Origin of the sequence: Mangrovibacter plantisponsor (assembly GCF_003182475.1) — a bacterium.
GTDB classification, from domain to species: domain Bacteria; phylum Pseudomonadota; class Gammaproteobacteria; order Enterobacterales; family Enterobacteriaceae; genus Mangrovibacter; species Mangrovibacter plantisponsor.
On the sequence record NZ_QGTS01000003.1, the window covers coordinates 229,890 to 345,232 of the forward strand.

The window sequence follows — 115,343 nt, forward strand, 5'->3', positions numbered from 1 at the left end:
CACCGCCAATGGCAATCATCTGCACCTGGCGGTTGCCCATCGCTTTGTGATAGCCAGCTTCATGTGAATTCAGCCAGCGGCGTTTTGCAGCGTGTTGCTCTGCTGCCTGTTTTGATGTTGCTTTCATGCCTGCTCAATCCTGTCTGTAATACTTTAATTAACGATAAGCCTGGCTTCTGACTCACCAGAGACAAACGTTTGCCTTTCTGGTGAATTGTTCGCCGTTATTGCCCCTTCATTAGGATTTATTAGACTGAAAGGGTGTAAAAATGACGAAGAATCCTACCCTCAATTCATTAATGAAGCAAAACATAGAAGTAAGAATTTTATAAGTTTGGCTTATATTTATTCAATAAGATTGCATGTCTAATGCGTGACATTGTCACCAAATAAGTGGGGTTTATAGCAAGAAAAGCGGGCCTGAGAACCAGGCCCGGAGCGGGTTAGAGCAGGGTAATTACTTCGTCTTCGCCGAGGCGTGATTTCGGTAATTTCGCATTAAAATCTGCATCACTGCGATAACCAACTGTAGCAACAACCACACTGGTCTGGCCTTTTTCTGCGAGGCCCAGCACATCATCCATTTTGGCTGCTGTGAAACCTTCGATTGGTGTGGCATCAAGCCCCATTGATGCTGCGCTCAGCAGCAAGAAACCCAGCGCGATATAGGCCTGGCGTGCCATCCACTCGCGTTGTTTTTCTGCCGATGTACTGTTCAGGCCAACAAAATAACGGCGGCCTTTATCCATACCTTCGCGGGCATCATTATTGATGAAGCGGCCATCCTGCTGTTCTTGTTCAAGAACTGCGTTCAGGTGGGCATCATCAATGGCTGTGCGGGTTGCAAAAACCACTACCAAAGCAGCATTCTGGATTTTTGCGGCATTGGGTTCACTCACCGCCGGAATTATCTGTTGCTTTGCTTCGTCTGACGTTATTGCATAAAAGTGCCAGGGCTGTGAGTTAACTGAAGAAGGGGCAAAACGCAGTACATCCAGCAATTGTTGCTGTTGTTCCTGTGTCAACTTACGGCTGCCATCATAAGCTTTGCTGGTATAGCGCTTACGAACAATCTGGTCGATAGTCATTGCAAGAGTCCTTAGTCAAACTGCGACATCGTCATAAAAACCGGTTAAGGTGTCCGTTAACCGGTCAGATTCCTGCTCAGAATATCAGTGGCAGCTTTAAGTCTGCCAGACAGCATGCAAGTTAAAAGCACGAAGTGGCAATCTGCCACTCACGGTTCGAGCTGTGTCAGGTCGTGCTCTATCTCTTTGCGCCGGCCATTATCTGCCAGCTCTCTGCCGGGCCGGGCTGGTGCTTTGAGAGCTTTTTCCAGATAGCGTCTGGCTTCAGCTTTATTACCTGTGTTCAATAAAAAATCGCCATAAAAGTAATTAGAATCGATGCCATCAGGATTAAGTGCCAGAGCTTTGTTAAGGTATTCCCGGGCCTTGTCCTTATCACCAAAACCGATTGGCCAGCCTGGCACCTGGTAATATAAAACACCAAGGCTTGTCCATGCGGAGCCGGATAACGCCTGAGGGTCGAGTTTAAGTGAGTCCTCCAGCGCCTGGCGTGCCTGTTTCACCAGACCCAGCCCGGTCAGGCCGCCTTCTTCACCAGCCAGAGTGCTGTCAACAATACCAGACCAAATCAGCCAGTCGGCATTTTTGTTTTGCTGCCCGGACACCTGCGCATGCACCTCCTGGCTTAGCGCTTTGAGGCAGTTTTTTTTCTGTGCCGACAACGTCGCGTACTGGCAAACAGACCATTGCTGCTGAACACTGGCAAGCGTCGAAGCCGCAAGCGCTACAGTGGGTAGCAGGGTCAGTAGCAGTGAACCCGTAATATAAACACGATGTTTCATGATTTTTTTGCTCCTGGAGTCAGGCTGGCCCGGGCAAATTGCTCAATGATTGCCAGTTTGCGTATTAGCGCGTTGTCAACCAGCGCGGGTATCAAGGCATTGATCTTCACAAAGAACCGTTCAGGAAAGCCAAGGCGGGTTCGCGAACGCCGTTTATGCATAGCGGCGATTATCTGGCTGGCTACCCATTGCGGTGAATCGCTCTTATTACCGAGCAACCGGTTCATTTCAACCATGGCTTCGCTGTTCAGTGGCGTATCGGTGGCGCGGGGAGCGACATACACAACACGAATACCGGTGTCTGCCAGTTCCCGGCTCAAAGCCTCACTGAACCCGCGCAACGCGAATTTACTGGCGCAGTACAGGCTGTAGCCAGGATAGCCGATATCGCCCATGATAGACCCGACGTTAACCACCATGCCTTCGGCATTAAACCTGTCCAGTAGTACCCGGGTGAGCAAAATCGGCACTTCTGTGTTGGCATAGAGTTGAGCATGAATATCGCCAAACGACTGTTTTTCCAGCCAGCGGAAGCACTGAGTACCTGCGTTGTTGATGAGCACATCCAGCCGGGGTTCATACTGCAGTAGTTCTCGCAACTGGCTAATCTCATCATGGCTGTAGTTTTTAACAGTCATAACCTGGTGATTTTCCGGCGCAGGCAGGCGCTTAACCAGTTCATTCATTGCCGGGCCATTACGCCCAACCAGAATCAGTCTGGCTCCCAGTGAAGCGAGTTCAAAAGCCAGCGCCTGGCCAATTCCTCCACTTGCACCGGTCAGTAACACGCGTTTGTCCGTCAGTTTCATCAGTAAACTCCGGCAACTTCTGCCAACATTTCTGCATACAACTGGTAAACCATTTGCGCAGCATGAATAATCGCCGCCTGATCCTGTGGATGCGTCACCTCATCCATCAGACGGATAAAAAACTCCACATGGGATTTATCCAGCTCGCCATGGGAATTCAGGTAGCTGAATGCGTTGTCTGGTAACTCGAGATTTTTTTTAAGCTGTTTTGCTACTGCAGTGGCAATACTGACACTGGTACCTTCCAGCACATGAACCATGCCAAAAATCGCCATCGGGTTATGGTGCTCAATCTGGTAATACAGCCACGGCACCATCAGGCTGATTGCCCGACCAGGGCCATTATGCTGGGCGGCCAGCGCATCCCCCCCACAAGTACGCAGATCGTTCAGGATCCACTCATGGTGCCCATATTCCTCCCGGATATATTCCACAATCGCGGCACGCACCGGTTCATGGTCATTATCAAGGCGGCTACCGGCTGCCATTAACAACGGTACGGTATGGCGAACATGGTGGTAAGCCTGGGTAAGAAAGTAACAATATGCGTTGCGTGTTACCTGTCCTTTGCTGCAGCGGTCAATAATGACGCTGTTCAGCATCTGCCGCCTGGCGCTGTCAGTCTGGGCAACGAGCTGTTGATAAAATGCCATGGTTAGTCTCCGCCTGAGAAAGTGGGTTATTAGCAAAAAAAATGGTGGTAAACAGCCCGTCGTCGTAGTCGTCCGTTAGGGGTAACAAACGGGGGTTTTGCTATTTCATCAGTGAATATCAGCGGCCCGATACGCACGTAATCCGGCAGCCTTTCGTTAAGGGCATCCAGTTGAGCCCGTGCCTGTTCTTCGTGCCCGGGCAGGCAATGAACCAGTGCAACATTACGGGTTAAACCTTCACCGTACACCACCAGCCGCAACACCGCCGGGCAAAGCATCGCTTCAGATTCCACCCATTCCGGGGAAAAATTGCGGCCAAAGGCAGTAATTTGGATATGCTTGTGGCGGCCTTCAATGGCAAGAAAACCCTGATCATCAACACGGGCGATATCGCCGGTATCAATAGCATTACCTGAATCGGAGTGGCCCAGATAACCTGCCATCGCAACCGGCCCACTGACATGCAGCACGTCGTTAGCATCAACCTGGAGTTCCAGCCCTTCAAGGGGTTTCCCAACTGTGCCGGGTTTGTCTTCACCTGGAACATTCAGCGCCACAACGGAGCCACATTCGGACAAGCCATACCCTTCGTATACCGGCAACCCAAACTTACGCGCCTGGAGTAGCAGCGCCGGGGGGACTTTGCCACCGCCCACCGCCACAAATTTCAGGCTGCGAACAGCTTCAGGGCTGCGCTGCGCGGCTAATAACAGCAGGCGGAGTAATTCAGGAACCAGAATCAGGCTTTGTGGCTGCCAGTTGGTCAGCGTGGTAATGAATTGCTCCAGGTCGAACTCACTGGAACCGCGAAATCCAACTTCAGCCAGGGGCAACACTACGGTTTCAACACCGAGGGTGAGTGGCAGGTACAGGCCACATAAATTTTCCAGTAAGGTAGCGAAGGGCAATACCACCAGGTGGCGTTCTATGCCCAGAGGAGCAAGGCGTTTTGCCAGGGCCTGCGTGGTGAAATTAATGCCTTTCTCACGCAGGCAGACACCTTTGGGCTCCCCGGTAGTGCCAGACGTGAAGGTGATTTTTACTGTGTCGTGTGCCAGTGGTACCGGGACATCCACCCGGCGTTGCTGCAAAATGCCATTGGGGCAGTCCAGTGTGTGCCAGCTCTCTTTACCACTGGTTGCCAGGCGGGCATCTGCGCTGCTGCTCAGTAGCAACCAGTCTTTCTGTTGCTCACTAAAAAATAGTGGAACCGGAATCATCACAACACCGGCTTTCAGGCAGGCCAGGTCCGCAATAACCCACGGCAGGCCGTTATCCAGTTCCACCGCCAGGCGGCGAATGTTGTTTTGAGTCAGAATGGTCGCCATCCGGCAAACATGGTCGTTTAATTCACGCCAGGTAACCGGGCCAGCAAGGCCATTTACCGCAGGTTGACTCGGGTAATTCAGAGCGAGGGATTCAAGAGCTGAACTAAGCATGATTACGCTCCTTTTCATCAAACCATGGGGCGGGGGGTAATTCACGGAACAGAGTCAGTAGCATTGACTGGTGGCGTAATACATCCATGCCATGGGCCAGTTCACCTGCCATTACCATGGGCTTGTTCTGGTAATAACTGCCCCAATTGGTGTCCGGCTGGGTCAGGCGCGAGGCGAGGGCCTGACCCAGAGCGACGGGTTGCATACGTAAACGGGAAAAAATATTGCGAATCTTATGGGTGCCAGTGAAAGCAATATGGCTGAAGCCCCAGGCAGACAGCAACAGGCAAACGCCAGCAAACATCACCCGGGCTGCCGCGCCATTACTTGCTGCAAAATTACCTATTTCAATGATGCCATTACGGGAGATGGGCTGAGCAGACAGCGTGGAAAGCCGTGTTTCTACTGGCTCATCCAGATATTGTTCAAGGAATAACACAGAATCTTGCGCAGGCTGTACACCACATGCCGCGCACAACTGCCCCTGCTTATCATAAATTCCCAGTAACCAGGGGAGAAACGAAGGGATCTGTGCGCCAAATTCACGATGATAGGCCAGTTGGATAAACTGGCGCAGTTGTGCTTCATCTGTCCGTGACGAAGACCAGGTAAGTTGCCAGGGCATGGCTGAATCCATCTGTCTGTTCTCCGCAATCAGTGCCGATGAGCAAACAGTACGCAGCCATGATTAAGAAAGACTTAAAAACAACCGGTAAGTAAAAAAATTTTCGACAATGTTAATTTTTTGTGAGTTGAATAAAGTTTTATGTCAGAAAACACACGCAGATAAGTCAGGTAAACCGGCAATGTTCATTGCTGCTGAGCATTGCCGGCCCGTTGATATAAGCAGTGTAATTGTGAATTAGCGGCGCAGCCCGGCCCGGATTTGTAGCTGTAGCACTGCACTGGCGGCGTCACGCCCAAGTTGGGCCAGGTCAACACCCGCAAGCGTGTCGTTTTCCATAATCACCCGGCCAGCGCACAGTAATGCCCGCAAAGATGGCCTCCCGCCACTGGCAACTGGCGCAATTGCCGGGTCGTGCAACCCAAAGTAACGTGGGTCATCCAGTTGATACAGCGCGATATCTGCCGCCATACCCGGGGCCAGTGAACCGGTGCCATTGAGCCCCAGCACAGCCGCTCCCCCTGATGTTCCCCAGCGGATAACGTCTTCAACCGTTGCTGCGTCACCGCCACCTTCCCACTGGCCGCCATCATAGCGCGGGGTTGCCAGCATTCCTTTGCGTGCGCGCTGCATTAACCAGGCTGCATGGGTTTCACTAATCATATCTGCCGCTTCGTTTGAACCGGCACCGTCCACGCCCAGCGAAATTTTCACACCTGCCTGCTCAAGGCCAATAATATCGGCAATGCCACTGCCAAGGCGCCCATTACTTTGCGGGCAATGCGCAATACCTGTACCGGTTGCCCCCAACAGGGCAATTTCTTCCGGCAACAACTTCACCAGATGCGCGAACCAGACATCCGGGCCGGTCCAGCCATATTCCGCACAAAACTCAACCGGCGTCATGGCGAACTTACCCCGTGCGGCATCAAGGTAATCCACCGTTTCAGACAGGTGGCTGTGCAGGCGAATTCCACAGCGGCGAGCAAGATCTGCACATTCGCGCAATTGTTCCGGGGTAGTGGAGTGCAGCGAGCTGGTTGGGGCCATGACCACCTGGCGCATGGCTGTCTCGCTTGCCTGGTGATAACGGCTGGTAAGCCGCTGCATATCTGCCATCCAGCTATCAAATTTTTCCGGGCGCAACGCCTGAGGTAAATTCTCCTCAAGACCACGTGTTTGTGTGGCTCCGCCCCGGCATAACACAAAACGGATCCCTAACGCACTGGCTTCTTCAAACAGAATATCGGCGCTGTCAAAGGGCATGCCGGGCCAGTACAGGTAGTGGTGATCGGCCACCGTAGTGCACCCGGAACGCAGTAACTCAACCAGGCCAACACGGGCGGCAATACGAAACGTCTGTTCATCGAACGCAGCCCGGTAACGGTAAGGCGTGGCAGCAAGCCATGCGCCAAGGCTTTGGTTAAGCCCGCCAACTTCACCTTTAAGTAGCGACTGGAACAAATGATGATGGGTGTTAACCCAACCGGGGTAGGCAATACAGCCCTGAGCATCCAAAACAGGTGTGTTGTCAGGAGTATCCAGGTCACCAATCGCTGTTATGGTGCCGTCTTCAACCAGAATATCGTGCCCACGGTGCCGGGCCAGGTCACCAGCCAGACCGGTCATAATGGTGTGGCAGTGCTTAATCAGTAAACGGGTCATCTCAACTCCTTGTGGTTTATTGTGCGCTTTCATGCCAGTGACGCAGGAAGTAGTGGCTGAGCAGTGACATCAGGCAGAATAAACCCAGACCAGTGCAGGTAATTAAAAACAGGGCGGCGAACATCAAGGGCAGGTTGAGCTGGAACCCGGCTTGCAGAATTTGCCAGGCAAGCCCTGCACCTGTTCCCCCCGTACCGGCAACAAACTCAGCGACCACGGCGCCAATTAACGCCAGCCCTGAGGCCACGCGTAACCCACTGAAAAAATGCGGCAGTGCCGCAGGCAGGCGCAGGCGCATCAGTTCCTGCCAGCGGGTCGCCTGGTTGATACGAAACAGGTTAACCAGCCCCGGGCTGACACTGCGTAACCCCAGGGTGGTGTTGGTTAATACCGGAAAGACAGCGACCAGCATTGCACACACCACCAGTGCCAGCGTGGTGTTGTGGATCCAGATTATTACCAGCGGTGCAATAGCAACTACAGGGGTAACCTGAAACAGAATAGCCCAGGGCATCAGGCAGGATTCAATCACCCGGCTTTGGACAAATAAAAACGCGACGGCGGTACCAATACACACCGCCAGCATAAAAGCCAGCAAGGTGACTTTCAGTGTGACCCAAAAACTCCCCAGAAGAGCGGGCCACTGTTGGTAAAGCACAACAGCAATATCGCTGGGTTTTGGCGCCAGCCACACCGGCACAGCAAACTGGCGGAAACACACCTCCCAGGCACCGATTACCACCAGGCCCAGTAACACCGGCCACACCGCACGGCGCATGGCCGGGTTATCGAACAACGGCTTAGTCATGCTGACCTCCACTGGCCTGTTCCAGTTGTGCCGACAATAATGCGCACTGGCGAATAAAACGTTCTGAAGTCCGAAACCCTGAATCCCTGTCTTGTGGGCCGTCGATGGCGATATCGGCAACCACTCTGCCTGGCCGGGTTCCCATCACAATAACGCGCGAAGAAAGGTAAACCGCTTCATAAATACTGTGCGTAACAAACACCACGGTGAGATTACGTGACGCCCACAATGTGCGAATCTCGCTATCAAGCCGTTGGCGGGTGAATTCATCCAGCGCGCCAAAAGGTTCATCCATTAACAATAACGAGGGGTTGGTCACCAGGGCTCTGGCCAGGGAAACCCGCATTTGCATCCCACCAGAAAGTTCTTTTGGCCGGGCATGGGCAAAGGCACTTAACCCTACAGTCTCCAGCGCCTGTAACACGCGCAGGTTAGCCTGCTTTTTGTTTTCGCGGCGCAGATCCAGCGGCAGGCGCACATTTTCGGCAACAGTTGCCCACGGCATCAGCGTCGCTTCCTGAAATACCATGCCCATACGGCTGTGCTCGTCCCGTTCTGCCTTACCATTCCAGCGCACCTGACCGGCGGTAGGGCTTTCCAGCCCGGCAAACATTTTTAACAAGGTACTTTTGCCGCACCCCGAAGGGCCAAGTAACGAAACGATTTCACCCTGAGCGATATCCAGATTTAACCGCTCCAGGGCAAGAGTGCCATTGGGGTAACGTTTTTCCACTCCACGCGCCATCAGAAAGCGCGAGCCAGGCGTTGCCATTGGTGATGGCTCAGAATCAAAAGATAAGACGCTGCTCATATCGCCTCCGTCCCCCATTACATGGCGGTTTTGGGGTAAAATTGTGTGGTATAAGCGGCTTTCCAGTCTGTCGCTGAATTCAGCAGCCCGGCATCAACCATGAAATTGCGGGTAGCTTCCCAGCGTTTGTCGGTCATCACGCCCACACCGCCTGTTGTGGCATCGCCCCCTTCAATAAGTTGCAGTTTCTTCATTTGGCTGATGCCGAACGCCAGCACGGCATCCGTCATTTGTGGGTTCTCTTTTTTAATTAATGCATTACCTGGCGCCGGATTTTTCAGGTAACTTTTCCAGCCTTCCATAGAAGCCTCAACAAAGCGTTTGAGGACATCGGGTTTCTCTGCCAGCAAATCATTACGGGTAACCAGAATGCCGCCATATGCCGGGTAGCCGTATTTAGCAAACAGCCAGAACTCACTGTCAGGCTGGGCTTGTTTTGCCTGTTGCACTTCTGAAGTGGCATAAGCTTGTTGCGCCGTATTTTTGTCTGCCAGAAAAGGCTGCATATTAAAGGTATAAGGGCGAACCTGGCTGTCTTTCAGGTGGTACTTCGTTTTCAGCCACGGCCACCAACTGGCTTGCCCACTGGCAGAAACCAGAATGGTTTTTCCTGTTAAGTCATCAAGATTTTTAACATTACCGTGGGTCAGTAAACCTTGCGGGTCAAACTGGAAGGGGGCAGCAATGGCTTTCAGGGGAAAATGCTGTTCAATGCCTTTGAGTACCTGCAAATCATAGCTCACAATGACATCGGCACGTTTGGCGAGCAGTAAAGTCATATTATTCAGTTGCGGCCCACCGGCACGCACATCAACATCCAGACCATATTTTTTATAAATCCCGGTAGCCACCGCCTGGTAATAGCCACCTTGCTCAGCCTGGGCAACCCAGGTGGTCTGCAGAACCAGCTTGTCATTGGCGTGGGCGAAATGGGTAAACATTGCTGCAAACAGCAGGGAAGTGGCGACGGGATGGCATCTGAAATTAAACGACATAAAACCCCCAAAGAGTAATGGACAAGTAACGCCTCATCAGGGGTGCGGTATGCTCATTGCAATACGCGTGGCTCCTGATGAGGAACCGCTAACGTTGCAGAGCAATGTCCCATGCGGGCTGGCCGCACTAACCGCTTATACTCTGAATCTACCATTGCAAAGGCAGTGCCAGTTCCAATCTGAAATAACTAATACATTGATATAAATATAAAAAATCAATATCCCGCTAGCCAGCCTTACCAAAAGATAGTGAAATGTAAATACCAGGTTACATTATTGTGCACTGTAGTGAAACAAAAGTTGCACCAGTGCACTGACATTGTGCGTGCCATGCAGTGATTAGCTGTGCAGGCCACATAAAAAACAATAGTTTTCAATATGATAAATAAAATAAGATTACTGGCATGGCTTTTGCTGGAATAGTTTTGAGTAGAAGCGTTCAGCCGGTTACCTGTCTTTACCGGTGGGTCATTGCTCAATGTGCACCACAATCAGTGGTGTTTACTGAGTTGTGGCCCAAAGCACCGGGCCACCCCTGTCTTTTAAAGAGGGTGAACCATGAATCAACCTGTCACAGCTACTTATTCACTGGATGAACTGAATAAAGAAGCCACTATGGGCGCACCAGGCCTGGAATCCCAGCGTGAAGTCCGTGTCATTGACATGCAAGGCTATGCCGGGCGTAAAACAGAGATTGCCGACGAGATTTGGGCTGCCGCCACAGATATCGGCTTTTTTCAGCTCAAAAACCACGGCATTCCTCTTGAAAACATTCAGTCTGCATTTGAGCGTGCTGAGCAATTTTTTGCCCTTCCTCAGGAAACTAAAGCACGTTACCCACTGAACCGTAATGCAGGCTGGGAAAGCAAAGCTCAAATACGCCCATCGACCGGTACGCCAGACCAGAAAGAGTCCTGGCAATTAACCCGGCCTCGCATGGCTGGCCTGTGGCCGGAAGAAGAGGTATTACCCGGGTTTCAACAGGAGACGCTGGCATTTGAGCAGCAGTGCTGGGCGCTGGGTATGCAGGTACTGTCTTGCTTTGCTCTGAAACTCGGATTCAGCGAGGATTTTTTCACCACGGCACATGACCCGGCGAGCCCGGGCTACCAGAGCACATTACGCATGCTGCACTATTACCCGGTACCACTTAACACGCAATCCTGGCGGGCTGGCGCTCACACCGATTTTGACTGCCTGACACTGTTATTCCAGCGCGCCGGGCAGGGTGGTTTACAGGTTTGCCCCGGCAAAGAGCACCAGAGCCAGGCGTGGACACCCATTGAACCGTACGACGACGTGATCACCTGCAACATTGGCGATATGTTAATGCGCTGGAGTGATGATCTGTTGCCTTCTAATTTCCACCGGGTGCGTAACCCCAGGGCAGGTGAATATAATGGGCCACGCTATAGCCTGGCTTTTTTCTGCCAGGCCAATGAAGAGGTGGTCATTCAGGGGCCTTTGGGGAAATACCCGCCAGTTAGTGCCAAAGACTACCTGGCTCAGCGCGTCAGTGCGAATTTTTCCGGGAAATACTGACGCGAATTTTTGTGCTCATAACCGGCGGGCTCCCGCCGGTTATCACTGCTTACACAATCCTGAGTAAAAGCGGGTATTTTTGTGTGAAACCCTGGAAAAAACAGGTTATCTTGCTCACTTGCCTATTTTCTGGAGAGTAACGATATGCCCCATGTTGATATTAAGTGTTATCCCCGAGAGTTAACCCAGGAACAAAAAAAAGCACTGGCAGATGACATTAGCCAGGTATTGCAAAAACATTTGCAGGCAGCAGAACACACTGTATCGGTGGCTCTGGGCTATATTTCACCTGAGCACTGGAAAACACAGGTATATGACCGTGAAATCGCACCAGAAATGGATAACCTTGCCAAAAAACCAGGGTATGAACTCTAGTTTATTCTGGTCATCAGACTCGAGCGCCTGAAGGCGCTTTTTTTATGCAAAAAACCGCCACACAATGTGCAGCGGTTTTAACTAATGCCGGTCAGGCGGCAGGGAAGACAATAGTATTCCCCGGCGCTTCGCGGTGCAGGTGAATGAAGTTCAGATGCCGCTCGTACTGATCCAGAATATCTGTAATAACCTGTTCTTTACTGTAGCCCATCAGGTCGTTCCCCTGGCTACCTTCACGCAGGAAAGTCTCCAGGCGGAAGTAAGTGGATTTTCCACTCTGAGCCCGGTAGGTAAAGCCCGGAATGGCATAGCGCTGCGGGTGAATTTGGTAGATGAAATCGGAGTCATCTCCCAGGCCAACACGCAGTGATAAATAGCCAGGTTCCGATGCATCTTCCACATTCGGCACATGTTTCCATTCCACTTCCGCGCCACTGTTCGCCAGTTCGCTGGCAACTTCTTCCATAGCTGGCTGGCAGACGGTTTCCATCATTTTCTCGGTATATCCCTGCCCGGGGTAGTTCATCAGGCGCGAGATGCGTTTTTTCCAACTGAGCCGCCCTTGAGCTTCCGGAACAGAAGCTAAATCCATTGTGGCACTGGCTCGTCTGTAATCTTCAATCTTGAGCGATTTATACAAACCGGCTATCACAAAGAACATGACAAAGCTGAAGGGTAACCCCATGATCACAGTGGTATTCTGCAAGGCAGGTATCCCATTAGTCATTAACATGCCGATGGTAAGAACACCAATCGCCAACGACCAGAAAATACGCAGCCAGTTAGGTGCATCACTGTTAATATCTTTCAGTTTGGCTGTGAAGTTACTCAGCACCAGTGCGCCGGAATCCGCGGATGTAACATAGAACAGCAGGCCGGTGATAGTGGCAATAGACGCGCTGAACGTGAACCCGGGGTACTGCGCCAGTAACCCATAAAAACCGCGCTCAGGGTGCGCCATGGCTTCGGTCGCGAAACCTGCATCACCATGCATGATGGCATACAGAGCGCTGTTACCGAAAACCGACAACCACAGCAGGGTGAAAGTGAAAGGAATGATAAGCGTACCCAGCACAAACTGGCGAATGGTACGGCCACGGGAAATTCGGGCCAGGAACAGCCCAACAAACGGTGACCATGCCACCCACCAGGCCCAGAAAAACAGCGTCCAGTTGTTCATCCATTCGGTTGGCCGGTTAAACGCGAAGCTGTTCAGGGTCATTCCCATAAAGCGGTTAATGTAATCCCCAACATTCAGTACCAGGGCATTCAGCAAGAATTCGGTATTACCGGCAAACAGCATAAACAGAATCAGGCCAAGAGCCATCAGTACATTGAGTTCCGATAACAGGCGAATGCCTTTATTAACCCCTGAGGTTACGGAAATAGTGGCAACCAGCACGGAAAACGCAATTAAGCCAATTTTCGCGCCCATGGAATCGGGAACATCAAACAGCACATTCAGCCCATAGTTAAGCTGAACAACACCAATCCCCAGAGTGGTGGCAATACCAAAAATCGTACCAATTACCGCTGCGATATCCACAGTGTGGCCAATTGGGCCGTTAATCCGTTTGCCAAAAATCGGGTAGAGCGCAGACCGTATCGCAAGAGGTAACTTGTAGCGGTAACTAAAATAGGCCAGAGCAATGCCCATCAATGCGTACATTGCCCAACCTGTCAGGCCGTAATGGAACAAAGTCCAGACCATTGACTGGCGTGCGGCCTCAACGGTTTGCCCGGCGCCTTCCGGCGGAGACATATACTGGGTAACCGGCTCGGCAACAGAGAAGAACATCAAATCAATACCTATCCCTGCGGCAAACAACATCGCCGCCCAGCTCAGCAGGCTGAATTCAGGCCGCGAGTGTTCAGGCCCGAGCTTGATATCGCCGTAGCGGGAGCAGGCGAGAAAGACTACAAAGACGATATACAGCGTGGCGGCCAGTAGGTAATACCAGCCAAACGTTGCTGAAACCCAGCTTAGTGTGCGCCCTATTATGGTCGCGGAAAAATCCCGGAACAGGATAGTACAGAATGAAAACAACAAAATCAGCCCGGCGGAAAACCAGAAGACCACGGGGTTGAGTTTGTTTTTTTCCCTGGCGGGAGATGCATTCGGTGTCGTCATCAATTACCTCTGTTTAAGTAATGGTGACCGCCCTTAAGAGCAGCGCAGGTGACAAATATCCATTTGTTAAGTTGTATGCAGGTCAGATCCTTACCTGCTCTTATCATGAATTGTTTATTTTCAATGCATTATGTAAATTTCTAAATCAAAAAATGCTTTTTTCCTTAACCATAGCAATCATTACATGTAACAATTAATACACATTTTTTATTGAACGTTCAATTAAAAAAAGATTAAATAGATAACAAATATTGATGAATGAGGCCGTAACAATGCCAAAAGTGGGGATGCAGCCAATACGGCGCAGACAACTGATTGATGCCACGCTCAGCGCCATAAACGAGGTGGGTTTGCATGATGCAACCATCGCGCAAATTGCTTCACGCGCAGGTGTCTCCACAGGAATTATCAGCCATTACTTTCGTGACAAAAACGGTCTGCTGGAAGCGACTATGCGCGATATCACGGCGCATCTCCGTGACGCAGTGGTAGGGCGGTTACGCCAGGTGGACCCGGCAGATGTCCATGCCCGCCTGAGTGCCATTGTTGAAGGTAACTTTGATGAAGGCCAGACCACATCGGCTGTAATGAAAGCCTGGCTGGCATTTTGGGCTGCAAGTATGCACCACCCAATGCTGCACCGGCTGCAGACCATCAGTAGCCGCCGGTTGTTATCCACCCTGGTTGCGGAGTTTCGCAAAGTCATGCCACAACCGCAGGCAAGGGGGGCAGGTTACGGGCTGAGTGCGCTGATTGATGGGCTATGGTTACGCGCCTCGCTAAGTGGCAAACCTTTTAACCGGGTGCAGGCTATGGCAATTGCCATGGTTTATATCGACAACGCATTGTCAGGCACCGATTAACACAGGAGAAACACATGTCCCTATTGGGTGAACAACAACTCTACATCGGCGGGCGTTATGTCCCGAGTGTGGCAGGCACCACCTTTGAGACCATCAACCCGGCCAACGGTAATATACTGGCCCAGGTTCATGCTGCCGGGCAGGCAGATGTGGACAAAGCAGTTGCATCCGCCGCCCGCGGCCAGAAGATCTGGGCAGCAATGACAGCAACGGAGCGTGGCCGTATCCTGCAAAAAGCGGTGGCGATATTACGCGAACGTAATACCGAACTGGCTCACCTGGAAACGTTAGACACCGGGAAAGCGTTCAGTGAAACCAGTACCGTGGATATTGTCACCGGTGCAGACGTCCTGGAGTACTACGCAGGCCTGGCAACGGCACTGGAAGGGCAGCAAATCCCGCTGCGGGACAGTGCGTTCGTTTACACCCGCCGTGAACCGCTGGGTGTGGTTGCCGGAATTGGTGCGTGGAACTACCCCATTCAGATTGCGTTATGGAAATCTGCGCCCGCTCTGGCAGCAGGTAACGCCATGATCTTTAAACCCAGCGAAGTCACCCCATTGACGGCGTTGAAATTGGCGGAAATCTACACCGAAGCGGGTTTACCTGATGGCGTGTTCAATGTGTTACCCGGCACCGGGCCTGAAACCGGGCAGTGCCTGACCACCCATCCGGGGATTGCCAAAATATCCTTTACGGGTGGTGTTCCGACCGGGAAAAACGTGATGGCCAGCGCGGCATCGTCCTCGCTCAAAGACGTCACCATGGAGTTGGGTGGCAAATCACCACTTATCATCTGTGAAGACGCACCAATAGAGATGGCTGCCGATATCGCGATGATGGCGAACTTTTTCAGTTCAGGCCAGGTGTGCACCAATGGCACCCGCGTTTTTGTTCCTGCAAAAATGAAAGCAGCCTTCGAAGCGGCTATCTGTGAGCGTGTTGCCCGTATCCGTGCTGGTGACCCGTTAGCCCCTGAAACTAACTTTGGCCCACTGGTGAGTTTCCCACACCGCGACCGGGTAATGAACTATATCGCCAAAGGCAAAGAAGAGGGTGCGCGAGTGTTATGTGGTGGTGGAGTACCTCAAGGCGAAGCGTTTGCGGCCGGAGCCTGGGTGGAGCCGACAGTCTTCACCGATTGCCGCGATGATATGACGATTGTCCGCGAAGAGATTTTTGGGCCAGTAATGAGCATCCTGACCTGGGAACAAGAAGACGAAGTCATTTCACGAGCCAATGACACGCAGTATGGTCTGGCCGCTGGCGTAGTAAGCCATGATATTCGCCGCGCACACCGGATTATTCACCAACTGGACGCCGGGATCTGCTGGATCAATACCTGGGGTGAATCGCCTGCGCAAATGCCAGTCGGCGGTTACAAACAGTCGGGCATTGGCCGGGAAAACGGTCTGGCAACCCTTGAGCATTACACCCAGTTAAAATCAGTCCAGGTTGAACTGGGCGAATTCAGTTCTTTGTTTTAACCCCTGAGGAGCGACGAATGAAATATGATTACATCATTATCGGCGCCGGGTCCGCAGGAAATGTGCTGGCCGCGCGTTTAACGGAAGACCCGCAAACCACGGTGCTATTACTGGAAGCAGGCGGGCCTGATTACCGCATGGATTTCCGCACCCAGATGCCTGCAGCACTGGCGTACCCCTTGCAGGGACGGCGGTATAACTGGGCCTATGAAACCGAACCAGAACCGCATATGAATAACCGGCGCATGGAGTGTGGCCGCGGAAAAGGGCTGGGCGGTTCATCACTGATTAATGGCATGTGCTATATCAGGGGGAATGCCCTTGATCTGGATAACTGGGCGCAGGACCCGGCTTTGAAACACTGGGATTACCGCCACTGCCTGCCTTACTACCGCAAAGCTGAAAGCCGCGACACTGGTGCAAACCCATGGCATGGTGGAGATGGGCCGGTCAGCGTGACCACACCGAAAACTGGCAATAACCCGCTATTCAACGCCATGGTGGAAGCGGGTGTTCAGGCAGGCTACCCACGCACTGAAGACCTGAATGGTTACCAGCAGGAAGGTTTTGGCCCAATGGACCGTACAGTCACACCGCAGGGCCGCCGCGCCAGTACAGCCCGTGGTTACCTCGACCAGGCAAAGCAGCGCGCAAACCTGACCATTGTCACCCACGCTTTAACCGACCGCATTATTTTCGACGGTAAACAGGCGGTAGCCGTTGAGTACCTTGAAGCTGACAGCAACATCCCAGTACGCGCTGAAGCAGCACGCGAAGTGTTGTTATCTGCAGGAGCCATTGCCTCGCCACAAATTCTGCAACGCTCAGGAGTGGGGCGTGCAGACTGGTTACAGGAACTGGGGATCCCGCTGGTGCACGAATTACCCGGTGTCGGGGCTAACCTGCAGGATCACCTGGAAATGTACCTCCAGTATGAGTGCAAAGAGCCTGTCTCGTTATGGCCTGCGTTACAGTGGTACAACCAGCCTGCAATTGGCGCCGAGTGGTTGTTCAAAGGTACCGGCGTTGGTGCCAGTAACCAGTTTGAAGCCGGAGGGTTTATTCGTTCCGATGCCCGTTTTGCATGGCCAAATATTCAGTATCACTTTCTGCCGGTAGCCATCAATTACAACGGTTCAAATGCTATCCAGAAGCACGGTTTCCAGTGCCATGTAGGTTCGATGCGCTCACCCAGCCGTGGCCGCGTAAAACTGCGCTCCACAGACCCACGTGAAGCGCCAGGCATTCTGTTCAATTACATGTCCTGCGAGCAGGACTGGGAAGAGTTCCGGGCAGCCATCCGCCTGACGCGCGAAATCATGCAACAACCTGCACTGGATAAATTCCGTGGTGAAGAAATCAGCCCAGGTTCCCGGTGCCAAAGTGACGAAGAGCTGGATGCATTTGTGCGTGAACATGCAGAAACAGCGTTCCACCCTTGTGGCACATGCAAAATGGGCAGCGATGAACTTGCTGTGGTTGATGGTGAAGGGCGGGTACATGGCTTAAGCGGATTACGGGTAGTGGATGCCTCCCTGATGCCGCAAATTGTCACCGGTAACCTCAATGCCACCACGATTATGATTGGTGAAAAAATTGCCGACATGATCCGTGGCCGCGAAGCACTACCGCCATCAGATGCGGATTATTACGTGGCTGGTGATACACCAGTGCGTAAAGCGCCACTGCGTGACATCGCGGCCGAAAGTGCCGTACCGGAAGTATAACCTCTGGAAGTAGGGCCCCTGGGCGGGGCCTGAATTTGTTATTGCTGAGATCGTTCAGCGCAATAATTTGAGCGCCCCGGTCAAAGAGCGAACCCACTTACGTGGCCCGCATAATGCGATACCATCCAGCGGTTCTGCGCTCAAATCCCGCCGGGCAACCTCTGCCAGGTAAGTATCTATCTGTTGAATCTCCCGGGCAAAAGAGGGGTAAACCACCATTGCGCTGCGGCTGTCACGCGTTTGGCAGCGCTGCAACAAAAGTTGCAGTGTTGCGGAGTCAGCCTGTAAAACTGGCATTGGCAAACGACTGCTGGTATCAAACCATAAACCAGCCTGGTCACTGACTTGCCCGGCCGAAAGAGCAGGGAACCTGGCTCCCAGGCCCGTTGCCAGTGTTCCAACGGTATTTGCCAGCAACCCGGCAGGTAATGCCGGGTTAACAACCACGGCAAGCGCAAAATCATCCATCCTGTTTTCCTCCCCTGTGTTTTCTGCCAATAGTCTGGCACTGTTACAGTGAAAAAAGGTTTCTCAATTTGCGTGTTATTGCTTATAAAAGGAATTATTTTTCCGGAAAATTAGAGTTTATGGAAAATCTGACCGTTTCCTTGCACAAGAAAGATATTCAGTTACTGATGCTATTACAGCAAGATGCCCGGCTCACTAATCAGCAACTGGCAGAGCAGTGTGGTATGTCTGCCACCCCATGCTGGCGGCGAATACGCCAGCTTGAAGAAGCAGGGGTGATTGCCGGTTACCGGGCGGTGCTGGACCGTAAAAAAACCGGGCTGGGAATTCTGGCCTTTGTCCGGGTTAATATTGACAGCCACAGTGAACAACAGGCAGTCAGTTTTGAGCAGGCAGTATGCGAGTTACCTCAGGTGATTGCATGTTATGCCATCGGTGGTGGTGCAGATTTTTTATTACAGGTTGTAGCTCGAGACCTGGATGACTATTCAGACTTTGCCATGAAAGTTATTCGCCGCCTGCCGGGGATAAAAGCGATGGAAACCTCATTTGTGCTTAAAGAGATTAAGCCACTTAGTGGGTTGCCCGTTGGTGATGGATGTCGTTGGCCGTGATTGGATGCGTTTTTTTAGTGACTCAGATCAACAAAAAACGTTTCAGCCAAAGCGTAAATTCATTAACATAATGGATATCAGTAAGTTACATAAAAACGGAACTAATTAAAACCATAAAGTTTTACTGAATTGAGTCGTTATATAGCAGCACTGACCCTTAATTTTATTCAGGCTGCAATAAATGAAAAAACTTACCTTTTTTTATAAAATAGTCCTCAGTTTTTCACTTATTTTGGTACTTATGGCGGTCGTTGGCGCCGTTTCTGTTTACCAACTCAACAGTAATAACCAGCGGATCGTTGATTTCCGTAACGAGCGCGTTCCCGGTATTCGCTACACTCTGCAAATGCGCGGCATCCTGTCGGAATTACGTTTACAACAGGTGCAAATGATCGCCTCTAAAACACTCAAGGAGCGTAACGGGCACCGCGAAGAACTGGCTCAGGCCATTGCGAACTTCCTGGCTGCAGAGCGGCAGTATGTGGCTCTGGATACTGAAAACAGCCGCTCAGCGCTGGCACAAAACGTGGTGGACAACTTTGCTTCGTTTGCCGATGCTAACCAGTTGGTACTGGCAGCACTGGACAAAGAAGATCTTGCCGGAGCCAGCCAGATCAGTGGGCAGAACTCTGCTAAATACCGTACTCAATTGATGAAAGATCTGGCGCAACTGGTCGACCAGGAAATTGCTGCAGGTGAACGGTCATCAGAAAAGGCTGCTGAAAGCTACAATTTCGCGGTAAAAATGTTGTTAGCACTGGGGGCCTTAGCATTACTGGCATCGGTCATCATCGCAATAAAACTTACCCGTAACCTGTCCAGCCAGTTAGGTGGTGAACCGGCTTATGCCATGGGTATTATGCGCCGTATTGCCGACGGCGACCTCACTGTGCCTATTACGCTAAAGGCAAAAGACAGCACCAGCCTGCTGGCGTCACTTGATAGCATGAAAGAAAAGCTCAAACTGACAATCAGCAACATTATGGCTGGCAGTACCAGTATTTCGCAGGCATCAACTGAAATAGCGCAGGGTAACACTAACCTGGCGCAGCGCACGGAAGAGCAGGCCGCTTCATTATTGGAAACTTCCACCAATATGACGCGCATTACTCAAACCGTGAAAGAAAACACCGACAACGCGAAAACTGCCAGCCAGTTGGCTCAGCGTACCTCAGATGCTTCGGTGGAGAGTTCACATATTGTTGAGAATATGATTGGGCAAATCCAGAATATTTCCAACAGTTCCAAAGAGATAGTCAATATCATTGCGGTCATCGAAAGTATTGCGTTCCAGACTAACTTGCTGGCACTGAACGCCGGTGTGGAAGCCGCGCGGGCAGGAACCCAGGGGAAAGGATTTACTGTAGTGGCTAACGAAGTGCGGGTACTGGCGAAGAAAACCGCTGACGCAGCTCAGGACATCAAAAAACTCATTGATGACACCGTCGATAAAATTAACCAGGGCTCATTACAGGCTGCACAGGCCAGTAAAGCGATGGAAGACATTAAAGCTTCAGTGAACCAGGTGACAGCCATTGTTGGTGATATTTCAATGGCCAGTGATGAGCAAAACACCGGTATTAGTGAGATTGGCCGGGCAGTTGAGCAAATGGACCTGGTTACCCAGCAGAATTCAGCACTGGTTGAACAGGTTGCGGTTGCCGCGCAGTCATTGTCGGAACAGGCAGATTCGCTGCATGAAGAAGTGCGCTTCTTCCGCCTGGAGACCACGCAGGATTACTAACCTGCGTTAATTAGCCTGGATAACTATCCAGGCTACAACACTACACGACCAGGTAACGAACAACTCGCAGGGGCGTTTGCAGACTCAAATAGCAAGTGTGTGGTCGTAGCCAGGTTAACCCCCAATGCCGCAGTTCAGTATTGCCAGTGAATGCTTTACCACTGTATCCGCATCCAGGTGCCTGAAACGCTCATCATGTTGCATGCGCACAACAGGCACCAGTACCAGAGACAAGACCGAGGTAATGAGTAACTCAGGGGAGAGGGCGGAATTCAGCTTTCCGGCATCTTGCCAGGCTTTTATTTTTGCCATCAGCGCCTGATATTTGTCATCACCCGCACTGGCCGCCATATGCGCCCGCAACACCGGAATTTCACCGGAGATTTCCTGCATCCACAATGGCGCAAACCACTGGTGTTGTTCCGCCTGGTTTACCAGTTCACGCACCATAAAAGAGAATGCCTGAACCGGGTTGTCTGCATGTGCCGTGAAATGTGCAGTCATGCGTTCGCGAATAGGCATAAATCGCTCCTGGACAATGGCATCCAGCAACTGCTCACGGGAGTGGAAGTAGTAATGCATCATGGCCGGAGTAACACCGGCTTCTCTGGCAATCCCGTTTAAAGACGTAGGCGCAACCCCCTGACGGGCAAACAAACTCAGCGCAATATCCAGCAGTTGTTCACGGTTCGCCGTATTACCTTTTCCACCACGCGGGCGCCCAGGCTTGCGTGGTGAAGTCGCTTTTTGTGCGGTAGTCATTTCCCTCTCCCTTGACCGGCATGTGAATCAGTCTAATATTAATTGGGTGCTTAATTAATTACAAACAGGTGCACTATGACGACTGATACAGTCAACCATTCTCTCTCACCGCAGCCTCTGGTGTCATCATTACGTTTGCTATTCAGTGCGTTAATGCTGGTTATGCTGTTGTCTGCACTGGATCAGACCATTGTCTCCACCGCGTTGCCCACCATTGTGGGTGAGCTTGGCGGGCTGAACCAACTCTCCTGGGTAGTCACCGCATATATTCTGACATCCACCGTTGCCGTACCACTCTACGGCAAATTTGGCGATGTCTTTGGCCGCAAGCGGGTGTTACAGGTAGCGATTATATTGTTTTTGTTGGGTTCGGTGCTATGTGGGGTGGTGCAGAACATGGCACAACTGGTACTGATGCGCGCTTTGCAAGGGCTGGGAGGCGGTGGGCTGATGGTTATTAGCATGGCCGCAGTGGCAGATGTCATTCCTCCCGCAGAGCGGGGGCGTTATCAGGGCCTGTTTGGCGCGGTATTTGGTTTAGCCACCGTTATTGGCCCGATGATGGGCGGTTTCATTGTTGAACATATGTCCTGGCGCTGGATCTTCTATATTAATGTACCGCTTGGGTTACTGGCATTATTGATCATTACGACGGTATTTAATGGTTCAGGCCAGCGTAACCACCACCAGATTGACTGGCTGGGCGCTATTTATCTTACTCTGGCATTGGTTTGCATCACACTGTTTACCACAGAAGGGGGCGCCGTTCGTGCATGGAGTGACCCGCAACTCTGGTGCATTCTGGCATTCGGTATCATTGGCATTATTGGTTTTATTTATGAAGAGGGGCTGGCCTGGGAACCGATTATTCCATTGCGCCTGTTTCGTGGCCGGACATTTTTGTTATGCAGCCTGATGAGCTTTATTTTTGGTATGTCACTGTTTGGCTCAATTACTTTCCTGCCGCTTTATCTGCAGGTGGTTAAAAGCGCCAGCCCAACACAAGCAGGAATGCAGTTACTCCCGCTGATGGGCGGGTTGTTACTGACTTCCATTATCAGTGGCAGAATTATCAGCCGCACCGGAAGATACCGCCTGTTCCCCATTGCCGGTACGTCTTTGGCTGTCTGTGGCATGGTGATGCTGACCACAATAACCCCTGCGGATTCAATTGCTAAGCTGTATATGTTTACCAGTATTCTGGGAATGGGCCTGGGGATGGTTATGCAGGTACTGGTTCTGGCAGTACAGAACAATGCAGCACATGGGGAATATGGGGTTGCCACTTCAAGTGTTATTTTGTTCCGTTCGATTGGCGGTTCAATTGGGGTCGCGGTGTTTGGTGCAGTATTCAGCCACGTTTTACAATCGCGCCTGGTTGATTCATTGCCCGCTGGCACAGTATTGCCAGAAAAAATGAACCCGCTGGCAGCACAACAACTCCCGGCAATGGTTCATGACCACTACCTTGAGGCCTTTGGCAGCGCCATTCACGCCGCGTTTTTGATGGCGGCTGGTATTATGATTATTGCTTTTGCGCTGTCCTGGTTTTTGCGTGAAACACCGTTAAAACGCAGTGCGCAATAACAGGTTGTTTGTCAGGGCTTATTTTCCGGCGTGAATGTTAACCAGCCAACCACGCCACTACTGGCGCCATCCCGCGGGTGGTTAACTCCGTCCAGCACCGCAACAGGTGAGAAATCAAAGGGGGATACACCGTCAATACAAGCAACATTAACGCCGTATTGCCGTGGGTTGGATCTGCGCTGGTGAAAGGTATAAATGCCGCAGACAGAGCAAAAATAGTGTGCGGCCTCACCAGTGTTAAAGCGGTATTCGGTCAGTTTGTCTTTGCCCTTAGTCACTGTGATACCAGACAGCTCAGCAGACACTGCCACAGCGCCACGCATCCGGCAAAATGAACAATTGCACCGCCGGGCGGTATTGAAACCATCACTCAATTCAACAGTAAACTGAACAGCACCACAATGGCACCGGGCTTTTACTATTTTCTGCATTATCTGTTCCTCTGGCGTGTGGGCATCTTTGCCATCACATTGTATGCCACACATTACAATCACACTTGTGGCTAACAATACAGTTTAGTTTTAGCGACAAACTTTCAACTAACTTTCCCACTAATTGGGACGGCGATTCACTGGAGTTGCTCATTGAGCACATACACTCTGGAATTGCACGGGCAAATGTATCAGGGAAACGCTTTGGATGCCCATCTACACTGAATGATGAACAAAAGCAATTAGTCCTACTAAGGTGAGTGTGGGTGCTGTGGTTCGTGAACTCAATACTATGCGGCAGACTACTCTGCGAATAAAAGCAGCCGGTTCAGAGAGTTAGAGTCGTGTGTCTTACAAAATTTTACTTTGGTGTTCCTTTCCGGAAACGGCGATCAGATGTCCGCCAGTGTATGATAGCGGTAATTTAACCATTATTAAGCAGAAGGAATTGCCCGTGAAGATCTGTTTCCCGGCCCGAAAGGCTGATGGTAAAGACTACAGCACATTGGATGAAATGATGGCCCAGGTGGGACGTGAACCCCACGGAACGTGGCTGGCGGGTACAAATGCCATGTGGCACGGAGGCATTCATATCACCCGTGAAAGTGCTCCCGCCTCGGTACTGACGAGTGAGAACCTTGATACGGCGGTGCCGCTATCGTTTATGGCTGGGGGCGAGGTAGTGGCTTACCGCCTGAACAGTCAGTATCTGAGCGATACCTGGATGGGGAAGACGCTGCAGTATTCCAGCTCGTTCGTGCTGGTGAAATCTGTCTGTACGCCTGACGCGACGAAGGCAGAGAACAGTCTGGAGTTTTATTCGCTGTATATTGGGCTGGCTCCCCCCTCAGCTTTCCCGGCGCTTCAGCGGTACCGGGTGACGGAACGCGGGAACGGACTGCGTTTACGTAACTACAGCGGACAGGAGAAGACCGGCGAACCAGCACCCGTACCGACCGGAAAGACGCTGGCGACCGGACAAACCATGGTGGTCCTGCGTGAGAACATCTTCGGGCTGGACGGACATATCCTGACTTTCGGGCTTGCCCGGCTTCTGAACAAGCACAACGAAATGACCGGGACCGCTTTCTGGGTGTCGCTTGATCCATTGTTTATGACGCCTGATGGGAAGCAGACGGCGCATCTGCCAGCATGGATGCAACAGACGGTAACGCAGGGTATCTATGACACAGTGGTGAAACCAACCACCAGAATGACCGTGGCTGCCGGCGATGCATTGGGATTCCTCGGGGAAGACATTATACCAGGTGAACTTCATGAGACAGAGACGGATCCGTATGTGCATATCGAGGTGCTCAGTACTGACAGCCAACTGCCGGATTTTCTGAACAATTCAGCCGGTGTCACGGGGGGAGATAAATATCTTCATATTCACCCGGATAGTTATCTGTATACCTGTAGTGGATCGGTAATTCAGGACACCTCGAAATCCTGTTAATGTTAAAACAGTGAAAATGAGGTGATGCATGATCAAAACTCGTCGGACTAAACGTACCTTTTCCCCGGAGTTCAAGCTTGAAGCTATCGAACAGGTGGTTAAATACCAGCGTGATGTCAGAGAAGTCGCGCTGGCACTTGAGCTCAACCCTGACCATTTGCGTAAATGGATACGGTTGTATAAGCAGGAACTTCAGGGTATTGAGCCCGCTGGTAATGCTATTACCCCTGAACAACGCGAAATTCAGCAGCTTAAAGCGCAGATAAAGCGCCTTGAGATGGAAAAAGAAATACTAAAGCAGGCTGCCGTGCTGATGAGCGAAATCCCCGGGAAGCTGTCGCGCTAATCACACGGCTGAAAGCAAAGTGGCCAGTGCGGGTTCTTTGTCATTTATTCGGTATTCACCGTAGCGTTTATTACGCGCAGGTGAAGCGTCCTGTTAATGTGCAAAGAATTGAATTACGAAGTCGGGTGAGGGCTTTCCATGCTCTCAGTCGTGGCGCAGCCGGTAGCCGGGCAATCAGTCAGATGTTGCGCCAGAGTGGCGTTGATGCAGGCCGGTGGCTGGCACGACGACTGATGCGGGAATGCGGGCTGACAAGTCGACAGCCAGTTAAACATCACTACCGGGTAAACGAAGACAAAAGTCCGCCATTGCCAAATTTACTGAACCGGCAATTTAACCCCGCCGCACCAAACCGCGTCTGGTGCGGCGACATCAGTTTTATTCGCCTGCAGGACAAATGGTGTTATCTCGCGCTCGTTGTTGATTTATATTCACGGCGGATTATCGGTTCAGCCCTCTCATTAACCGCTGATGCTGAGTTGGTGTGTAGGGCTTTGCATAATGCACTGGAAACACGACCGCGTGATGGCCGCCTGCTGTTTCATTCAGATCAAGGTGTTCAGTATAAAAGCAATAAATACAGAAAGTTACTCTGGCGTTATGGGGTAATGCAAAGTATGAGTCGCAGAGGGAATTGCCTGGATAATTCGCCGATGGAAAGAGTCTTTCGCAGCCTTAAAAGTGAATGGCTTCCGAATGGTGGTTATGGTGATTTTAGCCATGCGGTACGCGATATAAACCAGTGGATTAATGGTTATTACAACGTTTATCGACCTCACACGAACAACGATGGTTTACCGCCTTGCTTACATGAAGAAAAGTGGAAACAGGTTATCCCGGTGTCCTGATTTTGTGCTCCACTACAAACTGCGCTGGACAGATTACCTGAAACATATGGATGTACTGCTACTTGGCTATGTCAGGAGGTGGTTCGACAAAATGGAATGGATGAGTCAGGTACCGCCTTTCGACAAAGGGATACCCGTCTGGCACATGCACCCAGTGAAGTTTCTCGATGCTATTAAATCTCAAGTTAAAACTTTAGAAGGTAAGTTGACTTACAACGCTGAAGGAAATGATATTTCATCATCTGTATATTATAGCCGGGTTATTCACTGGCCTGGAAATGATCTTTCAGGTGTCACCCTTGGCCGTGGTTATGATATGGGAGAACGCTCTGAGCGTGATATATATAATGACATGATTGCGTCAGGGATACCTAACGACCAGGCTGTTAAAATATCAAAGTGTGCAGGATTCAAAGGGGTTGCTGCTCGTGATTATGTAAACATACATAAGAAAGATATAGGAGAGATAACTTTGCAGCAGCAAGAGTTGCTCTTTTCTATTATATATCCTAAGTATGTTGAGCGGACTATTGCTAATTATAAAAAGTGGACTGACGGTGTTTCCAGTGCGAAACAATGGGAAAGCCTGGATACAACTATCCAGGAAGTGTTGGTCGACTTCGTTTACCAAGGTTTTACCAAAGGGCCTAAGCCTATGCTTGCAGGTTCAAATGATAGTAAACAAGAGTTAATTGATTACATACAAAACACACCTGCAATTTCACAATATGAACCTGGCAGACATAGAGTTGCTTATTTGGAGGGTAGATAATGAGACGCGTCTTAGCTATTATTTTACTGTATTCATCATTTTCACATAGTGCAGATATTTGTCACAATATAACAACATCTGATCAAGTTGCCTCATGCTCAGAAAGTAAGAAGAATTTAGCTGATGAATATTTGAATAAGCAATATTCGGCATTGCTATCCAAAGTTAATTCTGCGTATGTAAATGATGAATTTTTAAAGCAGGAGTTCGTAAAAAAAATTAAAGCCGCCCAGAGAGATTGGATTAAATTTAGAGACTCCAACTGTCAGTTATATTCATTTCAAATAGATAACAAAAGCCCGGCATATCAAACAACTTTCAATGAGTGCGTTGCAAAAATGTCAGAAGCCAGAGGCAAGGAGTTGGCTGAGCTTTCTGGCAACATATAGGGTATGGAAATAAATTTAAAAAGGATTTACTTGAGACCCTTTTTACACCTTTAACTTCCATCTTCAGAACTGAGATGGTGACATCAATAACAAAATGTTCAGGGCACGGAAAATGAAAAAATTTTACCTGCAACGAACAGATGAGCAGGCACACTATTGGGCGTACACTGTTGCCAAATAAGCAAGGAGAACACATGGTAACCCAACAACCCCTGTTCACCGGGTTTGACCCGCAAGGGCTGTTGTTTTTGCGCGATGTCCGGCAGAACAACAGCAAAGAGTGGTTCAACGAAAACCGTTCAATTTATGACAACCTGCTGGTGAAGCCTTTCCGCTCGCTGGTCAGTGAACTTGCGCTACCAATGCTGCAAATTGACGATCAGTTCGAAACCCGCCCGGCAATTGGTAAAACACTGTCACGTATTCACCGCGACACCCGTTTTTCCCGTGATAAATCCCTGTATCGCAGCAACCTGTGGCTGACATTTAAGCGCAGCAGTAAAAACTGGACGGATGCCCCCACGTATTTCTTTGAATTTGGCCCCGACTGGTGGCGCTATGGGCTGGGGTATTACAGTGCATCGCGCGAAACCATGAATCTGTTCAGGGAAAACATGCTGGATAACCGTGAACATTTTCTGTCCATCACTCAGCCTTTACTTGCTGACTTCAGCCTGGAAGGGGAGTCTTATAAGCGCCCGTTACTGAAAGAGCCACAAGAACTGGCAAACTGGTATAACCGCAAGTCATTCGCCCTGATTTACGATGGCAAAGAACCAGAAACCCTGTTCGATGACCAGTTACCGGGTTTATTACAGGCAGGGTTCGAACGCCTGGCACCGCTCTACCATTTCCTGATGGAAATCGAAACGCAAAAACGCCGCACCACACTTAACTAAAATACCCACACCAGCTGCCGCAGTCATTAATGTGGCAACTGGCGTTTCCCCCACTTATTTTGCTTCCCTTTGGTTAAAAATCAGAAAAAACCACGTTCTGATCAAAAAACAGATAATTAATCATTACTCTCAGAGTAATGATTTCTCCCGTTACTTTATTGATGCTAACGGTTTAACGGCGCAGACTTAACCTCACAGCAGGCAAATCAAAATGATTAGCTTAATCAGGAGGTTATAATGTTGTCTGGGCAAACGCCAACCCGCGTCTGGAACCAGCGCCGTATCAATAAGCAACAGCGTATGGCCGCAACAGGCGTGCAGGGCAAAGTAATCCCCACCGGGGAACTTGTCTCAATGCTGGAAAAATTAGTGGCACCGGGTGACCGGGTCGTTCTTGAAGGTAATAACCAAAAACAGGCGGACTTCCTTTCCCGGATGCTGGCTGAGGTAAACCCACAGAAAGTTCATGATTTACATATGATCATGCCAAGTGTGGGCCGCAGCGAGCATTTGGATCTGTTTGAAAAAGGCATTGCCCGTAAGCTCGACTTCTCATTTTCCGGTACGCAAAGCTTACGTATCTCCCAGTTGCTGGAAGATGGGTTGCTGGAAATTGGTGCCATTCATACTTATATCGAACTTTACTCGCGTTTATATGTTGACCTGGCGCCTAATGTCGCGCTTATCGCTGGCTATAAAGCAGACCGGAAAGGCAACCTGTATACCGGGCCAAGTACCGAAGATACTCCCGCCCTGGTCGAAGCAGCCGCATTCCATGACGGCATTGTTATTGCCCAGGTGAATGAACTGGTTGATGACGAGTGCGATTTACCGCGTGTCGATATCCCAGGCTCCTGGATTGATTATATCGTTGTTGCGGATAAACCCTTCTTTATTGAACCGCTGTTCACCCGCGACCCGCGCCTTATCAAGCAGGAACATATTCTGATGGCCATGATGGCTATCAAAGGGATCTATGCTGAGCACCAGGTACAGTCACTCAATCATGGTATTGGTTTTAATACCGCGGCGATTGAACTGTTGTTACCAACCTACGGCGAACAACTGGGGCTGAAAGGCAAAATCTGTAAACACTGGACGCTCAACCCGCATCCCACATTAATTCCTGCTATTGAAAGTGGCTGGGTGGAAAGCGTGCACTGCTTCGGTGGTGAGCTGGGTATGGAAGACTATATCGCAGCACGCCCGGATGTGTTCTTTACTGGCGCAGATGGTTCTATGCGTTCCAACCGCGCATTCTGCCAGTTAGCCGGGCAGTACGCTGTTGATATGTTTATTGGTTCCACTCTGCAGGTTGACGGTCTGGCTAACTCATCCACGGTAACGCGTGGCCGCCTGGCGGGTTTCGGTGGCGCTCCGAATATGGGCCATGACCCACACGGCCGCCGCCACGCCACGCCAGCCTGGCTTGCCATGATCAACGAACCAGACCCAATGCAACGTGGCCGTAAACTGGTAGTGCAGATGGTTGAAACCTTCCAGGCAGGCGTTAAACCCACGTTTGTTGAAAAACTGGATGCCGTTGACGTTGCCAAAACCTCCGGTATGCCGCTGGCTCCGGTCATGATTTACGGCGATGACGTCACGCACGTTCTGACCGAAGAAGGTATTGCCTACCTCTACCAGGCAGAAAGCCTTGAAGAGCGCCGGGCCATGGTTGCCGCAGTCGCCGGGATAACCGATATCGGTCTGGGTGTTGATGCCAGCCGGGTCGAAGCGTTACGCCGTAGCGGTAAAGTGCGCTTCCCGGAAGATATGGGCATTCGCCGCACCGACGCTACCCGTTCGTTACTGGCTGCAGGCAGCGTTGCCGACCTGGTTGAATGGTCAGGCGGTTTGTATAACCCACCGGCAAAATTCCGGAGCTGGTAATGAAACTACAGCCACAGAGCAGTGCTGATGCTGTTGCGCAACGTCTGGCACAGACAGCAACCCGCTGCCTGATTGACGAAGCCCGCCTTAGCCCGAAGCCTGGTCTTGTGGACAGCCGGGGAAATGGCGCGCACAGCGATTTATCACTCAGTCTGATGGAGCGTTCAGCACACAGCCTGACCCCGACATTTTTCGCGCTGGCACAACAGTGCTGGCGCAGGCCGGCAGATGTCGCATTACGTCAATTAATAGGCCGCCTCGGGCGAGAAGGTGAGCAGAGCATGATGGCGGCAACCAACGGTGTGAATACACACCGGGGCGCAATTTGGGCACTCGGTCTGATGGTAAGCAGTTGCGCAATGTTGTCTGGACATGCAACAGCCAGTGCCATCAGCGAGCAGGCAGCACGCCTTGCTCAGCTACCAGACCCTGCCGCACCAACGGTATTCAGTAAAGGCCTGCGGGCCAGCCACCGCTACCGTGTGCCTGGCGCACGGGAAGAGGCTGCTCAGGGCTTCCCTCATGTGATGAAACGTGGCCTGCCTGCTTTATTGCACAGCCGCGCACAAGGGGCCAGCGAGCAGCACGCCATGCTGGATGCGCTGATGTCCATCATGACCACGCTCAGTGACACCTGCGTATTATCGCGCGCCGGAATGGTTGGTCTTGAAGCGATGCAACAAGGCGCAGGTGCGGTTCTGAAAGCCGGGGGGTGCGCCAGCCACGCAGGCAGGCAGCAGCTTGCTGAGCTCGACCAAACCATGCTCGGGCTCAATGCCTCACCAGGTGGCGCCGCAGACTTACTGGCGGCCACGTTATTTATTGACCGTGTCGCATTGCCGGCATCGTAAACGTTATTTTTAAGAGGTTGTTATGGAACAGATTTCATTGTCTTTTCCGGCCTCCCGCATTGTCAGTGGTAAAGCACTGGCGGGTGTTGTGGGGTCAGGCGATATGGAAGTGTTATTTGAGTCCACTGCAGGACAAACACTGGAAATCGCAATCACCACCTCCGTGGATAATTCTCAGGCACGCTGGCAGGCGCTGTTTGAACGTATTCGTTCACTGGGGCAATTACCCGCAGGGCAAATGCAGATCCACGATTTTGGCGCAACGCCAGGTGTGGCCCGTATTCGCATCGAACAAGTATTTGAAGAGGTGAGCCATGCGTGAATTTCAGAGCTTTATTGAACTGAGAGCCAGAGACCGGGCGAAAGCAATCCTGGATGATGGTAGCTACCGTGAATTGCTCGGGCCATTTGACGGGCTGATTTCCCCCTGGCTTGGGCCGCAGGGAATTGTTCCCCAAAGTGATGACGGCATGGTTATCGCCAAAGGCACCATTCAGGGTAAACCTTCCGTTGTGGTTGCCGTAGAAGGGGCATTCCAGGGCGGCAGTATGGGGGAAGTCTCTGGTGCCAAAATGGCTGCAGCCCTGGAGCTGGCGGCGGAAGATAACCGTAATGGTATCCCGACTCAGGCTGTTTTGTGCCTGGAAACCGGCGGGGTACGCCTGCAGGAAGCCAACCTTGGCCTGGCTGCCATTGCAGACATTCACGCGGCAATTGTTGACCTGCGCCGTTACCAGCCCGTTGTGGGCATTATTGCCGGTACGGTGGGTTGCTTTGGTGGGATGTCTATTGCTGCCGGGTTGTGCAGTTACTTACTGGTCACCCGGGAAGCACGCCTGGGTCTGAATGGCCCTCAGGTTATCGAGCAGGAAGCGGGTATCGAAGAATACGACTCCCGTGACCGCCCGTTTATCTGGAGCATGACTGGTGGCGAAGTTCGCTCACGCAGTGGGCTGGTTGACGTCTTAGTTGATGACAACGTGAATGCAATGAAAGACGCAGTCAACCAATGCCTGGCCAAAGGTGTGCCTGAAACTCACCGCTCAGACCGTTATGACGAATTTCTGGCTCGTTTAACCGCTTTTGATACCGCTAAACAGGCCAGTTCCGAGCAAATCACTGCATTTTTTGCCGGGGAGGGTAAATAAATGAGCCAACAAAATCGCGCTGCTGTATGGCTGGATAAACTGGCATCAGGTGCACAACGTATGCCGGGGCTGTGCCCGTCAGTACAGGTTGCTGACGCCACACTCGACGGGCAATTTGTGCGTTTCATTGCTGTGGTACCGGACGCCAACAACCACTATCCCCGCGCTGCACGGGGCGAAGTCGGGCTGCTGGAAGGCTGGACTCTGGCAAAAGTTGTGAACCGCACGATTGAAGAAGATGCTGAAAACAGCGTTAAACGGCCAATTATCGCGGTGATTGACGTGCCAAGCCAGGCTTATGGCCGCCGTGAAGAAGCTTTTGGTATTCATCAGGCTCTGGCTGGTGCGGCAGGTGCGTATGCCAAAGCACGCCTGGCGGGGCACCCCGTTGTTGGGCTGATTGTTGGTAAAGCCATGTCTGGTGCGTTTCTGGCGCACGGTTACCAGGCAAACCGCCTGATTGCTTTCAACAATGACAATGTGCTGATCCACGCCATGGGCAAAGCTTCTGCTGCACGTATTACGTTACGTACTGTCGAATCGCTGGAAAAACTGGCTTCCACCATTCCGCCAATGGCCTACGACATCAAAAACTACAGCACTCTGGGCCTGCTCAGTGAATTGCTTGACATTGCTAACCCTGATGCCCCGACACCGGATGACATAACGCTGGTGACTAAGACCGTGGCACAGGCAGTCAGCGATGCCCGCAATGACATCACGCTGAAAAACCGGCTGGGTGCAGAAAACCGTCGCCACTCAAAACTGGTTCGTGAACGCCTGCGAGCGGCCTGGTAAAAATTCTCATAAAAAAACCTGCCAGATGAGCATGGGCGCCTGGGCGCCCATTAACCCGGCTCGTCTGTAAAACATCGCAAACTTTTTATTGTTATAACTACAGGTGAATTTATGACGTATGTAATTGTGCATGCCCTTGCACCCATTTTTGTCATCATGCTGCTGGGTTTCATGGCAGGTAAAACAAAAATGGTCGATAACAAGAATGTCTCTCTGCTGAATATCTTTGTGATGGACTTTGCGTTACCTGCTGCGCTGTTTAGTGCAACTGTGCAGACTCCATGGGTTGGTATTGTGAAACAGTCCCCACTCATTCTTATCCTGGTATTAGCAATGTGGGTAACTTACGCTGCTATCTACTTCCTCGCAGTTGGTGTGTTTAAGAAAAGCCCACAGGATGCAGCTGTACTGACTCTGACTGTTGCCCTGCCAAACTATGCGGCACTTGGTCTGCCAATCCTTGGCAGTGTATTAGGTGAGGGGCCGTCCACGTCTTTGTCTGTTGCTGTATCAATTGCCTGCGGCTCTGTGCTGTTAACACCGCTGTGCCTGTTGATTCTGGAACGCGAAAAAGCACGCCAGTCCGGGGAAAATACCCGCTCAACAATGGCGATGCTGCCGGTTCTGATGTGGCGCTCCGTGAAGAAACCTATTGTCTGGGGCCCGTTACTGGGGGTTATCCTGTCAGCTATTGGCATTCATATGCCAGAACTGTTGCTGTCATCAATTAAACCGTTGGGGTTATCTGCAACTGCTGCAGCACTGTTCCTGACTGGGGTGATTCTGTCTGCCCGTAAACTAAAAATTAACAGCATGGTGATTATCTCCAGCATCACTAAGCTTCTGATCCAACCAGCAATTGCTTTTGTCATTGTCCTTGCACTGGGTCTGCATGGTGAAGTCGCTATCACCGGGGTGCTGATGATTGCACTGTCTGCCGGTTTCTTTGGTGTGGTGTTCGGTAACCGTTTTGGGGTGCAGTCGCCAGACGCTGAAGCTGTCTTGTTGATTAGCTCCGTGCTGTGCATTCTGTCATTACCGTTATTTATTTCCCTGACTTCAGGACTTTAACTATGCAATACCGTCCGCACGATCTTTTGTGGCTCAACAGTGAACCTGTATTTACCCAGCAACATAACTGGCTACACCAGCGCTGGTCACTGGCACAACCGGTTGTCGTGCGGCGGGACTGGCGTAACGACGGGGCGATTCCCGTCGGCGTGCGTGGGAAAGGGCGCGGAGAACGCGCTGCCGGGTGGGTGATGCCAGAGCAGGTGGTCGGTTACCTGCCTCCCGAGGCTCTGGCAACCCCGGCGCATATCGGCAATTCCCCTTTTGCAAAACAGGCACCGCTGCTGGCTGCCGCCCAATTGTGCCAGCACAACTGGGCGTGGGTGTGGGGAATTACTGGTAGCACGGGGTTTGCGCTGGCTACCGGGCAGGCCGTATTACATAACGACAGCGACCTTGACCTTGTAATTCGCGCACCAGTGGCGTTAGCGCGTGAACAACTCATTGCCTGGCAACAGGTGGTCGCGCAACTGGGCTGCCGCGCAGACACCCAGGTAGAAACCCCTTATGGCGGCTTCTCACTGAATGAATGGCTGCGCGATGGCCGGGTACTTCTGAAGACCAGCACCGGTCCACACAATACATCGCACCCCTGGCAACCAGTAACAGGAGAGAGGTTCTGATGAAAGTTATGTTTACTTTCCCCGGGCAGGGAACGCAATACCCGGGCATGCTGGCTGATTGCCCGGGCACCCCGGCAACCCGTGAACTGTTTACTCAAACCCGGGCAATTCTGGGTAGTGAATTTGAGAACCTGGATACCCCGCAAGCACTGAAGCACACAAGAGCAGTGCAGCTTTGCCTGTTAATTTCTGCGGTAGCAACTGCGCGCTCCCTTGCTGACGCTGGCGTGCGCCCGGACATGGTGTGTGGATTATCAATAGGCGCGTACCCTGCAGCCGTAGTGGCCGGAGCACTGGCATATGAAGATGCCGTCCGGCTGGTTGCGTTACGTGGTTCGTTAATGGAAGAAGCCTGGCCAGATGGTTACGGGCTAACCGCAATTATGGGCCTTAGCCTGGGGCAGGTGGAAAAACTGGTGGATAACCAGACAACCTGGGTGGCAAATATCAATGCTGAAACCCAGATTGTCATTGCTGGCGGCACAGCAGCAATGGCACAGGTTGCACAGCAGGCTCTGGCACTGGGTGCAACACGCGCGAAACAACTGGATGTCAGTGTTCCGTCTCACTGCCCGTTGCTGGATGCACCTGCAGAAAAACTGGCTCAGGCCATGCAGTCAGTGACAGTGTCACGCCCAAGCTGCACCTGGCTCAGTGGCAGTACAGCCCGTGCCGTCTGGCAAGGCCCGGCTCTGGCAAACGACCTGGCTTTCAACATGGCACGCACAGTGAACTGGCGGGATGCCATGGTAGCAGCGATGGAGCGTGATGCACGGTTGTTTATTGAAATGCAACCCGGCAGCACACTGACAGGGCTAACCCGCCAGGCGGTGAGCCAGGGTGAATGCGTGGCGTTTGCCACAACACCGCTCGCGACAATTCAGCGCCTGGCGCAACGGGTGAAAGGGGAATAAGCCGAAGATGCAGAAAAATAACAATCTGCCCGGGCAACGTCCTCAGTACAGGGCAGAAATTATGTGGCAGGCCATCTAAAACAACGGGTGCTTTGCGGCAAAACCTGGCAGCACACAGGCTACATCGTGCGCACAACCGGGTATAACACTTAAGGTTCCGGGGTGTAGTGAGGGAAGGCGGGCCCGCTCCCAGGCCAGGTAATTCTGTGCGCGTTGTAACCGGTAACTCCCCTGGAGCATAGCCGCACAGGTTTTATCCAGGCGTTTGCTTGCTGTTCCCGGCCCGGTGCCACTATCTTGTGCGCCAACCATGTAGCTGATATCCGCCTGTTGGTAACGAATACGTGCCGCGCGGGTTTTCGCCAAAGGCCACCTGGCAACACCATATTTCCCGCTGTTGTAATCCGGGCAGGCGGTTGCGTCAGGTAAAGCCATCGTGATCTGGCACCTGGCCGGGTAACTGCCGGCAGGGCTACATTGCGAGTCAGCAACTGGCTTGTTGTTGAGGAAGGCGACAGGGCGCTGTGCATCAAAATAAAGCCAGCTCCCGGGTGAAGCCACCAGGTAGCGCAGGTTCAGCCTGCCAGGTGGCGGTGCAGCAACACCTATATAGTGCTGAACAAACTGCCCACCTGCAGAAAACCCTGCCACAGTGATGTCGTGCAAATCTGGCCACTGCTGGTGAAGTTGGCGAACTAACGTATCCATGGCGTGAAATGAGCTGATACCAGGTGGATTCCCCAGAGATACTTCACCACTCATCCAGCCGCCACAAGACCAGCGGGCATCACCCGGTTTCGCACTTACCTCACCAGGCTTTTGGCAATGTGCACCTTTCTGCGCCTGAAATATTGGTGCAATAACCCGTGTTGGGGTAGTAATGCGGGCGGCTTTAATTGCCGCGATTCCCGCCTGCAGGCTGTATCTGGCATCATGTGGGTAGCCATGAACGACAATCAGCGCAGCATGGGGAGCCCCCATGCCATTGGTGCTGGCGACATACCACGAGAAATTTCCGCCATGGTGTGCCAACGCGACCGTTTGCAGGCAAATCTGTGCTGAGGAATGACTCGTACATTGCGGTAACGCCTGAGCAGGAGGCGACAAGTTTTGTGCAGCAGCAGACCACGGAGTTACTGCCAGGGAAGCCTGTAAAAGCGTGGTAACCAGGCACAGCTTATACAACCGGGTAGCCATTATTGCGCCTCCATATCCCCCAGGCTGCGCGCATACATTCTTCCCTCAGCGGCCAGTGCCAGTAAGTTAGGATCCCGTTCGCGGTTACGGGCAAACACAATAGCGATAAGCTGGCGCATCTGGTAGGGCTCAGCCAGGCGCAACAGGTTAATATCATGCTCATAAACTTTACGCATCCGCCCGGGTATCAGCGTAAAGCCAACGCCCGCCTGAACCAGGCTAAGCAGCGAAAAGATATCATTCACCCGGGTAATAATATCCGGCTCAAACCCGGCGACATGGAATGCATCCTGGAACCCGGCATAGGTGGCAAAACCTTCGGCCAGCGCAACAAATTTTTGGTCGTGATAATCCCGTAAATCGGCAGGTTGTACTCCTGCCAAATGCGCGCTGGAAGGGGCGGCAAGGTAAATATCATCATGAAATAAGGGCAGGACTTCTAACTGGGTTTTGTCCAGTTCACCGGCGTTAACGGAGATAAGAATGGCATCCAGCGTACCGTTATCCAGTTGACTGAGCAGCATTTGGTTGGACCCCATCGTGAGGTCCATTTCCACTTCCGGGCGGCGTAACTTCATACCCATAATCAGCCGGGGTACTGTCTCCAGTGTCAATGAATAGAGGGTGCCAATACGTAAACGCCCCTGGCCAATCCCAGCAATTTTGCGTGTTTCCTCAATTCCTTTTTCCAGTATACCGGTTGCTTCTTCGGTATATTCCAGCAATTTGCGGGCAGCGGGCAAAGCCACTAAGTTGCGCCCTTTGTGGCTGAACAGCGGGCAGCGAATTGCCTCCTCAAGGGAGTGCAGGGCACGGTGAACACTGACCCCGCTCAGCCCTAAAGCCTCACCAGTACGGGCAATATTCCCGGTTTCCATAAATACTTTAAAAACTGCAAGTTTACGAAACGTAATCTCGTTATCTATTGCCATTTGGAATAACACTCTTTCTCACTGCGCTGGCTGAAGGATATCAGGAATCGCTTAATGATGATGGCCTTTTATAGAGAACCATCCGTAAGCTTTATTTGATGATTCATGCAGGAATAATTTTAGTGACGGGCTGTTATGATTTCGATTATCATAATGATAATCATTAACAATAAAATGCAGTGGTTACAAGTGGCGAATTCTTCATTATCTCATTTTCCGGTTGGGAAAATTTTCTTAAAAACAGCGTTGGCTTTGGCATGTTCTTCCGCTTTCCCCGCCTTTAGCGCAGACAGCACCACCTCTCAGGCAGAAGACCAAATTACCGTTACTGCAAATGCATCTCCCAATGCAGATACCGACAGCAGCTATACTGCGCCGCAAGTCAGTACCGCGAGTAAAATGCCGACCAACCGGCTGGACGAATCACAATCTGTTAGTGTGGTAACACAGCAACAACTGAACGATTACCAGGTAACGTCATTAAGTGATGCTATGCGTTTTGTCAGTGGTGTGGCGCAGGCCAATACGCTTGCAGGCACCGAAGATGGCATTATGCGTCGCGGTTTCGGTTCCAACTCTGACGGGTCTATTTTTCGCGATGGCATACGCAGCAGCCAGGGCCTGAATCTGGATGCCACGACCGATCACGTAGAAGTTCTGAAAGGGTCGGCTTCGCTACTGTACGGGATCCAGAACCCAGGCGGCGTAATCAATGTTGTCAGTAAGAAACCCCAGTACGAATGGCGCACCAAAGTCAGTGGGCGTACCAGCAGCGAGGGCGGTGGCGCAGGAACAGTGGATGTCACAGGTCCATTAGGTAACGGCTTTGCATTTCGGTTAATTGCCGAAAAACAAAACCAGGATTACTGGCGTAATTTTGGTGCCGATAAACACACACTGATTGCGCCGTCACTGCAGTGGTACGGGGAAAAAGCCAGTGTGCTTATCAGTTATGAAGATTACCAGTACGACATCCCTTATGACCGCGGGACAGCCTTTATTAATGGTAAACCCATCAATGTGGGTTACAAAACCCGGCTGGATGACTACGCAAACCATGCGTGGGGACGCACTAAAACTTTCAACACCCAGTACAACTACCAGTTTAATGATACCTGGAGCACCCGGGTTACTGTCGGCCTGAGCCAGCGCCGTTATGATAATAACGAAGTGCGTGTCACCGCAGTCAACACCACGACGGGGGCTGTTACCCGCCGGGCAGATGCCAACCGTGGTTATAACCACAAAACCAAATATGTCTCATGGGATATGATGGGCACGCCGACACTGTTCGGCATGACGCACAATATCCTGTTCGGTACCGATTATGAGATGGTTCAGACTTACCGCGCACACCAGTATCAGGGCAAATCCAATACCACTTTTAACTATAATGATCCTGAATACGGTATTGCCTGGCCGGTAACGAATGACACCACCGAAAAAACCAGTGCAGCGAATAACCTTAACCGCATCCATAACCGTTCCGTTTACCTCAAAGACAGTATTGAACTGACTTCAAACTGGACAGGGGTTGTAGGCGGGCGCTATCAGCATTATGAACAGCGTGCATCGCAAGGTGTTCCGGCTGAACTGACCATGGATGACGAGGGCAATAAGTTTCTGCCACAAATGGGGCTTATCTACAAACTGACACCGTCTGTCTCTTTGTACAGTAGCTACAGCAAATCCTTCACGCCATCTACAGATGCCGATGACAATGGCCGCGTAGGTAAACCTGAGCAGGGCACCACCTGGGAAGTGGGCAGTAAATGGCAGGTCACACCAAAACTCTTTGCCACCCTGGCGTTATACCGCATTGACGAGCGGGACATGTCGCTGAGTATCAATGGCGACACACATGAAATCGACAAAGCCCGTTCAAGTGGTGTCGAGATGGAACTGAATGGTGAAGTTGTGCCTGGAGTTGATATCAGTGCCAACTACAGCTACGACCAGGCAAAAATTGTTGACGACGGTGTAGACAGTGATAACGACGGCAACCGCCTGGCAAACGCGCCACGCCATTCTGGCGCTTTATACCTGAGCCACGGCGGAATCCGTATTCCTTCAGTGCCGGGTAAATTCCGCATTGGTGGCGGCGCACGTTATGTTGGCGCTCGTGCCGGTGATCCGGAGAACAGCTTCACACTGCCGGACTACGTGGTTGCAGACAGCTTTGTCACATGGAATAACCAGTTGCTGGGTAAAGAAACCCAGTTACGCCTGAACCTGAATAATATGTTCAACAAACATTACTATACGTCCAGCGGAGGCAATCTGCGGGTGCAGGAAGGGGAAACGCGTAACGTGGTGCTGGAAGCCAGTGTGACATTTTGATATTTGTTCCAGTACAGTTCTAACATAAAAATTATAAGCAACGCAGAATAGCAATGGGCACTACAAATGTAGTGCCCGGGCCTGTTTAGCCGCTACCATCCGTGGCCGCGAAGCGATGAACATGGTTCAGGCTAAAGCCGTGTTCATTTCATCAATGGCCAGCAACACACTCTGTGCGTTTGCATCTATCTCCGTTATCAGTTCAGAAGCGCAGGCCGATAAACTGACAGCCTCGCTCATCACTGACTGGTTTTGCTGAACCAGGCTCAGAGAGCGGCCAGAAAGCTCGTTATTTTTCTCGGTGCACCAATTATAATTCCTTCCGGAGTAAATTCGATGATTGCTACATGGTTACGTATTGCTGTAACCAAATCGGCATCAGAAGACACTCGCGCAGTAGTGCTGGTGGAAAATAACAAGTTTAGCAGGCTCATGATTATATTCTCACAGGTAATAAGCAAAGTTAAATTTGGCGATAACTCATCCTTTTATTAATTACATTGGATATTATTTTTTGAACTGGATAAATAATAAATCCATTACCTTAAAATATACTTAAGAGCGCCTTTAATTCAAGGTGGTGAGTGTGATCTCGCAAGCATTTCATAGATATGAAAAAATTCACCAATCATTGCTTTAACCAGTGGAAAATAATCACTCTTAATCTAAATTTATTTTCAGAAAAATATTTATACCCACAGAGAGGTAGATTATTACTCCATCAATGAGTTATCTTTGCTTTGAATAAAAGCAGTAGAGTAATATCACGCCCGTTTTTTTTCCAACCTGCGGTATAGCGTACTACGCGAAATACCCAGATGCTTTGCCGCGTCACTCATATTCCCCTGGCAAACACGTATTGCTTCCAGTTCACGCATGCCTGGCGCAGAGGGTGAGGGGGCAACCTGAGAAGACGCAGGCGAAGTTGCGCCAAAACTACTAACAGGGGTTGCCGGGAGGCAATCAAGAGTAACAGTTTGGCCGTCATCGCTTAATGCCAGTAATACTTTTAACTGGCTCAGCAATTGCCGCACATTACCGGGCCACGGGCAATCGGCAAGGTAACGCACCACAGACTGGCATAGCCGTATTCCACGCGCGGTTGCCCCCAACTCGCACCATAACTGCTCAATAAACTGGTTCTTACCCTGCCACTGGCGTAGTGGCGGTATTTCAACCGTAAACTCCTGGATCCGGTAGAGTAAATCTTCGCGAAACAATCCCCGCTCAACCTGTTCCACCAAATTACGGTGCGTTGCACATACCAGAGAAAAATCGACCGGAAAGGCACTGTTTCCCCCCAGCGGCACAACACGTTTTTCCTGTAATACACGCAACAGCCGGGTTTGCAGAACCAGTGGCATATCGCCAATTTCATCTAAAAATAGCATGCCGCCATTGGCTTCCCGGAATTTACCGGCATAGCCACGGGAGCTGGCACCCGTAAATGCGCCAGGCATATAACCAAATAATTCAGATTCAATCAGGTGCTCAGGAAGTGCCGCGCAGTTAATTGCCACAAAGTTACCGGTAGCCCATTTACTTTGCCGGTAAAGCTGCTGAGCGAGGTATTCTTTCCCGCACCCGGTCTCACCATTAATACACAGAGCAATACCGGCGTTGACTACCCGCAGAGCTTTTTCCAGATTAACGCCTGAAGGAGCAAATGACGTCTGGGGTTCTGGTGTGGGCCTGGCCGGGCGTTTGCCTGGTACCGTTACCCCGGGCTGTTTTTGTGCGCGGCCAATATGTACCTGCCAGGCGTTATCGCGCGCCCGGGTCAGTGCTCCGTTCTCTACGCCATTCGCAAAAATCGAATCCTGGTGGCGTTGACCAAAATCCTGCGGTTGTATGCCAAGATCACGGCAGGCAAGCGAATTAGCGCCCTGTAAAATTCCGTCTTCAAATATAAGTGAGTGGGTAAAAGGTGCCAGTTCAGGCTGATCTTGCTGGCGCAATTGCACTAACACCTGGCCTGCGGTGATCTGCTTCTGTACCCAATGCTGCTCAATTTGCCATGCGGCACGGGTTAATAAATGTGTTGCATCCTGCCAGGGCAGGTTGGCAGGTGAAGAAATGTCAATCACACCAGCCAGTTCCCCCCGGGGGGAGTAAACCGGCATTGCTGCACAAAACAGTGCTGCATTGCGGTTGAGAAAATGTTCTTTACCACTCACTTCACAATAACGCCCCAGAGCCAGCGCAGTACCAATCGCGTTAGTGCCGCGCGCATCTTCACTCCACAGGTTTCCAGGTGCCAGAGCTAACAACTCAGCCCTCTGCAGAAAACCGCTATTCCCGGTGCTTTCCAGAACCATTCCTCCCGGGTCTGACAAAACCAGAACACCGGCACGGGTACGGAATTGTGGTGCGAGTTGTGCCAGAAGTGGCGAGGCGTAACGCGCAATCCAGTCATACTGATGGCGACTTTCTCCTAACTGCTCATGGCCTGCCACAGGCCGGTAATCATCATCCCGCGTCAGCCCGTAATGCTGGCTGCGCAGCCATGAATCGCTCAATACACTGGCAGAAGATAGCAACGGCGTGTCGTGTGGCAGATTGCGCATAAGCAGGCCTTAATAGAAATGTTAATTATTTGTAGCACCTAAGTGTCCCGTCTGTTGCGACACGCGACACAAAAATAAGACAGTCTTTGGTAGTTACCTCAGTTCACTGCGCCTGGCGAATTTACCACCCTGAATTATCTTAATAAAAAACAATATGATAGTTAATTTTAACCATTTCATAACATAACTGGCATAAGACATGCTTATGTTGAAGCACAACACAACAGAGCCAACAGCTCTGGATGCATCGCAAAACCGACTGAGGGGAATAATATGAAATATATCCATCCAGGTTTGCCGGGTTCACGGGTTTCAGTGAAAGCCCGTTATGGCAACTATATCGGCGGCGCTTTTGTCGAGCCGGTTTCAGGTACATGGTTTACTAATACCACGCCGGTTACCGGCCAGGTTGCAGGCGAATTCCCGCGGTCAGACTACCGTGACATTGATAAGGCTCTGGATGCTGCACATGCCGCCGCAGACAGTTGGGGAAAAACCAGCGTTCAGGAACGTTCTAATGTATTGCTGGCAATTGCCGACTGTATTCAGGAAAACCTGGAACTGCTGGCACTGACAGAAAGCTGGGATAACGGCAAACCGGTACGCGAAACACTGAATGCCGATATTCCTCTTGCGGTGGATCATTTCCGTTATTTCGCAGGTTGTATTCGTGCCCAGGAAGGCAGTGCGGCAGAGATCGATAGTGGTACTGTGGCCTATCACATCTATGAACCACTGGGTGTGGTGGGGCAAATTATCCCGTGGAACTTCCCCATCCTGATGGCTGCCTGGAAACTGGCACCGGCACTGGCTGCCGGGAATGCTGTAGTGCTGAAGCCTGCTGAGCAAACACCACTCGGTATCAGTGTGCTGATGGAACTGATTGGGCCATTGCTGCCGCCGGGTGTGGTAAACGTAGTGCATGGTTACGGTACAGAAGCCGGGGAACCACTGGCTCGCAGCAAGCGTATTGAAAAAATTGCCTTCACCGGGTCTACTTCCATTGGCCGCCACATTCTTTCCTGTGCTGCGGAGAACATCATTCACAGTACCGTTGAGCTGGGCGGAAAATCACCCAATATTTACTTTGAAGATGTGATGCGTGGTGATGAAAGCTTCATTGATAAAGCAGTTGAGGGGATGGTGCTCGGCTTCTTTAACCAGGGAGAGGTGTGTACTTGCCCGTCCCGCGCACTGATTCAGGAATCTATCTACCCGGAATTTGTTGACCGGGTACTCAAACGTATTGAAACCATCCGTAAAGGCGACCCCTTTGATACCGATACCATGATTGGCGCTCAGGCCTCGCAAGAGCAGTTTGATAAAATCATGTCCTACATTGATATCGCCCGGGATGAAGGCGGCGAAATTCTGGCTGGTGGGAATCACCTTAACCATGGCGATGTCTTCACCAATGGTTTTTATATCACCCCAACCTTGATTAAAGGCCACAACGCAATGCGCTGTTTCCAGGAGGAAATTTTCGGGCCGGTAATTGGTGTAACGACATTTAAAGACGAAGCTGAAGCAATTGAACTGGCTAACGCCACACAGTACGGTTTGGGAGCAGGTGTCTGGACGCTGGACATCAACCGCGCCTGGCGTATGGGCAGGGCGATAAAAGCAGGGCGCGTCTGGACCAACTGCTACCATCTCTACCCGGCACACTCAGCATTTGGTGGTTACAAACAATCCGGGATTGGCCGTGAAACCCACAAAATGGCACTGCTGGCCTACCAGCAGGTGAAAAATTTACTGGTCAGTTATGACAATAAACCACTTGGCCTGTATTAATTACAGCACCAGCCGTTAAAGCTCGCGGGCCAGGCGCTCTCTACGCCTGGCCTTTTCTATTATTGTTCTCGTGAAATACCAGGTTGCTTAACACAAATTTTCTGGCTATCTCCGGAAAAATCGATGTTATTTTTCACTGGTTTCTGGCATAGGTATTGCTCATTAAGAATGACCTATCTTTCAGGATCGCACTCTCATGAGCCAGTCACCGCATGCTGTTCACTATTTCCTTGCCGCGCGAGAGTGTGAAATCTCTCGTCTGGATAATGTCCTGCAGGCAGGGAAACTGATTGGGCAATTAAGCCACTTTGTCCATGTACTGCAACGCGAACGCGGTAGCTCCAATATCTGGCTGTGTTCAGAAGGCCTGCTGTTTGGTGAAGAACTGGCTCACCGGGCGGCGGCTGTCAGCCAGTCCATGAACAATCTGTTCGCTGACTTACCGGCACTCCCACCCGCAAGTGCGCTGCAGCCCGGCGCTTTTCGGGTATATCACCGAATTGGTTCCATGCTGATGGCGCTGGAAAGCCTGCCTGAACTGCGTAACCAAATACACCAGCGCTCTATCAGCCATCAGCAGGCAATGCAAAGTTTCAACACTATTATTCAACAGGTACTGAACCTGGTGTATGAAGTGGCGGACATTGATGCCGACGGCCAGGTAGCCAGTGCACTGGTGGCGCTGTTTACCTTTATGCAGGGCAAAGAGTATGCCGGGCAGGAAAGGGCACTGGCCTCGGCAGGCTTTGCGTCGCGAAACTTTTCCGACAGCGGGCGCCAGCTCATGGTCGAACTGATAGCCGCACAGGAAAGCTGCCTGACCAGTTTTGCTGGTTTTGCTGATACCGGGATCCTCGCGACCTGGCTCCAGCAAGAGGGGAAAAGCAGTGAGTTTGAGCGCCTGCGCCGCCTGGCCTGCACCGGCGCACCAGGTGAAGAAGACACCGTTTTGAACTGGTTTGCCCTGGCATCCCAACGCCTCGACCTGATGAAAATTGTTGAAGACAAGCTGATTAACAAAGTGATGCATCTGTGCCAGCAAAGCTTGCTGCGCGTACAGTCATCGAATACCGATGACCCGCAAACCCTGGCGGGCGTTATTGTTCCTGCGGAGAAACCCGTCGCTGCCTATTTTGCTGCCACGCCTCACAATGAAGCTGACGAAGATACCGGCCTTCCCCCGCAATTAAACCGTTCTTTACTTAACTTGATCCAGCACCAGGCTCATCGTCTCAAAACGCTTGATAATGAACTGGCAGGTCTTCGCGCAACGCTAATGGAACGCAAAACCATTGAGCAGGCGAAGGCGCTGTTAATGCAGTACCAGGGGTTAACGGAAGAACAGGCCTGGCACCTGTTGCGCAAAACAGCGATGAACCAAAATAAGAAAGTGGTGGAAATCGCTCAGGCAATGCTGGATGTCAGTACCGTATTTACCTCTAGCCCTTAATGAGTACCTGCACAAGAATTGTGCGTATCTTGCTCTGTTGCTGTGCGTAGTTATCCCCAAAGAAGGGGCTGGACTGCGCTCAGGGTAGTATTTTCAGGGCAAACAGATATGGCACAGCAATTGCAAAATAAGTTCTGACAATTACGCATTTGTTTCGCCAATGGCGGTGAAACGAGTGCTTTGGATAAAGGCGTCCTTACTTTGGCTTTGGCCGGAGTACGGACGCCTTTTTTTTATTCTCAGAACAGGACGCCTTGATGAGCAAAACGCATTTTACGCTTTCCCGCCGCCAGTTTCTGGCAGGCAGTGCCGCCCTGGGAGCCGGCTTGATCCTGCCCGGTATTCGCCAGCAAGCCTGGGCTGCGGGGTCCGATGCGCCAGAGTTGACCACAGTGAAAGTTGGGTTTATTCCCCTGACAGATTGTGCGCCAGTGGTGATGGCCGCCATCAAAGGATTTGATAAAAAATATGGCATCAGTATCCAGCCCAGCAAAGAAGCCAGTTGGGCAGCAGTACGGGATAAACTGCTGTCTGGCGAACTGGATGCCGCCCACGTTCTCTACGGCTTAATTTATGGCCTGCAACTGGGCGTCGCTGGCCCGCAACGTAACATGGCAAGCCTGATGACCCTGAATAACAACGGGCAGGGGATTTCACTATCTAACCAGCTCAAGGCTGCCGGGGTTACCAATATTGAATCACTAAAAAAAGCCATTGATGCCAAACCGGCTGGTTCCATGACCTTCGCCCACACCTTTCCAACCAGTACCCACGCCATGTGGCTCTATTACTGGCTGGCAAGTGCAGGCGTTAACCCCTTTACTGACGTGCGCACCGTTGTCGTTCCACCACCACAAATGGTGATGAACATGAAGATAGGCAACATGGTGGGTTGCTGTGTTGGTGAACCCTGGAACCAGCGAGCTATCAGCGACAATATCGGCTTCACCGCTGCCACATCCCAGTCTGTATGGCCCGATCACCCGGAAAAGATCCTCGGCACCCGCCAGGAGTGGGTAGAAAAACACCCCAACACGGCAAGAGCACTTACTGCTGCGGTACTGGATGCCGCGCGCTGGATAGACGCCAGCGATGCCAACAAACGCGAAACCGTGCAGGTTATCGCCCAGCGCCCGTGGATTAACACCAAACCAGAAATAATCGAAGGGCGCATGTTGGGGAAATACGAAGATGGCCTGGGTAAAACCTGGCAGGATGACCACGCTATGCGCTTTTTCCATGATGGCGAAGTGAGTTACCCATGGGATTCAGACGGCATGTGGTTCCTGACCCAGTTCAAGCGCTGGGGCTTAATTAAAACCGCGCCAGATTACCTCGCTATTGCACGCCAGATTAACCGTGTGGATGTCTACAAAGCCGCGGCCACTGCGGTAGGTGGCGTCTCTATTCCGGCAAGTTCACTGCGCAAAAGCACACTGATGGACGGCAAGGTTTGGGATGGTACCAACCCCGCGGCGTATGCAGACAGTTTCGCCATCAAACAATGAGGTCCGGGACATGAAAACAGCACAACAGATAACTCCCCTGAAAGCTGAACGCCCGGGGGCAGAAAAACAGATACAGGGTGAAGTTGTGAACCTGGCGGTCAAACCCGTTCGCCGTCCACACCGTATTGCTCACACACTGCGCCAGCTACTGGAACGAATTATTCCTGTTCTGGCCGGGCTTGGATTACTGGCCGTGGTGTGGCAACTGGCAGCACTTCACAGCCAGGGTTTCCCCGGGCCGGTTACCACGCTGGAAGCGGCCAAAACCCTTTTTGCCGACCCGTTTTACAACAATGGCCCGAATGACCAGGGGATCGGCTGGAACGTGCTGGCATCGCTGGAGCGTGTCGCTGTTGGTTTCAGCCTTGCCGCGCTGGTGGGTATTCCCGCAGGGTTTCTGCTGGGGCGTTTTCAGTTTCTCGGCCGGATGTTTAACCCGGTAATTGCCTTACTGCGCCCGGTCAGCCCACTGGCCTGGTTGCCTATTGGTTTGCTGCTGTTCCAGCGTGCTGAACCGGCATCCAGCTGGACCATTTTTATCTGTGCTATCTGGCCGATGATCATCAACACCGCTGAAGGCGTGCGCCGGGTTCCACAAACCTATCTGAATGTCGCCCGTGTATTACGACTCAGTGAATGGACCATTATGCGCCGCATTTTGTTTCCTGCCGTGTTGCCCGCAGTAATGACCGGGGTACGCCTGTCCATGGGGATTGCCTGGCTGGTGATTGTGGCTGCTGAAATGCTTACCGGCGGCCTGGGTATAGGGTTCTGGATCTGGAATGAATGGAACAACCTCAATGTGGAAAACATTCTGATCGCCATTTTAATCATTGGGGCAGTAGGGCTGTTACTTGAACAGGCATTACTGCTGATAGCACGCCGCTTCACCTGGGAAAGCCGGGAGGATAAATGAACAAAATCATTCAGGTTCAAAATGTCAGCCAGCAGTTTATGACTGCCGGTGGCCCGTTTCTTGCCCTGGACCGGGTTAGTTTCGACATAGCTGAAGGTGAAACCATCAGCCTGATTGGCCATTCCGGGTGCGGTAAATCCACCTTACTGAATTTGATTGCCGGTCTGACACTGCCCAGCAGTGGTGGGTTGCTGTGCGACAACAAAGAAATTGCCGGGCCAGGCCCGGAACGGGCGGTGGTTTTCCAGAACCACTCACTGCTTCCCTGGCTTACCGCGCGTGAGAACGTTGCGCTGGCTGTAGAAACCGTATTCAAAGGCAGCAAAACCAAAGCTGAAATGCGCGAATGGACCGAGCATAACCTTGAGCGTGTGCAAATGGGCCACGCCATGGATAAACGGCCAGACGAAATATCCGGCGGGATGAAGCAGCGTGTCGGCATCGCCCGGGCGCTGGCCATGAGCCCACGGGTTTTACTGATGGATGAACCTTTTGGCGCACTGGACGCACTGACCCGCGCACACTTGCAGGACGCCGTCATGCAAATTCAGGCACGCCTGAACACCACACTGGTTCTGATAACGCATGATGTAGACGAAGCCGTACTGCTTTCAGACCGGGTGTTAATGATGACCAATGGCCCGGCAGCAACTGTGGGCGAGATCCTGGAAATCGATCTTCCCCGGCCACGCAACCGGGTTGCACTGGCGGATAACCCGCGCTACCACCAGTTGCGCCAGCAGATATTGCAGTTCCTGTACGAAAAACAGCCTGCAGCTGCCTGAGGACACACAAATGAAACCGCATCTGGTGGTGGCAGGCAATGGAATGGCGGCGCTGAAACTGGTGGAAACGCTGCTGGCGCTCGCGCCCGGGCGTTTTAAGGTTACGCTGATTGGTAATGAGCAACATGCAACCTACAACCGGGTTCAGTTGCCTTCAGTTCTTAACGGTGACAAAAGCTTCGCTGAAATCGCGCTGCACCCGTCATCCTGGTATCTGGAGCAGGGTGTCACCTTGCTCACAGGTGAAACAGTACTTTCAGTTCACCGGGAAAGCCGCCAGGTGGTGACAGATAAACGCACGCTTGTCTGGGACCAGTTAGTTATTGCCACCGGGTCACAATCTGCAATGCCGCCTGTCACCGGAATTCAGTTGCCCCATGTCTGCGGGTTCCGCCACCAGCAGGATCTGTTCGCGCTGCAAAATGATCCTCCCGGAACACCGGTTGTCGTGTTGGGTGGCGGGTTTGTTGGGGTTGAAGCCGCGGCAGCACTGGCTCAGCAGGGGAGGCAAGTCTCGCTGGTTCACCGCCATGGCTGGCCCCTTGAGCGCCAGGTGGATGCAAAATGTGGCGAACGGCTACTCAGTGCGCTGTCACAGCAGGGGGTTCACTGCCTGATGAACAACGGTATTACGGCGATTACAGCTGATGCCGTCAGGCTTACCAATGGGCAACTTTTGCCAGCCAAACGGGTGGTGATTGCGACCGGGATCCGGCCAAACATAACGCTTGCCCGCGAAGCAGGCCTGGCCTGTGGGCGCGGAATTCAGGTTAACGGGCAACTCCAGACCAGCGACCACACCATCAGTGCTCTTGGGGAGTGTAGCGAGTTTAACGGTGAAGTACCTGGCTTGCTGGCACCTTGCCTGGCGCAGGCAGTGGTACTCGCTCATCGCCTGGCAGGCCAGGCGATCGCGGATTACCACCCCGAGCCTCAGGGCACCCGCCTGAAAGTGCGGGGATTGCAGCTGTTTTGTCTCGGCTCCCGTCAGGAGCAGGAAAATACTCCGCCTTTAATCAGTGAGAACAGCTCCACTGGCGACTACCAGCGGTTATATACCTGCAACGGGCACCTGACAGGAGCGTTCCTGTGGGGCGATATCAGCGAAGCAGCGCGCATCAGCGCACTGATGCACCAACCTATTCATTTTCACGCCCTCCTTCCGGGTGTTCCTTCCCCGGAAGCGGCGCCAACCGCAAGGACAGAAGCAATGCAGGATATCAACACGCACGCCAAAAAAACGTTGGTTGTTATTGGCCATGGCATGGTCGGCCAGTATTTTCTTGAGCAACTGGTTGAACGAGGTATGCACCAGCAATGGCATATCGTGGTTTACGGTGAAGAACGCCACCTGGCCTACGACCGGGTGCATTTAACTGACTATTTTACTGCCGGGAATGCCACCACGCTGAGCCTCACCGATGCCGATTTTTTTGCTCAACATGGTATTGAGTTGCGCACCCACAGCCAGGTAACCGCGCTTGATACTGACCGGCGCAGCCTGACGGACTCCCAGGGCCGGGAGCTGGCCTGGGACCACCTGGTGCTGGCAACCGGCTCACGGGCTTTTGTACCGCCCATTGAAGGCCATGATGACCAGCGCTGCTTTGTTTACCGTACGCTGGATGATCTGGATGCAATTAAAGCCTGTGCCAGCCATGCCACACGGGGTGTGGTGATCGGGGGGGGTTTACTTGGCCTGGAAGCCGCCAATGCGTTAAAAACGCTGGGCCTGGAAACCCATGTAGTGGAGTTCTCACCGCGCCTGATGGCGGTTCAACTGGATGATGAAGGCGCCACGCTGCTCAGCAGCAAAATTCAGGCTCTGGGTGTCCATGTCCATACCGGCATGCAAACCACTAAAATCGCCTCCAGCGCCAGTGGCTTGCAATTACAGTTCAGCAGCGGTGAACCACTGGATACCGACCTGGTGGTGTTTTCCGCCGGGATCCGCCCGCGTGATGACCTGGCGCGCATAGCCGGGCTGTCCATCGGGCCGCGCGGCGGCATTGTTATCGATAACCAGTGCCGTACCAGCCACCCGGCAGTATATGCCATTGGGGAGTGTGCGCTCTGGGAGGGCGCCATTTTTGGCCTGGTAGCCCCGGGTTATGATATGGCGCGTATTGCTGCCGCCCGGTTGTCCGGCGAGCAGGAAGCCCAATTCCTTGGTGCAGACATGAGTACCCGCCTGAAACTGCTTGGGGTGGAAGTTGCATCGCTGGGTGACGCCCATGGCAAAACCCCCGGTAGCCTGGTGTACCAGTGGCACAACGGCCCGGATGGCATCTACAAGAAAATAGTGGTCAGCGCCGATAAAAAACAACTACTGGGCGGCGTTCTGGTGGGTGATGCCAGCGACTACAGTAATTTGCTGCAACTGATGCTCAACCGCATCGATTTACCAGATGCGCCTGCCCAATTGATTCTGCCGGCAACTGGCGATAAACCTGCCGCTCAGGGCAGCAAAGCGCTTCCGGACAGCGCAGTTCTGTGTTCGTGCCACAACGTAACCAAAGGTGCAATTCGCGCAGCCGTAACCGCAGGCCACCATGATCTCAGCGCAGTGAAATCATTCACTAAAGCTGGCACGGGTTGCGGCGGGTGCACATCCCTGGTTAAACAGGTGATGGAGCAGGCACTGGAGGAATCCGGGGTTGCAGTCAGTGACGATATCTGCGAACACTTCCCCTGGTCGCGCCAGGCATTATTTAACCTGATTCAGGTTGAAAACATCCGCAGCTTTGATGATCTGATCCAGCGCCATGGTAGCGGCCACGGCTGCGAAATTTGCAAACCACTGGTTGGCTCACTGCTGGCATCAGCCTGGAATGACTACCTGCTGAAACCAGAACACTTGCCACTGCAGGATACCAATGACCGCTACTTTGCCAACATTCAGAAAAACGGCACTTATTCCATTGTGCCAAGGATCCCGGCAGGCGAGATAACTCCGCAAGGCTTAATTGCCATTGGTGAAGTCGCTCAACGCTACAATTTGTATACCAAAATTACTGGCGGCCAGCGCATTGACCTGTTTGGCGCCACTCTTGCACAGTTACCCCTTATCTGGCAGGAACTGATTGATGCAGGTTTTGAAACCGGCCACGCTTATGGCAAGTCATTACGTACGGTGAAATCCTGTGTCGGCGAAAACTGGTGCCGTTATGGTGTCCAGGATTCAACCAGCATGGCGATTGAGCTGGAACAACGTTACAAAGGATTGCGCTCGCCGCACAAAATTAAAATGGCGGTTTCAGGCTGTACCCGTGAGTGTGCAGAAGCGCAGAGCAAAGATATTGGTGTGATTGCCACGGACAAAGGCTGGAACCTGTATGTCTGCGGTAATGGCGGCATGAAACCTCGCCATGCAGATCTGTTTGCCACTGATCTTGATAGCGCAACATTAATTCGCTACATCGACCGGGTACTGATGTTCTATATCCGTACCGCCGGGCGTTTAACCCGCACCAGTGTGTGGCTTGATAATCTGGAAGGCGGGCTGGATTATCTCCGCCAGGTGGTCATTGACGACAAACTTGGCATAAACGCGCAGTTGGAAGCCAACATGGCGCACATTGTTGACACCTGGCAGTGTGAATGGCAAACCACGCTGAACGACCCGGAACAACTCAGCCGGTTCACCGCCACCATCAACAGCGATACCCCGGATGAATCTGTGCAATGGGATACCCGCCGCGGGCAAATACAACCCACCACCGCACTAGTCACACACCCGTCGCGCCTGCCTGCGGAACCCTGGCAAACGGTGTGCGCTGTTTCCGCTATCCCCAATAATGCTGGCATTGGCGCTCGCCTGGGCAGCCACCGTATTGCCCTGTTCCGTATTGGGGAACAGGTTTGGGCACTGGACGACATTGAACCCGGCACCCGGGCCTGCGTGATGTCGCGCGGTTTACTGGGAGACAACGCGGGAGAACTGATTGTGATCTCGCCACTGTATAAGCACCGTTTTCGCCTGGCTGACGGGCGTGCACTGGAAGGGGAAACGCACCTGCGCAGTTGGCCGGTACATGTCGTGAATGGGCAGGTACTGGTTGCCAGTGAACCGGCAACGCACAGCGAACCTGTCGCCGAGGCTACTGTATGAATGAAACCCGGACCACTTGCCCGTATTGCGGTACCGGCTGCGGTCTGCGGGTTTCCGGGGCATCAGCAAATGTTGCCGGGCAGATACCGGCAATAAAAGTGCAGGGCGATACCTCACACCCGGCAAACCTGGGGCGCATCTGTGTAAAAGGCAGTGCACTGGATAAAACAATGGGGTTACAGGGGCGGCTTCTCGCCCCGCACATCAAACAGCAGCGCGTGTCCTGGGAGCAGGCACTGGACCATGCTGCCCAACGGCTTGCTGACATTATTCACCAGCACGGCCCGGATTCAGTTGCGTTCTACGCCTCCGGGCAATTACTCACTGAAGACTACTATGCTGCCAACAAGCTTATGAAAGGGTTTATCGGCAGCGGCAATATCGACACCAATTCACGGTTGTGTATGTCTTCCGCTGTCGCGGCCTATAAACGCGCTTTTGGCGAAGATGCCGTACCCTGCAACTATGAAGATATTGAACTGGCGGATGTCGTAGTCCTGGTGGGGAGTAACCTTGCCTGGGCGCATCCGGTATTGTGGCAACGCCTGGCGGCGGCACGGGCGGCCAGGCCTGATATGCAAATCATTGCCATCGACCCCCGGCGCAGCACAACTTGTGCGGAAGCAGACCTGCACCTGGCTATCACTCCCGGTAGCGACAGCGCGTTGTTTACTGGCCTGGTAAACTGGCTGATAACAGAAGGAAAAGAAGATGCTCTGTGGCGCAGCAGAACTGTGGGGCGCACCGAAACGGCCCAGGCAGCCGCCCCCTGGACTGCAGACAAAGTCGCTGAATATTGTGGCCTTTCACGCAACCAGGTTGAAGCCTTTTACCAGCTTTACTGTAAACCACGCCGGGTAATGACATTGTGGTGTATGGGCATTAACCAGTCCGCCACAGGCACAGATAAATGCAATGCCATCATCAATGCCCACCTGGTTGCCGGGCAAATAGCCAGCCCCGGATGTGGCCCTTTTTCTCTTACCGGCCAGCCCAATGCCATGGGCGGGCGTGAAGTGGGGGGGCTGGCAAACCAGCTTGCCGCCCATATGGATTTTACCCCGGAAGCCATTGAGCGGGTGGGCAGGTTCTGGGGCAGCAACCGCACAGCGCATAAACCGGGTTATAAAGCAGTGGAGCTGTTTCAGGCTGTTGAACGGGGCGACGTCAAAGCCATCTGGATTATGGGTACCAACCCGGCGGTATCGTTGCCAGACACCAACCAGGTTGCCCGGGCGCTGGCGCTATGTGAGTGTGTGATAGTTTCTGACATCACTGCGCACACCACGACGGCAGCCTTTGCGGATGTTCTTTTCCCGGCCCAGGGCTGGGGAGAAAAAGAGGGTACGGTCACCAATTCCGAACGCCGCATCTCACGGCAACGGCGCTTTGCCGAACCACCCGGTGAAGCCCGTCCAGACTGGTGGATAATTGCGCAAATCGCCCGGCGTATGGGGTATGAGAAAGCTTTTGACTGGTCTCATCCTCATGAGATTTTTAGTGAACACGCGGCGCTTACCGGTTTTGAAAACCAGGGAGAGCGCCTGTTTGATATCAGTGGGTTAAGCCGTTTAACCCGCACTGAATGGGAACAGTTGCAACCTATTCAGTGGCCGGTAAATTCACACCACCCGGCAGGGTGCTCCCGGTTATTTCAGGATGGCGTATTTGCTTTCCCGGATGGTAAAGCCCGCCTGGTACCGGTTCACCCACAGCCGCCCAGGAGTACCACCAGTAAATATTACCCTCTGGTAATGAATACTGGCCGTATCCGCGACCAGTGGCACACCATGACCCGCACCGGGCTGGTTGCGGGCCTGTTGCAGCATCGCAATAAACCTTATTGCGAAATCCACCCGGCAGACGCCAGCCTGGCGGGGATCACTGAAAACAGTCTGGTGCGGTTACAGTCTGCTACAGGCTGGATGCTGTGCCGGGCGGTGATAACCGATGCACAGCCTGCCGGGCAGGTATTTGTGCCAATGCACTGGAACAGCCAGTTTGCCTTGCAAAGCCAGCCAGGGGCGCTAATTACTGCGCATCGCTGTGAAATATCCGGCCAGCCAGAAAGTAAATTCACCCCGGTACGGGCCCAGCCCGTGACCAGTGACTGGGAGGGCGTGTTATATGCCAGTGACAGTGTCACTATTTCTGGTGCGCAATGGTGGGCCCGTGCTCCGGTGCCCGGTGGCTGGCAATTCTGGGTTGCAGGTGATGGGTGTATTACGGACTGGCTACAACAACAACCCTGGCTGGCCGGGCTCGAATGCCGCCAGGCCACGGACAATAATATTGCCTGCCACTTACTGGGGTTTAACCGCGGGGTGCTGAATGTAGCGTTCTATGCCAGCCCGTCAGCACCAGAGCCAGACTCCACACTGGTTTGCGCAAGCCTTGGCAAAAAAGTGGATAAGCAAACCAGCGACCAGTTGCTTGCCGGGCGCTCTCTGGGGGATACCCGGGGAGCCCAAACGGTGTGTAGTTGCTTTGGTACCCAGGCCCGGGATATTTCCCAGGCTATTGCCAGCGGTTGCCATACTGTCAGCTCTCTGGGTAAGCAACTTGGCTGTGGCACCAATTGCGGCTCCTGCATTCCTGAGCTAAAAAGCCTGCTGTCACAGCACGCACTATAATCACCCGCTATAATTCACGGGCAGGGAAGCCTGGTCAGGAGCATGATTATCCTTTTGAAACCACTTATCTACTCCCCAAGTATTATTTTGATTTCTATCAAAATACATCACACTTCTTGCGCAGTTATCTAAACTAGAAACAGTATCAGTCGATAAACCTGTTGGAAAACGTGTATTGCTTACGCGCCTGTAAACATGGCGCAACGTATTGGCGGTTCTGGTATATCACGCTATTCAGGAGCAGTTATGTACTCTTTCATTGCCAGGCAACCTATTTTTGATCAGGATATGCATACCGTTGCTTACGAGTTGTTGTACCGTAATGGGCTCAGTAATGCGTTTCCTGATGTTTCTTCGGAATACGCTACCAGTCAGGTTATTTCAGACCAGTTCCTTGGCTCACCACTGCAAAGCGTGACAGATAATCACGTTTCTTTTATTAATTTTCCCCACAAGATGATTATTGATCGCCAGGTTTTCAGCCTGCCGCCAGAGAGTGTGGTCATTGAAGTGCTGGAAGACGCGCAACCCGATGATGATTTGTTTAGCGCTATCACTGAATTACATCACAAAGGTTTTACCGTGGCGCTGGATGATTTCACAATGGAAGAATGCTGGGCGCGCTTTATGCCATATGTGGATATTCTTAAATTTGATATACGTAAACATTCAGCGGAACTCATTGCTCAGTATATTTCCCGTAACAAACTGGAAAAAATGACATTACTGGCGGAAAAAGTAGAAAGCCAGGAAGAGTTCCAGGCATTCAAGTCATTAGGTTTTTCACTTTTCCAGGGCTATTTTTACCGCCGGCCAGAAATTTTACGCAACAAGAAACTGGCGCTGAATATTACCTGGTTAATTGAACTGATGCGTGAAGTGAACCAGCAACGAATCGATTACGAAAAGGTGGGCAATTTAATCAACCGCGATGTGTCTATTGCCTACAAATTTATGCGTTACATCAAGAATATTCGCTACCAGACCAGTTTCCCGGTGGAAGTGAATACCATGTCGCTGCGCGATATCGCGTTATATATTGGCGACCATGAATTGCGCCGTTTTGTCTCACTGGTGAGCCTGTACAGCCTTGATGATGAAAAACCCGTTGAACTGTATAAAAACAGCGTTATTCGTGGCCGGTTTTGTGAACTGATTGCCACAGAACTGCATATGACTTACCTCGAGGGCGATGCCTTCCTGTGTGGCCTGTTTTCATTACTCGACGCCATACTGGATCACCCGCTGCATGTGCTGCTTGAACAAATTACCTTATCACCCCGTATTCATGCAGCTCTGGTCGATAGCAAAGGCGTGTTGTTCGAAATACTCGACCTGGCTCGCCACTATGAAACCATGCAGTGGTTAGATGTACACCGGCTGGGTAATGAACTGGGGCTGAACGACCCACAAATCATCAAGATCATGACCAGCGCAATTCACTGGGCCGATGAAAGCTATTAGCCACTCTCTCTGGCATAAATGACTGAGCGTGATTAACGCACCAGTGGGGCAAGGTAAACCGGCTGGCCAGCAGTAAGCCCCTGGTGTACCTGGCGGGTAATGTCATCGCCCAGTATTTCACTCAGCCCGGCTTCCAGCGCGTTATAGGTTGCCGTGACAATATCCAGTGGCGAGGTTTTTGGCACATCAAAATCTTTTGTCATCCCGGTGTCAATAAACCCTGCATGCAGGCCCAGCACCTGCGTACCTTGTTCAGCCAGTGCCAGACGCAACCCATTGGTTAAAGACCAGGCGGCCGATTTGCTCACCGAATACGTGGGTAGCATGGCGCTACTAATCCAGGACGCTACGGATAATACGTTGATAATGGCACCGCCGCCTGGCTGAGCCAGCACAGGTGCAAAGGCCTGCGCTAAACGTAACGGGCCAAACAGGTTTGTCTCCATCTGCTGGCGAATGTGCTGTTCTGCACTGGCATCAAGCAAACTCCCGGTTTGCGCAATCCCTGCGTTATTAATTAACAGCGTGATATCACCCGCCTGTGCTACCGCTCGGGTAATGGTGGCAGGATCTGTTACATCGAGCTCAACAGCGGTAACACCGGCGATGTTAATAACCTGCGGGTTGCGTGCTGCGGCATAAACTTTCTTTGCGCCGCGTACGAGAGCTTCTCTGGCAAACACTTCTCCCAACCCACGGTTAGCTCCGGTTACAAACACAACAGCATTTTTAAGTTGCATGTCTTTCTCCCGAGAAAATCAGTTATAGCTGGCTACATAAAACCACTCACAATATGTCACTGTTGTACCAGATAAACTCGCCCGGTAAACCCGTGTAATTACCGGCAGGCAAATGAATAATGTAAGCAATTAATGCCTCAGTGATAAAAACCTTGCTTAAAATCAATTGTTTTAATAGTAATCAATAGTGGGTTAAACCATGTTTCCGAAAAGCCTGGGTGGCTGAAGGCAACTGACAGACACCTGCGGTTTCACCAAAATACAGGAGAAAGTTCATGCAAGCAGAAGATGCACTTAATGCATCCTTGCCGGGCATCTTTGACCGGGCAATAGCACAGGGCAGAGTGGTGGGTGCTGTGTGTGCCGTTGCTCACCAGGGCAAACTTCGTCATATCAGTGCTCATGGTTTTGCCGACCGGGAAAGCCAGCGCCCTATGTTACCCAGTACAGGCTTTCGGTTATCTTCAGTGACCAAGCCCATTGTCTCACTGGCCGCCCTGCGCCTGGTCGCCGCAGGTATCCTTGAACTGGATGCGCCGGTAACTCAATGGTTGCCAGACTTCACGCCCACTGGCCCGCAAGGTGAGGCGGTAAATATGACGCTGCACCAGTTACTCACGCACACGGCCGGGCTGGGGTATGGCTTCAATCAGGGCAATGACGGGCCTTATATCTCAGCAGGGATTTCCGATGGCCTGGACCATGTTGATTTTGACCTGGCTGAAAACTTACGCCGCCTGAGTTCTGTTCCTTTGCTGTTTCGCCCTGGAGAAAGTTGGGCTTATTCCCTGGGTATGGATGTTCTGGGGGCTGTTATTGAGAAAGCGACCGGGAAATCACTGCCGCAGGCGGTGGCTGAACTGGTGACTCTGCCACTGGGAATGAGCCATTCAGGTTTTGTGACTGCGGGGCTGGATAACATTGCCGTCGCTTATGCCAACAGTGAACAGGGGCCGGTTATTATTGGTGAAAATGCAGAGATCCCATTACCTGAAGGGTTTGGGGGAAGCGTGCGTTTTGCGCCATCACGGGTAGCAAACAGCCAGGCGTACCCTTCTGGTGGGGCGGGTATGTATGGCTGCGCACCGGATATTCTGAACTTTTTAGAAGCATTGCGCACTGGTGCGGGCCTGCTGCCAGCCAGCCTGCAAAGTGCTGTTTACCAGGCACACTGTGGCCCGGAAGCTGAATGCGCAGGCCCCGGCTGGGGGTTTGGTTACGGTGGGGCTGTGTTAGTTAACCCACAGGCAACGGGCACGCCACAAAGCCCCGGGACACTCTCCTGGGGTGGTGTTTACGGGCACAACTGGTTTATTGACCGGCAAAACGACCTGACTGTGGTGTTGATGACCAATACGGCCTATGAAGGGATGTGTGGGTTGTTGACCCTCGAAGTACGGGATGCTGTCTATACAGCTCTTAATGCAGGCCATATTTCCGCCGCATAACAGCGCAAAGCCGGTGGTAAACCGTGACCACCGGCTCACTTTATTATATTCATTCCATACCGACTTATTTCTTTCAGTTATTAGTTATCGACTATCGCTCTATCAAAAATCTTGCTCGCAACTACTAAAAATGAAAGTCTGGATGCTTAGACATCCAAACGTCCATTACAAGAGCAAAACACATGACGCAATTTCCACTTTACTCAGACAGGGAGTATGCCGGAGAACCACCACAGGAAGTGCATACCATCAGCAATGCCGCTGATGTCAGTAACCTGGTCAATAACTCCACACAGGCACGCAATAATGCCCGCATCATTATGGCTATCGCGCTGGGTGGCGTATTTCTTGATGCCTATGATCTCGGCGCACTGGCCTTTGGCGTAAAAGACATCACCCACCAGTTTAATCTCAGCCCTAAAGGGCTTGGTCTGGTTCTGTCCGCTATTACCTTTGGCGCAATTATTGGTGCCATTATTGGCGGCTACCTGACAGATAAGATTGGCCGTTACCGGGTATTTATGGCCGATATGTTCTTCTTTGTTTTCGCCGCCATTTTAGGTGCCTGCGCCCCAAATGCAGAAGTGCTGGGTATCAGCCGCTTTATTATGGGTCTGGGGATTGGGATTGATTTACCGGTTGCCATGGCATTTCTTGCCGAATTCTCTCGCCTTAAGGGTAAGGGGAATAAAGCAGCCAGCGTCGCTATGTGGTGCCCAACCTGGTATGCGGCGATCACCGTTTCCTATATCCTGGTTCTGGCGCTGTTTTACTCACTGCCGCCCAGCCATAACGAATATTTGTGGCGCTACATTGTTGGTTTTGGTGCCGTTCCTGCGCTGATCATTATTCTGATCCGTAAACGCTATATGACGGAATCGCCTATTTGGGCAGCACAACAAGGGGATTTAGAAGGTGCCGCGAAGATCCTGCGCAGTGCATGGAATATCCCGGTGAAAGTGGCTGCGGATGCAGATACAACGGCGCAAGAACCCACCAAACGCACAGCAAGCTGGAAAAACTATGCTGTACTGTGGGACAACCATTTCCGTTCACGCACCGTGCTGACCAGCGTCATGTCGTTTGTTTCCCCCTTTGCTTATTCAGCCATTGCGTTTGGTTTGCCAATTATTATTTCCACACTGTTTGAGCAATCGTTGCTGACAACTATCCTGGCCTCGCTGGTACTGAACCTGTGTTTTGCCTTTACCGGCGGCATTGCGGCGGTGAAACTGGTGCCTTACCTGGGTTCGCGAGGAATGACGCTGGCCGGGTATGGCTGCCAGTTAGTGGCCCTGATTGGGCTGGCTCTGGTCGGCAAACCAGAAGGAACTCAGGAGGCAGTACTGTGCTTTGGTTTACTGGCGCTGTTCCTGCTTGGCCAGGGATTTGGCCCGGGCGCGCATACCATGGTGTATGCGTCGCTGAGCTATCCGTCTTCCATTCGTGGCGTGGGCGTGGGGTTAAACCAGACTATTACCCGGGTCAGTTCAACGCTGGCGTTATTCTTGTTCCCGATACTTATCAGCACGCTGGGTGAGGGCTTATTCTGGGTGATTGCGCTGTCGCCTGTCATTGGTATTCTGGCGCTGTTGCTGATTCGCTGGGAACCATCAGGTTACGATATCGACGCCGAAGATTTCGCCCGGCAACAACCTTAACCGACTGGCACTTCAGCGCCATGGTGGGCGCTGAAGTGTTTCTTTTTTCACGTTACGAGCTTATCTCGCCAACCTGGCATTCCTCGAAAACACCCTGCGCAGTATCATTCATTTCCGGCACCTGCGGGTTTTACCGTACAGAACCGTTTAGCCAGCTTTTATAAAGCCATACCAATGCAACCGGGCGGCCGGTTACCGAAACCGGTCATCATGATAAACTAACAAATAAAGGTGATGTGATGAGTTCAACCCAGCCTGCGTCATGCCGTATTGGTGACTACCTGGTCACTGTGTTGAGTGACGGATATATGGAAGCCAGCCTGAGCCTGCTCTCTGGTATTGGCGAAACTGATGCCCAGTCCATTCAAACTGAAGCGGGTATCGCCGCACCAGGCAATATCGAAATCAACGGCTTTCTGATTCGTGGCAGGGGTCACACTATTCTGGTAGACAGCGGAACCGGTGGAATAAACAACGCAGGAGGGCAGCTGCTGCCGAGCCTGCAAAAAGCCGGAGTAACACCGGATGATATAGACACAATATTATTAACCCACTGCCACCCCGACCATATTGGTGGCCTGCTCGATTCACACGGGAATAAAGTGTTCAATCGCGCAACGCTACTTCTGCATCCTTTAGAAGCAGAATACTGGCTGGATGATACTCACCAGCAAGCAGCTACAGAGCGGGGTAAACGCAACTTTGCATTTGCCCGGCAGGTTCTGAAAACCTATGGGGAACAGCGGAAATTTTTCAGTGATGGCGATGTTATTGAGGGTATATCCCCCGTACTGCTGGCCGGCCACACGCCAGGCCATACAGGGTTTCACATTAAGGCTGAAAATGGCGGTTTGTTGATTTGGGGCGACATTGTTCACTTTCCTTATATCCAGTCGATGCACCCGGATGTCTTTGTCGCTTTTGATGTGGACCACATCCAGGCGGAACAGACCCGGGCAAAGATTTTCAGCCAGGCAGCCACTCAGCAACTGCTGGTGGCGGGAATGCATTTCGCGCATGCAGGCTTTGCACACATCCACCCGTCAGAAAATGGTTACCGTATTGAATATCTTCAGGGTTAACAAAAAATTGCCCCTGCAAACCAGTCCATCGCCCTAAATTAACCCCCGGTGCTGTCAACAGGGCGCTCAATATGCTGGAATGATTGTTCTGGAATACCACAACACAATGACACGAAGTCCGGGAGGTACCTGATAGTGGAAATTAAAACCTTAAGCTCGCGAACGGTTTACCAGAACCAGTGGATGCGCCTGCGTGAAGACAGTATTGAGCGGAAAGATGGCTCGCAGGGGATTTATTCCGTGGTGGAAAAGCCTGATTTCGCCGTTATTCTTCCGGTTGAAGGTGACCAGGTGTATGTGGTTGAGCAGTACCGTTATCCTCTTGGTGTCCGCACTCTGGAACTCCCGCAGGGGGCATGGGAACTGAGCCCCGGTGAAGCACCAGAAACGGTGGCCCGGGGTGAACTGGCAGAAGAGACCGGGTTACGGGCCAGGACACTGACCTGGGTAGGTTACCAGAAACTGGCGCAGGGCTACTCCACTCAGGGGTACCATATTTGGCTGGCATCCGACTTTGAGCAAGGCGCACAGGCACTGGATGCCGAAGAAATCGGGCTGGTGTGCAGGCACATGCCAGTCAGTGAATTTGCCGGGCGTATTGCCAGTGGTGAAATTACCGATGCCACATCGGTTAGCGCATTTTTGCTGGCGCGGCTGAAAGGCCTGGTATAGCGCCAGCGCCATATAACATAAAAAAATCCGCCAGTACGGGGCGGATTTTTTGTCAGACAGCCAGTAAAGAACTGAATTAACGGCCAGCGCGCAGCGCTTTATCCAGTGAACCTACCAGCCAGTCAATATCATGAGCCTGGAAAGCCAGAGTCGGGCGTAACTTCAGAACGTTACCATGTGGCCCGGCAACAGAAGTCAGCACATGGTCTTCACGCAAGCGTTCAATCACATCCAGCGCACGCTGTTTGTCCGGGTTTTTACTGGCTTTATCCGTAACCAGTTCGAAACCAATGAACAACCCGGCACCGCGAACATCACCCACACAATCATGCTGAGCTGCCAGTGCAGCCAGCTCTTGTTGCAACTGCGTGCCCACGGTAAGGCTGTGCTGTTGCAGTTTTTCATCTTCAATCACTTTCAGTACAGCCTGAGCGGCAGCAATTGACACCGGGTTACCACCAAATGTGTTGAAATAAGGGATGGTGTCGCTAAACGCCGCCAGCACTTCAGGTTTTGCCAGCATTGCCGAAACCGGAATACCGTTGCCCATAGGTTTACCCATGGTGATAACATCCGGCACAATGTCGTGGCGGGCAAAGCCCCAAAAACTCTCACCCGTGCGGGCAAAGCCAGGCTGCACTTCATCGGCAATAAAGATCCCGCCATTGCGATGCACAACATCCAGCGCTGGCTTCAGGTAACCAGCAGGGCCCGGTAATACACCATCTGATGAGAAAATTGAGTCCACCAGCAAACCGGCGAATTTGATACCGTGTGCGGCCATATCATCAATTTGCTCCTGGATTTGCGCGGCAAACCAGGCACCAATATCCGGGGTATCCACGCGGTAACGGTCTGGTGCAGGAACCAGGCGAGTTGTCGCAGCCAAAGGCTGGCCACTGCCCAGGGCAGGAGAGGCGCCGGAAGTGAGTTCACTGGTACCATGATAAGCTTCACGGGTAACGATAATCCCGGTACCACCGCTCCAGGCACGGGCAACACGAATGGCCAGGTCATTGGCTTCAGAACCCGTACACATGTACATGGCCTTGCTGACTTCACCCGGAACGTACTTGAGCAGAGACTCGGTATAATCAAGAATACGTTCATGCAGGTAGCGGGTGTGGGTATTAAGCTGGCTCATCTGCTGTTGTACAGCGTCAATCACTGCAGGGTGGCAATGACCAATACTGGCTACGTTGTTATAGACATCCAGGTATTTGTTACCCTGCGCGTCCCACAAATATTGCTGCTCACCACGCACCAGATGTACTGGGTTACGATAGAACAGGCGGTAAGAATCGCCCAGTAAACGCGCGCGTTTTTCAGTTAACGTACGTGTTTGTTCATCCAGTGCTGCAGCATGTTCTGCACGAAAGCTGTTGGTATCCATAATGGTGGAGCGCGTCGCCATGAAAGCCTCTCATTTATCATGTCTGTGTTGTTGACCGGCAACCTTACCGTGCCTTTTGCAATAAAATACACAAAAGCACACAAAAGCACAGCAAAAGAATCCATACAAAATCCTTATGCTATTTAGTTGAATGATAATAAAGGTTTTTTAACTCAGTCGATGCCAGAGCAGAATGCACTATTCAGCCCAGGCCTGGGTACCAAACCACACATCCAGGCCATTCAACCGCTTTTCATCAGACGCAAACGATTAATATTCCAGTAAAAACTAGCCATGAAGATTTAATTACCCATATTGCTAAATATGATGATGGCTGGCAGGCTGGTGCGGTAAACTACACAAATGTGCACACCGGGCTGATAAAATACAATTACACAGGGTGTTATTCTCAGATTGCCGCAGGTATGATGTTAAAGAGCAACCTATCTGATTGTTTTTATATAGTTTATTTTTTGGCAGAAAATTTGCTCTTGTTACCTGTTATTTGCACATAATGGCACGAACAGGCCAGGTGCTCTGTTTACTGGCCTGGTTTCCCGGCGAATAAAGGTTGTCTGCCTCATGCCGGAAATCATTAAGGAATAATATGTTAGAAGAAACTCGCTTACACCGTATCCGGGCCTTACTCTCGACCCTTAACCGTATTTCCACAGAGCAACTGATTCAGCACCTGAATGTCTCGCGGGAAACCGTGCGGCGCGATATTGTTAAGCTGGAAAACTTAGGTGAGTTGCGCCGGGTTCATGGCGGCGTTGTCGCGCTCGGGGCTGAACCTGAGCCACCATTGTCTGTGCGGGCAACAGTGCGCGGTAAAGAGAAGCAGGCCATCGCGCGGGCTGCGGTACAGCAACTCCGTGCAGGCCAGACAATCTTTATTGATGCCGGGAGCACCACGTCTGTTGTGGCGGATGAACTGGTTTCTATGCCGGGCATGACAATTATTACCAACAGCCTTAGTGTAGCTTCCCGGCTGACCGAATCTGAATACGCCCGGTCACTCAACCATGAAGTCATTTTACTGGGTGGGGAGATGGGCCCGGTCACCCAGGCAACCTGCGGTGTGATGACCATTCGTGAACTGCAGCGTTTCCGGGCCGATGTGGCATTGCTGTCGCCCGTTGGTATTGCCAGTCAATCGGGTGCCAGTAGTTTTACCCACCACGAAGCGGCAATTGCCGAAGCGATGATCGGCAATGCTAACAAGCGCATCATTCTGGCAGACCACAGTAAAATAGGTGTCACCAGCCGAATGGTTTATGCCCGTATCGCGGATATCGATATGATTATTTCTGATGAAGCGGCGTCTTCGCGTGATGACTGGGCGGCACTGCTGGCCTGTTGTGAAGAGGCTATTGCTGTCTGAACCTTGCCCAACCGGGCTAAACCCGCCAGGTTATGTTACCCGGATTACCTGGCGGTAGTTCTGAGTGGTGCGTTCGCTACCCATGCCTGTTGATTACAGGCTGATTGCACCCGTAATCAACAGGCCTTTAAGGCGGTTTAGCGCATTTCCAGAGAAACAGCCGGGCCTTTTTCCAGCGGTTTACCGTTTGCCGCCATCACCCGGACGCGATGCAGGTCACCATTCACATAACGGGCGAGAATACCGGTTTGTGATTCAATCTGAATCTTGTCGAACCGTATACCGTTCACAATAGACTCGGGCAACCCACTGAGGATCATAGCGGTCTGCGCCCCGGTAGCTTTGAGTTCTGTAATCTGTACGCCATCAATCTTCGGCGTGGTGGCCGTCCGCGGGGCAGATGCAATCGGCGCTATTTCCTGATGCCCCTGAGCTCCGGACTGGCCGCCATAACTGTCAGTCACCAGAATGGGAGTGGCAACATTCGTCATGGTCAGTTGGCTGGCAACCAGTGGCCCGATTTGATTCCCGCGATCCCGTGCAGATTTAATGCGGATGCCATTTTCAGTCTTGAGGAAGGTGATTCGCTGCACTGTGACTTTCCCAATACCATTGGCCGTTTCGCTGCCCACAGAGATACCGTGCCCGTCACGCATCACGGAGTCTGAGACCGTGATGTTGCTGGCGGATGCGGCGCTGCCAGGCACCAACCCAGACTTGATGGCGATATTGTCATCCCCGGTGCGGATATCAGCATGTGACACCGTCACGTCATGTGATGAAACAATATCAATTCCGTCGGTATTGGGGGAGGTTACCGGGTTGGTAATATTCACTTTATGAATGGCAATATTGGCACTATTGCGGATTACGATATTCCACATGGGTGAATTGGTCAGGTGCAGGCCATCAATCCGGCCCTGTGTTACATCATTAAATTCAACAAACCACGGCCGGGGGAAACCATTGGCGACAGGGATCCCCGGGAAACGGTCTGTGAAGGCTTTTTTATTACCGCTGTGCACCTGCGCCCGCATTGCCAGAGCATCTGGCCACCAGGTCTGCTCACCATCGCCATTGAGTGTTCCGCCGCCAGTCAGGTTAACGTGGCTGGCATGGCTGGCAAAAATAAACGCTTCGTTCACCTTTGCCGGATGGCCAATAAATGCCGGGACAAACTTACCTTCCTGGTTACTGGCCTGCAGCACAGCCCCTTTGGGGATATCCAGAGTGGTATTACTGAGTAACTGTAAAGGGCCGCTCAGCCAGATACCCGGTGTTAATGAAACCGTGCCGCCGCCAAGGTCATGGCACTGCTGAAGTGCCCGCTGAATGGCCTGAGTATTCAGGGTTTTTCCGTCACCTTTACCACCAAATGTTACCGGTGAACAGGTTGCAGACCGGGCAGCATAAGAGAGAACAGGGGTGAGAGCCGCACAACAGATAACCGCCAGTAATGTTTTTTTCATCCGTTCGTTTGTCCTTAACACAAATGTATAACAAATCACTTTACCTGCTGGATACAAACTGCACTACTGTGCAAGTGCACAGTGCATCCACTGCTGATACAGGCATTTGCCTGTTTAATATGGCCAGGGAGAACTCAGAAGAGCGATTTTTCTATGGTGCAGCAGGGGATGGCAAAACAACACTTTCTGTTGAGTAAGCATGAAACATGCGAGTTTTGCGAAAAATCTCACCTCAGTTTCTTATTTTGTGGCGCAGATCATTTTTCTGAATACAGATATATTTCACGGCACAAAATAATAAATAATTAGCCTGCTTGCTAATTACACTCAGTTCTCCTTTAGTGATTTTAACAAGAATAAATACCATGAAAAAATTCAAGACAGTGGCGCGCTGCTCTTTAAAAGCAGTCATACCCGGCATTTTCCTCTTCTCCGCACAACCATTAATTGCTCAGGCAGCCGATGCATTCAGCGTCGATTCACCCTGGATGCTCGGGGACTGGAACGGGTTACGTACAGACCTCCAGCAGGATGGTGTGAACTTCAATGTTGGCTACACCATGGAAAGTGCATCTAACCTGGCAGGCGGCTATAACACATCGACCACCGCACGTTACAGTGACCAGTGGGCGTTTGGGGTTAACCTGGATCTGCAAAAACTCCTCGACTGGAACGACACTGAATTCCAGTTAACCATTACCAACCGTGACGGGCAGAACCTGTCAGATGAAGTTGGCGACCCGCGTACCGGAACACTGTCTTCTGTACAGGAAGTGTATGGCCGGGGTCAGACATGGCGTTTAACCCAGTTCTGGTTGCGTAAAGGCTTTTTTGACCACACCCTGGATGTTAAAGCAGGGCGGCTGACTGTTGGGGAAGATTTTGACAACTTCGACAGTAAGTTCCAGAACCTGGCATTTGGGAGTGGCCAGGCGGGGAACTGGCGTGGTGACCACTGGTACAACTGGCCAGTATCACAATGGGGTGCCCGTGTTCGCCTCAACTTTACCCCGGAAATCTTTATGCAGGTCGGTTTCTATAACCAGAACCCGTATAACTATGACAAAGGCGATGGCTTCCGGTTTGAGTTCAGCCCAACAGAAGGCAACCTGGTCCCGGTAGAATTGGGCTGGCAGCCTAAACTTGGCGCAGACAAATTACCGGGTAATTACCGTATTGGTTACTACTACTCTTCAGCCAGTGACGATGTGTATGGCTCATGGCGTGAGGGTGGTTACAATGATACAGCCCATGCATATGGCGGCTACATCCTTGCCCAACAACAATTGACCGCACAGGGTGGTTCTGCTGACAGGGGTATCACATTAACTGTTCAGGCAGTAATGAATGACCATAAAACGTCCAAAACTGATAACTACCAGTCTGTTGCTTTGACGTGGAAAGGGCCGTTTGACGCCCGCCCGCAGGATGAAATTGGTATTGGTGCCGGGCGTATTCATATCAACTCGTCCTACACCAGAATGCTGCGTGACACCAACCACTACAATGGTGAAACGTCGTATAACAGCCCGACCTATTTACCGATCCAAAAAGGGTCTGAATATAATTACGAAATTTATTATAACGTCCAGGCAACAAACTGGCTGCAAATCCGCCCCAATCTTCAATACATTGCCGCACCAGGCGCTGTGAGCAAAGTGGATGATGCCTTTGTTGGCGGTATTAGTGCTAACCTCAGCTTCTGATTATTTATTATTCCAGGCCTGCTTATATGCAGGCCTTTTTTTACATACACATTGTCAGAATTGTCTATGCAATATGTGCCATTAACAACCAATTACTGTTTTATTCCTGAAAAAATATTTCTTTATTGATTTCTTAACCAGGAATCTTCTTAGTCCAAAGAGATTCAAAACAATTTGTTTTGAGTATCGAAATAAAACCTCCATTTATCCACAATGTGAATTTGGGTAGAATTTACATTACAGAATTTACTCTTTTATAATAATTGCGCATTAAAGAGACAGGTCACAACCTGCATGAAATTATAACCCAGCGCAAATTCAATTGATTTTCAAGAACCTCTGCCTCCCATGGCACCTGATGGGTTGATAAAACCATGGGTGATTGCCTTATACCTGCGTAAAAGTGTTACGCACACTGGTCATGTAAAGAGCACTGGCTCCATGTGTTCTGCTGCTGCCGAAAACTCTGGCAGAGTTGTGTTAATGACCACAGGTATATCTTCTTTGGTTTATCTTTAGAGTACGACGTATGTTACTGCATAAAAATGTTATTCGCGATTTAGTTAAATGGATTGATGAAAATATCCATGATCCCATCAATATAACTGATGTCATGGAAATATCAGGATATTCACGCTGGCACATTCAGCGGCTGTTCCGGGAAGAAACAGGGATGACAGTAGGGGATTATATTCGTAAGAAGAAGATACAAGAAGCAGCTAACGATTTGGCCAACGATGAAGTCTCTATTTTAACCATCTCCACTAAGTATGGTTTCAGTAGCCAACAGACCTTCACCCGTATTTTTTCACACTATTTCAATGTGCCGCCCGGACGCTGGCGCAAAGAACAACGAAAATAAACGTTACTCAATACTCTCAGCCACTCATATGTGTTATCTGATTTTGCCTCCTCCTGGGCCACCACTGTATTGCCTGATACAGTGGTTTTTTATTGGCACAGCCACCCGGGGGCTACGCCAGCGGCACACCTGACAGGTTACTGTCTTCGCCAAAATGTTGAACAGCAAAATCAAGGAAGCTACGCAATTTGGGAGTAAGGCGCCGGTCCTGAGCATATACAATATATAAAGGGCGCTCCGGCACACTGTAATCCGGCAACACACTGATAAGCTTGCCGGAGCGAATATAGGGTAATACCAGCTCAGATGGCTGGGTGGTTACCCCAAACCCGGCCAGAGCGGCACTCACCAGTGCTTCGCCGTTGTCCATCATGAGGCGCCCGGAAATGGGCTGCTTTATCAGCCCATTGGGCCCTTCAAATTCCCACTGGGTCCGCAGGGAGGTATGCGCGAATACCAGGCATTCATGGTGCTGTAAATCTGCTGGGTGATTCAGAGGCGCGGCTTTATCCAGATAGTGGGGTGAAGCACAAGTAATTAACCGGTAAGGAGCCAGTACCCGCGCCATCAGGCTGCTGTCTTCAAGTTCACCCACATGAAAAACGGCATCATAACCTTCATCAATCAGGTCTATCATCCGGTTAGTGAGCGTCAGTTCGACCGACACTTCCGGGTAACGTGCCATATATTCAGGTAATAACGGTGAAAGGGCGTTGATACCAAAAGTATGCGGTGCATTTATTTTCAAACGCCCCCGTGGCTCCATGCGGGTTTCTTCTGCGAATGATTCCGCAGCTTCAACTTCGGCCAGAATAATTTTGGCGCGCTCATAAAAATTTTGCCCCGCCTCTGTGAGGCTGTGCTGGCGAGTGGTGCGATTAATCAGCCTGACACCCAGGTGATTCTCCAGAGCTGCAACATGTTTCCCAACCAGTTGAGAGGACATATTCAGCATATCGGCAGCCGCGGCAAAAGACCCTTGTTCAACGGTCTTGACATATATTGCCATGCTGGATAGTCGATCCATTTGAGGTATTCCATTTGCAATTCATAAAACTGTCACAGTTTACCTGACAAATAATGCCAACGGTTAAGCGCAATGTGTTAATCGCACAAATGGGAAATGCCCCCGCAGGGGCATTTTAATACTGAACAACACAGCAGAGAGAAAATACCAGGTTACTTACTTTCAGGTAATGGCCCCAGTTTTACACCATCAGGGTAATACTCCCAGCCATCACGAATTTTGATTTTCTCATCCCATGGCAGTTTATATTCGCCATTGGCCAGATCCCGCACCCATGTCAGGTAATTTTCCCGTGCACCACCGGGCTTACCAACATAACCACGGCACCCAAGGTTGAATATATTATTTTCCAGTGCCCAGTTTTCACGCGCTTTATCTACCAGGCGGGGAAACAGTTCTGCGGTGACAATTTCCCATGGGTTACGGTGCCCTTGTTGAATGACATTACCGTCGTAATTACACACCGTACCTTCACCAAAGTAGTAGAACACTTCATCGTAGCCTGCCAGGTTAACAGATACGGTGTACATCAGGTTTTGCCATGCATTGGTGCGGTTGGTCCAGATCCACTGGTCATTGACCTGGGTAGAATAGCCTGAAATACGAATATAGACATTGCAGCCTTTATAGGCCGCTTCGCGCGCCAGTTCGGGGAACATACCATCATGGCAAATGCACACCGCCAGTTTTGAACCCTTTGGCCCGTCGCACACTGGCATTCCCATATTACCTGGCATCCAGGGTTCAATGGGAACCCAGGGCTGCAATTTGCGATAGTGCAGGGCTATGTCGCCCTGGTCATTAATAATAATGGCTGTGTTGTAAGGGGGTAAATCCGGGTCTTCGTTTTTCTCCATCAGTGAAAACACACCCCACACTTTATTTCGCACACAAGCCTGTTTGAACTGGTCAATTTCCGGGCTTTGCAGGGTCAACAGCATTTCATCATAAGTCCAGATTTTGGTGTTCAGCCCCTGAGTGGAATATTCGGGGAAGACAATCACATCGAGGCCCGGATAACCCGCTTTAGTGGCATCAACGGCTTTACATATTTTATCCACCTGAACCTGGATATCTTCAGGCCCTTTAATTACCGGCACAGGGTACTGAATCGCCGCAATTAATAATGCTTCATCCCATGAACTTACACTTCCGGTGCTAGCCATAATCGACCTCTCTCATTAATAGTGGGTGGTTAATACATTAAACAGCAAGGTATGATGCTATTTTCTTCACGTCCGCACTCAGGCGGTCTTCCTGATGAACAATATTTCCTTTTTCGATAACAATAATTCTGTCTGCCACATCCATAACAAAACTTAACACCTGTTCAGAAACTAATATGGTTAGTCCTTCCGCATCACGGATTTGGCGTAATATTTTTGCTATTTCTTTAATAATTGACGGCTGAATACCTTCCGTTGGTTCGTCAAGTAACAGGAGCTTAGGTTTGCCAGCCAGTGCTCTGGCTAAAACTAATTGCTGTTGTTGCCCGCCGGATAAATTCCCGGCCATGCGCTTACGAAATTCACGTAATACCGGGAAGTATTCATACAAATATTCGGGAATGGTCAGTGATTTACCGCTATGAATGCCGGTTTTAATATTTTCTTCGACAGTCATTGAAGAAAATACCATCCGCCCCTGGGGAACAAACCCCATACCGCGTTGCACCCGCTCATAGCCGGGAACAGCCACCAGCGACTGTCCGTCAAACTGGAGATCACCACGACTGGCCGGGATCATGCCAATCAGTGACTTCATTAATGTGGTTTTGCCCATACCATTGCGGCCAACAACCGCTACAATTTCTCCGGGTTGCAGGCTCAGGCTCATGCCATTGATCACCTGGCTTTGCCCATACGCCACGCTGTAATCAGAAAGTGTCAGCATATTTTTTCCTTATTAATGGCCGAGATAGACATCAATCACCCGTGGGTCATTTTTTACTTTGCTGATACTGCCTTCTGACAGCACTTTGCCCTGATGCATCACGGTGACGTGGTCGGCGATGTCTTCGACAAACTGCATGTCGTGCTCAATCACCAGTACCGAACGCCCACCAGCAATGCGCCGCAGTAACTGAGCCGTTTTCTGGCGTTCCGTGACAGACATCCCCGCGACCGGTTCATCCAGCATCAACAACCGGGGGTTTTGAATCAGCAACATGCCTATTTCCAGCCACTGTTTTTGCCCGTGGCTCAGTAAGTCCGCCTGGATATGCAGAAACTCATCCAGGAATATTTCCTGGGCGACATTTTCCACTGCCCGAACTATTTCTTCGGTACGTTTAAAAAACAGAGCACCAGTGGCAGTACGTGCTTTCGGGTACGACAATTCAAGGTTTTCGAATACGGTCAGGTTTTCATAAATAGACGGGTTCTGAAATTTCCGTCCCACACCGGCATGAACGATTTTATTTTCTTTCATGCGGCTTAATTCTTTGCCATCAAATTTAATGCTGCCGCTGGTCAGGCGGGTTTTACCGCAAATTAAATCAAGAACGGTTGTTTTCCCCGCGCCATTTGGCCCAATAATTACGTATATTTGCCCTTCATCGATATACATAGAAAAATCATCGACAGCTTTAAACCCATTAAACGAAACGGTTAAACCTTCTACCGCGAGAATAATTTCTTTGATGGGCTTAATCATTTTGCCGCCTCCGAATCTGTTTTGGCTTTCAGCCATTCGCTTTTGCGTGCCCTGAATGAAAGGTGAGGCTGGATATATTGCTGCCATAATCCGGCAAGCCCTTTGGGAAAGACTAAAACCACGGCAATAAACAGGCAGCCCATGGCAATAGTCCATAGTTCAGGAAACGATTCGGAAATACTGCTTTTGGCTACATTAACCAGCAATGCGCCGTAGACTGCGCCCAGTAATGAACCCCGCCCACCAACCGCACAGAACACCACCATTTCAATAGAGGCTACGGTGCCAATAAAACCCGGAGACATAAACCCAACCTGGAGCGTGAACATTGCACCACCAATGGCCGAGAACAGGGCACTGATGCAAAACACAACGGTTTTGATATTGGCGACGTCATACCCGGAAAAGCGCACGCGATCTTCCCTGTCACGAATGGCCACCATCAACCGCCCAAGCTTGCTGTTAACCACAAAATACCCGGCAAGCACAACCAGCATCAGCAAACAGGCATTGGCGTAATACAGGATGTAATGGGCAGAATCGGTACGAATATCCCAGCCCAGTAATGTCCGCAGGTCAGTTATACCGTTAATTCCGCCGGTGTATCCCTGCTGGCCGATAATCAGAATGGTTAAAATAGCTGAGATAGCCTGGGTAATAATGGCAAAGTAAACCCCGCCAACCCGGCGTTTAAACATGGCCGTGCCAAGCACCCAGGCAAACAGCGTGGGAACCAGCAGAATAGCCAGCACGGTGAAGGGAAAAGAGTGAAACGGCTGCCAAAAAGAAGGCAGGGCAGTCAGCTGGTTCCAGTCCATAAAATCCGGAATACCTGGCGTGGTCTGCATTTTGGTGTCGGCCACCGTAGAGGCTTCCAGCTTCAGGAACATTGCCATGGCATAACCGCCCAGCCCAAAGAAAATACCTTGCCCCAGGCTGAGTATGCCGCTGTAACCCCAGCACAACACCAGCCCGACAGCCACAAATGCGTAAGTCAGGTATTTTCCCATCAGGTTAAGGCGGAAAATATCCAGAGCGGCGGGCATGGCAACCAACAACAGGCCAGCCAGAATAACGATTCCAGTCAAAGGAAAACTGCGTAAACGATTCATAATGTTACTCCTGGCGGCGGATACGGCTGGCAAACAAACCCTGAGGGCGCAGTAACAAAATGCCCACCACTATCAACAGCGTGATCACCTTCGCCATAGAACCACTCAGGAAGAACTCCAGGGTAGATTGTGACTGCGAGATAGAAAACGCAGAGGCAAGCGTACCCAGCAGGCTTTGCGCCCCGCCAAACACAACTACCAGGAAGGTATCGACAATGTACTGTTGCCCGGCAGTTGGCCCGGTTGAACCAATCATGGTGAAGGCACTACCGGCGATCCCGGCGATCCCACAGCCCAGGGCAAAAGTGCGGTTGTCCACTCTTGAGGTATTGATACCCACGGCACTTGCCATTGGCCGGTTCAGTACCACGGCCCGGACTTTGATTCCCCAGGCGGAGCGGTAAATTATCCAGCCGGTGATGCAGGTGATAACCAGCGTGAGCGCCAGCACAAACACGCCATTAATTGGGATATCGATGTTGTCTGCGAAATGGTATGACCCCATCATCCAGTCAGGCAGGTCAACGCCAACTTCGCGCGGGCCGAATAATGAGCGGTAGCACTGTTGCAGTATCAGGCTCAGGCCCCAGGTTGCCAGCAGCGTATCCAGTGGGCGTTTATAGAGGTGGCGAATCAATACTTTTTCGACCAGTGCGCCCAGCAGTGCCGAGCAAATGAAAGCCAGTACAATGGCGACAAAAAAGTAACCGCCAAACAGCGCCGGTAAGTGGCTACTGAAAAAACGCCCGGTTAGCCAGGTAACATAGGCTCCGAGGATCATAAATTCCCCATGCGCCATATTAATGACACCCATTTGGCCAAAGATAATGGCAAGCCCCAGGGACATCAGCACAAATACGGCAAACAGACTGAGCCCGGCAAATCCCTGCATAACAAATATTGAGGTCAGATCAGCAAAGCTGTAACCACTGAACATGATGAGTTCCTCGGCAAGTGGAAGGTATCCCACGGTTGCCCGTGGGAGTGGAGTCAGTCTTTCGGGAAAGGATTGGGTTCAATCAGGTTCGGGGTCTGGTAAACCACATCGTACTGGCCATCTGTTCTTGCCCGGCCAATCACCGTTTTCGACCACAAATGGTGGTTTTCATGGACCCGGACATAACCTTCTGGCGCATCTTTCAGCTCAATGCCCGGCGAAGCTTTACGCACTTTGTCCACATCAAAAGAACCTGCTTTTTCAACCGCGGCTTTCCATAACCACGGGCCGAGGTATGCTGCCTGCGTTACATCGCCTATCACGATGTCTTTGCCCCAGCGTTTCTTAAAGGCAGCAACAAAGGCTTTGTTGGCCGGGTTATCCATACTCTGGAAATACTTCATGGAGGCGTAGGCACCAGCGATGTTTTCACCGCCAATTCCGCGGATTTCATCTTCGGTAACTGAGATGGTCAACAGCAGGGGTTTCTCTTTGGTTAAATCGATACCCGCGGCTTTAAGCTGTTTGTAGAAAGCAACGTTCGACCCGCCAACCACAATGGCGTAAATCACATCTGGCTTTTTCAGCTTGATTTTGTTGATAACCGAGTTGAACTGGGTATTGCCCAGCGGGTAGTAATCTTCACCCACCACTTTCAGCCCCAGTTTTTCAATATGATGCCGGGCGATTTTGTTAGCGGTTCGCGGCCAGATATAGTCTGAACCGAGCAGATAAAAAGTTTTCGCGTGTTTGTTTTTTACCACCCAGTCGAGCCCGGAAATAATTTGCTGGGTTGCTTCCTGGCCGGTGTAAATAACATTGGGCGACTCTTCCAGCCCTTCATAAAAAGTAGGGTAGTAAAGCATGCCGTTGTATTGCTCAAGCACGGGCAACATGGCCTTACGGGATGCCGAAGTCCAGCCACCAAAAATAGCGGCAACTTTGTCGCTGACTAACAGCTTACGGGCTTTTTCAGCAAAGGTAGGCCAGTCGCTGGCACCATCTTCCTGCACGTATTCAATTTTCCGCCCCAGAACACCGCCTGCTGCGTTAATCTGTTCAATCGCCAGTTTTTCTGCCTGGACAGAACCTGTTTCACTGATTGCCATTGTGCCGGTAGATGAGTGCAGGATACCCACTTTTACCGTGTTATCGGTTACCGCCAGCCCGGTGGTGTTAACGTCTGCCGTTGCTGGCGCAGCCATTGCTGAATGGACTGCCAGCATCAGGCTTGCGGCTGCCAGCATTTTAAGTTTACGCGTGAAGCGCCCGGACAGGCTCGTGCGGTTCACCCGCTGGTGGTACTGCGGGGGAAAGACTTGTTGGTTCATGGTAGCCCTCATCATCAGTTACGTTTACCCTCGGATGTGGCCATCATGACGGTCTGGTGGGGCAATCAACAATGCGCGAGGTAACGCAGTAATTACGTCATTTGACGTATTGGCCTGGCGGCTGTCTGGCGGCATTCTCACGGGCGCGGCATAGAGAAAAAGTGGAGTCCGGATGACGGTACAGCAGAAAGCGTTCAAAGCACGAAGGCAATATAACCAATGGGTAACCAACCAGACGCTGGAAGACTTTGCATTACGCTATACGCCTGAGTCTTCCCGGCGCTGGCAGGCAAAACGTGTGGTGATGACTGCGTTAAGCGCGATTACTTTTCTGGCTCTGGAAGCCATTGGCGGGGCGCTGACACTGACCTATGGCTTCAGTTATGTGATTGCAGCGGTAGGGTTGGTGAGTGTCATCATCTTTTTGCTGTCACTGCCGATTGCAGTTAATGCCGCCCGCCATGGGCTGGATATTGACTTACTGACCCGTGGTGCCGGTTTTGGTTACCTGGGCTCGACAGTCACATCGCTGATATACGCGACGTTCACGTTTATTTTCTTTGCGCTGGAAGCGGCCATCATGGCGATGGCGCTGAATATGCTGTTTGGCCTGCCGCTTCACCTCGGCTATTTAATCAGCTCGCTGGTGGTTATCCCGCTGGTTACCTGGGGCTTCACCTTTATCTCGCGGTTTCAGCAATTTACCCAGTTCTGCTGGCTGGCGCTGCAACTATTGCCCTTTATTTTTATCCTGCTGCGCGATAACCACTCTTTTACCGCATGGGTACATTTCCCCGGTTTTCTGGTGCCTGCAGATGGTCAGTTCGATTTGCTGCGCCTGGGTGCGGTGTGTTCGGTGTTACTTTCACTGGTAAGCCAGGTGGGCGAACAGGTAGACCAGGTACGGTTTCTGCCTGATAACGGGCAGGGGCCACGCTGGAAATGGTATGCCGCCGTGATAGCCGCAGGCCCCGGATGGATTGTGATTGGTGCGATAAAAATCCTGCTGGGTTCGTTTCTCGCTGTGCTGGCCTTTAATTATGGGCTGGGTGCGGAACTGGCCAGTGAACCTACTCATATGTACCTGGTCGCATTCAGCTATGTTACTCACTCTTCTTCTGGTTTGCTGGCACTGACCGGCATTTTCGTGGTGCTTTCGCAGCTCAAAATTAATGTGACCAATGCTTATGCGGGTTCTATCGCCTGGTCGAATTTCTTTTTACGCCTGACCCACCGCCACCCGGGGCGAGTGGTCTGGTTGTTCTTTAATGTGGGCATTGCGCTGTTGCTGATGGAGTTAGGTGTATACCGGGTATTTGAAGATATTCTGGGTGTGTATGCCGTGGCAGCCACTGCCTGGCTCGGCAGTGTGGTTGCAGACCTTACTGTCAATAAATGGTTAAAACTGCGCCCGGAAAAGATAGAGTTCCGCCGGGCTTATCTCTACGACATCAACCCGGTGGGGATTGGTGCCATGGGGCTTGCCATGGCATTCGGTTTATCGGCCTGGATGGGGTGGTTTGGGCAACCGCTACAGGTATTTGCTTCTCTGCTTTCACTGATGCTGGCGTTTTGTACCGCGCCGCTGATTGCCTGGCTGACCCAGGGGCGATTCTACCTTGCCCGTAACCCGGTGCAGGCAATTTCGACAGAATGTTGCGTGTGTGGTAACCATTTTGAAAAGCAGGAGATGAGTTTTTGCCCGTTTTACCAGGGAAGCATTTGCTCGCTATGTTGCTCCCTTGATGTTCAGTGTAATGACGCCTGCAAACCGCACGCCCGTTACCATGAGCAGGCCGCAAACCTGCTGAAGAAAATGCTCCGCGGGCGCAAGCTGCGTGTTGACCCACGGGTCTGGAGCTTTTTAAGTATTCTGCTGCTTTTCAGTTCAGTTATTGGCTTGTTACTGATGCTGGTGTTTGCTCAGATGCGCGGTGACTTCGGGAGTGAACAATATTTACTGGCGGCGACGTTATGGAAAGTGTTTTTTATTCTGCTGATTGTCACCGGTGTCACCACCTGGCTGTTTGTCCTTACCAATAAGAGCCGGCAAATAGCCCAGGATGAGCTGCGTTTGCAGAGCGACCGGCTAATGAAAGAGATAATCGCCCACGAAGCGACCGACCGGCAATTGCAACAGGCGAAAGAAGCCGCCGATGACGCTAACCTGGCGAAGAGCCGCTACCTCACCGGAATTACCCATGAACTGCGCACTCCGCTTAATGCCATGCTGGGCTATGCACAACTTCTGGAGCGTGCTGATGATATTCCGCCAGCACGCCAGCGGGGTATCAGTATTATGCGCCGTAGCGGAGAACACCTGGCGAATCTGATAGAAGGGCTGCTGGATATTTCTAAAATCGAAGCAGGCAAACTGGAAATTTACCGGGAAGAAGTCCGGGTTGGGGACCTGGTGCAACAACTGGTGGCGATGTTCGAACAACAGGCTATCGATAAAGGCCTGACATTTAATTATAACCCACCGCACTGGCTCCCTGATGCCATGATGACGGATGAAAAACGCCTGCGCCAGATCCTCATCAACCTGCTGTCCAACGCGATAAAATTTACCGACAAAGGCGGGGTAACCCTTGATTTCCAGTACCGCAGCGAACTGGCTTTTTTCTCGGTTCATGACACAGGCATTGGGATTAACCAGGAAAACCTGGAGCGCATTTTTAATCCCTTCGAACGTGTATCACAGGACAGCCGACGTACCGGTACCGGGTTGGGGCTGACAATTACCCGTCTGTTAACTTATGTGATGGGGGGCGATTTGCAGGTGGAAAGCGTTCAGGGAACTGGCTCCACCTTTAAATTAACGCTGATGCTCCCCGGCTACAGTGGTGCCAGTTATCAACCGGCTGAACCGAAGAAAGTAGTAGGCTACCAGGGGCGCAGGCAGACCGTGCTGGTGGTGGATGATGACCCGGCTCACCGACAGTTAATGGATGACCTGCTTACCCCAATTGGCTTTATTGTGTTGTCTGCTGACAGTGCAGCCCAGGCTTTGGTTATCGCCGCAGATAACCCGGTGGATTTATTTCTGCTCGATGTCGCCATGCCAGTGATGTCGGGCTGGGAATTGCGCCAAAAGTTACAGTGTAACGGAAATGCCCGGCCGGTGATTATGATTTCGGCCGAAGCTGGCGAGGGCAAATCACATAACGGTGAGCAGGAGAAAGACCTGCGCTACCTGGTGAAGCCTGTTCAGGTGCCTTTGTTACTGGAGTCGATAGGCGAAGCCCTGCAGCTAACCTGGGGCAGTGAGCACCGTTTAGCAGCCAGCCCGGTGCAACCAGCAAAGGCAACCGGCCTGACCAGCGTACAAATTCGCGAACTTCAGGACCTGGCTCTGTTAGGCTATGTGCGCGGGTTTCGTGAGTTACTCAGCCGGCACACCTCAAATAAAGCTATCAGCGACGCAGACAGCGCCAAGCTGAGTGAGCTGACTGACCGTTTCAGATTTGAAGAGATCGTGTCTTATCTTGAACAACTGGGAGGCACTTCATGAGCTCCGGGAAACCTACCGTACTGATTGTTGATGATGATATTAATACCGTCAGTATGCTTAATGACACACTGGATGAAGCCGGTTTTACCGTGCTGGTGGCACTGGAAGGCAGCCAGGCACTGTCTATTACCCGGCAAATTACCCCCGATATTATTTTGCTGGATGCCGTAATGCCGCATCTGGACGGTTTTGAAACCAGCAAGCGCCTGCGTGAAAGCCCGGCGCTCTGGAACACCCCGATTATTTTTATGACTGGTTTGAGTGATACCGATAACGTGGTCAGTGCCTTTGATGCCGGAGTGGTGGATTACGTGGTGAAACCGATTCGTATGGAAGAGCTGCTGGTAAGAATGCGCACCCACTTGCGTAATTCGCGCCTGACCACCAGTGCCTACAGCGCAATGGATTTTGTCGGGCAAACTATGTGCGTGGTGAATCAGCAGGGGCAGTTGCTGTGGGCGACACCCAATGCCTGGCAGTTAATGCGCACCTGTTGTGATGAAAATTTTCTTCCCACGCGTAAGTTTATCAACCGTATGCTGATGTGGCTGAACAGTGGCGAGGGAGTTCGCCAGGCTCTGGACCTGTCACGCCTGGATATCCCACTGAAATTCTATTTTTCTCGCCAGAGCGGTGAAGGTGAATGCCTGCTGCGCATAGAAGAAATCAACCCGCGGGAAGAGGACAGTGCGGTAGATACGCTGCGGGCCAACCTGAGCCTGACGCCCAGGGAGGCCGAAGTGTTGCTATGGATTGCCCGGGGGAAAACCAACCGTGAGATTGGCGATATCCTGCACTTAAGCCCCCGGACCATAAATAAACACCTGGAACTGGTGTTTCCGAAACTGGCAGTAGACAACCGCACCGCGGCGGCAGCCATCGCCCTTAATGCACTGGCAGGGAAGGGCAGTGCGCTGTGATTCAGACACTCGCCTTACCAGGCAAAGAATAGCGGGTGCTTCTGCCGCCGCCTTCATTCCCCACCAAAAAACCCTGCTCAACCAGGTGCGCCAGGTGGCGGGTTGCCGTGGCGCGGCTGACCCGGGCAACGGCTTTATACTGGCTATTGTTGATGCCATCCTGGAAATCACCATCCAGCATTCGGTTGATCACTTTGATCTGTTCATGGTTCAGCGCCGCCTGGTTAAACCGCTGCCAGTAATGGGTTTTAAACAGGGTTTGGTCAATCAGCCCCAGTGTTTCCTCAATAGAAGCGCGCAACATACACACAAACCAGTTAAGCCACGGCGTTAACACTATATCGCCACGCTGAGTTTGTTCTATTACTGCGTAATACTCTTTACGGTGTGTATTAATCGTGCGCGACATAGCATATAAACGCACCGTGTTATGCTCGGCCTGAGCCAGTGCGAGATCCATGATCAAACGCCCGATCCTGCCGTTGCCATCTTCAAAAGGGTGGATGGTTAAAAACCACAAATGCGCAATACCTGCCCGCAAGATAGGGTCAGCCTGGGCATCGTGCCTGCTGGTGTTGAACCAGTGCAGAAAAGCCTCCATTTCCCCCGGAACCCGCATGGCATCCGGCCCTTCAAAATGGATGACCGGTTTATCTATTCGCCCGGAAACCACTTGTACCGGGCCAGTACGAAACTGCCCACCTTTAATCGCATTAAATAACTTCTCTTCAGGCGGAAACAACAGCGAGTGCCAGTGCAGCAAGCGCTGCGCCGTTAAAGGCTCATCGAGATTGTTGATGGCGTCCAGTGCCGATTCCACCAGGCCTTCAGTGCGTTTATCTACCGGCCAGGTTAATTCATCATCCACGCCCAGGTGAGTTGCCAGCGAAGACCGCACCGAACCGGCGTGTAAACGTTCACCTTCGATATCGCTGGAATAAAGGATATTCGCCAGCAGGGTATCCAGCGTGGTTTGCGCTGAATTCAGTACCTGGCTGCTGCCATAAAGTTTGCCCTGTAAAAAACGGGTATCGCGCAGCAATGGTGCCAACGGGGCCGGATCCCAGGTAAATTCAGGCCACAAAGGTTGTTGCCATATCCACATAGTGTTCTCCTGAGGCAAATAACACCATTATTCTACTCACATAATGAGTAGAATATAAAGCGTAATTGACTCACGAGCGGGAATGGCGAATAAAACGGGCAAAAAACAGCCTGGGCAGTTGCATAAATTATAATCAGGATTCATGAGTGGGGGTTATAAAAGAGGCATCACAGACCAAACCCGTACACCAAAACACGGCGATTAATTTTTTTAGCAATATTCCGGCGGCTCATTCGTCTACCTCACTAACAGAACGTTCACCTAACACATGAGGCTTAAGATGAGAGACTTTGAAATGTATGACCGGGGTTTTGGCAGAAGAAGGCACCACCGCTTAGCAAAACCATTAATCATTGGTGCTATTGTGGTTGTCGCGCTGGGGCTACTGGTTATGTCGCTGTGGAATGCCTTATTACCGGCAATTATTGGTGTGAAAAGTATTGGGTTCTGGCAGGCGCTGGGCTTATTGGTTTTATGCCGGATATTGTTTGGCGGGCTGGGAATGCGCCCGGGTATGTTTGGTATGCACCGGCGCATGCATGAGCGCTGGATGCAAATGACCCCGGAACAACGTGATGAATTTATCCGCCAGCGCCGTTCCTGGTTTGAAGGCAAATGGGCCAGTCGCTGCCAACGGCAAGCCCCCGAGGGGAGCAATACTCCAGAAAGCACCAGTCAGGGTACTGAAGCTGAAAAACCCACGGATAAACAATGAGTGAAGTGAAGGGCGGTAGTGGGTCAACATCACGTTTGGTTGCCGCGCTCATGGCTTGCCGTGGGCGGTTACAGGCTTTTATTCGTGGCCGCCTTCGCGGGGCTGCCGACGTAGAAGATATCTGGCAGGAAATCGCGTATCAGTTGATTCGTGTGGAACAACCTGTCGAGAATGTCGCCGCCTGGTTGTTTCGCGCAGCCCGTAATGAAATGACCGACCAGGGGCGCAAAAAACGCGAACTCCCTTTTTCCGGGCTGGCAATTCAGGGGGATGACAGTGAATTTGCGGAAGATGAACTGGCAGAAACATTGTTTGGTGTGCCGCAAACCCCGGAAGATGAATACCTGAAAGCATTATTGTGGGATGAACTGGCGGCCGCCCTGGATGAACTCCCGCAAATTCAACGCGAGGTATTTGAAAAGACTGAGCTCGGCGGTTACAGCTACCAGGCTCTGGCAGAAGAAACAGGTGTCAGTGTCCAGGCCCTGTTATCGAGAAAACATAAAGCGGTGCTTTACTTGCGTATTCGCCTGCAGGAATTTTGGGGTGATTTGTCTGCCGATCCGCGAGAGAACAAGGGCAAAAAAATTGAGTGACCAGTGCAATGGTCACTCAAAACAGGCACATAAAGCATATTGCATTTATAGGGTAACCGGGAATTAATATAATGCCGGCCAGAGCCGGCAGGTATTAATTGAACCGGTAAACGCTGCGGCTTATTTCAGCGCAGCGAGGTCTTCAGCCCGGAAACCGAGCAGCTCGGCTGTACGGTTTGAACGCACTTTGTGCGCCCACTGTGGGTCTGACAGTAACGCACGCCCAACTGCTATTAAGTCAAACTCCCCGCGTTCCATTCGGGTGTACAGGTTATCCAGCCCGGCCGTTTCTGAGCCCTGGCCGCCAAAGGCACCAAAGAAATCACCAGACAGCCCCACCGAACCCACGCTGATAGTGGCTGCACCAGTGAGTTTTTTCGCCCAGCCTGCAAAGTTAAGCCCCTCGCTGCCATCAATTTCCGGGAATTCAGGCTCCCAGAACCGGCGTTGTGAGCAGTGCAGGATGTCTACACCAGCTTCAACCAGCGGAACCAGCCATTCCGTCATTTCCTGAGGCGTTTCAGCCAGACGCGCTGAATAGTCCTGCTGTTTCCACTGACTGACGCGAAGAATAAGCGGGAAGTCGGGGCCAACTGCTGCGCGCACCGCACGCACGATATCAGCCGCAAAGCGGGATCGCTCGGCAATGGTTTTACCGCCGAAGGCATCCGTGCGCAGGTTAGTACCCTGCCAGAAAAACTGGTCAATAAGGTAACCATGCGCGCCGTGCAGTTCCACAACGTCAAAACCCAGGCGCTTTGCGTCTGCCGCCGCGTGGGCAAAAGCGGCCACGGTATCGGCAATATCTTCTTCTGTCATGGCGACACCTCGCGGCTCGCCCGGACCAACCAGGCCTGAAGGGCTTTCAACTGGTGCCTCTGGCTCCCACTCTCCGCGGGCTCGTGTGGACCCAGTGTGCCAGATTTGTGGGCCAATTCTGCCGCCTGCCGCGTGTACGGCGTCTGCCACCTGCTTCCAGCCAGCCAAAGCCTGTTCGCCGTAGAAGAACGGGATGCCAGGCATGTTGCGTGACGCAGGGCGGTTGACCACAGTACCTTCGGTCAGGATCAGGCCCGCTTCGCCTTCCGCACGGCGGCGATAGTAACTGGCGTTAGGCTGCCCCGGAATACCTTCCGGCGCCATGCCACGGGTCATCGGTGCCATTACAATACGGTTTGGCAAAGTCAGGCCTTTCAGCGTGAAAGGGGAAAAGAGTACGTTATCGGACATCGGTACAATCCTTTTAAAGTTGTTTCACAACAGAGTTGTTATAACGGTATTGCCTGCAACGGCAATAAATTAATCACCATTATTCTTCAGGTAGCGGGAAGCCGGATGCTCGTGACGAAATTCAGCCAGCATCGCCTGCCGCGCTGTATCACGGGCAACCAGAATCAAATTGTGCCCTCTGCGGGCAAAGCGATCTGCATAGACTGCGCCAATACCCGCTGACGCCCCGGTTATCAGCACCGATGAATTCTCTGCCATCTCATGTTCCTCAGTTGCATTCACATTTTTTAAATGATGCATGCCATGTATAATAAATGTCAACCATCATTTATTTTAGTAAATGTGTATAATCTATGCATTACGCGCTAACGCCATTGAACCTTCGCCTGGCAGGTGGGTTAAACGGCTTGAGAATGTCTGCACAATTGATTACGGTACGCCGCACAACCAATTGCAGAGCTTCATGGAAACAGCACTGGCGCCGGATATATTTGCACCCGGTATTGCAGGTGCAAAAAGGTAACACTGTATTCACAGGCACTGAGGTGCCCGGATTGTTTGATTAATCATGGGGGATAAATGGGGCGGGTATCAAAAGAGCAGATGGAGCTCAATCGCGAAAACATTATTAAGACTTCAGCAGAACTGTTCCGAAAACATGGGCTGGACGGCGTCAGTGTCAATGACATCATGGCGGCGGTTGGCCTGACACACGGTGGGTTTTACGGCCATTTCAGTTCTAAAGATGAGCTTGAAGCCGTAGCCTGCCAGCGGGCTTTTGAAGAGTCTGGCGCTACATTCTCAGCAAGCGGCATTACCACGTTTGATGAGTTTGTGGATTACTACCTGTCTTCCGAACACAGAGACTGCGCAGGCAGCGGATGTGCTGTTACAGCCCTGGCATCGGATGTATTGCGTAAGTCGCCAGAAAAACCCGTGCGTGAAATTTACCGGGAAGGTGTCAAGAAGATGGCGTCACGGCTTGCCACTATTCAGGGGGCAGAACCGAATGCCAGGCCTTCTGACAAGCAACTTGCACAGCTGGCCATGCTGACTGGTGCACTGATATTGTCCCGGGCAACCGAAAGCGATGAGCTGTCTGAACGTTTTCTGCTGGCGACAAAAAAATATTTACACGAGCTGGAGCAACAAGAGTGAAGGGGACAATTGCCCATTTCACAGGCCTCAGCGGCAGTATGTAAATCTGTGGTAACGAGCCCTGGGTAGTAAAAGAAGCCAGTGAAGATGCCTGTGCAGGTTATCGTGGATATGTTATTATTAAATAATATTGATAACCCATACAGGAGAACATCCATGAGTGTCCGGAAAGAGCACCCTGGGGTTTCCACCCTGATTGGCACCCCAAAAGAAGTGAAAGTCAGTCTTGCCAAATCACAGGCTGAGCAAGTGCTGCTTATCACTGTTGATCATCAAAATCATATCGGAACACAGCACCTGTTTGAAAATTTGTCTAACGTGGCATCTTCCATGTATGGCTTATTTCAGCAGCACCAAAGCCGAGCCACTCTTGAACGCCTTGCTGAGGCTCTGGTGCCACCAACACCCGCACCACCACATATCATCAAAGAAGCAGCAATGCTGATCCAGGCACGCAAAGCTGTTCTGGAAAGTGGTGACTGGCTGAATGCTGCCGAGCTGGCGCACCTGGCACAATTGAGCACCGCGAACCCGAGTGCTCAGCCGAATAAATGGAAGAAAGCCGGGCGTATTTTCGCCATCCACCATAACGGTGTCGACTATTTCCCGGCCTGGGGTCTGGACAAAAACGAAGGTTTCCGTCCGCTGAAGGCTCTGGGTAAGGTAATTGAGGTGTTTGGTGGCCAAAAAGATGGCTGGGGTATGGCGTTCTGGTTTCTTTCTGCCAACAGCTTTTTAGGTGGAAAACGGCCTCAGGACATGCTGGCCACACAGCCAGATCGGGTAATCGATGCCGCTCAGGATGAAGTTCTGGGTGTCGCGCATGGCTAAACGCCCTGCAGGAACAAAGACAGCAGAGCAGGGTGAAGCCACCGAAAGCACGCCGCTTCCTGATTCTGGCCCGCTAAAAACAACAACGTATTTACTCAATAAAGGAACGGTGTTGTACCGGGTTCACCTTGAGCAGTATGCAGCAGACCAGTTTAACCCGGGCCTGCGGGGCAATGCGCGTTTCAGCCCAATAACAACTGCTCAGGGCGAACCTGTTCCTACCTTGTACGCTGGCGTGACCAGCGACTGTGCCATGATGGAAACAGTATTCCACGATGTCTCTTTTGCACCAGGACTCAAAACTTACGATAAAAACAAGCTCAACGGGCAGGTTCTCTCGGCACTTGAAGTCACTGAGAACCTGGAACTGCTTGATCTTGCCACAGTGCCGCTACGCAAGCTGGGTATCACCCGCAAAGAATTAATCGACACCGAAAAAGATAAATACCCGGTAACCCGCAAATGGGCCGAAAAGCTTTACCAGCAATGCACAAACGCACAAGGCCTGGCATGGATTTCAAGGCAGGATGACACAGCGCGTGCAATGATATTGTTTGGTGACAGAATAAAACCAGCATCGCTTTGCCAGGCTGGAGGCGCTAAGAGTCTGGTTAACGACGCAGTCACTTATGAAGAGGTGCTGAGCCTGGCAGCCCGGCTGGGTGTGTTGATAGTGCCGGGCTGTGACTGAAAGCCGGGACGAGATGTAACCAGGCTCTGTTAGCTCTTAGTCAGGTGTGAGTAGGTGGGTGTAGTTCACCCATGACTAAGTACCAATGTATGCACACAATCGAGAAATTCATACCGGCTGAAACGGCTAAAACCGGTGCATTACATTGCAAGAAGATGAGCAGGGTAACGGTATGATCAACCGTGGTATGTAGGCAGCTATGGACTAATATAGATAGTAAATATCATTTAACATAATATACATTATGCGCACCAAGATGTACTAGTGTGGAATCTGGCATTTCGCGGTTGTCATTGTCCTGGTCGTTGAATCTCTTAAACAGCGTTATCTGTACGTTTCATCACCCGGTTGCAATTGCAGCCTGTTATTACAAATGCTATCGAAACTCGACCTTCAGGATTTTACTCCCGGTAACCAGGCACCCGCAGACCTGTTACCCCGGCTACCATTTCCGGCACAACATTGCCAACTGCAGATGGTGTTCAATAAAGCCAGCTTTCAATTCACAGTAACGCTGACTATCGTTATTACATGCCTGCGCTGCTGCGTACTTCACGCTGGCATATTGCTCAGTTGCCTGCTGGTTGGTTAGCAGATAATCGCGGAATGCTACATGCTTTGTAATCTGCTCATCACCAGTAACAAACGCATGCACCTGGTGGCTGCGTTGTTCACCACCTTTAACAAAATACCGTCGACCGGCAATGCCGTTCTCGCCACGAGCAATATAGCCGGCTTGCTGCATTTGAGTATTACACGCATCCAGTTCAGCCAGGTTTGGCACCTCCAGTAAAATATCAACAACCGGTTTGGCAGCTAAACCCGGCACCGAAGTGCTCCCAATATGATGAATGGCTTTGGCTATTCCACCTGGCAATGCCTGCTGTAACAACTGGCTTTCTGCCGTGAACATTTCAGGCCACCGGGGATCATATGCCACAACAGTGATGGTTCTCATTGCCCGCCTTATGTTTAAATGTATGGCTCAACCAATATAATGTGGCACAAAGCGTGAGGTATCTTTAGTTATTAGTGAACTGTCTTCACGAATCCCTATGCCAGCAGCTTCGTCGTCGATTACCCAACTACCAATAAGCGTGTAGCTGTCACCGAAACGTGGCAATGGTTTAAATGACTGATAAATAACAGGTTCACTGCCATAATTGCCATCTGTTTGGGTAATAACATGCTGTTGGCTGTCTAATACCGTGATATTGCCACCTTCTCGAGAAAACAAAGGCTTGCGCACCACACTTTCACCTGGTGCAGAAAGGGATTTTTCACCATCAAACCAGGCGGGCAACAAATTGGGGTGATTTGGGTTAAAACGCCATAACAGAGGTAAAAGGCCTTTATTGCTGAGCACACTTTTCCATAATGGCTCATACCATTGCTGTCGTCGCTTACGCAATAAAGGACCGTTTTCATCTCGCATCATCCATTCCAGGGGATAAAGCTTGAATGCCCTGCGAATCACATGATCCTCAAGATCGGTTAGCTCCCCACCAATGCCCAGCCCGATATCCTCCATATACAGAAATTGTGTCTCCTGCCCTGCCTGCCTGGCGCAGTCCTCCAGGTACAGTACCGTGGTACGGTCCTCATTACTGCCTTCACAGCAGCAAAAATACAGCGGTTCTGGTGAACAGAGCTCCGCAAAACGAGCAATCAACCTTTCCTGAATGGAATTATACTGATCTGCATTACGCGGAATAATGCCGTTGTTGCGGGCATCTTCCAGCCACAGCCACTGAAAATAGGACGACTCATACAGTGAAGTTGGCGTATCGGCATTATATTCGAGTAACTTAACCGGGGCCTGTCCACACCAGACAAAATCCATCCGGCCATATAACGACGGGTCACGATGGTGCCAGCTTTGGGCGATTGCATCCCAGTAAAGCGGCGGGATAGCGAGTTGCTCCATCATCTGCTGGTCGTTGACCGCACGGTCAACCACATCAAGGCACATTTGGTGGAGTTCAGTGGTGGGTTGTTCTATTTGTTCTTCAATTTGGCGCAGCGTAAACCGGTAGGCACGGCGTTCATCCCAGTACATTTCATTATCGATAATATGAAAATCGAAACCGTGCTGGTGTGCGAGTTTATCCAGACCCGGCCGCACAGGTACATCGTGGCGTAACATCCCTATCCTCCCCAGTGCCCACCGTGGGCTGAGCGACCAAAGCCACCGCGAGACAAAGTTGCAACTTTGCGTGTATAAAATTTCATTCCGCGCCTCTCACTGTCAGCCCCGCGGCCAACATGCCAGGCAAAACTGCGATCAGCTGTTTTCCAGACAGGGCGTGATGCGTAAGTCCCCCCGCCACTGCTGTAGGTATGATCTTCATCTTTGTCCTTGCGAACATGCTTACTCAATAAGAAACCCGCCATTACTGGTGCCCAGCTGTAACTGGGGTAATCAAAACGGCACGTTTCAAACTGCTGCTGGCACTGATCAAGCGTCAGGTTACCAGGCACTTCGCCAACAAAAGATTTCTCCGCATTAAGCCAGGCATCAGTACAAACATCGAGTGTATTATTGTCTTTCATACAATCTTGTACTGTTGAATAAAATACGCCATCACCGTCATTATCCGATGACTCGGTATCGGTACATCCTTTCAAAACGAAAAAAGCCGCTCCGCCCATAATCGCTAATTTAAGGCATGTTCCTGCATAGGGGCTTTTCTTTTTTTCGAACGGATTCCCAGAACCACGAGTAGAACTAATTGCGTATTGACCTGGTGCGGTACCCTTGTTACTCAGTTTACTTTTTCTTTTCTTCGACATAAGTTGCTACTATTCAGTCATACAGGCCGCATTTAAAATTCCACCGGCCAATGCAGCTGCTCCCATAAACAGACCTGCCGCAGTATGGTTATTAGTTATTTTTTCACTTAATTCAGAGATATAGAGCCGGACACCTACGTAGACAAGCAACTGGACAATAAAGGCAACTACAGCCCAGAGCAAGTAATCTGGAATACTGACAGAATTGATAGCCGCACTGGCAAGCGGAATAATATATCCCAGAAGCACGCCGCTAAAAGCAAGCGATGCAGCCATATTTCCTTGTTTGATCAGCACCCACTCATTATGTGGAGTTATTTTAGAGTAAACATTTAAAAATAACACAACCAGAGCAGAACCGATGAAAAAATAAGCACAAAAAGCCAGTAGCGAGTCAATTACATGCATATATTATAGTCCTTTAATTATTTGATGAATCTTATCTCAGGCACTAATTCACATCAATAAAAACCACTCAGGGTAGCTTACCTCGGGTGAATAATCATGAGATTTACCTTAGATACATCTCAGAGTTCAAATAACAAAAAACCCGCCAGGGGCGGGTCAGAGTAAAGCTTAAACCACCTCAGGCAAAGGTGGAAACTATCAAGAAGAAAGTATAGGGCTTAGTCATCTTGTTTAATAATAAGCCCCACATTCAGAGTTGTGCAAGTAATGGCAAACAATTGTTATAAAACACTGCAAATAACAGTTTAAATGGAATTATAAACCGGAGATAACAATTATCTCACACCAGATACATTGCGTGCCCGTGAAAAGCAATATAAAGGCAATGGCAGAGTGAACAGCAACAGCAACCAGACCAGTGTGTAGACAGCATTGATCCCGTCATTTTGTAAGTTGATATACAGTTTTACCGGCATTCCCTGGGGGAAAAAGGCGAAAATCATCACAATACCAAACTCGCCCACTACCCTTACCCACGCCAGTGCCACTGCGCTGGCAAGGCCTTTACTTGCCATTGGTAAAGCTAAATGCCAGAACCGTTGCCACCGCCCCGCTCCCAGTGTTTGCCCGGCCTCTAAAATAGACTGAGGTACACCATAAAAAGCAGAGCGCGCAGCAATGATAAAATACGGCAACCCACCATAGACCTGAGCCAACACAAATGCCGCCGGGTTATTCACTAATGACATTCCCAAACGGCTAAGCGCTAAGCCCGGTATGCTGTAGGGGCCCCAGGCGGAAACCAGTAAAATGCCCATTGCCAGTGGTGGAGTTAGCAGCGGAACCAGCACAATTAACTCCGCAATTTTGGATACACGGCCACCTTCTTTTGCCAGCCACCAGGCAACTGGTGTACCGGCCAGAACAATAATCGCCATCGCCACCATACCCAGAGTCAGAGAAACGGTTATCGCATCGCCGTCGCCCCAGGCGAGATGAAACCCCATCCATGGTGTTTGCGTAACTAACGTAATAAATGGCACCAGCAATAAAGCCAGTGCCGGTACAGACAACCAAAAAACGCGATTACGTCGCATCGTTGTGCTTAAAAAAATCATTGAGCATAGAGCGCAGAACCCTTAGGTGAAGCATAGCCACTCTGTTTGAACAGTGACTGGCCTTGTTTACCCTGCATGAACTGCACAAACTTCTCACCTTCTTTCACACCATCCGGGGCATTTTTCAAAACAGCGGCGTAATAGACTAATGGTTGCGTATGCAACACTTTGTCCTGGCCCTTACTGTCTTTGATGGTGAAACTCACCTGGTCATACCATTTTGCAGCCATGTCCGGATTACTAAGGTTAATTTCATCTGGTAATGCCACATAAGGGAGTTTGGCGGAAATCACTTCGCTCTCGTAGCCTGCTGCCGCATCAACCTGGCCGCCTTCCAGCCGGGTTAATAACCCACCTTCTATATGAATTTGAGCCGGGTTTTGCACTCCGCCCATCACTTTTTCACCAAGACCAGGCTGGTGATAATATTTGTCGGCCAACAGCAAGGTGAACACGATGTTCTGGCCTTTCGGGTCACTGTCCGGGTCAGTACGCCCGAATTTCACGCCAGGCTCGGCCAGCACTTTTAACCATGAATCATCTTTACCACTGGCAGCAGCAAACTGGGATGCATACTGGCTGTGCGGGTTCCAGGCAATCACCATACTGGTGCTCGCTACGGGAACAGCGGTATCAATCAACCCGGCATCTTTCAGGATTTGCATTGGCCCGGGAGTGATGGAAACAAACACGTCTGCCTGCACTTTTTTACTCGCCAGTAAACGCGCCATGCCATAAGCGCCCTGTCCCTGCCCCTGATATTGCACATGGTTCTGTTGTGCAAACGCAGGCCCCAGTTTTTGGTCCATCACTTTGCCCATAGAACCTGCGTAAGTCACTTTGATATCGGACGATGCCATAGCAGAAGTGCTCACAATACAAAAACCAATTAATAAGGCCAGTGGCCGAAATGTTTTATTCATTATCCCCTCGCTATATATTTAATAACATAACGAATTATTCGCCTGTTAAGCACCAGGGACAAGAGAAAATGCATAGGTATTTATGATTTATTGAATATTTTTCTGAAAACCAGCCAGTTCAATTAACCATATTAAAAACAGGTTATTATGTTTTACCCGTTACTCTTCACAACACTGCAGAGCCTTGCTGCGGTGTTACTGCTCGGGGTTTTACTTATATCATTAAGTATGTTGTAACTATAGCATACCGAATAAAAAACCCCGGAACCAAGCCTGCCAGCACCGGGGTTGCATAAATCTTATGGTTACGCGATTAGCACAGTGGTTTTACCGCTGAACGCATACCCAGCTTCAGGATAGATTCCAGATTGGCGGTAACCTGGTCTGCAAGACCTGGAACTTTAGTTAAATCCTGCTCCCAGTGGTCACTGTCGGACAACACGGCGTCAACCAGGTGGCGAACGGTCACTTGTTTGTCACGCACACCGCCCCACAATTGTTGGTAGCGGTCGAGCCAGTGAGCATCATCCTGCAGCGGATAAGTTTCACCGTTACGCTCACCCTGGTAAAAAGCAATCAGCGCAGCCAGAGCGAATGTCAGGCGAGCCGGTAATTTGCCAGTAGTTGCCTGCCCCGCCAGCAGTTGCGGCAGAATACGGGTACGGAATTTAGTCATCCCGTTGAGAGCAATAGAGAGCAACTGGTGTTTGATGTACGGGTTACGGAAGCGGCCAACAACAGCGCGGGCAAAGGATTCCAGCTCATCCTGCGGCAAGTCCAGCACCGGAATAATTTCTTCGCGAATGGCGTTTTCAACAAAAGCGCAGATTTCACCATCAGACATGGCTTCACCCACGGTATTTAACCCGGCCTGGAATGCCACCGGCACCAGTGCGGTATGGGCACCGTTCAGAATAGCAACCTTACGTTCTTTATAAGGTTTAATGTTATCGACGATCAGCACATTGAGTGGCAACTGGTCGAGGCGTAACTCTTTGGCAAGCCATTGCGGGCCCTGGATAACGAACAGATAGAAGTGTTCAGCAGTATCCAGGAAACTGTCGTGGTAACCCAGTGATTCTTCAATTGCACTGGCTTCATCACGTGGATAACCGGTAACAATGCGGTCCACCAGCGTAGAGCAGAACGTATTGGATTCTTCCAGCCAGCGGCTGAATGCTGTGGGCAGGTTCCATGCAATGGCGTAACGCAATACCAGTTCGCGTAGTGCTTCACCGTTATAATCAATCAGTTCACAAGGGATAAGCACCCAGCCTTTATCCTGCGCACCATTGAAATGGCTGAAACGTTCAAACAACAGGCGGGTTAATTTAGCCGGGAAGCTGACAGCCGGTGCGTCTTCAAATTTATCCCCCTCATGCCAGGCAATTCCCGCTTCGGTGGTATTGGAGAAGACAAAACGGATATCCGGGTTATGAGCCAGTTTCAGGAACTCATCATAGTCCTGGTAAACGTTCAGCTCACGGTTTACTGAACGAATCAGGCGGGATTCACTCACTGCTTCACCGCGGTCATTCAGACCACGAATAATTGTGGTATACAGGCCATCCTGAGTGCTCAATGAAGGCGGGAAATTGCTGTCAATCGGCCGTACAATCACTACCCCGGCATTGAGGTCAGTTTTTTCGTTCAGCAGGTCAATTTGCCAGTCGATAAAAGCACGCAAAAAGTTACCTTCACCAAACTGGATGATACGGTCCGGGTAAGCGTTACCGGGAAAATCTTGACGATTAAGGGTTTTCACGATGTAGTCCTGTATTATGCAAACTATGGAGTCTGGTAAACCGGCTATAACCGGCTACGCTTTCTGTTGCACATCTCACCTGATCCGGCCTGAAATACCCTCTTCCTTTGTGTGGTAATGTGATTCAAATCACACTAAGTGGTTTTTAATTGGTATTTAATTGTTTTTTTCTTACTGAAACGATACTGCTCATGAGCCGGACGCAAAACCTGCGCCATAACGTCATTAATCAGTTCATTGAAAGCCTGGTTCGCGGGCATCTGGCATCGCCCTTACCTTCGCAAAACGCACTGGCTGACATGTTCAATATCAGTCGCACAACTGTGCGCCATATTCTGGAACACCTTGTGTTGCGCCAGGTTCTGGTAGTGGAGCAAGGGCAATATATTATTGCCCGCATGCCGCTGGAAGAAGATGGCTACCAGCAAACCCGGGTGCCCGCCGAAGCGCAGCAGCGTATATTTGAACGCACGTTCTACCACATGATTAACCAACGGCAGCTACGTGCCGGGGACCAATTCACTGAAGTTGAGCTGGCAAAACAGGCAGGTGTCAGCCCTATAGTTGTGCGTGAATTCTTGCTTAAATTCAGCCGTTATTCGCTGACAGAAAGTGAACGCCGGGGTACGTGGCGAATGAAAGTGTTTGATAAAGCCTGGGCAGAGCAGCTCTTTGAGTTGCGCGAAATGCTGGAAACCCACTCTTTGCAACGTTTCATGAATCTGCCAGCCGATAACCCCAGTTGGCTGCAGGCAAGAGATCTCCTGGCCCGCCACAGAACAATGCGTGGCACGATTGGGGATAATTACCGCATGTTTGCCGAACTGGACCGTGATTTCCACGCGCTGTTGCTCTCTGCAGCAAACAATATCTTTTTTAACCAGTCACTCGAGATTATTTCCGTTATTTTCCACTTCCACTACCAGTGGGACGAAAGTGATTTAAAACAACGGAATATTGTTGCGGTGGATGAGCATATGACAATTCTCAGCGCTATGATTTGTGGCGATGATTTAGCGGCATCACGGGCATTACGTAATCACCTGAATACCGCCAAAGTAAACATGATTGCATCGTTACAGCCGGTTAACTAAAGCGCGGTGTGCCACAAGCCAGGTGATATGAAAAGCCCACAAAAAGTGACAGTGTCACAACTTACCACGTCACAACTTGCTACGTCACAACCAGCTACCTGGCATCACAACATCAGGATGCAGCCCGGCTCATAACAGGAACATTTTGGGCACAAAGCTGATTACGCCCATGTTGTTTTGCCTGGTAAAGGTAGCGGTCGGCTTCTGTCATTTGCGCATTAAAGCAAGTTTCCAGCGATGCAGCAGCACAGGCAGTCCAGGATAAGCCAAGGCTCACCGTGATATGGTGAGTATGGTTTTTCCAGGCAAACTGGTGATGCTCCACCCGTTCCCGCACCTGGTGCCCCAGCACAATGGCCTCAGCATTGGACATCGCCGGGCACACAATCGCAAACTCTTCCCCACCCATACGGGCAAACCAGCCTTTATCGCCCACCACTTTGTTCACAACTGCGGCAAACTCAGCAAGGATCTTATCCCCACAATCATGCCCCCATGTGTCGTTGATATTTTTAAAGTGGTCGATATCCAGCAGCATCACCGCCAGTTGCCGGTTACTGGGAGCCATACAGTATGATTCGTTGCGCAGCTTCTCGTAAATCCCGGAGCGTGAGAGCACTTGTGTCAGATAATCATAATCCGCCCGGCGCGATGCCTTACGCACCAGCGCATTAATGGTTTCCACACTCACAGACACCATCAACGGGCATAATGCAATGGTGGCAATCCCCAGGCGCGCGGAGAACATCTGGTTGACATACAGCGGCGATGTCATATGGATTTCGATAATAGAATTCGCCACCAGCACAATTTCCGTCATCCCGGTTATCAGCGTAATCAGGCATACAAAAGGCAGTGGGTAGCGTGTGGCACACCAAATTAATGCAGGCAGCGGGAATGCCAGGCTTCCGGCACCACCAATACCCACTGAAGCCAACATACATACAATTACGCCAAGCAGCGGGTACAGGTTTTCCATGCGCAGATTGGGCCATTGCGGGCGGGCCATAGACAGCAGGCATGGCAAAATCAGCACCCCAGTGGAAAACTGTTCGCTGAACCAGTCTGCAAATAGCGGGTAAAACGCATGGCGATCGACAGGCATTGAACCTACCGCGCCAAATAAGGCACAGAGTGCCGCAGCAAAAATACAGTAATTAAACAGACTCAGGGCATGAACCGGCAGCGGCGAAGTCGTGGTCGCGCGCCGTTTTTCACGTTGTACCAGCACCGCCACCGTAATAATAAACACCATGTTGGAAAAGTTAATCAGCAGCGATGCGGTACCCCAGGACGTGGTTACACCGTCGTAAATTATCATTGCCGCATAGCACAGCGCGTAATAAAACGGATTATTCAGAAAAGGATAGCGAATAAAGACAGCCGCCAGCACCGCATTGAGTGGCCAGAAAAGCGATAACGCTTCCACCACTCGTAAACTGGCACCGAAAAAGTAAAATACTGTGGTGATAACAAAGAGAGAAACCGCGCTGATGAGCGGCTTTTCCCGGGAAAGAAACCGATTTTTCGCCATTATTTTACTTCGAATTAAGAACCCGTCTTTTACGGTTTTCACCGCCGCTATACAAATCAAAACAACTCGAATATAACCTAAATTTTAACAGTTTTATCCGATTTATTTTCGTTACATTACCATTGTTACTGCGTTTTTTTCTGGTTCACTGGTTCACCAGGTTCCTGAAGCATTTGTAAATGCAGCCAATAATAGATAACACCGACAATGTCGTGCTGTTGCTCTTCAGTCAGTGGAATTCCTGCCGGGATCCCGTACCACTTGGCCAGACACCCGCGGCAACAGGTCGCCGTGGCGTGCTGCGCGATAAAAACGGGATGCCCGCGCATTGGTGTTTGTTTACCGTCATTAGGAATACTGGCGGGAGCCAGCCTTTGCGCAATAAAATCTGCTGCGTGCTGGCACACAACCTCTGGTCCCTTTTTCAGACAATACTCACGTTCTTTCACACCCAACCGAAAACGGCTGCGAAACTGTGAACGCCCAAGGCGCTGAAAAAGTGACTCCATGGATTCCATTTTATTTATGCCATTGTTTAATATACAGAACGGCCCAGTGCTGCAATCAAATTTTCCAGCACCGCTGCCCCCGCCAGTGAATTACCAAAGTCATCCAGTTCCGGGCTCCATACAGCAATTGACATCTCATGAGGAACCACGGCAATGATGCCGCCACCAACGCCGGATTTCCCGGGGATCCCAACTCGCCAGGCAAATTCACCTGAACTTTGATACATGCCACTCGTTGCCATCAACGCATTAACCTGGCGCGTTTGTTGTGGTGTCAGAACCGGATAAGGCCAGGCGGGTGTACACCCCTGGCAGGCGAGAAACATAAATGTATCTGCCAGTTCCACACAGCTCATTTTCAGGGCGCAATAATGAAAATAGTTGTGCAGCACTGTCGTGACGTCATTATGAAAGTTGCCGAAGGATTTCATTAGCCAGGCAATAGCAGCGTTGCGGGCTGAATGTTCAAACTCAGAACGGGCTACACGCTCATCATAGGTGAGTGAAGGTACGCCAGAAAGCAGCCGAACCACTTCCAGCATGCGCTGACGCGGTGAACTGAGGCGTGTTTGCAGCATATCGCAAACCACCAGCGCACCGGCATTAATAAAGGGATTACGTGGTTTACCCTGTTCCAGCTCAAGCTGAACCAACGAGTTAAACGGCTGGCCCGAAGGATCTTTACCCACCCGGGACCAGATCTCGTCTTCATCGTAGCGTGTCATTGCCAGCACCAGGCTGAGCACTTTGGAAATCGACTGAATCGAAAAACGCTCACTGGCATCACCTGCCTGAAAGCGCTCTCCTTTAACTGTCGTGATGGCAATGCCCAGTTTATTCCCCGGAACTTCGGCCAGAGCGGGAATATAACTGGCAACTTTCCCTTTGCCGATTAAAGGCCTGGCAGCATCAAGTATTTGTGCCAGTAACTGATTATCCAAGTGTTGCGCCACGCCCGCCACCTCTGCCAATAAAAGTGGCGGGCAGTATACACCGGGTCAGGCTAAACGAAAACGCGCTACCGCCGTGGTCAGTTGCTGCTGGCCTTCATGAAGGCGCCTTACACCCACCTGGCTTTGTTGCACCAGGCTCGCTGTGCGGTTAGCCACTTCGTCCAGTGCGGTTATCTGGCCTGTGACCATCTGGATGTTCTCTCCCTGGTGCAATGACGCGGCGGCAATATCATTAAGCAGGCTGGTCATCGCCGTAACCAGTTGTGTCACTGACGCAAGGTTTTGCTCAAGGCGGGCCACAGCGCCAGCACCTTGAGAGATACCTTCCAGAGAGTGGTTGATCAATTGCTGGATGGTTTGTGTCGAGTGCGTACTCTTACGTGCCAGGATACCCACCTCTTTTGCCACCACAGCAAACCCGCGCCCATGGTTACCAGCATGGGCGGCTTCAATAGCCGCGTTAAGCGCCAGAATATTTGTCTGGAAGGCAACAGTTTCAATCATTGAGACAATGCCGCGCATTTCGTCAGACCGCCCTTCAATTGCCTGCATAGAGCTGTTAACAGCCTGCATCATTTCGTCACCGCCACGGGCGATATCACGGGCTTCGTCGGCACGCTGGTTAGCAATACCCGCGAAACGGGTATTTTCATCCACACTGCCTGATAACTGGCGCATGCCATCGGTCACTTTGGTCAGCATGTGGCTTTGCTCAGTCGCCTGGAGGGATAACACCTGGTTTTCATCATTCATAGCGGCAATTTGCCCGGCCATGTTGTGCGTTGCGCTATGTACATCATTGACCACTTGCCGCAGCCCCTGTTGCATCGCCATCAGCCGTTGCCAGAGCTCACTGACTTCCCGGTTAAAACGTACCGGGGTGGCTGGCAGCACAGATAAATCGCCATCAGCCAGCCGGTCAAGGTGTTGGAGCAAACGCCGTAATGGGCGAATAACCCAAAACAACAACCCGCTACCAGTAAAAATCGCCACGACCAGCACCACAGCCAGGGCACTGAGTGAGCGCGTCTGCATTTGGTTCAGCCCCGCCAGTAACTGCCTGTCGCCTTGTTGGCGTTGCCGGTCGCTACCGGCTTTGTATTGCGCAAAATCCTGGTTAAATTGCGCCTGAAATGCCTGCACCGGCACGGCAAAGAAACTGTCTATTGATTGTGTTTCCCGCAGGCTGTCTACCTGCTCTTTCAGCCCGCCATAAAATTGCTGATAACTCTGGATAAGCGCCTTATTTTGCTGCGTGCCAAGTGCCTGTTGCTGGAAAGATTTGAAGGCTTGCTGGCTGGCGTTTAATGCCGAAGCCGCATCATCGGCCAGGCTGTTCCAGCTACCCACTGAGCCGGTTTCTTTATCCTGCATAAACCAGACACCAGCGCGGTTAACCAGGTCACTGGCTGTTAACAGCCCAATACGGGCTTCATCCATCTGGCGCTGGGCATTTTGATCAATCGCCTGTTGGGTAACCTGAGCACGCACCTGGCCCAACAGTAAGCTCAGCCCGGTGGTGGATATCACCTGAACCAGCAAAAACAGCCCAATGACACAAACCAGGCCGCTGAGCAAACCCATACCCCGGAAATGAAATCGCTGTGGCAGTAATGCCTTTATTAATTTTATCTTCATGATTTAGCTTAAGAAAAAGAGAATATAAAGCGAAATATGCAGTGAGTGTATCGGGGGAAGATGACGTTTTCGTGACAACCTGTCGCAAGCCAGATAGCACACGCAAAATTAGTCTGCAGGCTAGCCAGGCATATAAAAAGTAATTTAAAATCAATGAATAAACAAAAATAACACAGCTAATATACGGGTAAAACGCAGGAGATTAACCGAAGCAGTTTTTGCCGGAAGCAAAATGCTGACTCCCGGCGTTTTAATTAAGTTGTAATAAACACAATCAGCTAGCGTTAGTGGCGATTTTTCCAGACAGTCTGGATATTACAGAACTCATAAAGCCCAAAATGTGAAAGTTCACGGCCAAAACCACTACGTTTTACGCCACCAAAAGGAACCCGTGGATCACTGGCGCTGTAACCATTAATGAATACCCCGCCGCACTCCAGTTTTTCGGCCATTTGCAAAGCCTGCTGTTCATCACCATAGATTGTTGCTGACAGGCCATACTGGCTCAGGTTTGCCAGCTCCAGCGCATGCTCCGCGTCACGGGCAATGGTTACTGCCGCCACCGGGCCGAACATTTCTTCCTGGAAGGCCGTCATTTCCGGTGTCACACCAGTGAGTATTGTTGGGGCATAATAATTCCCCTCACCAGGCAGTTTCTCGCCCCCCAGAACACAGGTTGCGCCCTGGTTTAGGGTGTTTTCTACCTGGCGATGCAGTTCATCACGCAGGTCAAAACGCGCCATCGGGCCAATATCGGTTTGCTCGTCTTCTGGGTTGCCCACTACCAGGTTACGGGTGGCAGCCACAAATTTTTCAATAAAGGCCTCAGCAATACCGGCCTCAACGATAAACCGTTTCGCGGCGGCACAAACTTGCCCGGTATTTTGAAAACGCCCGGCCACACCCGCGCTTACCGCGTCATCCAGGTTAGCGCTGTTTAATACTATAAAGGGATCAGAGCCACCGAGTTCAAGCACACATTTTTTCAGTGCCTTGCCTGCCTGAGCACCAATGGCCTCACCAGCACGCGCACTCCCCGTTAAGGCCACAGCAGCTACCCGCTGGTCGGCAATCAGTGTACTGACACCGTCATTACTGGCATTAATTTCTGCGAAAGCTCCCACCGGGAAATCCGCATCAATAAATGCCTGAGCCAGTAACCCGGCGCAGGCAGGAACGTTGGGAGCATGTTTCAGCAAATAGGTATTTCCGGCAAGCAGCATCGGCACCGCTCCGCGTAAAACCTGCCACAGCGGGAAGTTCCATGGCATCACTGCCAGAATAACCCCCAGTGGGCGAAAAGCGATTTCAGCCTGTTGGCCGGGTACCTGAGTTGGCTGGTTCGCCAGCATCACCGGGCCATGTTCTGCATACCAGTGGCACAGGTTAATACATTTAGCCACTTCCGCTCTGGCCTGGCGAATTGGTTTACCCATTTCACACGTAATTGCCTGAGCCAGTGCCTGAGCCTGGCTTTCCAGTACACTGGCCAGGCGAATAATTGCAGCTGCACGCTGTGCCAGTGGCGTGTTGCCCCATACTTTGCTGGCACCGAATGCCTGGGCAATTGCCTGCTCTATCAGCGCCTGGCTTGCATAAGGCCGTGATGAAAGCACTTCGCCAGTTGCCGGGTTGATGGCACAGGTTTGGCTATCGGAATTTATTGCGGTCATAAGATGCTCCTTAGTTTGCTACCCGGCCACAATAGTCTTGCCTGGTGATTATGAAAACTGAATAATTATAAAGAAACCATTCACGTTTAGAGAAAGGCTATGGATTTTACCCAACTCAGTATGTTTGTCAGTGTGGTCGAAACGGGCAGTATCAGTGAAGCCGCCCGCCAGGTGCACCGGGTACCGTCTAACCTGACCACCCGTATACGCCAGTTAGAAGAAGAACTGGGCGTGAATTTATTTATTCGTGAGAACCAACGTTTGCGCGTTTCCCCTGCCGGGCAAAACTTTTACCAGTACAGTAAACGCTTGCTCGCGCTGGCGAATGAAGCGCGCTTTTCCGTAACGGGGGATGTGCCATCAGGTCTGTTACCGCTGGGATCGCTGGAGAGTACCGCGGCCATTCGCATTCCGGAACTTCTGGCACGTTTTAACCAACGTTATCCCTCTATACAACTGACGCTCACCACAGGCCCTTCCGGCGATATGATTGAGTCAGTGCTCAATGGCAAGTTAGCGGCGGCATTCACCGACGTCCCGTTTAAAAACCCGGCCCTTGAGTACCGTCCATTGTGTAATGAAGAGATGGTGATTATTGCCCCCGGGAGCCATCCCCCAGTTCACCGGGCCCGCGAGGTGGACGGTGCCAGTTTGTATGCATTCAAGGCCAACTGTTCATACCGCCATCATTTCGAATCCTGGTTTCAGGCTGATAACGCCCGTCCGGGGCATATCTACGAAATGGAATCATGGCATGGGATCCTGGCCTGCGTGATTGCCGGTGCAGGCCTGGCTATGATCCCCAGAGCAATGCTGGCCATTATGCCGGGTGCGCATCAGGTGAATATCTGGCCGGTGGGTGAAGCCTGGCGCTGGCGCGAAACAGCGCTAATCTGGCGTAAAGACAGCCTGACTCCGCAATTGCGCGCATTGCTTAACCTGCAGGGCCCTTCATGATAAGCAAAAATAATTTTTAGCCACACAAGGCGCGGTGTAACGTAGCGCTGAATGTTTAAATTCTGCGGAACTCACATGAATACCAAACCCCGTAAGGTAATGATTATTGGCGCAGGTAATGTTGGCACTGCCGCTGCCTGGGCGTTGCTCAACCAGAATATTTGTGAAGAACTGGTTCTGGTTGACCTGAATAAAACCCGGGCTGAAGCCCATTGCCAGGATTTGTCCGACGCCGCCGCGTATATGCCCGGTATGATGACCATTACCCAACGCGATGCCAGCGATTGCGCTGATGTGGATATCGCCGTCATCACCGTTTCCGGTGGGCCGCTCAAGCCCGGGCAAACCCGGCTTGATGAACTGACCAATACTGCCCGTATTATGAAGCAGTTAGTTCCCGAAATGATGTCCAATGGTTTTAACGGCATTTTCCTGATTGCCACAAACCCCTGCGATATTATTACCTGGCAGGTGTGGCAGTTATCCGGGTTACCCCGCCAGCAAGTCATTGGCACAGGTGTGTGGCTCGATACCACCAGGTTACGCCGCACTCTGGCTCAGGCACTGGATATTGGCCCGCAGAGTATTGATGCTTTCATCCTGGGTGAACATGGCGACGCACAGTTTCCTGTCTGGTCGCACTCTTCTGTGTACGGTTCGCCGGTGGGCGATGTGTGGAAACGCCGTACTGGCACGGAGCTGGACACAAACGCCATTGCCGAAAAAGTGCGTAAACTGGGGTTTGAAATTTATGCGGGTAAAGGCTGTACCGAATTTGGTATTGCCGGCACCATTACTGAGATCTGCCGGAATATTTTTACCGGGAGCCACCGGGCTCTGGCGATTTCCTGTGTACTGGATGGGGAATACGGAAAAACTGGCATCGCCATTGGTGTTCCGGCCGTACTGGCACAAAGTGGCGTGCAACAAATTATTGAGCTGCAACTGGCTGAAGAGGAACAGGCTAAGTTTGACGCAGCCGCCCATATTATTCAGGCAAACATAGCCCGCCTGCCGCAGTAGTTGCCCAGGCTGCCGGGGGAATAACAACCCCGGCAGTTCGATTGTGTGAGAACTCACTTGTACTGAAATGTAAAAAAGAGATGTGGCTCACAATTCTTCTTGTGTGCCTGCGTTGTTGGTTTTATCATCGCCCCATCGTTGATTGGCCCACCTGCGCAGACTCAAACAATGAACACATCCATGACTGTTTCCCGCCGTGTTGCATGGCTACGGGTGCTGACCCTCGCTATTGCCGCGTTTATCTTTAATACCACTGAATTTGTCCCTGTTGGGCTGTTATCGGATATTGCCGAAAGCTTCAATATGAGCACTGCTCAGGTGGGGATAATGCTGACAATTTATGCCTGGGTGGTCGGGCTGATGTCGTTGCCCTTTATGCTGTTAACCAGCCAGATGGAGCGCAAAAAGTTACTGATTGGTATCTTCTTGCTGTTTATTGCCAGCCACGCGCTTTCTTTCCTGGCATGGAACTTTACCGTGCTGGTGATTAGCCGTATTGGTGTCGCCTTTGCTCATGCCATTTTCTGGTCCATAACGGCGTCCCTGGCGATTCGTCTGGCACCTGCGGGGAAACGGGCTCAGGCATTAAGCTTTCTGGCAACCGGCACCGCATTAGCCATGGTACTGGGGTTGCCGCTCGGCCGCGTCATTGGCCAGTACTTCAGCTGGCGAACCACTTTTTTTGCCATTGGCGTTGGCGCGTTAGTTACACTGGTGTGCCTGATGAAACTGTTACCACGTATGCCCAGTGAGCATTCAGGCTCATTAAAAAGCCTGCCCGTTTTGTTCCGCCGCCCGGCGCTGGTCAGCATTTATGTTCTTACTGTGGTTGTGGTTACCGCACATTACACGGCCTATAGCTATATTGAGCCTTTTGTACAAACAGTTGCAGGCTTCAGCGCCAATTTCGCCACTGTGTTGTTGTTGATTCTTGGTGGTGCCGGGATCATCGGCAGTATCATTTTCAGCAAACTTGGCAATCTGCATGCATCAGGCCTGGTCAGTACCGCCATCGGGGTTTTGGTGTGCTGCCTGGCCTTGCTGATGCCTGCATCCGTTTCATCAAATGCGCTTATCATCCTGAGCCTGTTCTGGGGCATCGCCTTTATGATTATCGGCCTGGGTATGCAGGTTAAAGTTCTGGCGCTGGCACCTGATGCCACCGATGTGGCAATGTCCTTGTTCTCCGGGATCTTCAATATTGGTATTGGTGCTGGTGCACTGCTTGGCAACCAGATAAGCCTGCATTTGTCTATGTCGGCTATTGGCTACCTGGGTGCGCTACCAGCCATTGCCGCGCTGGTGTGGTCGGTAGTTATTTTCCGCCGCTGGCCGCAAAGCCTGGAGCACCAGCCGAGCCATTAATGCCCTGGTAGCTTAACGCTGAAAGTAAAAACGCCCTGCTTGACAGGGCGTTTTATTTGGAGCGGGTAATCAAACGTGCCCCGGATAATGCTGAATGATATCCAGAACGCCATTAATCACGAACTGAACGCCCATACATACCAACAGAAAGCCCATAACACGGGAAATCGCATCGATTCCCCCTTTACCCACAATACGCATCACCGCACCCGAGCCCCGCAGGCAGCCCCACAGAATCAGGCTCACACACAAAAACGTTACTGGCGGCCCCACCACCAGCACCCAATGGGGAAACTCCGTGGTGTGGTGCACAGTAGATGCCGTACTGATTATCATGGCGATTGTCCCGGGCCCGGCAGTAGAAGGCATGGCAAGCGGCACAAACGCAATATTTGCCCCGGAGTCTCTTGCCAGCTCCTCCGATTTGGATTTGGCCTCGGGAATTTCGTGAGGCTTTTCTTTCGGAAACAGCATACGAAAGCCAATAAACGCCACAATCAACCCACCCGCAATACGTAACCCGGGAATCGAAATACCAAACGTATTCATCACCACCTGCCCGGCATACCAGGCCACCATCATAATGATAAATACGTTAATTGAGGCCTGGCGTGACTGGCGATGGCGCTCCCCGGTATTCATATTCCCGCTCAGCCCAAGGAACAGTGCTACCGTGGTGAGAGGGTTTGCCAAAGGCAATAACACGACCAGCCCAATACCGACTGCTTTAACGAGTTCGAGCATTCTGTGTTCCTTTATCCATCTGATGCCTTGCGATTAATCTAATGAAATCAGAGATAAATGCTAGCTCACATACGCTGCTAATAACAGCATTCGCCCATGATTGTTACTCATGTATATTTTTATCAGACTAAGCGTTTTAGCACTTTGTGTGATCCAGATCGCCATATGATTGACTTATCCTTGCCTGGGCAATAGTATCTCGCGTGATTAATCTATTTGCCTGGGCAATGAATGTGAAAACGACATGCGATCTGTTCAATGAAATCATCCCGCTGGGCCGTCTGATCCACCTGGTGAATCAAAAGAAAGACCGTCTGTTAACAGAGTATCTCTCCCCGCAGGATGTGACTGCACCGCAATTTAAAGTGCTGTGCTCCATCTTCTGTGAAGTGGCCATTACACCGGGAGATTTAAGTAAATCACTCTCGGTCGATATGGGTGCCCTTACCCGCATGCTGGATCGCCTGGCATGTAAAGGTTGGGTATCACGTCGCCCGAACCCTGACGACAAACGGTGTGTCATCGTCGAGCTCACGGAAGAAGGCCGTGAGTTGTGCCAGTACTGCCACCGTTTAGTGGGGCACGACCTGCATGAAGAATTAACAAGAAACCTGACGGCAGAAGAAATTGCACAACTTGAATGTTTGCTGAAAAAAATTCTGCTCTAAACAGATGAGGTGAAGCTATGTCCAGACGAAATAATGATGCGATTACCGTACACAGCATTTTAGACTGGATTGAGGATAACCTGGAATCCCCGCTGTCACTGGAGAAAGTTTCCCAGCGCTCCGGCTATTCAAAATGGCACCTACAACGGATGTTCAAGAAAGAGACAGGACACTCACTGGGCCAGTATATCCGCAATCGTAAATTGACGGAAATCGCGCAGAAACTGAAAGAAAGCGATGAGCCAATTCTTTATCTTGCTGAACGCTATGGTTTCGAGTCTCAACAAACATTGACGCGAACCTTTAAGAATTATTTTTCTATTCCGCCGCACAAATACCGTGTTGCGAATAATGCCCCAACCCAGGGAAAGTTTTTGTTCCCGCTCAACCATGACGGGCACTACTACTGCATGAACTAATTGCAGGCAAGGCAACACCGTAAAGTCAATGACCGCAAACCGGCCACAGGCGTTATGCCTGCTGGTCGCTTTTTTAATACCACCTGTAAAGGTGTAAGAAGGACAAATGAAACATTTAGCACAAGGTGCCGCGCTACTTCTGGTTTTAGTGGCGGGCAGTGTTATGGCAGAACAACCCAGTGAATTTATTCCCCGGCAAACAGGGCATGGCGCAATGCTGATCCCTTCGGCCAGCGATACCAGCCTTAACGGCGCAAAACGCGATGTGGCTCAAGAGCGCAACGAAAACCTGGGTGTGGCGTTTTACCATAACAAAACGAACCGCTAAGCGTTTAACTCCCGATGACCACCAAATGGCCATCGGCAACTAACCCTTACCTGCAGCCCTGATTACAGCGATGAGGAACGCGCCCGGCGAAACCCCTGCGGCAACCGTAAGCCAAACACATTAATATACAGCCCCAGCATAATCAGTACTGCGCCCGCAAGCTGCAACAGGCTCAGGTGTTCTCCCAGGAGCAACGCCGCACTGGCCATGCCAAAAACCGGAACCAGTAATGACAACGGGGCGATACGCCAGGTTTCATAACGCCCGAGCAGGCTGCCCCAAATACCATAGCCCACAATGGTGGCAAGGAAGGCCAGGTACGCCAGCGACAGTATCGTCGTCAAATCAATATGCAGCAGGCTCAACTTAATAGCCTGTGGGCCGTCAAACACCAGGCTACCCAGCAAAAATGGAACCACCGGGATTAGTGCGCTCCACACGACGAGGGACATGATGGCAGGCGGTTGTGACAGCTGCATGATTTTTTTATTAAAAATATTCCCGCATCCCCAACTGAATGCCGCGGCCAGCGTCAGCATAAAACCACTCAGCGCAATATTCTCCCCTGTCAGGCTGCCTTCAATAAGCACCAGTATGCCCAGCACCGCAAGCGTAATACCTGCCAGTTGTTTCACACTTAACCGCTCGTTGAAAAAGATGGCACCCAGCAAAATGGTAAAGAATGCCTGCGCCTGAAGAACCAGCGAGGCGAGGCCTGCCGGCATGCCAAACTTAATGGCGGTGAATAAAAACGCAAACTGCCCGAAGCTTATGGTCAGGCCATACCCGGCCAGCAGGCGAAAAGGGACGTTGGGCCGCCGGACAAAGAGCAGCGCCGGAAACGCAACAAACAGGAAGCGTAACCCGGCAAGTAGCAGGGGTGGCATATCATGCAACCCAACTTTGATAACCACAAAATTCAACCCCCAGACAACCACCACCATCAACGCCAGTAATCCATCTTTTTTTGTCATACCCTGTTAACCTTCGTTCCTGTTTTTATCATTGTGTTACTGATACACCAGGTTAATAGAAATTTAACAAAATGGCGATAGCCAGATTTTTGCCCGCACAAAAAGTACATACAGACACCTTATGGTGCTGTACAGCATTCGGATGGCATGTTATTGCTGTGTAACTAAAAATTTCTTTACACTGCGTATTGCTCCCCATGATACATAAGAAAAAACGTTTACCTGATGGGCCGGTGCTCATCCTGCTCCTGGCTTCGCTATGCATCACCTTAGGCCGTGGTATGACATTGCCTTTTATGACCATTTACCTGAACCGCCAGTATGCGATGAGTGTGGATAAGGTGGGGCTGGCAATGACATTTGCCCTGGTCATTGGTGTGGCATTCAGCCTGACATTTGGCATGCTGGCAGACCGGTTCGATAAAAAACGTTATATGTTGATTGCCACCGGGTGCTTTATTACCGGGTTTATTGGCATTCCTCTTAGCCATTCGCCATGGATGACCGTGGCATTTTATGCGGTGATCAACTGCTCATACTCGGTGTTTGCATCGGTTCTCAAAGGTTATTTTTCCGACACACTACCACCGGGGCAGCGGCCGGGTATTTTTTCGCTCAATTACACCTTCATCAATATTGGCTGGACCATTGGCCCGCCGCTCGGCACGATGGTTATGCTGTACAGTGTGCATCTGCCCTTCTGGCTCGCGGCTCTCTGTGCTTCACTGCCATTTGTATTAATTGGCTTGCGAGTACCTGCCCAGCCTCCGGCGTACCGGACCAGCAATGAAATGGCAGGTACAGACGAAAAAACGCCTGGCACCTGGTCCCTCTCGGTTTTACTGCATGATAAAGCACTGGGCTATTTCACACTGTCGGGTTTTCTCAGCTCACTGGTGTGCGGTTCATTTGTCTCGTTTCTGTCCCAGTATGTGCTGGTTGTTGCCGATAATGCGCTGGCAGAAAAAGTGGTCAGTGTGGTGTTGCCCATCAACGCACTGGTGGTGGTCAGTTTCCAGTATTGGGTGGGTAAACAACTGCGCCCGTCGCGCTTAAAAGGATGGATGTTTATTGGCTCGGTTTGTTTCAGCCTTGGCCTGCTGGGCTTTTTATATGCCGGGAATAACCTGGTTGTCTGGGGGGTTGCGGCGGTTATTTTTACCTTTGGCGAACTGATTTACGTACCCGGCGAATATATGCTGATTGACCATATTGCACCGCCAGGCATGAAAGCCAGTTACTTTTCCGCGCAGAATATTGGCAACCTTGGGGCGGCAGCCAACCCACTGGTCACCGGCTATATGCTGACCTGGTTTCCTGCACCCGTGCTGTTTTGTGCCTTTATTGTGGCGATTTGTGCCGCCTGGTGGTTAATGTTGCTCGGGATGGAAGTGCGCAACACACCCCGTGCTGCGCACCCTGCCAGTGAATAATGGCCGCAGAAATCAGATTGCCACCAGCCCGCGTACACCTTCGGCTTCCATTTGCGCCCCTGAACCCTGCTGGATAATGGTACCGCGCGACATCACCAAATACTGGTCAGCAAGCTCTGCGGCAAAATCGTAGAATTGCTCGACCAGTAAGATAGCCATATCCCCGCGGGCAGCAAGGGTGCGAATAACCTGGCCGATTTCTTTAATCACGGAAGGCTGAATACCTTCTGTCGGTTCATCAAGGATCAACAACCCCGGTTTACAGGCCAGCGCGCGCCCAATAGCCAGTTGTTGTTGCTGGCCACCAGACAAATCACCACCACGGCGCTGCTTCATCTCTTTCAGCACAGGGAATAACTGATAAATCTCTTCCGGCACTTGTCCTGCCTTGCCAGCCGGGAAACGGGACAGGCCCATCAGCAGGTTTTCTTCAACAGTAAGGCGCGGGAAAATTTCACGCCCCTGGGGAACATAAGCCACACCCGCGTTGACCCGCTGATACGGCTTACGGTGGGTAATATCCGCCCCATTCCATGTTACCTGCCCCGATTTGGCCGGGATAAGCCCCATCAGGCATTTCAGCAAGGTACTTTTACCCACGCCATTACGCCCCAGCAAGCAGGTGACCTCACCAGGCCGGGCACTGAACGTTACCCCACGTAAAATATGGCTGCCACCGTAGTACTGTTGCAGGTTACTTACATCCAGCATGCTGCCCCCTTAGCGGCCAAGATAAACATCAATCACCTGCTCGTTGGCCTGCACTTCAGCCAGTGAACCTTCGGCAAGTACCTGCCCGTGATGCAATACCGTCACAGAATCCGCGATGGTTTCAACAAAACCCATATCATGTTCAACCACCATTAGAGAGTGCTGGCCTGCAAGGCCACGAAAGAGCTCTGCGGTATATTCAGTTTCCGCATCGGTCATACCTGCCGCAGGTTCATCCAGCAGCAGTAAGTGCGGCTCCTGTACCAGCAACATCCCTATTTCCAGAAACTGTTTTTGCCCATGAGACAGCGCGCCTGCCGCACGATGGCGCTCCTGCGATAAGTGTAATAACGCGAGCACGCTGTCGATGCGGTCACGTTGCTCGCTATTGAGCCGCGCCCTGAGTGTGGCCCACACGCCTTTATGTGTTTTCTGCGCTATTTCCAGGTTTTCAAACACGCTGAGAGCTTCAAATACCGTGGGCTTCTGGAATTTGCGGCCTATACCTTTACGGGCAACCTCCACAGAATTCAGTTTGAGCAAATCGACCGACTGGTCATACACCGCCTGCCCGCTCTGGGGCCGGGTTTTCCCGGTAATCACATCCATTAATGTTGTTTTCCCGGCACCGTTCGGGCCTATCACGCAACGCAGCTCACCAACACCAATACGCATAGACAGATTGGTCAGCGCCTGGAAACCATCAAAACTGACGTTGATATTTTCCAGTTGCAGTACCGGATCTGTTTGTTCGCGAAACTGGTCTGCCGGTAGCTGCCGGGTAAAAAGCGTATCCTGCATCGCCATCATTTATCTCCTTTGCGCAGTAAGCCCACCACACCGCGCGGTAAGAACAGGGTCACCAGAATAAAAAGCAGCCCGAGGCAAATTTGCCAGTATTCTGGCAAAACCACGGTAAAAATACTTTTGGCGCCGTTCACCAGAAACGCGCCAATAACCGGGCCAATGAGTGTTCCCCGCCCACCAAGGGCAACCCAGATAGCCGCTTCAATCGAGTTTGTCGGCGACATTTCGCTGGGGTTAATAATTCCGACTTGTGGCACATACAGCGCCCCGGCCAGGCCGCACAGTACGGCGGAAAGTGTCCAGACTAATAATTTGAAGCCCAAAGGATCATAACCGCAAAACATCAGGCGGTTTTCTGCATCACGCACCGCCGTTAACACCCGCCCGTACTTGCTGCGCGCCAGCCATAACCCTGCACCCAGGCTTGCGAGCAGCAGGATAAGTGAAGCAATAAACAACCCAACCCGGGTGCTGGTGGCGGTAACAGAAAACCCTAACAGCGTGGTGAAACCGGTAAACCCGTTATTGCCGCCAAAGCCGGTTTCATTACGAAAGAACAGTAACATTCCGGCCCAGGTTAACGCCTGAGTGATAATCGAGAAGTACACACCTTTAATGCGCGAGCGAAAGGCAAAGTAGCCAAATACCAGCGCCAGTAAACCAGGCACCAGAATAATCAGCATCAGCGCCCAGAGGAAATGCTCGCTGCCAACCCAGAACCAGGGCAGATGGTCCCAGGACAGGAAAGACATAAAATCAGGCAGGCCCGTACCCGCGGCCTGGCGCATAAGATACATGCCCATGCCATACCCCCCCAGGGCAAAGAAAACCCCATGCCCCAGCGATAGCATCCCGGCATAACCCCACACCAAATCCAGTGCCACCGCCATCACGCTGTAACAGAGGATTTTACCCAGCAGGGTTAACGTCCAGACCGAAATACTTAATGGGTTTTCCGCCGGTAGCAAAGCCAGGAACGGAAGAATAAACAGTGCCAGCACCAAAATGGCACCTGCAACCTGAGCAACCCGCGGCGCTTTCTGGTAAAGCGTTAGTGTAATTGGCTGTGTCATCAGTCAATAACCCTCCCTTTAAGAGCAAACAGTCCCTGCGGCCTTTTTTGAATAAACAAAATAATCAGCCCGAGGATCAATATCTTGCCCAGTACCGCTCCGGTGTGTGGCTCAAGAATTTTGTTGAAGATCCCAAGGCCGAATGCAGCCGCCACACTTCCGGCAAGCTGGCCCACGCCGCCAAGAACCACCACCAGGAAAGAATCAATGATGTACCCCTGGCCCAGTTCAGGGCCAACGTTCCCTAATTGGGAAAGCGCCACGCCACCCAACCCGGCAATACCTGAGCCCAGCCCAAACGCCAGCATATCAACACGCCCTACCGGCACCCCACAGCAGGCAGCCATGGCGCGGTTTTGCGTTACCGCACGCACATTCATACCCAGCCGGGTTTTGTTTAACACAAGCCAGGTAAAGAACAGCACCAGCAACACAAACGCGATAACCACCAGGCGGTTCCATGGCAGGATCAGGTTAGGTAATACCTGAATGCCGCCGGACAACCAGCCCGGGTTTGCCACTTCGACGTTCTGTGCGCCAAACACCATCCGCACAATCTGGATCAGCATCAGGCTGATACCCCAGGTTGCCAGCAACGTTTCCAGCGGCCTGCCATAGAGATGGCGAATAATCGTGCGTTCCAGCACCATGCCAAGGCCACCGGTCACACAGAATGCCACGGGTAATGCCACCACCGGGTACAGGCTTTCCAGCCCCGGCGCGAAACTGTGCAGCAGGTTTTGCACCATCCAGGCGCTGTACGCGCCAAGCATCAACATTTCGCCATGGGCCATATTGATGACACCCAGCAGGCCATAGGTAATTGCCAGACCCAGCGCGGCCAGTAATAAAACCGAGCCTAAGGAAATCCCCATGAACGCCTGGCCGAGAATATCGCCAAGCATCAGGCGGTGGTGAATTTTATCCAGGCTTGCCTGTGCGGCCGCACGAACCCGGGCATCGGGCTCATGAGACGGGTCTGTCATTGGGTGCAGCCGCGCCTGGACATCCGGGTCACTGTCCTGCCCCAGTCTGGTTACTGCTGCCAGCCGTACTGCTGCGTCCGGGCTGGTCAGTTGCAGGTTAGCCAGTGCCAGTTGCAGCGCAGCTTTCACGCTCTGGTCCGTTTCGCTGGTCAGTTGGCGGGTAATCAGCGGGATCAGTGTTCCCTGGTTGTCATCCACCAAATTTTTGGCCCCCTGCAGCCTTTCTGTGACGTTGTCACTTAATAATTGATGCGTTGCCAGCGCACCTGCGACCAAAACCCGCAGCCGGTTGGTTAACCTGACCGGGTGAATATCGCCTTGTGGAGTGGCTGCTGCGCCCAGGGGCAACAGGTTGCTGTTCTGTTTGCTGAATGCATGGTGATTGTCATCTGCCACCAGCACTTCCTGCTTCAGTGCTTTCAGCAGCGGCAACCGGGCTTTATCTGGTGCTGCTGCCCACTGCTGCAACAGGCTGGCCTGCGCTGAACGGTTGGCACTGACAAAGGTGTCGGCGTCTGTTGCCCAGACAACACGCGAAAGCAAACACGCCAGCACCAGTAGCAGGCGTATGATATGCACAGGTTTCATGATTTCCTCCAGGCGAGGGTTCCTCCCGTTTCCGGGAGGAGAAAACGTTATTTACCCGTTGATTTGACAGGGTAATCCGGCTTGTTTTCATTCCCAGGGATATAGGGACTCCAGGGTTGTGCACGTACAGGTTTATCCGTCTGCCACACCACGTTGAACTGCCCGTCACTTTCAATCTCACCGATCATGACTGGTTTATGCAGGTGGTGGTTGGTGGCATCCATGGTCAGTGTGTAACCCGATGGCGCGTTAAAGGTTTGCCCGGCCATTGCCGCACGCACTTTATCCACATCGGTGGTACCGGCTTTTTCTACCGCCTGTGCCCACATATGCATACCTACCCAGGTTGCTTCCATCGGGTCATTGGTGACCACTGTGTCGGCATTTGGCAGGTTGTGAGATTTGGCGTAAGCCTTCCACTCAGCGACAAATTTTTTGTTGGTTGGGTTATCCAGCGATTCGAAGTAGTTCCAGGCCGCCAGGTTGCCCACCAGTGGTTTCGTGTCAATACCACGCAGTTCTTCTTCGCCAACGGAGAAAGCGACAACCGGGATATCGGTCGCTTTCACACCCTGGTTTGCCAGCTCTTTATAGAACGGCACGTTGGAATCACCATTGATGGTGGAGATAACCGCTGTTTTCCCGCCTGCGGCGAATTTTTTAATATTGGCAACAATGGTCTGGTAATCGCTGTAACCAAATGGGGTATACACTTCTTCGATGTCTTTATCCTGCACCCCTTTGCTGTGCAGGTAGTTACGCAGGATTTTATTGGTGGTGCGCGGGTAAACGTAATCAGTGCCCAGCAGGAAGAAACGTTTGGCCGCACCACCATCTTCACTCATCAGGTACTGAACAGCCGGAATGGCCTGCTGGTTAGGTGCCGCACCGGTATAAAAGACGTTAGGTGACATTTCTTCACCTTCGTACTGTACCGGATAAAACAGCAGGCCATTCAGTTCTTCAAATACCGGCAACACTGATTTGCGGGACACCGATGTCCAGCAGCCAAATACCACAGCCACTTTATCCTGGGTCAGTAACTGGCGGGCTTTTTCAGCAAACAATGGCCAGTTAGATGCCGGGTCAACCACCACGGGTTCCAGTTTTTTACCCAGGACACCGCCGTGGGCATTGATGTCATCGATACTCATCAACGCCATATTCTTCAGTGGCGTTTCTGAAATCGCCATTGTGCCAGACAAAGAGTGCAAAATACCGACCTTGATGGTATCAGCGGCATAAGCGTTAAACGCCAAACCCATGCTGATAACGGATGCGGATAAGGCAAAAGCTTTTAACAGAGTACGACGGTGCATAAATTCACTCCTGATGAATAAAGGTCCGCGGCAATGCCGCATTTCAAAGCTTCTGCTGCCGCGCCTGGTGCAGCGTATGAAGCGTTATCGTACGAACTTCTTTCTGGCTTTGTGCAATATGCTGCTGTAGTCGGTTTTGGGCCTCCTCGGTTTCGCGCGCCATAATGGCCCGCAAAATAGCGCCGTG

The 115,343-nt window shown here is 51.4% G+C and carries 103 protein-coding genes and 1 pseudogene (2 of these 104 cut by a window edge); 53 read left to right on the forward strand and 51 right to left on the reverse strand.

The features are described 5' to 3' along the window. The 11 genes from ansP to DES37_RS05990 form a co-directional block, all read right to left on the reverse strand. Positions 1-127, reverse strand: partial view of an L-asparagine permease gene (ansP, locus tag DES37_RS05940; protein WP_110025186.1) — the 5' end (the start) only. 1,385 nt of this gene lie to the left of the window's left edge; only the first 127 of its 1,512 coding nucleotides appear in the window; the start codon lies at positions 125-127; its stop codon lies beyond the left edge, outside the window. A gap of 316 nt (positions 128-443) precedes the next feature. Beyond that, complete coding sequence (nfsB, locus tag DES37_RS05945) at positions 444-1,088, reverse strand: oxygen-insensitive NAD(P)H nitroreductase (RefSeq protein WP_110025187.1); 645 nt, start codon at positions 1,086-1,088, stop codon at positions 444-446. Positions 1,089-1,237: 149 nt separating this feature from the next. Then, the gene (locus DES37_RS05950) at positions 1,238-1,870 is read right to left on the reverse strand and encodes a tetratricopeptide repeat protein (protein WP_110025188.1); all 633 of its coding nucleotides are present in this window, start codon (positions 1,868-1,870) and stop codon (positions 1,238-1,240) included. Beyond that, positions 1,867-2,679, reverse strand: a complete 813-nt coding sequence (locus DES37_RS05955; RefSeq protein WP_110025189.1) for an SDR family oxidoreductase — start codon at positions 2,677-2,679, stop codon at positions 1,867-1,869. Before DES37_RS05955 ends, DES37_RS05950 begins: the two co-directional genes overlap by 4 nt. Continuing rightward, the gene (locus tag DES37_RS05960) at positions 2,679-3,332 is read right to left on the reverse strand and encodes an iron-containing redox enzyme family protein (RefSeq protein ID WP_110025190.1); all 654 of its coding nucleotides are present in this window, start codon (positions 3,330-3,332) and stop codon (positions 2,679-2,681) included. The genes DES37_RS05955 and DES37_RS05960 overlap by 1 nt, the downstream gene beginning before the upstream one ends. Positions 3,333-3,361: 29 nt before the next feature. Further along, positions 3,362-4,771 carry an AMP-binding protein gene (locus DES37_RS05965; RefSeq protein WP_170123733.1) on the reverse strand — a complete coding sequence of 470 codons (1,410 nt, stop codon included), beginning with the start codon at positions 4,769-4,771 and terminating at the stop codon, positions 3,362-3,364. Continuing rightward, the gene (locus DES37_RS05970) at positions 4,764-5,396 is read right to left on the reverse strand and encodes a thermostable hemolysin (RefSeq protein ID WP_170123734.1); all 633 of its coding nucleotides are present in this window, start codon (positions 5,394-5,396) and stop codon (positions 4,764-4,766) included. Before DES37_RS05970 ends, DES37_RS05965 begins: the two co-directional genes overlap by 8 nt. A 237-nt stretch (positions 5,397-5,633) precedes the next feature. After that, a complete protein-coding gene (locus tag DES37_RS05975) occupies positions 5,634-7,061 on the reverse strand; it encodes an amidohydrolase family protein (RefSeq protein ID WP_110025193.1) in 1,428 nt (475 codons plus the stop codon). Between the two features lie 16 nt (positions 7,062-7,077). Continuing rightward, positions 7,078-7,881 carry an ABC transporter permease gene (locus DES37_RS05980; protein ID WP_369792641.1) on the reverse strand — a complete coding sequence of 268 codons (804 nt, stop codon included), beginning with the start codon at positions 7,879-7,881 and terminating at the stop codon, positions 7,078-7,080. After that, complete coding sequence (locus DES37_RS05985; RefSeq protein WP_211320539.1) at positions 7,862-8,680, reverse strand: ABC transporter ATP-binding protein; 819 nt, start codon at positions 8,678-8,680, stop codon at positions 7,862-7,864. The genes DES37_RS05980 and DES37_RS05985 overlap by 20 nt, the downstream gene beginning before the upstream one ends. A gap of 17 nt (positions 8,681-8,697) precedes the next feature. Continuing rightward, positions 8,698-9,675 carry an ABC transporter substrate-binding protein gene (locus tag DES37_RS05990; RefSeq protein WP_110025195.1) on the reverse strand — a complete coding sequence of 326 codons (978 nt, stop codon included), beginning with the start codon at positions 9,673-9,675 and terminating at the stop codon, positions 8,698-8,700. 558 nt (positions 9,676-10,233) lie between these two features. On the opposite strand from DES37_RS05990, the gene DES37_RS05995 reads away from it, so the two are divergent. Together DES37_RS05995 and pptA are read left to right on the forward strand one after the other, a co-directional pair. Then, positions 10,234-11,217 (forward strand): isopenicillin N synthase family dioxygenase, encoded by a 984-nt coding sequence (locus DES37_RS05995; protein WP_110025196.1) that lies wholly within the window; start codon positions 10,234-10,236, stop codon positions 11,215-11,217. Positions 11,218-11,361: 144 nt separating this feature from the next. Further along, a complete protein-coding gene (gene pptA / locus DES37_RS06000) occupies positions 11,362-11,592 on the forward strand; it encodes a tautomerase PptA (RefSeq protein WP_036113121.1) in 231 nt (76 codons plus the stop codon). A 91-nt stretch (positions 11,593-11,683) separates the two neighbouring features. Here pptA and DES37_RS06005 read toward each other — a convergent pair whose 3' ends face one another. Beyond that, positions 11,684-13,723 carry a choline transporter gene (locus DES37_RS06005; protein WP_110025197.1) on the reverse strand — a complete coding sequence of 680 codons (2,040 nt, stop codon included), beginning with the start codon at positions 13,721-13,723 and terminating at the stop codon, positions 11,684-11,686. A 272-nt stretch (positions 13,724-13,995) separates the two neighbouring features. On the opposite strand from DES37_RS06005, the gene betI reads away from it, so the two are divergent. Genes betI through betA form a run of 3 tightly spaced genes read left to right on the forward strand, consistent with a single transcriptional unit; the run spans position 13,996 to position 17,800 of the window. Then, positions 13,996-14,586: a transcriptional regulator BetI gene (betI, locus tag DES37_RS06010; RefSeq protein WP_110025198.1), complete on the forward strand. Its 591-nt coding sequence runs from the start codon at positions 13,996-13,998 to the stop codon at positions 14,584-14,586. Positions 14,587-14,600: 14 nt separating this feature from the next. Then, entirely contained in the window at positions 14,601-16,073 is a 1,473-nt protein-coding gene (gene betB, locus DES37_RS06015) for a betaine-aldehyde dehydrogenase (RefSeq protein ID WP_110025199.1), read from the forward strand. A 17-nt stretch (positions 16,074-16,090) separates the two neighbouring features. Continuing rightward, a complete protein-coding gene (gene betA / locus DES37_RS06020; protein WP_110025200.1) occupies positions 16,091-17,800 on the forward strand; it encodes a choline dehydrogenase in 1,710 nt (569 codons plus the stop codon). A 54-nt stretch (positions 17,801-17,854) separates the two neighbouring features. Here betA and DES37_RS06025 read toward each other — a convergent pair whose 3' ends face one another. Next, positions 17,855-18,268, reverse strand: coding sequence for a DUF2000 domain-containing protein (locus DES37_RS06025; protein ID WP_036113134.1), 414 nt, complete (start codon positions 18,266-18,268; stop codon positions 17,855-17,857). 119 nt (positions 18,269-18,387) lie between these two features. Between DES37_RS06025 and DES37_RS06030 the strand changes: the two genes are divergently transcribed. Together DES37_RS06030 and DES37_RS06035 are read left to right on the forward strand one after the other, a co-directional pair. Further along, positions 18,388-18,882 carry an Lrp/AsnC family transcriptional regulator gene (locus DES37_RS06030; protein ID WP_110025201.1) on the forward strand — a complete coding sequence of 165 codons (495 nt, stop codon included), beginning with the start codon at positions 18,388-18,390 and terminating at the stop codon, positions 18,880-18,882. A 181-nt stretch (positions 18,883-19,063) separates the two neighbouring features. Further along, positions 19,064-20,626, forward strand: a complete 1,563-nt coding sequence (locus DES37_RS06035) for a methyl-accepting chemotaxis protein (protein ID WP_110025202.1) — start codon at positions 19,064-19,066, stop codon at positions 20,624-20,626. Between the two features lie 114 nt (positions 20,627-20,740). Here the strand turns inward: DES37_RS06035 and DES37_RS06040 are convergent, their stop codons facing one another. Next, positions 20,741-21,388: a TetR/AcrR family transcriptional regulator gene (locus tag DES37_RS06040; protein WP_110025203.1), complete on the reverse strand. Its 648-nt coding sequence runs from the start codon at positions 21,386-21,388 to the stop codon at positions 20,741-20,743. Positions 21,389-21,463: 75 nt separating this feature from the next. Between DES37_RS06040 and DES37_RS06045 the strand changes: the two genes are divergently transcribed. Continuing rightward, entirely contained in the window at positions 21,464-22,975 is a 1,512-nt protein-coding gene (locus tag DES37_RS06045) for an MDR family MFS transporter (protein ID WP_211320540.1), read from the forward strand. Between the two features lie 11 nt (positions 22,976-22,986). Here the strand turns inward: DES37_RS06045 and DES37_RS06050 are convergent, their stop codons facing one another. Further along, the gene (locus tag DES37_RS06050) at positions 22,987-23,406 is read right to left on the reverse strand and encodes a GFA family protein (RefSeq protein WP_036113154.1); all 420 of its coding nucleotides are present in this window, start codon (positions 23,404-23,406) and stop codon (positions 22,987-22,989) included. A gap of 406 nt (positions 23,407-23,812) precedes the next feature. Between DES37_RS06050 and DES37_RS06060 the strand changes: the two genes are divergently transcribed. From DES37_RS06060 to mdcH, 13 genes are all read left to right on the forward strand, one after another. Then, positions 23,813-24,865: a hypothetical protein gene (locus tag DES37_RS06060; RefSeq protein ID WP_245929997.1), complete on the forward strand. Its 1,053-nt coding sequence runs from the start codon at positions 23,813-23,815 to the stop codon at positions 24,863-24,865. Positions 24,866-24,893: 28 nt separating this feature from the next. Beyond that, positions 24,894-26,059 (forward strand): IS3-like element ISKpn37 family transposase gene (locus DES37_RS06065; protein ID WP_110025204.1). Its coding sequence is split into 2 segments (ribosomal slippage): positions 24,894-25,158 and positions 25,158-26,059, totalling 1,167 coding nucleotides; the frame shifts between segments, so codons are not numbered across the junction. Positions 26,060-26,150: 91 nt separating this feature from the next. Continuing rightward, positions 26,151-26,831: a pesticin C-terminus-like muramidase gene (locus DES37_RS06070; protein WP_170123735.1), complete on the forward strand. Its 681-nt coding sequence runs from the start codon at positions 26,151-26,153 to the stop codon at positions 26,829-26,831. Further along, on the forward strand, positions 26,831-27,220 hold the full coding sequence (locus DES37_RS06075; protein ID WP_110025206.1) for a lysozyme inhibitor LprI family protein: 390 nt from the start codon (positions 26,831-26,833) through the stop codon (positions 27,218-27,220). Before DES37_RS06070 ends, DES37_RS06075 begins: the two co-directional genes overlap by 1 nt. Positions 27,221-27,414: 194 nt before the next feature. After that, the gene (locus tag DES37_RS06080) at positions 27,415-28,119 is read left to right on the forward strand and encodes a DUF2461 domain-containing protein (RefSeq protein ID WP_110025207.1); all 705 of its coding nucleotides are present in this window, start codon (positions 27,415-27,417) and stop codon (positions 28,117-28,119) included. A gap of 237 nt (positions 28,120-28,356) precedes the next feature. Then, positions 28,357-30,012 carry a malonate decarboxylase subunit alpha gene (mdcA, locus tag DES37_RS06085; RefSeq protein ID WP_110025208.1) on the forward strand — a complete coding sequence of 552 codons (1,656 nt, stop codon included), beginning with the start codon at positions 28,357-28,359 and terminating at the stop codon, positions 30,010-30,012. Beyond that, positions 30,012-30,863, forward strand: coding sequence for a triphosphoribosyl-dephospho-CoA synthase (locus DES37_RS06090; protein WP_110025209.1), 852 nt, complete (start codon positions 30,012-30,014; stop codon positions 30,861-30,863). Before mdcA ends, DES37_RS06090 begins: the two co-directional genes overlap by 1 nt. A gap of 22 nt (positions 30,864-30,885) precedes the next feature. After that, positions 30,886-31,185, forward strand: a complete 300-nt coding sequence (gene mdcC / locus DES37_RS06095; protein ID WP_036113168.1) for a malonate decarboxylase acyl carrier protein — start codon at positions 30,886-30,888, stop codon at positions 31,183-31,185. Then, a complete protein-coding gene (locus DES37_RS06100) occupies positions 31,178-32,011 on the forward strand; it encodes a biotin-independent malonate decarboxylase subunit beta (RefSeq protein ID WP_110025210.1) in 834 nt (277 codons plus the stop codon). The genes mdcC and DES37_RS06100 overlap by 8 nt, the downstream gene beginning before the upstream one ends. Next, positions 32,012-32,809, forward strand: coding sequence for a biotin-independent malonate decarboxylase subunit gamma (gene mdcE / locus DES37_RS06105; protein ID WP_110025211.1), 798 nt, complete (start codon positions 32,012-32,014; stop codon positions 32,807-32,809). A 111-nt stretch (positions 32,810-32,920) separates the two neighbouring features. Next, on the forward strand, positions 32,921-33,880 hold the full coding sequence (locus tag DES37_RS06110) for an AEC family transporter (RefSeq protein ID WP_036113176.1): 960 nt from the start codon (positions 32,921-32,923) through the stop codon (positions 33,878-33,880). A 2-nt stretch (positions 33,881-33,882) separates the two neighbouring features. Continuing rightward, complete coding sequence (locus DES37_RS06115; RefSeq protein WP_110025212.1) at positions 33,883-34,503, forward strand: malonate decarboxylase holo-ACP synthase; 621 nt, start codon at positions 33,883-33,885, stop codon at positions 34,501-34,503. Next, positions 34,503-35,417 (forward strand): malonate decarboxylase subunit epsilon, encoded by a 915-nt coding sequence (gene mdcH, locus DES37_RS06120; protein ID WP_110025213.1) that lies wholly within the window; start codon positions 34,503-34,505, stop codon positions 35,415-35,417. The genes DES37_RS06115 and mdcH overlap by 1 nt, the downstream gene beginning before the upstream one ends. 75 nt (positions 35,418-35,492) lie before the next feature. Here mdcH and DES37_RS06125 read toward each other — a convergent pair whose 3' ends face one another. Further along, the gene (locus DES37_RS06125; RefSeq protein ID WP_110025214.1) at positions 35,493-36,614 is read right to left on the reverse strand and encodes a hypothetical protein; all 1,122 of its coding nucleotides are present in this window, start codon (positions 36,612-36,614) and stop codon (positions 35,493-35,495) included. Beyond that, positions 36,614-37,546, reverse strand: coding sequence for a LysR family transcriptional regulator (locus DES37_RS06130; protein ID WP_036113188.1), 933 nt, complete (start codon positions 37,544-37,546; stop codon positions 36,614-36,616). Before DES37_RS06130 ends, DES37_RS06125 begins: the two co-directional genes overlap by 1 nt. A 174-nt stretch (positions 37,547-37,720) precedes the next feature. On the opposite strand from DES37_RS06130, the gene DES37_RS06135 reads away from it, so the two are divergent. Both DES37_RS06135 and DES37_RS25610 read left to right on the forward strand, forming a co-directional pair. Next, on the forward strand, positions 37,721-39,886 hold the full coding sequence (locus DES37_RS06135; protein WP_425451690.1) for a TonB-dependent siderophore receptor: 2,166 nt from the start codon (positions 37,721-37,723) through the stop codon (positions 39,884-39,886). A gap of 115 nt (positions 39,887-40,001) precedes the next feature. Further along, positions 40,002-40,145 (forward strand): hypothetical protein, encoded by a 144-nt coding sequence (locus tag DES37_RS25610; RefSeq protein ID WP_170123736.1) that lies wholly within the window; start codon positions 40,002-40,004, stop codon positions 40,143-40,145. Between the two features lie 505 nt (positions 40,146-40,650). On the opposite strand, the gene DES37_RS06140 is transcribed toward DES37_RS25610, so the two are convergent. Beyond that, on the reverse strand, positions 40,651-42,453 hold the full coding sequence (locus DES37_RS06140; protein WP_110025216.1) for a sigma-54-dependent Fis family transcriptional regulator: 1,803 nt from the start codon (positions 42,451-42,453) through the stop codon (positions 40,651-40,653). 273 nt (positions 42,454-42,726) lie between these two features. Here DES37_RS06140 and DES37_RS06145 point away from each other — a divergent pair, with 273 nt between their 5' ends. The 8 genes from DES37_RS06145 to DES37_RS06180 all read left to right on the forward strand — a co-directional run bounded on the left by DES37_RS06145 (position 42,727) and on the right by DES37_RS06180 (position 57,114). Further along, on the forward strand, positions 42,727-44,247 hold the full coding sequence (locus DES37_RS06145) for an aldehyde dehydrogenase family protein (protein ID WP_110025217.1): 1,521 nt from the start codon (positions 42,727-42,729) through the stop codon (positions 44,245-44,247). Positions 44,248-44,443: 196 nt separating this feature from the next. Then, on the forward strand, positions 44,444-45,697 hold the full coding sequence (locus tag DES37_RS06150; RefSeq protein WP_110025218.1) for a nitrate regulatory protein: 1,254 nt from the start codon (positions 44,444-44,446) through the stop codon (positions 45,695-45,697). Between the two features lie 257 nt (positions 45,698-45,954). Beyond that, on the forward strand, positions 45,955-47,205 hold the full coding sequence (locus tag DES37_RS06155; RefSeq protein ID WP_110025219.1) for an ABC transporter substrate-binding protein: 1,251 nt from the start codon (positions 45,955-45,957) through the stop codon (positions 47,203-47,205). A gap of 10 nt (positions 47,206-47,215) precedes the next feature. Further along, positions 47,216-48,121, forward strand: a complete 906-nt coding sequence (gene ntrB, locus DES37_RS06160; RefSeq protein WP_110025220.1) for a nitrate ABC transporter permease — start codon at positions 47,216-47,218, stop codon at positions 48,119-48,121. After that, a complete protein-coding gene (locus DES37_RS06165; RefSeq protein ID WP_110025221.1) occupies positions 48,118-48,906 on the forward strand; it encodes an ABC transporter ATP-binding protein in 789 nt (262 codons plus the stop codon). The genes ntrB and DES37_RS06165 overlap by 4 nt, the downstream gene beginning before the upstream one ends. A 10-nt stretch (positions 48,907-48,916) precedes the next feature. Then, on the forward strand, positions 48,917-53,017 hold the full coding sequence (gene nirB / locus DES37_RS06170; RefSeq protein WP_110025222.1) for a nitrite reductase large subunit NirB: 4,101 nt from the start codon (positions 48,917-48,919) through the stop codon (positions 53,015-53,017). Beyond that, entirely contained in the window at positions 53,014-55,650 is a 2,637-nt protein-coding gene (locus tag DES37_RS06175) for a nitrate reductase (RefSeq protein WP_110025223.1), read from the forward strand. The genes nirB and DES37_RS06175 overlap by 4 nt, the downstream gene beginning before the upstream one ends. Before the next feature lie 246 nt (positions 55,651-55,896). Beyond that, positions 55,897-57,114 carry an EAL and HDOD domain-containing protein gene (locus DES37_RS06180; RefSeq protein WP_170123737.1) on the forward strand — a complete coding sequence of 406 codons (1,218 nt, stop codon included), beginning with the start codon at positions 55,897-55,899 and terminating at the stop codon, positions 57,112-57,114. Positions 57,115-57,146: 32 nt separating this feature from the next. On the opposite strand, the gene DES37_RS06185 is transcribed toward DES37_RS06180, so the two are convergent. Further along, entirely contained in the window at positions 57,147-57,854 is a 708-nt protein-coding gene (locus tag DES37_RS06185; RefSeq protein WP_110025225.1) for an SDR family oxidoreductase, read from the reverse strand. A 275-nt stretch (positions 57,855-58,129) separates the two neighbouring features. Here DES37_RS06185 and DES37_RS06190 point away from each other — a divergent pair, with 275 nt between their 5' ends. The 4 genes from DES37_RS06190 to DES37_RS06205 all read left to right on the forward strand — a co-directional run bounded on the left by DES37_RS06190 (position 58,130) and on the right by DES37_RS06205 (position 62,717). Continuing rightward, positions 58,130-59,302, forward strand: a complete 1,173-nt coding sequence (locus tag DES37_RS06190; protein WP_110025226.1) for a serine hydrolase domain-containing protein — start codon at positions 58,130-58,132, stop codon at positions 59,300-59,302. Positions 59,303-59,484: 182 nt separating this feature from the next. Beyond that, positions 59,485-60,963 carry an MFS transporter gene (locus DES37_RS06195; RefSeq protein ID WP_110025227.1) on the forward strand — a complete coding sequence of 493 codons (1,479 nt, stop codon included), beginning with the start codon at positions 59,485-59,487 and terminating at the stop codon, positions 60,961-60,963. 239 nt (positions 60,964-61,202) lie between these two features. Then, a complete protein-coding gene (locus DES37_RS06200; RefSeq protein WP_110025228.1) occupies positions 61,203-62,045 on the forward strand; it encodes an MBL fold metallo-hydrolase in 843 nt (280 codons plus the stop codon). A gap of 135 nt (positions 62,046-62,180) precedes the next feature. Continuing rightward, on the forward strand, positions 62,181-62,717 hold the full coding sequence (locus DES37_RS06205) for an NUDIX domain-containing protein (protein ID WP_342768390.1): 537 nt from the start codon (positions 62,181-62,183) through the stop codon (positions 62,715-62,717). A gap of 76 nt (positions 62,718-62,793) precedes the next feature. Here the strand turns inward: DES37_RS06205 and DES37_RS06210 are convergent, their stop codons facing one another. After that, positions 62,794-64,131: an aspartate aminotransferase family protein gene (locus tag DES37_RS06210; RefSeq protein ID WP_110025229.1), complete on the reverse strand. Its 1,338-nt coding sequence runs from the start codon at positions 64,129-64,131 to the stop codon at positions 62,794-62,796. 586 nt (positions 64,132-64,717) lie between these two features. On the opposite strand from DES37_RS06210, the gene DES37_RS06215 reads away from it, so the two are divergent. Beyond that, a complete protein-coding gene (locus DES37_RS06215) occupies positions 64,718-65,494 on the forward strand; it encodes a DeoR/GlpR family DNA-binding transcription regulator (RefSeq protein WP_110025230.1) in 777 nt (258 codons plus the stop codon). Between the two features lie 137 nt (positions 65,495-65,631). On the opposite strand, the gene DES37_RS06220 is transcribed toward DES37_RS06215, so the two are convergent. Further along, positions 65,632-66,963 carry a glycoside hydrolase family 28 protein gene (locus DES37_RS06220; protein ID WP_110025231.1) on the reverse strand — a complete coding sequence of 444 codons (1,332 nt, stop codon included), beginning with the start codon at positions 66,961-66,963 and terminating at the stop codon, positions 65,632-65,634. A 365-nt stretch (positions 66,964-67,328) separates the two neighbouring features. On the opposite strand from DES37_RS06220, the gene DES37_RS06230 reads away from it, so the two are divergent. Then, positions 67,329-68,669, forward strand: coding sequence for a carbohydrate porin (locus tag DES37_RS06230; RefSeq protein WP_170123738.1), 1,341 nt, complete (start codon positions 67,329-67,331; stop codon positions 68,667-68,669). Positions 68,670-69,198: 529 nt separating this feature from the next. Beyond that, positions 69,199-69,531 (forward strand): helix-turn-helix domain-containing protein, encoded by a 333-nt coding sequence (locus tag DES37_RS06235; RefSeq protein WP_036113252.1) that lies wholly within the window; start codon positions 69,199-69,201, stop codon positions 69,529-69,531. A 112-nt stretch (positions 69,532-69,643) separates the two neighbouring features. Here DES37_RS06235 and DES37_RS06240 read toward each other — a convergent pair whose 3' ends face one another. From DES37_RS06240 to urtA (DES37_RS06270), 7 genes are all read right to left on the reverse strand, one after another. Beyond that, the gene (locus tag DES37_RS06240; protein ID WP_036113254.1) at positions 69,644-70,558 is read right to left on the reverse strand and encodes a LysR family transcriptional regulator; all 915 of its coding nucleotides are present in this window, start codon (positions 70,556-70,558) and stop codon (positions 69,644-69,646) included. A 152-nt stretch (positions 70,559-70,710) separates the two neighbouring features. Then, positions 70,711-71,724, reverse strand: a complete 1,014-nt coding sequence (locus DES37_RS06245) for a formamidase (RefSeq protein ID WP_110025233.1) — start codon at positions 71,722-71,724, stop codon at positions 70,711-70,713. A gap of 37 nt (positions 71,725-71,761) precedes the next feature. Next, the gene (gene urtE, locus DES37_RS06250) at positions 71,762-72,451 is read right to left on the reverse strand and encodes an urea ABC transporter ATP-binding subunit UrtE (protein WP_036113260.1); all 690 of its coding nucleotides are present in this window, start codon (positions 72,449-72,451) and stop codon (positions 71,762-71,764) included. 12 nt (positions 72,452-72,463) lie between these two features. Continuing rightward, positions 72,464-73,213: an urea ABC transporter ATP-binding protein UrtD gene (gene urtD / locus DES37_RS06255; RefSeq protein ID WP_036113263.1), complete on the reverse strand. Its 750-nt coding sequence runs from the start codon at positions 73,211-73,213 to the stop codon at positions 72,464-72,466. Further along, a complete protein-coding gene (urtC, locus tag DES37_RS06260; protein ID WP_110025234.1) occupies positions 73,210-74,325 on the reverse strand; it encodes an urea ABC transporter permease subunit UrtC in 1,116 nt (371 codons plus the stop codon). Before urtC (DES37_RS06260) ends, urtD (DES37_RS06255) begins: the two co-directional genes overlap by 4 nt. 4 nt (positions 74,326-74,329) lie before the next feature. Beyond that, positions 74,330-75,262: an urea ABC transporter permease subunit UrtB gene (gene urtB, locus DES37_RS06265; protein WP_036113265.1), complete on the reverse strand. Its 933-nt coding sequence runs from the start codon at positions 75,260-75,262 to the stop codon at positions 74,330-74,332. Positions 75,263-75,315: 53 nt separating this feature from the next. Further along, entirely contained in the window at positions 75,316-76,593 is a 1,278-nt protein-coding gene (gene urtA, locus DES37_RS06270) for an urea ABC transporter substrate-binding protein (protein WP_036113268.1), read from the reverse strand. Between the two features lie 172 nt (positions 76,594-76,765). On the opposite strand from urtA (DES37_RS06270), the gene DES37_RS06275 reads away from it, so the two are divergent. Then, complete coding sequence (locus tag DES37_RS06275; RefSeq protein WP_110025235.1) at positions 76,766-80,107, forward strand: hybrid sensor histidine kinase/response regulator; 3,342 nt, start codon at positions 76,766-76,768, stop codon at positions 80,105-80,107. After that, positions 80,104-81,027, forward strand: coding sequence for a response regulator transcription factor (locus tag DES37_RS06280; protein ID WP_036113275.1), 924 nt, complete (start codon positions 80,104-80,106; stop codon positions 81,025-81,027). The genes DES37_RS06275 and DES37_RS06280 overlap by 4 nt, the downstream gene beginning before the upstream one ends. Before the next feature lies 1 nt (position 81,028). Here the strand turns inward: DES37_RS06280 and DES37_RS06285 are convergent, their stop codons facing one another. After that, positions 81,029-82,132 carry a Fic family protein gene (locus DES37_RS06285; protein ID WP_110025236.1) on the reverse strand — a complete coding sequence of 368 codons (1,104 nt, stop codon included), beginning with the start codon at positions 82,130-82,132 and terminating at the stop codon, positions 81,029-81,031. Between the two features lie 280 nt (positions 82,133-82,412). On the opposite strand from DES37_RS06285, the gene DES37_RS06290 reads away from it, so the two are divergent. Next, positions 82,413-82,847, forward strand: coding sequence for a hypothetical protein (locus DES37_RS06290; protein ID WP_245930000.1), 435 nt, complete (start codon positions 82,413-82,415; stop codon positions 82,845-82,847). Next, a complete protein-coding gene (locus tag DES37_RS06295; protein ID WP_110025237.1) occupies positions 82,844-83,443 on the forward strand; it encodes an RNA polymerase sigma factor in 600 nt (199 codons plus the stop codon). Before DES37_RS06290 ends, DES37_RS06295 begins: the two co-directional genes overlap by 4 nt. Positions 83,444-83,563: 120 nt before the next feature. Here the strand turns inward: DES37_RS06295 and DES37_RS06300 are convergent, their stop codons facing one another. Both DES37_RS06300 and DES37_RS06305 read right to left on the reverse strand, forming a co-directional pair. Continuing rightward, positions 83,564-84,673, reverse strand: a complete 1,110-nt coding sequence (locus DES37_RS06300; protein WP_110025238.1) for an NADH:flavin oxidoreductase — start codon at positions 84,671-84,673, stop codon at positions 83,564-83,566. A gap of 120 nt (positions 84,674-84,793) precedes the next feature. Further along, positions 84,794-84,931, reverse strand: a pseudogene (locus tag DES37_RS06305) (SDR family NAD(P)-dependent oxidoreductase); the annotation flags it as partial. Positions 84,932-85,252: 321 nt separating this feature from the next. On the opposite strand from DES37_RS06305, the gene DES37_RS06310 reads away from it, so the two are divergent. The 3 genes from DES37_RS06310 (at position 85,253) to DES37_RS06320 (ending at position 87,353) form a co-directional block, all read left to right on the forward strand. Beyond that, positions 85,253-85,831: a TetR/AcrR family transcriptional regulator gene (locus tag DES37_RS06310; RefSeq protein WP_110025239.1), complete on the forward strand. Its 579-nt coding sequence runs from the start codon at positions 85,253-85,255 to the stop codon at positions 85,829-85,831. Between the two features lie 156 nt (positions 85,832-85,987). Then, complete coding sequence (locus tag DES37_RS06315) at positions 85,988-86,662, forward strand: hypothetical protein (protein WP_110025240.1); 675 nt, start codon at positions 85,988-85,990, stop codon at positions 86,660-86,662. Continuing rightward, positions 86,655-87,353 carry an RES family NAD+ phosphorylase gene (locus DES37_RS06320; protein WP_110025241.1) on the forward strand — a complete coding sequence of 233 codons (699 nt, stop codon included), beginning with the start codon at positions 86,655-86,657 and terminating at the stop codon, positions 87,351-87,353. The genes DES37_RS06315 and DES37_RS06320 overlap by 8 nt, the downstream gene beginning before the upstream one ends. Before the next feature lie 442 nt (positions 87,354-87,795). On the opposite strand, the gene DES37_RS06325 is transcribed toward DES37_RS06320, so the two are convergent. The 7 genes from DES37_RS06325 to DES37_RS06355 form a co-directional block, all read right to left on the reverse strand. Then, on the reverse strand, positions 87,796-88,311 hold the full coding sequence (locus tag DES37_RS06325) for a GrpB family protein (protein ID WP_110025242.1): 516 nt from the start codon (positions 88,309-88,311) through the stop codon (positions 87,796-87,798). A 27-nt stretch (positions 88,312-88,338) separates the two neighbouring features. Beyond that, positions 88,339-89,499, reverse strand: a complete 1,161-nt coding sequence (locus DES37_RS06330; RefSeq protein WP_110025243.1) for a glutathionylspermidine synthase family protein — start codon at positions 89,497-89,499, stop codon at positions 88,339-88,341. A gap of 2 nt (positions 89,500-89,501) precedes the next feature. Further along, on the reverse strand, positions 89,502-90,146 hold the full coding sequence (locus DES37_RS06335; RefSeq protein ID WP_036113305.1) for a DUF1190 domain-containing protein: 645 nt from the start codon (positions 90,144-90,146) through the stop codon (positions 89,502-89,504). A 9-nt stretch (positions 90,147-90,155) separates the two neighbouring features. Then, positions 90,156-90,554, reverse strand: a complete 399-nt coding sequence (locus DES37_RS06340; RefSeq protein WP_036113309.1) for a DUF350 domain-containing protein — start codon at positions 90,552-90,554, stop codon at positions 90,156-90,158. A 335-nt stretch (positions 90,555-90,889) separates the two neighbouring features. Beyond that, entirely contained in the window at positions 90,890-91,651 is a 762-nt protein-coding gene (locus tag DES37_RS06345; protein WP_110025324.1) for a molybdate ABC transporter permease subunit, read from the reverse strand. A 17-nt stretch (positions 91,652-91,668) separates the two neighbouring features. Continuing rightward, the gene (locus DES37_RS06350) at positions 91,669-92,595 is read right to left on the reverse strand and encodes an extracellular solute-binding protein (protein ID WP_110025244.1); all 927 of its coding nucleotides are present in this window, start codon (positions 92,593-92,595) and stop codon (positions 91,669-91,671) included. 313 nt (positions 92,596-92,908) lie between these two features. Further along, on the reverse strand, positions 92,909-94,360 hold the full coding sequence (locus DES37_RS06355) for a tagaturonate reductase (RefSeq protein WP_036113315.1): 1,452 nt from the start codon (positions 94,358-94,360) through the stop codon (positions 92,909-92,911). A 191-nt stretch (positions 94,361-94,551) separates the two neighbouring features. Between DES37_RS06355 and DES37_RS06360 the strand changes: the two genes are divergently transcribed. Then, positions 94,552-95,454 (forward strand): GntR family transcriptional regulator, encoded by a 903-nt coding sequence (locus DES37_RS06360; RefSeq protein WP_036113319.1) that lies wholly within the window; start codon positions 94,552-94,554, stop codon positions 95,452-95,454. Between the two features lie 112 nt (positions 95,455-95,566). Here the strand turns inward: DES37_RS06360 and DES37_RS06365 are convergent, their stop codons facing one another. The 5 genes from DES37_RS06365 to DES37_RS06385 all read right to left on the reverse strand — a co-directional run bounded on the left by DES37_RS06365 (position 95,567) and on the right by DES37_RS06385 (position 101,761). Then, on the reverse strand, positions 95,567-96,988 hold the full coding sequence (locus DES37_RS06365) for a sensor domain-containing diguanylate cyclase (RefSeq protein WP_110025245.1): 1,422 nt from the start codon (positions 96,986-96,988) through the stop codon (positions 95,567-95,569). A 125-nt stretch (positions 96,989-97,113) separates the two neighbouring features. Beyond that, positions 97,114-97,506 (reverse strand): DUF4186 domain-containing protein, encoded by a 393-nt coding sequence (locus DES37_RS06370; protein ID WP_051691474.1) that lies wholly within the window; start codon positions 97,504-97,506, stop codon positions 97,114-97,116. A gap of 17 nt (positions 97,507-97,523) precedes the next feature. Next, on the reverse strand, positions 97,524-98,450 hold the full coding sequence (gene glsB / locus DES37_RS06375) for a glutaminase B (RefSeq protein ID WP_110025246.1): 927 nt from the start codon (positions 98,448-98,450) through the stop codon (positions 97,524-97,526). 45 nt (positions 98,451-98,495) lie between these two features. Further along, positions 98,496-100,088 carry a methyl-accepting chemotaxis protein gene (locus DES37_RS06380; protein WP_110025247.1) on the reverse strand — a complete coding sequence of 531 codons (1,593 nt, stop codon included), beginning with the start codon at positions 100,086-100,088 and terminating at the stop codon, positions 98,496-98,498. A gap of 284 nt (positions 100,089-100,372) precedes the next feature. Then, positions 100,373-101,761 carry an aldehyde dehydrogenase family protein gene (locus DES37_RS06385; protein WP_110025248.1) on the reverse strand — a complete coding sequence of 463 codons (1,389 nt, stop codon included), beginning with the start codon at positions 101,759-101,761 and terminating at the stop codon, positions 100,373-100,375. 99 nt (positions 101,762-101,860) lie between these two features. Here DES37_RS06385 and ptrR point away from each other — a divergent pair, with 99 nt between their 5' ends. The 3 genes from ptrR (at position 101,861) to DES37_RS06400 (ending at position 105,106) form a co-directional block, all read left to right on the forward strand. After that, complete coding sequence (gene ptrR, locus DES37_RS06390) at positions 101,861-102,718, forward strand: putrescine utilization regulator PtrR (protein WP_110025249.1); 858 nt, start codon at positions 101,861-101,863, stop codon at positions 102,716-102,718. Between the two features lie 75 nt (positions 102,719-102,793). Beyond that, the gene (locus DES37_RS06395) at positions 102,794-103,741 is read left to right on the forward strand and encodes an L-lactate dehydrogenase (RefSeq protein WP_036113332.1); all 948 of its coding nucleotides are present in this window, start codon (positions 102,794-102,796) and stop codon (positions 103,739-103,741) included. Between the two features lie 168 nt (positions 103,742-103,909). Beyond that, positions 103,910-105,106 carry a sugar transporter gene (locus DES37_RS06400; RefSeq protein WP_110025250.1) on the forward strand — a complete coding sequence of 399 codons (1,197 nt, stop codon included), beginning with the start codon at positions 103,910-103,912 and terminating at the stop codon, positions 105,104-105,106. A 69-nt stretch (positions 105,107-105,175) separates the two neighbouring features. Here the strand turns inward: DES37_RS06400 and DES37_RS06405 are convergent, their stop codons facing one another. Next, entirely contained in the window at positions 105,176-105,850 is a 675-nt protein-coding gene (locus DES37_RS06405; RefSeq protein ID WP_110025251.1) for a MarC family NAAT transporter, read from the reverse strand. Positions 105,851-106,083: 233 nt separating this feature from the next. On the opposite strand from DES37_RS06405, the gene marR reads away from it, so the two are divergent. The 3 genes from marR to marB all read left to right on the forward strand — a co-directional run bounded on the left by marR (position 106,084) and on the right by marB (position 107,265). Beyond that, positions 106,084-106,518, forward strand: a complete 435-nt coding sequence (gene marR, locus DES37_RS06410) for a multiple antibiotic resistance transcriptional regulator MarR (protein WP_036113672.1) — start codon at positions 106,084-106,086, stop codon at positions 106,516-106,518. Between the two features lie 17 nt (positions 106,519-106,535). Further along, a complete protein-coding gene (gene marA / locus DES37_RS06415) occupies positions 106,536-106,937 on the forward strand; it encodes an MDR efflux pump AcrAB transcriptional activator MarA (RefSeq protein ID WP_110025252.1) in 402 nt (133 codons plus the stop codon). Between the two features lie 106 nt (positions 106,938-107,043). Next, positions 107,044-107,265 carry a multiple antibiotic resistance regulatory protein MarB gene (gene marB, locus DES37_RS06420; RefSeq protein ID WP_110025253.1) on the forward strand — a complete coding sequence of 74 codons (222 nt, stop codon included), beginning with the start codon at positions 107,044-107,046 and terminating at the stop codon, positions 107,263-107,265. Positions 107,266-107,327: 62 nt separating this feature from the next. Here the strand turns inward: marB and eamA are convergent, their stop codons facing one another. Further along, positions 107,328-108,239: an O-acetylserine/cysteine exporter gene (gene eamA, locus DES37_RS06425; RefSeq protein WP_110025254.1), complete on the reverse strand. Its 912-nt coding sequence runs from the start codon at positions 108,237-108,239 to the stop codon at positions 107,328-107,330. Positions 108,240-108,436: 197 nt separating this feature from the next. On the opposite strand from eamA, the gene DES37_RS06430 reads away from it, so the two are divergent. Beyond that, positions 108,437-109,672, forward strand: a complete 1,236-nt coding sequence (locus tag DES37_RS06430) for an MFS transporter (RefSeq protein ID WP_110025255.1) — start codon at positions 108,437-108,439, stop codon at positions 109,670-109,672. Positions 109,673-109,684: 12 nt separating this feature from the next. On the opposite strand, the gene urtE (DES37_RS06435) is transcribed toward DES37_RS06430, so the two are convergent. The 6 genes in view from urtE (DES37_RS06435) to DES37_RS06460 are tightly spaced (at most 56 nt apart) and all read right to left on the reverse strand, a layout consistent with a single transcriptional unit that may run on beyond the window. After that, complete coding sequence (gene urtE / locus DES37_RS06435) at positions 109,685-110,383, reverse strand: urea ABC transporter ATP-binding subunit UrtE (protein WP_036113351.1); 699 nt, start codon at positions 110,381-110,383, stop codon at positions 109,685-109,687. A gap of 9 nt (positions 110,384-110,392) precedes the next feature. After that, positions 110,393-111,190: an urea ABC transporter ATP-binding protein UrtD gene (gene urtD / locus DES37_RS06440; RefSeq protein ID WP_036113356.1), complete on the reverse strand. Its 798-nt coding sequence runs from the start codon at positions 111,188-111,190 to the stop codon at positions 110,393-110,395. Continuing rightward, on the reverse strand, positions 111,190-112,263 hold the full coding sequence (gene urtC, locus DES37_RS06445) for an urea ABC transporter permease subunit UrtC (RefSeq protein ID WP_110025256.1): 1,074 nt from the start codon (positions 112,261-112,263) through the stop codon (positions 111,190-111,192). Before urtC (DES37_RS06445) ends, urtD (DES37_RS06440) begins: the two co-directional genes overlap by 1 nt. Beyond that, positions 112,263-113,828 (reverse strand): urea ABC transporter permease subunit UrtB, encoded by a 1,566-nt coding sequence (urtB, locus tag DES37_RS06450; protein ID WP_245930017.1) that lies wholly within the window; start codon positions 113,826-113,828, stop codon positions 112,263-112,265. The genes urtC (DES37_RS06445) and urtB (DES37_RS06450) overlap by 1 nt, the downstream gene beginning before the upstream one ends. 56 nt (positions 113,829-113,884) lie before the next feature. Beyond that, positions 113,885-115,156 (reverse strand): urea ABC transporter substrate-binding protein, encoded by a 1,272-nt coding sequence (gene urtA, locus DES37_RS06455; RefSeq protein ID WP_110025258.1) that lies wholly within the window; start codon positions 115,154-115,156, stop codon positions 113,885-113,887. Between the two features lie 43 nt (positions 115,157-115,199). Further along, positions 115,200-115,343 carry the 3' end of a GntR family transcriptional regulator gene (locus DES37_RS06460; RefSeq protein WP_110025259.1) on the reverse strand. The gene runs 549 nt beyond the window's last position, so the window shows 144 of its 693 coding nt (coding positions 550-693); its start codon lies beyond the right edge, outside the window; its stop codon occupies positions 115,200-115,202.

What these genes read in the sequence shown, in the direction of transcription:
- urtE (WP_036113351.1), bottom strand. Translation starts at nt 110,383, where the DNA reads ATGCTGGATGTAAGTAACCTGCAACAGTACTACGGTGGCAGCCATATT.
- marB (WP_110025253.1), top strand. Translation starts at nt 107,044, where the DNA reads ATGAAACATTTAGCACAAGGTGCCGCGCTACTTCTGGTTTTAGTGGCG.
- DES37_RS06150 (WP_110025218.1), top strand. Translation starts at nt 44,444, where the DNA reads ATGAGCCAGTCACCGCATGCTGTTCACTATTTCCTTGCCGCGCGAGAG.
- DES37_RS06180 (WP_170123737.1), top strand. Translation starts at nt 55,897, where the DNA reads ATGTACTCTTTCATTGCCAGGCAACCTATTTTTGATCAGGATATGCAT.
- DES37_RS06005 (WP_110025197.1), bottom strand. Translation starts at nt 13,723, where the DNA reads ATGACGACACCGAATGCATCTCCCGCCAGGGAAAAAAACAAACTCAAC.
- DES37_RS06200 (WP_110025228.1), top strand. Translation starts at nt 61,203, where the DNA reads ATGAGTTCAACCCAGCCTGCGTCATGCCGTATTGGTGACTACCTGGTC.
- DES37_RS06040 (WP_110025203.1), bottom strand. Translation starts at nt 21,388, where the DNA reads ATGACTACCGCACAAAAAGCGACTTCACCACGCAAGCCTGGGCGCCCG.
- ptrR (WP_110025249.1), top strand. Translation starts at nt 101,861, where the DNA reads ATGGATTTTACCCAACTCAGTATGTTTGTCAGTGTGGTCGAAACGGGC.
- DES37_RS06135 (WP_425451690.1), top strand. Translation starts at nt 37,721, where the DNA reads ATGCAGTGGTTACAAGTGGCGAATTCTTCATTATCTCATTTTCCGGTT.
- urtC (WP_110025256.1), bottom strand. Translation starts at nt 112,263, where the DNA reads ATGACACAGCCAATTACACTAACGCTTTACCAGAAAGCGCCGCGGGTT.
- DES37_RS06080 (WP_110025207.1), top strand. Translation starts at nt 27,415, where the DNA reads ATGGTAACCCAACAACCCCTGTTCACCGGGTTTGACCCGCAAGGGCTG.
- DES37_RS06215 (WP_110025230.1), top strand. Translation starts at nt 64,718, where the DNA reads ATGTTAGAAGAAACTCGCTTACACCGTATCCGGGCCTTACTCTCGACC.
- urtA (WP_036113268.1), bottom strand. Translation starts at nt 76,593, where the DNA reads ATGAACCAACAAGTCTTTCCCCCGCAGTACCACCAGCGGGTGAACCGC.
- marA (WP_110025252.1), top strand. Translation starts at nt 106,536, where the DNA reads ATGTCCAGACGAAATAATGATGCGATTACCGTACACAGCATTTTAGAC.
- DES37_RS06165 (WP_110025221.1), top strand. Translation starts at nt 48,118, where the DNA reads ATGAACAAAATCATTCAGGTTCAAAATGTCAGCCAGCAGTTTATGACT.
- nirB (WP_110025222.1), top strand. Translation starts at nt 48,917, where the DNA reads ATGAAACCGCATCTGGTGGTGGCAGGCAATGGAATGGCGGCGCTGAAA.
- betA (WP_110025200.1), top strand. Translation starts at nt 16,091, where the DNA reads ATGAAATATGATTACATCATTATCGGCGCCGGGTCCGCAGGAAATGTG.
- DES37_RS06345 (WP_110025324.1), bottom strand. Translation starts at nt 91,651, where the DNA reads ATGCGACGTAATCGCGTTTTTTGGTTGTCTGTACCGGCACTGGCTTTA.
- DES37_RS06360 (WP_036113319.1), top strand. Translation starts at nt 94,552, where the DNA reads ATGAGCCGGACGCAAAACCTGCGCCATAACGTCATTAATCAGTTCATT.
- DES37_RS06125 (WP_110025214.1), bottom strand. Translation starts at nt 36,614, where the DNA reads ATGGCTACCCGGTTGTATAAGCTGTGCCTGGTTACCACGCTTTTACAG.
- DES37_RS06100 (WP_110025210.1), top strand. Translation starts at nt 31,178, where the DNA reads ATGCGTGAATTTCAGAGCTTTATTGAACTGAGAGCCAGAGACCGGGCG.
- DES37_RS05960 (WP_110025190.1), bottom strand. Translation starts at nt 3,332, where the DNA reads ATGGCATTTTATCAACAGCTCGTTGCCCAGACTGACAGCGCCAGGCGG.
- pptA (WP_036113121.1), top strand. Translation starts at nt 11,362, where the DNA reads ATGCCCCATGTTGATATTAAGTGTTATCCCCGAGAGTTAACCCAGGAA.
- DES37_RS06335 (WP_036113305.1), bottom strand. Translation starts at nt 90,146, where the DNA reads ATGTCGAAGAAAAGAAAAAGTAAACTGAGTAACAAGGGTACCGCACCA.
- DES37_RS06370 (WP_051691474.1), bottom strand. Translation starts at nt 97,506, where the DNA reads ATGGAATCCATGGAGTCACTTTTTCAGCGCCTTGGGCGTTCACAGTTT.
- DES37_RS06090 (WP_110025209.1), top strand. Translation starts at nt 30,012, where the DNA reads ATGAAACTACAGCCACAGAGCAGTGCTGATGCTGTTGCGCAACGTCTG.
- DES37_RS05975 (WP_110025193.1), bottom strand. Translation starts at nt 7,061, where the DNA reads ATGACCCGTTTACTGATTAAGCACTGCCACACCATTATGACCGGTCTG.
- DES37_RS06115 (WP_110025212.1), top strand. Translation starts at nt 33,883, where the DNA reads ATGCAATACCGTCCGCACGATCTTTTGTGGCTCAACAGTGAACCTGTA.
- DES37_RS06145 (WP_110025217.1), top strand. Translation starts at nt 42,727, where the DNA reads ATGAAATATATCCATCCAGGTTTGCCGGGTTCACGGGTTTCAGTGAAA.
- DES37_RS05950 (WP_110025188.1), bottom strand. Translation starts at nt 1,870, where the DNA reads ATGAAACATCGTGTTTATATTACGGGTTCACTGCTACTGACCCTGCTA.
- DES37_RS05990 (WP_110025195.1), bottom strand. Translation starts at nt 9,675, where the DNA reads ATGTCGTTTAATTTCAGATGCCATCCCGTCGCCACTTCCCTGCTGTTT.
- DES37_RS06290 (WP_245930000.1), top strand. Translation starts at nt 82,413, where the DNA reads ATGAGAGACTTTGAAATGTATGACCGGGGTTTTGGCAGAAGAAGGCAC.
- DES37_RS06395 (WP_036113332.1), top strand. Translation starts at nt 102,794, where the DNA reads ATGAATACCAAACCCCGTAAGGTAATGATTATTGGCGCAGGTAATGTT.
- DES37_RS06220 (WP_110025231.1), bottom strand. Translation starts at nt 66,963, where the DNA reads ATGAAAAAAACATTACTGGCGGTTATCTGTTGTGCGGCTCTCACCCCT.
- DES37_RS06210 (WP_110025229.1), bottom strand. Translation starts at nt 64,131, where the DNA reads ATGGCGACGCGCTCCACCATTATGGATACCAACAGCTTTCGTGCAGAA.
- DES37_RS06350 (WP_110025244.1), bottom strand. Translation starts at nt 92,595, where the DNA reads ATGAATAAAACATTTCGGCCACTGGCCTTATTAATTGGTTTTTGTATT.
- nfsB (WP_110025187.1), bottom strand. Translation starts at nt 1,088, where the DNA reads ATGACTATCGACCAGATTGTTCGTAAGCGCTATACCAGCAAAGCTTAT.
- urtD (WP_036113263.1), bottom strand. Translation starts at nt 73,213, where the DNA reads ATGATTAAGCCCATCAAAGAAATTATTCTCGCGGTAGAAGGTTTAACC.
- betB (WP_110025199.1), top strand. Translation starts at nt 14,601, where the DNA reads ATGTCCCTATTGGGTGAACAACAACTCTACATCGGCGGGCGTTATGTC.
- ntrB (WP_110025220.1), top strand. Translation starts at nt 47,216, where the DNA reads ATGAAAACAGCACAACAGATAACTCCCCTGAAAGCTGAACGCCCGGGG.
- DES37_RS06400 (WP_110025250.1), top strand. Translation starts at nt 103,910, where the DNA reads ATGAACACATCCATGACTGTTTCCCGCCGTGTTGCATGGCTACGGGTG.
- DES37_RS06075 (WP_110025206.1), top strand. Translation starts at nt 26,831, where the DNA reads ATGAGACGCGTCTTAGCTATTATTTTACTGTATTCATCATTTTCACAT.
- DES37_RS06295 (WP_110025237.1), top strand. Translation starts at nt 82,844, where the DNA reads ATGAGTGAAGTGAAGGGCGGTAGTGGGTCAACATCACGTTTGGTTGCC.
- DES37_RS05995 (WP_110025196.1), top strand. Translation starts at nt 10,234, where the DNA reads ATGAATCAACCTGTCACAGCTACTTATTCACTGGATGAACTGAATAAA.
- DES37_RS06110 (WP_036113176.1), top strand. Translation starts at nt 32,921, where the DNA reads ATGACGTATGTAATTGTGCATGCCCTTGCACCCATTTTTGTCATCATG.
- urtC (WP_110025234.1), bottom strand. Translation starts at nt 74,325, where the DNA reads ATGAATCGTTTACGCAGTTTTCCTTTGACTGGAATCGTTATTCTGGCT.
- DES37_RS06280 (WP_036113275.1), top strand. Translation starts at nt 80,104, where the DNA reads ATGAGCTCCGGGAAACCTACCGTACTGATTGTTGATGATGATATTAAT.
- DES37_RS06140 (WP_110025216.1), bottom strand. Translation starts at nt 42,453, where the DNA reads ATGCGCAATCTGCCACACGACACGCCGTTGCTATCTTCTGCCAGTGTA.
- mdcE (WP_110025211.1), top strand. Translation starts at nt 32,012, where the DNA reads ATGAGCCAACAAAATCGCGCTGCTGTATGGCTGGATAAACTGGCATCA.
- DES37_RS05955 (WP_110025189.1), bottom strand. Translation starts at nt 2,679, where the DNA reads ATGAAACTGACGGACAAACGCGTGTTACTGACCGGTGCAAGTGGAGGA.
- DES37_RS06175 (WP_110025223.1), top strand. Translation starts at nt 53,014, where the DNA reads ATGAATGAAACCCGGACCACTTGCCCGTATTGCGGTACCGGCTGCGGT.
- DES37_RS06320 (WP_110025241.1), top strand. Translation starts at nt 86,655, where the DNA reads ATGGCTAAACGCCCTGCAGGAACAAAGACAGCAGAGCAGGGTGAAGCC.
- DES37_RS06300 (WP_110025238.1), bottom strand. Translation starts at nt 84,673, where the DNA reads ATGTCCGATAACGTACTCTTTTCCCCTTTCACGCTGAAAGGCCTGACT.
- urtE (WP_036113260.1), bottom strand. Translation starts at nt 72,451, where the DNA reads ATGCTGACACTTTCTGATTACAGCGTGGCGTATGGGCAAAGCCAGGTG.
- DES37_RS06315 (WP_110025240.1), top strand. Translation starts at nt 85,988, where the DNA reads ATGAGTGTCCGGAAAGAGCACCCTGGGGTTTCCACCCTGATTGGCACC.
- urtB (WP_036113265.1), bottom strand. Translation starts at nt 75,262, where the DNA reads ATGTTCAGTGGTTACAGCTTTGCTGATCTGACCTCAATATTTGTTATG.
- mdcH (WP_110025213.1), top strand. Translation starts at nt 34,503, where the DNA reads ATGAAAGTTATGTTTACTTTCCCCGGGCAGGGAACGCAATACCCGGGC.
- DES37_RS06195 (WP_110025227.1), top strand. Translation starts at nt 59,485, where the DNA reads ATGACGCAATTTCCACTTTACTCAGACAGGGAGTATGCCGGAGAACCA.
- DES37_RS05965 (WP_170123733.1), bottom strand. Translation starts at nt 4,771, where the DNA reads ATGCTTAGTTCAGCTCTTGAATCCCTCGCTCTGAATTACCCGAGTCAA.
- DES37_RS06330 (WP_110025243.1), bottom strand. Translation starts at nt 89,499, where the DNA reads ATGTTACGCCACGATGTACCTGTGCGGCCGGGTCTGGATAAACTCGCA.
- DES37_RS06190 (WP_110025226.1), top strand. Translation starts at nt 58,130, where the DNA reads ATGCAAGCAGAAGATGCACTTAATGCATCCTTGCCGGGCATCTTTGAC.
- DES37_RS06235 (WP_036113252.1), top strand. Translation starts at nt 69,199, where the DNA reads ATGTTACTGCATAAAAATGTTATTCGCGATTTAGTTAAATGGATTGAT.
- DES37_RS06325 (WP_110025242.1), bottom strand. Translation starts at nt 88,311, where the DNA reads ATGAGAACCATCACTGTTGTGGCATATGATCCCCGGTGGCCTGAAATG.
- DES37_RS06340 (WP_036113309.1), bottom strand. Translation starts at nt 90,554, where the DNA reads ATGCATGTAATTGACTCGCTACTGGCTTTTTGTGCTTATTTTTTCATC.
- DES37_RS06130 (WP_036113188.1), bottom strand. Translation starts at nt 37,546, where the DNA reads ATGGCAATAGATAACGAGATTACGTTTCGTAAACTTGCAGTTTTTAAA.
- DES37_RS06035 (WP_110025202.1), top strand. Translation starts at nt 19,064, where the DNA reads ATGAAAAAACTTACCTTTTTTTATAAAATAGTCCTCAGTTTTTCACTT.
- DES37_RS06230 (WP_170123738.1), top strand. Translation starts at nt 67,329, where the DNA reads ATGAAAAAATTCAAGACAGTGGCGCGCTGCTCTTTAAAAGCAGTCATA.
- urtA (WP_110025258.1), bottom strand. Translation starts at nt 115,156, where the DNA reads ATGCACCGTCGTACTCTGTTAAAAGCTTTTGCCTTATCCGCATCCGTT.
- mdcC (WP_036113168.1), top strand. Translation starts at nt 30,886, where the DNA reads ATGGAACAGATTTCATTGTCTTTTCCGGCCTCCCGCATTGTCAGTGGT.
- DES37_RS06365 (WP_110025245.1), bottom strand. Translation starts at nt 96,988, where the DNA reads ATGGCGAAAAATCGGTTTCTTTCCCGGGAAAAGCCGCTCATCAGCGCG.
- DES37_RS06050 (WP_036113154.1), bottom strand. Translation starts at nt 23,406, where the DNA reads ATGCAGAAAATAGTAAAAGCCCGGTGCCATTGTGGTGCTGTTCAGTTT.
- DES37_RS06030 (WP_110025201.1), top strand. Translation starts at nt 18,388, where the DNA reads ATGGAAAATCTGACCGTTTCCTTGCACAAGAAAGATATTCAGTTACTG.
- DES37_RS06405 (WP_110025251.1), bottom strand. Translation starts at nt 105,850, where the DNA reads ATGCTCGAACTCGTTAAAGCAGTCGGTATTGGGCTGGTCGTGTTATTG.
- DES37_RS06185 (WP_110025225.1), bottom strand. Translation starts at nt 57,854, where the DNA reads ATGCAACTTAAAAATGCTGTTGTGTTTGTAACCGGAGCTAACCGTGGG.
- DES37_RS06240 (WP_036113254.1), bottom strand. Translation starts at nt 70,558, where the DNA reads ATGGATCGACTATCCAGCATGGCAATATATGTCAAGACCGTTGAACAA.
- mdcA (WP_110025208.1), top strand. Translation starts at nt 28,357, where the DNA reads ATGTTGTCTGGGCAAACGCCAACCCGCGTCTGGAACCAGCGCCGTATC.
- DES37_RS06025 (WP_036113134.1), bottom strand. Translation starts at nt 18,268, where the DNA reads ATGGATGATTTTGCGCTTGCCGTGGTTGTTAACCCGGCATTACCTGCC.
- DES37_RS06385 (WP_110025248.1), bottom strand. Translation starts at nt 101,761, where the DNA reads ATGACCGCAATAAATTCCGATAGCCAAACCTGTGCCATCAACCCGGCA.
- DES37_RS06430 (WP_110025255.1), top strand. Translation starts at nt 108,437, where the DNA reads ATGATACATAAGAAAAAACGTTTACCTGATGGGCCGGTGCTCATCCTG.
- DES37_RS06275 (WP_110025235.1), top strand. Translation starts at nt 76,766, where the DNA reads ATGACGGTACAGCAGAAAGCGTTCAAAGCACGAAGGCAATATAACCAA.
- DES37_RS06245 (WP_110025233.1), bottom strand. Translation starts at nt 71,724, where the DNA reads ATGGCTAGCACCGGAAGTGTAAGTTCATGGGATGAAGCATTATTAATT.
- DES37_RS06285 (WP_110025236.1), bottom strand. Translation starts at nt 82,132, where the DNA reads ATGTGGATATGGCAACAACCTTTGTGGCCTGAATTTACCTGGGATCCG.
- betI (WP_110025198.1), top strand. Translation starts at nt 13,996, where the DNA reads ATGCCAAAAGTGGGGATGCAGCCAATACGGCGCAGACAACTGATTGAT.
- DES37_RS05985 (WP_211320539.1), bottom strand. Translation starts at nt 8,680, where the DNA reads ATGAGCAGCGTCTTATCTTTTGATTCTGAGCCATCACCAATGGCAACG.
- DES37_RS06380 (WP_110025247.1), bottom strand. Translation starts at nt 100,088, where the DNA reads ATGAAGATAAAATTAATAAAGGCATTACTGCCACAGCGATTTCATTTC.
- DES37_RS06310 (WP_110025239.1), top strand. Translation starts at nt 85,253, where the DNA reads ATGGGGCGGGTATCAAAAGAGCAGATGGAGCTCAATCGCGAAAACATT.
- urtD (WP_036113356.1), bottom strand. Translation starts at nt 111,190, where the DNA reads ATGGCGATGCAGGATACGCTTTTTACCCGGCAGCTACCGGCAGACCAG.
- DES37_RS06155 (WP_110025219.1), top strand. Translation starts at nt 45,955, where the DNA reads ATGAGCAAAACGCATTTTACGCTTTCCCGCCGCCAGTTTCTGGCAGGC.
- DES37_RS06045 (WP_211320540.1), top strand. Translation starts at nt 21,464, where the DNA reads ATGACGACTGATACAGTCAACCATTCTCTCTCACCGCAGCCTCTGGTG.
- DES37_RS06070 (WP_170123735.1), top strand. Translation starts at nt 26,151, where the DNA reads ATGGAATGGATGAGTCAGGTACCGCCTTTCGACAAAGGGATACCCGTC.
- eamA (WP_110025254.1), bottom strand. Translation starts at nt 108,239, where the DNA reads ATGACAAAAAAAGATGGATTACTGGCGTTGATGGTGGTGGTTGTCTGG.
- DES37_RS25610 (WP_170123736.1), top strand. Translation starts at nt 40,002, where the DNA reads ATGAACATGGTTCAGGCTAAAGCCGTGTTCATTTCATCAATGGCCAGC.
- DES37_RS05970 (WP_170123734.1), bottom strand. Translation starts at nt 5,396, where the DNA reads ATGCCCTGGCAACTTACCTGGTCTTCGTCACGGACAGATGAAGCACAA.